Here is a 114428-nt window from a genome sequence, read left to right on the forward strand (position 1 = left end):
CTTCTCGTAACCTTCGAAGTTGCCCTCGAACCAGTACCACTGCGACGGGTTCTCGTCCGTGCCCTCCCACGCGAGGATGTGCGTGGCGACGCGGTCGAGGAACCAGCGGTCGTGGGAGATCACGACGGCGCAGCCGGGGAACTGCTCGAGAGCGTTCTCCAGCGAGCCCAGGGTCTCGACGTCGAGGTCGTTCGTCGGCTCGTCCAGCAGGATCAGGTTTCCACCCTGCTTGAGCGTGAGCGCGAGGTTGAGGCGGTTGCGCTCACCACCGGACAGCACGCCGGACGGCTTCTGCTGGTCCGGCCCCTTGAAGCCGAACGCGCTGACGTACGCGCGGGACGGCATCTCGACGTTGCCGACGTGGATGTAGTCGAGCCCTTCGGACACGACCTCCCACACGTTCTTCTTCGGGTCGATGCCGCCGCGGTTCTGGTCGACGTAGGACAGCAGGACCGTCTCGCCGACCTTGACGCTGCCGGCGTCGGGCTGCTCGAGGCCGACGATGGTCTTGAACAGCGTCGTCTTGCCGACGCCGTTCGGACCGATGACGCCCACGATGCCGTTGCGCGGCAAGGTGAACGACAGGTTGTCGATCAGCACCCGGTCGCCGAAGCCCTTCTTCAGCTTGTCGACCTCGACCACGACGTTGCCCAGACGCGGGCCCGGCGGGATCTGGATCTCCTCGAAGTCGAGCTTGCGGGTCTTCTCCGCCTCGGCGGCCATCTCCTCGTAGCGGCCCAGACGCGCCTTGGACTTCGCCTGGCGGGCCTTGGCGCCGGAGCGCACCCACTCCAGCTCGTCCTTGAGGCGCTTCTGCAGCTTCTGGTCCTTCTTGCCCTGGACCGCGAGACGCTCGGCCTTCTTCTCCAGGTAGGTGGAGTAGTTGCCCTCGTACGGGTGGGCCTTGCCGCGGTCGAGCTCGAGGATCCACTCGGCCAGGTTGTCCAGGAAGTACCGGTCGTGGGTCACGGCGAGCACGGCGCCGGGGTACTGCGCGAGGTGCTGCTCCAGCCACAGGACGCTCTCCGCGTCCAGGTGGTTGGTGGGCTCGTCGAGCAGCAGCAGGTCGGGCTTGCTCAGCAGCAGCTTGCACAGCGCGACGCGGCGGCGCTCACCACCGGAGAGCTTGGTGACGTCGGCGTCCGGCGGCGGGCAGCGCAGGGCGTCCATCGCCTGCTCCAGCTGGGAGTCGAGGTCCCACGCGTTCGCGTGGTCGAGCTCCTCCTGGAGCTTGCCCATCTCCTCCATCAGCTCGTCGGAGTAGTCGGTCGCCATCAGCTCGGCGATCTCGTTGAAGCGGTCGAGCTTCACCTTGATCTCGCCCAGGCCTTCCTGGACGTTGCCGAGAACGGTCTTCTCCTCGTTGAGCGGCGGCTCCTGCTGCAGGATGCCCACGGTGTAACCGGGGGACAGGTAGGCCTCACCGTTGCCCGGTGTGTCCAACCCCGCCATGATCTTGAGCACGCTCGACTTGCCGGCGCCGTTGGGACCGACCACACCGATCTTCGCGCCGGGGTAGAACATGATCGTGACGTCATCGAGGATGACCTTGTCACCGTGCGCCTTGCGCACCTTTTTCATGGTGTAGATGAACTCGGCCATGGCGGCGATCGTAGAGCGGTGTCCGGAGGCCACTGACCTCGGTCGCCGACAAGCAGCCGTTCGCCCGTGGATCGAGCGTCACGCGAGTCGGTGACCAGCCCGTTCCGTTCGAACGTGAACAACTGTCGGCGATCGGTCCTCATCGGCCCCGATCTACGAGCTTCCCTCCTTCTCGGATCGCAGTGCGTACATCTTGTCCGGCGGCGCTGCCGGATCGGGCGGGATCGGAGAAGTCCCGTGCGCGGTTGCCCCGAAGGACGCAAGATCAAAACGGCACGGGCTCCTCGGCGAGATCATCGCTCACCCGCGGTTCAACGACGGGAGCGGAGCCGAGTGACTGCACACGGCTCAGATCCAGCCCGACGTGGAGCGCGTCGAGGTTGAACGCCGTCCTTTTCACGTCGTCCTTCTCGTACTGGCGCATGCGCAGCTTGCCCTGGACGATCACCGGATCACCCTTGGACAGCGTGGTCTTCACGCTGTCGGCGAGCTTGCGCCAGCAGGAGACGCCGAGCCAGAGGGACTCCCCGTCCTCCCAGTCGCCGATCGCGGTGTTGTACCGGCGCTCGGTGGAGTGGACGCGGAAGTACGCGTTGGTCTTGCCGTCCTCGCCGTACCTGTACGAGATCTCGCTCGCCACATGACCAACGACGGTGACCAGCGTGGAATTCCAGGACATCGGGTTCTTGCCTCCAGAGTCGCGGGGTTGCTGGTCCAGGTTGCTCCGGGGGAGGCGGGCGGAGGTGGGGTGGACGGGGATCTGTGGATTACTCGCGGGTTGTGGACAGGTCAGGGTCTTGAAGCACCTCGAACCGCGAAATTGTCAGACCTCCGTGCTAGTGCGGCGCTCGAGCCACAGCGAATGAGTGAGCGCCCACTCATTGACATGAGTGAGTACTCACTCATACAGTTGCGGGTGTGTCAGAGGAACCACGCCGCCGCCGCGCCCCCGCGATGAGCCCGGAAGATCGCCGCGAAGCGATCGTCCAGGCCACGCTCCCGCTCGTCGTGCAGTCCGGCGCGAACGTCACCACCAGCCAGATCGCCGCCGCGGCCGGAATCGCGGAAGGCACGGTGTTCCGCGTCTTCAAGGACAAGGCGGAACTCCTCAGCGCATGCATCGAGCGCGCACTCCTGTGCGACGACGAGATCGCGCGCATCAAGGCCATCCCGGCGGATCTGCCGTTGCAGGAACAGCTGGTCGAGGCGACCAACACCGCTACCAGCTACCTCGACCGCATGTGGGGCGTCATGGGCGCGCTGCGTGAATCGGGCTACCAGCCGAGCCAAGAGGACCACGCGAAGCACAAGGGACCGCCGATCGGCATGCAACAGCTGTCCGCTGCCATCACCGACCTGTTCAAGGACGCCGACCTGCGGACCGAACCGGAACACGCGGCCCGGCTGCTGCTCGGCTTCGTCTTCACCAACCGCATGCAGGGCAGGGGTTTCGGCGTCGTCAGCGCCGAACCCGCACAGCTCGTGGAGCTCTTCCTGCACGGAGCACTCAAATCAGGGGGAACAGATGTCTGAGCTCATGATCGAAGCCACGGATGTGAGCAAGAAGTTCGGTGACGTGCACGCCCTCGACGGCGTGAGCGTCACCGCGAAGAAGGGTTCCGTTCTCGGCCTCCTCGGCCACAACGGCGCCGGCAAGACCACGCTGGTCAACATCCTCACGACGATGCTGCCGCTGACCGGCGGCAGCGCGAAGGTCGCCGGGTTCGACGTCGCGCGGCAAGGCCACGAGGTCCGCAGCCGCATCGGCCTGACCGGCCAGTTCGCCGCCGTCGACGAGCAGCTCAGCGGCCACGACAACCTCGTGCTGATCGCCCGTCTCCTCGGTGCCGGCCGCAAGCAGGCCCACCAGCGCGCGGACGACCTGCTCGAGCAGTTCGACCTCACCGACGCCGCCAAGCGCAACGCCAAGACCTACTCCGGCGGCATGCGGCGCCGGCTCGACCTGGCCGCGTCCCTGGTAGGCCGCCCGGAGGTGCTGTTCCTGGACGAGCCCACCACCGGTCTCGACCCGGCCAGCCGCCTGGCGATGTGGGAGATCGTCGAGAAGCTCGTCGCCGACGGCACCACCGTGCTGCTCACGACGCAGTACCTCGACGAGGCCGACCGGCTCGCCGACACGATCACCGTGCTGTCCCACGGCAAGGTCGTCGCGTCCGGAACCAGCGCCGAGCTCAAGGCCCAGGTCGGCCAGCGCACGGTGACCGTCACGCTCGACTCGGCGTCCGAAGTGGACACCGCGCTGAAGGCGATCAACGCGGTCGGGCTCCACCCCGTCGCGGAGGGCCTCACGCTCACCACGCCCGTCAACGCGTCACGCGACCTCGCGACGGTCGTGCGCGCGTTGGACGACAACGGCTTGGAGGCACACGAAATCGGCCTCGCAGAGCCCACGCTCGACGACGTCTACCTCACTCTCGCCGCCAACTAGGGGGAAATCATGGCGACCTTGACCTGGCACGGCAGCAGCTACCCGACACAGGTTCTCGTGCTGACCGGCCGTTCTCTGCGCGCACTCCTGCGCACGCCCGCACTGGTGTTCTTCAGCGTGTTGCAGCCGCTGATCATGCTGACGCTGTTCAGCCAGATCTTCGGCAGCATCACGTCCACGGCGAACTTCCCGCCGGGCATGACCTACATCAACTACCTGTTGCCCGCGATCCTCGTGAACACCGCGATGCAGTCCTCCCTCGCATCCGGCATCGGACTCGTGCAGGACATGTCGAACGGTGTGCTCGCACGATTCCGTTCGCTGCCCATCAGGCCGAGCACGGTTCTGTTGGCGCGCAACCTCTCCGACGCCGTCCGCACCGCGTTCCAGCTCATCCTGATGATCGCGTTCGGCGTGCTGGTGTTCGGCTTCCGGCCCGACGGCGGCATGCTCGGCACGCTCGCGGCGCTGGGCCTCGCCCTGGTCGTCGGATGGGCGCTGAGCTGGGTGTTCATCGCGATCGCCGCGTGGGTGCGCAAGGCCGAGTTGATGCAGACCGTCGGCTTCCTGGCGATGTTCCCGCTGATGTTCGCGTCCAGCGCGTTCGTGCCGGTGGGCGGCCTGCCCGGCTGGCTGCAGGCGATCGCGAAGGTCAACCCGCTGACCTACGCGGTCGACGCCGCCCGCAGCCTGGCGCTGGCCCACCCCGTCACCGGAGTGGTCGGCGCGCTGGTCACGAGCGGCGCGATCGCGGCAGTCGGCGCGTTCTTCGCGGTCCGCGGCTTCCGCAGGCCCCTGTCGGTCTGATTTCTTGTCCTTGCTGTGCTAACCCTTTCCGGCAATCTTCCGGAGCATCGCGTTGTAGGCCTCGAGGTCGGCGTCGCCATCGGCGTCGGCCTTGCGGTCCAACCGCTTCGCCTCCCGGCTGTCCTGCCGGGCCCACTGCGCGAGCAACGCGACCATCACCACGAGCAACGGGATCTCCCCCGCCGCCCACGCGATACCGCCGCCGAGTCGCTGGTCCTCCAGCAGGTTCTGCACCCAAGGCAACGAAAGATTCCGGTAGAACTGCTCGCCGATGACGGTCTGCGAGCTCATCAGCACGACGCCGAAGAACGCGTGGAACGGGATCGACGCGAACAACAGCCCCAACCGGCCGAGCGGCGGCAGCTTGTTCGGTGCCGGGTCCACGCCGATCACGGGCCAGTAGAAGACGTAACCGGCGAGGATGAAGTGGGCGTTCATCGCGAGGTGCGCCCAGTGGAACGGCAACGCGGCCTCGAACAGCCCGGAGAAGTACAGGGCGTAGAAGGAACCGACGAACAACCCCAGCGCCACAAAGGGGTTCGTCAACAAACGCGCGAGCGGTGAGTGCACGAACGCCAGCACCCACTCTCGTGGCCCCGGCACCTCCTTGTTGACCGGCAACGCGCGCAACGCCAGCGTGACCGGCCCGCCCAGGACGAACAGGATCGGCGTCAGCATGGACAGCACCATGTGGGCTTCCATGTGGACGCTGAACATCGCCGGCGAGTACCGACCCATGCCCGACGACGTGGCGAACAGGAGAGCGAAGCACCCGCACAGCCACGCGGCCGTGCGTCCGACCGGCCACTTGTCGCCCCGCTTGGTGAGCCGGCGCACCCCCAGCACGTAGAACAGCGCGAGGGCCAGCGCCGCCGTGCCGTAGATCAGGTCGAAGCGCCAGTCGAACAGGATGCGTGCCAGCGTCGGCGGCCCGTCGAGGTCGTACCCGATGGCGATCTCCGTGCGGCTGGGCAGTTCGACGCTGCCGCTGGGAGGAGGCGTGCGGGCCAGCGCCACCGCGAGGCCGATCGTGAACATCATCAGCAGGACTTCGAGTCCCGCGAGCTTCAGCAACGCGTGCGGCTTCCCGTCGACCACGCCCTTCACGCCGCGTTCGCGCTGGAAGTACCCGAACACGCCGAGCAGCAGCAGACAGGCCAGTTTGCCGAGCGTCAGCCAGCCGTAGGTCGACGTCACGAGATCGGACGGTGCGACGCGCACGAGCGCGTTCACGACGCCCGAGACGGCCATGACGATCCAGCAGACCAGCGCCATCTTCGAGAACCGAGTCGCGGCGAGCGGAAGGTGCGCTCCACCACGCCTGCCGTGCGCGAGCAACGCGATCAGGCCACCCACCCACAACACCGCGGCGATGAGGTGGAACAAGAGGCTGTTCGTGGCCATGTCGTGTGAGCCACCCGACGACGAGTGGCCGGTGACCGCGACCGGCACCAGCGCGAAGATCGCCAGGAACAGCAGGACCGTCGTCCACCCCCACGACAGCACGAGACGGCAGCCCAGTGCGAGCAAGCTCACGATGATCGCCGTCAGCAGCCACGCCTTCGACTGCTCCAGCAACATCGCCGTCGCCATCATCTGGCTGAAGGTGAACGAGCTCACGGGCCGGTCGATCGCGGCCGCCGTGTTGAACGGCACGGAGAGCACAGCACCCACGAGCCACACGAGCGCGAACCATCCGGCGGTGCGCATCGCGGCGTAACCGTCCGCTGCGAGAGTGCCGGACTTCTGCGGTGGCACGAGAAACGCCGCCAGCAGCAACGAGCCGATGGTCACCACCGCGCCTGTCTCCGTCAGCACGCGCACGACGAGCAGCCCGACCGGAGGGTTGGGCGAGAGCGTGCTCAACGCGACGGCGACAAGAGCCGCCACCGCGAAGCCGATGACGACGAGGGGCACCAATCCCGTTCTGGTGGAGCGTTCGATTGCCACGTTCAGGAGCCTACGACCCTCCGGTGCCGCGCCGTCGCTCACACGGACGCCGGCTGCCGGGCAGCCCGCCTGGCCAGCCACGTGGCCGGGATGATCAGCGCGGTGACCAGCGCCACGAACCCCAGCGACACCACGAGAGAGCTCACGTGCGCGAGCCCGCCCACGATCGGTGGTCCGGCGAGGAACCCCGTGTAAGCGATCGTCGTCACCAGGCCCAGCTCGCGTTCACCGCCGCTGCCGTCCGCGCGTTTGCCCGTGTCGCTCGCGAGATCCATGACCACGGGGAACGAGAATGCGAGCCCGAGCCCGGCCAGGCCGAACCCGAGGTAGCCCGCCGCGGGGAACGGGACCACGACGGCCAGCGCCAGACCTGTTGCCGCAAGCCCACCGCCCGCGGCGAGAAGGCGGTGCGGGCCGAGCGTGCGTTGGATCGGTTCGCCAAACCACCGTGCGAGCGCCATCGCGATGGAGAAGCCCGCATAGGCGTATGCACCAGCCGCGTCGCCCATGCCGCGTTCACGCACCATGAACAACGCCGACCAGTCCGCCGCCGCCCCTTCCGCGATGGCGCTGCACAGCGCGACGCTCGCCAACAGCCAGAGAACCGGGCTCTTGAGCACGTTCGTGCGTTCGGTGGCTTCTTCCCTATGACGCTCCCCCACTCCTCCGGGGATGCTCTTCGCAATGAGAGCCGTGACGACGAGCCCGACCAACGCCGCCAGGAGGAAGTGCTTCATCGGCGACCAGTGCGCTTGAGCGGCGGCGGCGCTGCCCAACGACCCGATGAGGCCGCCGAAGCTGAAGCCCGCGTGGAACTGCGGCATCAACGGCCGTTGCAGATCGCGGACGACGACGACCGCCGCGATGTTCATCGACACGTCCATCGCCGCGACGCTCGCACCCAGCGCGATGAGGATCAGCCCGAATTGCACGGGCGACCGCGACAGCGCGAGCACGGGCAGAAGGAGCGGACTGAGGAGGCTGCTCGCCAACAGCACGTTGCGCGACCCGTACACCGCGCAGACCCGTGCCGCCACGGGCGCCGTGACAGCCAGCCCGGCGCTCGCCCCGAGCAACGCCAGGCCGAGGCCGCCTGGTTCGGCACCGATCTGCTCGGCGAGCGCGGGCACACGGGAGGCCCAGGTGCCGAAGACGGCGCCGTTCAACAGGAAGACAACGAACGTGGCCAGGCGCGGGGACATGCGCTCCAGCATGACTGAAGCGCTTCAGTTCCGCCACTCATTCGTGCGCGAACTCTCGCCTACGATGCTGTTCGTGGACTCCGATCGCCGACGCAGGCCGACGCTGGACACCGTCGCCGCCGCGGTCGGGGTTTCCAGGGCAACGGTGTCGAACGCGTACAACCGCCCCGACCAACTCTCGTCGTCGTTGCGCGAACGCATCTTGGAGACGGCGCGCTCTCTGGGCTATGCGGGCCCAGATCCCGTAGCCCGCTCTCTCGCCACACGGTCGTCAGCGGCTGTGGGTTTCATGCTGCCGCAGGGCCTGTCCGGCGCGTTCTCGGATCCGGCGCTGTCGATCGTGCTCGACGGCCTCGCCTCGACCGTCGACGGCCACGACCACAGCCTCGTCCTGATGCCCGGCGACGCCACGGGCGGCCCACGTCCGTCGATCGTGGCACGCGCGCAAGCCGACGTGATGGTCGCGTACTCACTCCCGGACTCCGCCCCGGCGCTGGACGCGGTGGCCGCCCGCGGCCTCCCCCTGGTCGTGATCGACCAGCCCGTCCTGCCGGGTTCGGCACGCGTCGAAGTGCAGGACTACCTCGGCGCGACGCTCGCCGCGTCCTTCCTGCTCGCGCAAGGCCATTCCTCGTTCGGCATCCTGACGTTCTCGCTACACCCGGACGGAGTATCCGGCCCGGTTTCGTTCGAGCGCCGTTCGGCCGTGGCGTTCCGCGTGAGCCGAGACCGCCTGGGCGGCTACCTCGACACTTTGGAAAAAGCCGGGGTGCAACCGGACAATGTTCCGGTGTGGGAGGCGCGCGGCAGTGATCGCGAGCTCGGTCGTCTCGGCGCGCGGTGGTTGCTCACCCGCACGCCACGCCCGAGCGCTCTGCTGTGCGCGTCGGACCAACTCGCCTTCGGCGCCCTGCAAGCAGCCCGCGACCTCGGCTTGACCGTGCCGCGGGACGTTTCCGTCGTGGGCTTCGACGACGTCCCCGAAGCGGCCTACAGCGACCCACCGCTGACTACCGTGCGTCAACCCCTCGCCGAGAAGGGCCGCAGGGCCGGCGAACTGGCGCTGAAATTACTGGCCGGCGGCAGACCGCCGCGGCCCACGAGACTCGACGTTTCACTCGCGCAGAGAGCCTCGGCGGCCCCACGAACGTGATACGCGTCACGTTTAGACCGTTTTCGTCACCCGTTTGGCGGTAAGGCGGAAACGGTCGATCGACTTCGGACGATGTGTCCGTTGGGGGCAGCGGCGACCACACATCGTGGCCGCCTCGGTCTCCTCAAGCCTCCGTAGCTCAGTGGAGAGAGCGAGGGACTTCTAATCCCGAGGTCGCAGGTTCGAATCCTGCCGGGGGCACCAGGCAGTGAAGGCTCTTGACCTCAATGGTCAAGAGCCTTCACTGTTCGGAGGACAGGTCCTGCCCTGCGCAGACGCCGGGTGCGTGGACACGTTGTGCCGTTAACCCGCTGCTTCATGGGGAATTGGCGTGAGCGGGTGTCGGCTAAGGAGAAAGGTGCTCTGAGCTGGAAGGATGTGACTTGTCTAGGGTCATGTCCGAACCAGTTCAGGAGCACCTTTCTGGTGAGCAAGCCTACCGGGTTGTATCCGTCGTTGACGCTCGACACCGCCGGAGCGGGCGTGGTCTCACATGCCGGGGCGGTGCTGCTGACGACCGCGGTGACCACGACCGGCCTGGGCCAGGCCTTGTCGAGGGCGTTGGCCCGCTGGCGGCACCCGAACGCGATCCACGACCCGGCAAGATCGTCTGTGACCTGGCGATCGCGTTGGCCCTGGGCGGAGACTGCCTGGCCGACATCGCCGCACTGCGCGCCGAGCCGGGCGTCTTCGGCCCGGTCGCGTCCGACCCCCCACCGAATCCAGGCTGATCACCGCCCTGGCCCAGGACCCGGACAAGGTCTTGACCGCGCTGGACATCGCTCGTGCCACGGCGCGGGCCGCGGCATGGAAACTGGCCGGTGACCATGCTCCCGACCACGACATCAGCCCGGACAACCCGCTGATCATCGATCTGGACGCGATCCTGGTCACCGCGCACTCGGACAAGCAGAACGCGGCACCGACATTCAAACGTGGCTATGGTTTCCACCCGTTGTGTTCGTTCGCCGACCACGGCACGCAGGGCACCGGCGAACCGCTCGCGATCATGCTCCGGCCGGGCAACGCTGGATCGAGCACCGCCGCCGACCACATCGCCGTGACCCGCGATGCGTTGCGGCAGTTGCCGTTCACCGCCAAAGGTGGACGCGTCGGACGCAAGGTACTCATCCGTACCGACGCCGCCGGCGGCACTCACGAGTTCGTGGAATGGCTACACGCAAGGAAACTGGGCTACTCGCTCGGGTTCACCCTGCCCGACGACGCCGTCGAACGCCTCGCCCGCATCCCCGCGCACGCGTGGCCCCGCCTACGACGACGAACGCACCCCACGTGATGGAGCGTGGGTAGCCGAGGCCACCGGCGTGCTGGAGCTGTCCGGATGGCCGAAGGGCATGCGGGTGATCGTCCGCGAGGAACGCCCGCATCCCGGCGCGCAGTTGCGGTTCACCGACGCCGATGGACTCCGGCTGACCGCGTTCGTCACCAACACCGGCCGCAGACAGCTGGCCGATCTGGAACTTCGTCACCGACGCCGGGCCCGAGCCGAGAACCGCCTCCGCGCCAGCAAGGCCACAGGACTGACCAATCTGCCCCTGCACGGCTACGCCCACAACCAGATCTGGGTCGCGATCGCGGCCCACGCGGTCGAGCTGACCGCCTGGACCCAGAAGCTGGCCCCGACCGGCCACGACGCCCGCCGATGGGAACCCAAACGCCTGCGGCTACGCCTGTTCTCCATCACGGGCCGGATCGCCCGCCACGCCCGGCAAGTCCACCTCCGGCTTGCCTCCCACGCGCCGTGGGCCGATCTGATCCTGGCTGCCCACCAGCGCCTACGCGACCTACCACGACTGGCCTGACCAGCCACAACCCCATCCCCACGAGCAAACACGCACCACCATCGGGCAGTGGAACCCGACGACACCCAGTCGACAAAGGGCCACCGCGACGACCCCGAACATCGAAAGGAGGACCCGCAACAACCACCGGCCTCACCCTCAAGCCAGGCCGACACCCGCACGAAAGATCTGGGCTAACGAGCAAGACGCTCAAGGGCGAACTGCTGCGTCACCGACCTCAGCGACTTTGCGTTCGGATGATGCCAGCTCGAGTTAGCATCGTTTGGTCATTCCGTAACGCTAGACCGACCGTCGTATATACGAGAACCGTAGCGGCGAACGCGATCGGCCTTGAGCTCGACCCGAAGCACCGATCGGCGCCTCGCGGATTCGGACCTGGAGTGGGGGCCAAGCCGTGCTTGAGTGGAGTCAGGACATTCCAACCGACGGCAGCGTCGAACTGCCGCCTGACCCGCGAGCACTCGAAGCCCTGGGCCGGAACCACTCCTTGGAGACAGCCCTCGCCGATCTCGTCGACAACGCCATCGACGCGACCGCGACTCACGTGTTGATCCGGATCGTCCGGGCAGGCGGCCGTCTGCGCTCGCTGTACGTCGTCGACAACGGCTGGGGCATGTCTCCAGGCAAGATCGACGCGGCGATGACGGTCGGCGGTCGCCGCGAGTACCAGACCGGCGACCTCGGCCACTTCGGGCTTGGTTTGAAAGCCGCGTCGTTCAGCCAGGCCCGTAGCCTCACGGTAATGTCTCGAGCCAGCGGCCACGATGTGGTCGGGCGCCGGTGGCGCCCTGATCAGGCAACTCAACGCGGGTTCGAATGCGAAAAGGTGGCCTCTGAATTCGCCGCTGCGGAGTTCGACCGGGATTGGCACATCCCGATGTCCGGCAGCGGCACGGTAATTCGCTGGGACGACGTCGTGGCGTTCCCTGCGTCAGACGACGCGAAGCGAGTGGAGACCTTCGTCGACAAGGCCATCACGACCACGTGCCAGCACCTCGGCATGGTCTTCCACAGGTTCCTCGAGGACGGGCGGCTGACCGTCGAATTCGAGGTTCAGGACATCGACGCCTCCTTCATCAGCCCACCCGTTCAGGTGACACCCCTGAACCCCTTCGGATACTCACGATCGGGCAGAACGGACTTCCCCAAGGAGCTGACGGCGAAGGCCGGCGGCTACGAGCTGACGTTCCGCTGCCACATCTGGCCAGGACGGTCGAACACGCCACAGTTCCGGCTGTCCGGCACGCCGTCCAGCCATCAGGGACTGTTCTTCTACCGTCGCGATCGTCTGCTGCAGGCCGGCGGATGGGAAGGTGTACACGCTTCCGACAGGCGGCTCCAACTCGCGAGGGTCGAAGTCAACATCGACGGTGATGTCACCGGGCTCTTTCAGATGAACCCGGAGAAGTCCCGCGTTCAGGTCGGCCCTGAGTTCGCGAGACTCGCCGCTGTGGCAACTGCGGCTGACGGGACCACTCTCCATAGCTACCTCGACACCGCCGAGCAGGTCTATCGGACATCTCAATCCCGTACTGCCAAGCGCACACCCATGATCCATCCTGGTACGGGTCTTCCGCCACGTGTCCGCTCCACGATCGAGAAGGAGATCCCCGGGGTTCGCAGTGAGAAGCCCATCGACATCAAGTGGATCGATTTCACCGACGACACGTTGTTCAAGGTGGACCGGGAATCCAGCACTCTGTGGCTCAACAGGCGGTATCGGCAGATGCTGCTAGGCGGCAAACACGCCGGACTGAACGACGTACCGCTGATCAAATCGCTCCTCTACCTTCTCGTTGCGAATGTCTTCGAGGGCGACTACCTCGGGCCTAGAGACAAGGACAACATCGAGCTATGGCAGAAGATCCTGACGACCGCGGTACAGGCGGAGCGACAGTGACAGCCAGCGCCGCTGTCGCGAAGCGCCACGCGTCGGTCGAGAGCTTCGACAAGTATCTCGCCACCGGCGGTGACGCCGTCATCCCCATTCAGGGTGCGCCGCGCTCGTTCGTCTTCATCCACGCGGCGAAGCCGGAGCTCGGGCTTCGCATCGAGGTCGACCTCAAGACCGAAGCACCGGAAACGGGGTTGCGCAACATCATCTCCCGGATCGCGACGCGAAACGACGTCCGGTACCTCGAGGTCGTGGTCACGGCCCCTGCGTTGTTCCGCGACGCGTACCCGGTTCTCTGTTCAATGGCCGACCGCGTTCAGGTAGCCGGCATGTCGCCGGGGGATGCCTTGAGGGCGACGTTGGAGAAGATGACGTCCCTGCTGCGCACCCCGGAGACGATGTCCAGGGAGCGCGAAGTCGGCCTGTTCGGCGAGCTTCTGGTGATGGCCGGGCTCATTCGGGAGCTAGGAGCCACCAAAGCGACCCAAGCCTGGCGCGGTGGTCAATCGGAGGAACACGACTTCGGGCTCGCCGAGCTCGACATCGAGGTCAAAACCACGACCAGTGAGCGCCGGACCCACTGGATCGAGTCCTTGACACAACTTATGCCCACCCAAGATCGGCCTCTGTGGCTGGTTAGCCATCAGATCACCAATGCTGGAAGCGCGGGCCGCACACTGCCGGAGTTAGTCGACGGCATCCGGGCAGCCGTCAGTTCATCCGCCGCCGGCAGGTTCGAGGAGGCACTAGCCGCGTCCGGCTGGTCCGACGGGTACCGGGATCGGCTGGGCACCCGCTGGACACCGCGTACGGACAGCGTTGCATACCTCGTCACAGATGGATTTCCCAGGCTGACTCCAGACTCCCTCCGATCGAACGTGTTCGGGCTTGATCGGATCGTCGACGTCCGATACCGCATCAGCCTGGACAAACTGGACAGCTCAACGGACATGCCCAAGATCATCGCGACCGCCATCGCGCGTGAAGGACTGACATGACCAACCCTCTCGTCTTGGCCTACACCAACGCGTTGCGCGCGATGGAGGGCGGCGCACCGAAGAATCTCATCCGGCGCGCGCTCCTGGAAGCCGAGGAGATCGATCCGAATCTTGACGCCTCAGAGGAAAAGCTTCGCGAGCACGTGACCGGAAGCGAAGTCAACGACAGGCTGCACCTCGACCTCCATCTGGCATTGATCAAATGGGACAACGCCAAGGTGGCGGGAAACGAGTGGACCAACGGCACTCAGCCCAACACGGACGAGCGCCGATCGCTTGTCGTCAAGGCACTTGGACTCGACGACGCGACCAAGGACGTCTTTGACAAGCAGTTCCCGCCCTCTGGCGGCGACAACGCAACCGTCATCGCCGGCCCGTGGGATCCGTGGTACACGCCCGAAGTTAAGCAGCAGCGGGACTTCTATTGGCGTGACTACCTCGGGTACCTCCGCACGCAACGTGGCTGGGACGCAGAAGCGCTCGACAACTTGGACACAGCGACGACCCATGTCGTCGAGCGGCTGGTCGATCCGTCACGAGAGAAAGCCGGACAAACCAAAGGGCTGGTGGTCGGCTACGTTCAGAGCGGCAAGACGGCCAACTTCACCGGCGTGATCGCCAAAGCCATCGACGCCGGCTACCGCCTGATCATCGTCATGACCGGCACGACAAACCTACTGCGGGAACAGACACAGCGACGTCTGGACATGGAGTTGGTCGGTCGCGAGAACATCCTGCGCGGTGCCAAAGAGGACGATCCGAGCGCGATCGACCGCATCGACTACCTCGATGACGAGGACTGGCTCGCGGGCAGGTTTGTGAGCCACGGTGCGAGGCCCTCCGACATCGGACGCCCGGACATCCACCGCATGACCACCCGCAACTTCGACTACCGAAAGTTGCAGCAAGGGTTGCCGGCGTTGGAGTTCGAGCGCGAGGACAAGTCACAGCCCTTGTGGCACAAGAACAACCTCTTCACCAGCAACGCTCGACTGATCATCGTCAAGAAGAACTCGTCCGTGCTGAAGAATCTGGTCAAGGACCTCAAGCACACCGCCGACAAGTTGGAGGACATCCCAGCCCTCATCATCGACGACGAGTCGGATCAAGCCTCGGTCAACACCGTCGACCAGCGGAAGTGGCAAGAGCTGTGGGACGAGAACAAGAAGAAGCGGACAGCGATCAACCAACACATCTCTGATCTGCTCGGCATGCTGCCCCGCGTGCAGTATGTCGGCTACACGGCCACACCCTTCGCGAACGTCTTCGTCGATCCCTACGACGCTGAGGACATCTTTCCGAAGGATTACCTCATCTCCCTGCCGCGGCCAGATGGTTACATGGGAGCCGAGGACTTCCACGACCTGGACCGCACCATCCCAGATGAGGAGAAGACATACGCAAACTCTGGCGAGAAGGCTCACGTCCGGCTCGTCGGCAAGGGCGATGAGGAGAAGGAACTCCAGACAGCGCTCGACTCCTTCGTGCTCGCGGGAGCGATCAAGCTCTACCGGGAAGCACATGGGTGCAAGGAGTTCAGGCACCACACAATGCTCGTGCACGAAACGATGCGGAAGTCCGGTCACAAGGCCAACGCCCAGGACATCCAGGCGATGTGGCAAGGCGCCGGCTACCTGAGCGGTGGTGCGTACAAGCGGTTGCAGGACCTGTTCGTGAACGACTTCAGCCCGGTTTCCGCAGCACTCAAGCCCGACGTGCCGACACCCAGTTCGTTCGAGGAGGTGGCGAGGTACATCGGCGAGGCGGCGCGCAAGATCGCCCCAAACGCGAACCCGGTACTGGTCGTCAACAGCGAGACGGCCATTGAACAAGAGGACCTCGACTTCGACAAACGGCCCATTTGGCGTGTCCTCGTCGGTGGCAACAAACTGGCACGAGGGTTCACCGTCGAGGGACTTACGGTAACCTACTACTCTCGCGGCGTTGGCCACGCCGAGGCGTTGATGCAGATGGGTCGCTGGTTCGGATTCCGGCCCGGATACCGCGACCTGGTGCGGCTCTTCGTCACGAAGAAGGTGCGCGACGCGTTTGAGGCCGCGTGTCGCGATGAAGAACACTTCCGCAAAGAGCTGCGCCAGTACGCCGACATGGCCAATGGGCGGCCGACCATCACCCCAGAGGATGTCCAGCCACTGGTGATGAGGCACGGTCTGCGGCCAACGGCACCGAACAAGATGTACAACGCCGAGCTTGTCCAGAAGCGAACCAAGACGAAGGAGCCCAGCTCCGGCTATCCGCGCCTCGACAATCAGGGTGCGCTCGACCAAAACATCGACGCGTGCGTGCCGTTGCTCAAGGCAGCCGCGACATCGACCATCCTGCGCGCCGGGACCCGCAGCTTCGACGCGTTGATCGGCACCGTCTCGCACGAGCTGATGGTCGATGTTCTCCGCAGCCTGACATGGGCAACGCCTGACACCTTCGCGCCAGATCTCGCGTGGATCGCGACCTTGTCCGATGAGGTCATCGACCATTGGGACGTCATGCTGCCACAGCGAAAGAACCGGGCCCCCGTAAACATCAGGGGTGTCGGTAGGTTCGCCGTCCACGGCCGGAAGGTCGAGCACGACATCAGCATCCGCGGAAACTCTGAGAGCCTTCACCGCGACGCGATCAAAGAGTTTCCTGGGAGGACTGCGAAGTCCGGCTGCGTGATCCTTTATCCGATCATGAGCAACGACGACCTGAAGAAGAACGACATCGCGGACGACGGCTACCCGAAGCGACTCGTGATGGCGCTCATGCTCCAGCTTCCTGACGCCGCCATCCCCGATGACCACCGACCGCTCGTATACCGTGTGAAATCACCGGACAAGCCACATTACGCGATCGTCGACAAGTGAGCGGGATCCCCGGGGTGGCAAGCAAGACACGAGTCGACAGCCTGCGAAATCCGCCTCATCCGGCACGGTAGGATCCAACCATGCCGGATGAGCGGACGCCGACGCGACGCAAGTCGGTCGAACTGTTCGCTGGTGGCGGTGGCCTGGCCATGGCTGTCCACCGCGCGGGCTTCCGACCGCTCTTGCTCAACGAGTACGTCAAGCATGCATGCGACACCCTCGAGGCCAACGGGGCAGTCCCTCGCGGCGAAGAGGAACGGATCCCAGGGGAAGACGAACCCTGGCCCCTGGTCCGGGGGGATGTGCGGGACCTGAAAATGGGTTACCTGCAGGGCGAAGTCGACCTCTTGGCGGGCGGACCGCCCTGTCAGCCGTTCAGTCTTGGCGGCATCGCCAAGGGCGACGAGGACAAGCGCAACATGTTCCCGGAGATGTTCCGAGCCATCCGGGAGATCCAGCCGAAGGCTGTTATCTGCGAGAACGTCCGCGGCTTGCTGCGCCCCTCCTTCAAGCCCTACTTCGACTACATCCTCCGTGAACTGGAGTTCCCGTTCGAGGAGCGAGATCCAGAAGCCAGCTGGCTGCAGCACGACGCGATCCTCAAGGCCAGACAGGAGCAATCCACGGCGACGTCGCACGAGCGGTACCGGGTGTACAAGTTCGAGGTCAACGCCGCCGACTACGGCGTTCCACAGATCCGTAACCGAGTGATCATCGTCGCCTTCCGGGGGGATCTCGACATCGATAAGACGATCCTGCGCGACGCGGTCAAGCCAACGCATTCCGAACGCGCGTTGCGTCAGTCGCTGATCAGTGGGGAGTACTGGGCTCGTCATCCGAAGGTCGCCAAGCACGTGCGCGATCACGTGATGGCCGGTTTGCAGGACGAGATCCCGCTCGGCGACGAGGAGAGCACGCTCAAGCCGTGGCGTACTTTGCGCGACGCCATCGCCGGGCTGGACAACGATGAGAAGCCGTTGCCGGTGGTTTCCTGGGATCGGCTGGACCGCGTGCAATACGACGACATGCCGATCGATCACGTCGGCTGGCCTGATGCGCGGATCTACCCAGGCCACACCCCGAACCTGCTTGACCGTCCCGCGAAGACCGTGAAAGCGGGCGTCCACGGCGTGCCTGGGGGTGAGTCCGTCATGCTGACCGACACCCGCATCACAGGTCCGCGTCCTCCGTCGGGGCACCGCTACCGACACAGGTACATGACAGTCCGAGAAGCGGCCAGGGTCATGACCTTTCCGGACAGCTGGAAGCTGAGCGGTCCACGAGGAGAGAAGATGCGTCAGCTCGGCAACGCGGTGCCGGTGTTGCTCGGTGAGGTCTTCGCCAAAGCGGTGGCGAAGGTGTTGGATGACGTCGAGAATCGCGCGTGACTGTTCCTCCCGCACAAGCCTGGAAGCCCCGAGCAGGTAGGTCGAGGGCTGCGGTCAAGTCCGAACAGGACAGGGCAGCCGGCGGTCACTACAGGCGCGCGGTACGGCTTGAGACCGGAGGAATCGCGGTCGGTTCAATCGTGCTGAAACCCTTGGCGCGCGACAACAAAGTCCACGCGTACCTGAGGTGGACCGTTGATGGCCGGTCGGTCAGCCGATCGCTGGGCCCGGTCACGAACTCCACCCGAGCCGCCAACTTGACAGACGGCTGGAATCTTGCTCGGTCCGAGGGGTTTGTTCACGACCAGGCGCTGCCGCCCGAGTCTTGGGCATCATCTGCCGAGGTACGGGCTTCGATGCGAGGCAACCGCAGCCGCGACACCACGCCCGAGCGCCAGCTTCGGGCGCTCCTTCACGCTCGTGGTCTGCGTTATCGCGTATCGGTGCGACCTGTGCCGACACTGCGTCGTACCGCCGATATCGTCTTTCCGAAGGCTCGGGTCGCGGTCTTCGTCGACGGCTGCTACTGGCACGGGTGTCCAGAGCACCATCGTCCGGCGACGAAGAACTCGGAGTTCTGGCGAACGAAAATCTCGGAGAACCGGCAACGTGACGCCGAGACCAACCAGGCACTCGCTACCCATGGCTGGACCGTCGTCCGCTGCTGGGAGCACGAGGATCCGGTGTCTGCCGCCGATCGCGTCGCGAGCGTGCTCAGCGAAGCGCTCTGAGAGAGCGTAGACCTGGGTAAGGTCGGCTCCATGCCCGAAATACCCGTGCCCCAGGAAATCCGAGAGTCCGTGCTCCGCGAGCTCTACCGGCAGGCGGACTCATTCGATTGGGAAGACGTTCCTGTCCGGCAGAAGACCACGCACTATCGGCAGTGGGTGGAGGATCCGTCGATCGGCGGCAAGTTGGCTGACTACTACACCGCTGAGGGAATGCGTGTCTGGCTAAAGGACGGCCCACTCAAGGAGTACGCGCGGGCGCTAGAAAACTTTGGGCCGTACGCCAAATACGTAAGCAAGCGGCTCGCACCCCCGAGCGAATTCATCACAGAGATTCTCGGCAACTCCTGGACAGTGTTGCCCGAAAGCATCAGAGAGAAGCCAATGCACTGCCTGATCACGGACGGCCGCGAACGCCGATACGTCTGCTGGGGACGACCTCGAGCCTTCCGAGACCTGCTGTGGGCGGCGGTGAATAAAGCCATAGCTTCGACCTCCCGGCCGTTGATCGTGGTCTACCTGACGGATGGGAAGACGGTGAGCGACAGCCAAAAGAGCTTGCATCAGAAGATCGCCGCGCATTGCGAACTTGACCTCGCCTATGTGTATCGACGCTGGGAGGACATCCCCGCGAGCTGAAGCTCAGTTCTTACCAGCCAGCAGGCGGATCACGGCTCTACGAGCTCGTAGCCGACGCCCACGCCAGGAAACTCGACTGGAGGTCTCTGTGGCGGCGGCAGCTCATGACACTGTCAGGCATCCTGCCGGAGACGCACGCCCTCGGGTATGGCAGCAACACGCCACAGACCTCCAACAACGGCTTATTCCCCGTTCGGGCGACTGACTAAACATCTGAGCCAAGAACAAGGGCGACACGCCACCCTTTCGAGTTAATTCTTGACATCGGACACCGTTCAGGGTGTGGCAGGAGTTGGTCAGGCGGGCGCACGCGACGCCAGAGCCGTGGACGACGGTGGCCGCGGGAATGATGATCCCCAGGCTCAAGCACATCGGAGGCAAACTCGGCGACCGTTCCCTGGCGACCGCAACGATTTCGACTGCGAGATCCTCGAGGGCTTCCTTCAGAAACTTGACGTCGCTGACACGGCTCCGAACTCACCGAGAGCCTCGGCGACCTCCATCCCGCTGGCGGACATCCGGACCTCGTTCTTCACAAGACGATGCTCTCCGGTGTGGTCACGCCACACCAAGCCGACCTCATCCCCGATGTGCTGCTCAACCACGCCGAGCCGCTCTGCCGCGGCAAAGCGGCTCGGCGTGAGCCGCCACCAGGTGGCGTCCCAGCTCAACAGTGCCTCACGGCACCTTGTCGACTACCTGCTCAGCGGATCACCTCGACCGGCGGCATAACCGTGGTTGCCGTACTGCATGCTCCACGCTGGCATCCGCACGCCGCGTGTCGAAACACAGGGAACCATGCCGGCTGGATTGACGCTGAGCCGGGCAGCGACAGCTCGATCAGGTGCAAGGAGGTCTGTCTAACCTGTCCGGTGCGCCTCCCCTGCGCTCTTACCGCACTGGCCTTTGGCGAACGAGAAGGAGTGTGAGGCACCATAGACAAGGCCGATCGCGCAGCTCTGACGACCGTCGACCACTACAAGGCCGCCTGACTTCACCAATGGCGGCGGCTCCGCCCGGTGTCAGCGGATCCGAGTTGTACTCCGATCAAGTGACAGGCCAGTGTTCAACTATCAGCCCGTCCCCTCACTGAACCACTGGTCGGGACTGTTCCCTTCTGTTGTGTGCCGTGCCGGGGCGCTCTCCAACGAAGGCCTCTGACCTGCACAGACAGGTCAGAGGCCTTCTTGCGTCTGAGTGGACCGGCGCGGCACGAGCGCCGGCTGCACGACTCGGCGCCGTTTCACGCCGGTGCGGTCGTTGATGAGGGCGATCAGCAGGTCGACCGCCTCGGCGCCCACCTGGTCCGGGCGGAGGCTGACGGTGGTGACGGGTGGGGTCGTCGTCGCGTAGTCCGAGTCTTCGCTGATGCACGCCACCAGCAGGTCGTGCGGTATCCGGAGGCCGTGTTCGCGGGCGGCGGCGAGGATGTTGTAGCCGGAGTCGGAGTAGACGCCTATGACGGCGTCCGGGCGGGGGGCGCGGGTCAGCAGGCGGGTCACCGCGGCTCGTTCGGCGGTGAAGTAGTCGGGCAGGGTGGCGTACTCCTCCACGAGGGCGGGCGTTCCCCGTTCGGCGCACCAGGTCGTGTAGGCGTGGCTGATCTGGTGCGGGTAGGCGTCGTCGTGGAGGGGCAGGGTCAGGCCGATGTGCTGGGCGCCGGCCTTGGTGAGGTGGTCGAGCAGGAGGCGGAGAGCCGCGTCGTGGTCGGCGTCCACCCAGGCGTCGCCCCAGCGCGGCTGGGGTGGCCGGCCTTCGCTCACCATCGGGATGCCGCGCTCGCGCAGGAGGGTTCGGACCGGGTCGTCGGCTCGGGGGGCCGCGTGGATGACGCCGGCCAGCGGCGTGTTGAGCCACATCCACGGGGACAGCGAGCTCGGCATCACCATGAGGAGGTAGCCGCGCTCGTGTGCCGCGGCCATCGCGCCCAGGGCCAGTTGGGCGTAGTACGGGATTTCGGTGTACGGGACGGGCAGGTCGCCGTAGGTCGTCATCGTCAGGCCCAGCACTCCGGTGCTGTCGCAGGACGTGCTGACGGGGGCGTAGCCGAGTTCGCGGACCGCGGCTATGACGCGTTGTCTGGTCGCCTCCGAGAGGCGGCCGGTGCCGTTGAGCGCGTTCGACACCGTGGCCGTGGACACCCCGGCCAGTGCGGCCACCGCGCCGAGCGTGGGACGCGTGCTCTTCATGTCCATTCCCGACAGCCAGGTACAGCTTGTGGTTAAGACGTTAATCACGCACCGTACCGGCGACAGCGGCTGGTACGGCCGCCGGGCCTGGTGTGTCATGTGGACAAGAGGGGACGCGGTGGAGGCGAGGATTTCTCAGGTGCGGCAACGCGCTGTACCTCCCGTCGTTGCGGCGCGATGGGCATTGTGGACGTTCGTCGTCGTCAACCTGGTGATCGTCGAGGTTCTGTTCTTCACGGCAGGGGCCGGCAAGAACGGGGTGCTCACGGTCGCGAAGTTCGTCGGCATGCACGCCGCTGTGCTGATGCTGTTCCAGCTGCTGCTGGTGGCTCGGCTGCCGTGGCTCGACCGGCGGATCGGCATGGACCGGTTGACGGTGTGGCACCGGTGGGTGGGCTTCACGCTGCTGTGGACCATCCTCAGTCACGCCGTGCTGGTGGTGCTGGGGTATGCGACGCTCGACGACGCGTCGATGGGCAAGACGTTCCTCGCGCTGGCCGGAGTGCCCGCGTCGCTGCTCGGGATGTGCGCCGCGCTGATCATCGTCGTGGTCGGTGTCGTCTCCACCCGGAACGTGCGGCGGCGGTTGCGGTACGAGACGTGGCACGGTCTGCACCTGATGCTGTACCTCGCGCTGGGGTTGGCGTTCGTCCACCAGTTGCTGGAGACCACGACCTTCAAGTCGTCCGTGCCCGCGAGGCTGTACTGGTGGGCCCTGTGGTTGTTCGCGTTCGGTGCCCTGGTCGTGGGGCGGATCGTGATGCCACTGTGGCGCAACGCCCGGCACCGGTTCGAGGTCGCGGCGGTCGTGCCGGAGTCGGACAACGTCGTGTCGGTGTACGTCACCGGTCGTCACCTCGACGAACTGCCCGCGAGGCCCGGTCAGTTCTGCGTCTGGCGCTTCCCCGGACACCGCCACTGGTGGCTCGCGAACCCGTTCTCGCTGTCGGCGGCGCCCGACGGCAGCACGCTGCGGCTCACCGCCAAGGCGGTCGGCAGCGGCAGCGCCGGGCTGCGGAACCTGGCGGTCGGGAGCCGCGTGTTCGTCGAAGGGCCGTACGGGGCGTTCACCTCGTTGCATCGCACGCAGCCCGGCGCACTGCTGATCGCCGGAGGTGTGGGGATCACACCGATTCGGGCGTTGCTGGAGGAGGAGGGCGCCGGCGATGTCGTCGTGCTCTACCGGGTGCGCAGCGAGAGCGACGCCGTGCTGGCCGACGAGGTGCGAGCCCTGGTCGCTGACCTGGGCGGGCGACTGCACCTGCTCACCGGCCGCACGGCGGACGGGGCGTCGCCGTTCGAGCCGGGCGCACTGCGTGACCTGGTACCCGACATCACCGAGCGGGACGTGTACGTCTGCGGCCCGGTCGCGATGACGTCGGCGGTGCTGGGTGCCCTGAAAAAGCTGAACGTTCCCGACCGGCAGGTGCACTCCGAGCGGTTCGGTCTCGCCTGACGGCACTACCGCCAGGTGGTGGCCACGTAGGTGTCGAAGCTGGTGGCCGGGCGGCCCAGCAGACGGGCGATGTCGTCGGTCGGGGTGGCCAGCAGGCCGTTGCGCATGCCCTCGAACATCGCGTTCAGCTCTGCGGTCTCGGGTTCGGGAACGCCTTGGGCGAGCAGGAGTTCGCGGTACTCGTCCGGGGTCAGCTTCACCAGTTCGGCGGTGGGAGAGATCTTCTTCAGCGCTGCGGCGAAGGTGATGGCTTCGGGGCCGGTCAGGTCGTAGGTCCGGCCGTCGTGCTCGCCGGACGACATCAGGGCCAGTGCGGCCACTTCGGCGATGTCCTGGACGTCCACGAACGGCTCCGGCGTGTCGTCGACCGGAAGGGACAGGCGGCCCGCGCGGACCTCGGACTCCCAGATGTCCTCGGAGAAGTTCTGGTTGAAGTTGTTGGCGCGCAGGACGGTCCACGGCAGGTCGCTGCCGTGGAGTGCCTGTTCGGCCGCGCGCATGCCCGCGAAGAACGGCGGCGGGACCTCGTCGAGGCCTCGACCGGAGAGCAGGACCAGGCGGACGCCTTCGGCCTGGGCGAGTCCGACGAACGGGGTGGCTGCGGCCGGGTCGTGCGGGGCGATCACGTAGGCCGCGGAGACGCCGTGCAGCGCCGGCTGCCAGGTGGACTCGTCGGACCAGTCGAAGCGGACCGCGCTGGTGCGGGAGGCCGGACGGACCTTCGCGCCGGACTCCTCGAGGGCACGGACAACGCGGCGGCCCGTTTTGCCGGTGGCGCCCAGGACAAGGATTTCGTGTGACATGGGTTCAGCCAACGCCACGGAACCCAGATCGACCATGCGTGAGAGTTCATCGATGATGTTCGATCGTATGGTGGTAGGCATGGAGGCGTTCGACGAACTGCTGCGCGGGGTGCGCGCGGACGGGGCCGGTGTGCGCCGGGTCGAGGTGGACGGCACGGAGGTGGTCTCGGGCCTCACGTTGTGGGCGGTGGCGTCGGGGACGCTGCGTGTTCTGGGACAACCGGCGACGGCCGGGGACATCGTCGTGGTGCGGGAAGCCGTTGCGGTGGAAGGGCGTGCGACGGTCGTCAGCGGGACCTACGACGTCATGGGGGCGGTGGCGCGGCGACTCACGGCGGTGTTGCCTGCCGCGTTGGTGGTGGCCGGGTCCGAGGAATGTGCGGCGTTCTATTCGAGCGTGGGCACCGATGGACCCGGTGTGGTGGCGGATCGGCTGCTGGACTGGATGATGGTGTGCGCGTTGCGGGACTGGTTCGACCGCGAGCACCGCGGTGGGTGGCTGGCCGCACTCGGAGACGAGGTGGTCGGACCCGTCCTGCGGGCGATGCACGCGGAGCCGGCGCGGGTGTGGACGTTGGCGTTGCTGGCCAGGGAGGCCGGGGTGTCGCGGACGACGCTGGCCGGGCGGTTCGCGCGGCTGGTCGGGGTGCCGCCGTTGACGTATCTGACCCAGTGGCGGATGGCTGTGGCGGCCGATCTGCTGGCCGAATCGGGGGCGACGGTGGCCTCGGTGGCGCGGCGGGTCGGGTACGCGGACGCGTTCGGGTTCAGCGCCGCGTTCAAGCGCGTGCTGGGGATGAGTCCGAGCGAGTGCCGTAGCCGGTGCGCCGCGAGCGCGTGAGCACCCGGGAAAGTTGGTGATCAGTGGTCGACCTGCTTCGGCATGCGACATCTCCCATCTACTACCGCGTGCTCGGCCGGTTCGCCGGCACGCTCAACCAGCTCGCGATCGACAAGCTCGAACTCGAACCGGGCGAGGCCGTGCTCGACATCGGCTGCGGGACCTGGGCGTTGACCCCCGCGCTCGCGGAAGCCGTTGGGCCGCAAGAACGTGTGGTCGCGCGGACCCGGACTACAGCCCGCGCATGGTGGACGTCGCGAGGCAGCGGGCCGCCAGGTGGCAGAACGTCGAGGTGTGGCTGGCCAAGAACACCAGGACGACGCGGTACCTGCGAGCGGCCTACCGCAGGATCGCGGGCTTCAAGGCGAGACCACGACCGCGGTCATGGCCAGGAAGCTCACGGACAAGGCCACGGGTTCGGTTTGCACACCTTGCCGTCCTGCGGGATGACCGCGCCCTGAGGAACGCCGCCGGTGATGCGGACGATCTCGTCGTTGGACACGCTGAACGTCTGCTGCATCATCACCGGGGCCGGGGCGCCCGCCGCCTCACACGGGCGGTGGCCCTGCCCGAAGGCGTGACCGGTCTCGTGGTTGACCATGTACTGGCGGTACGAGGTCAGGTCCGGCAGGTAGGCGACGGCGCCTCGGAACCAGCGGGCCGCGCTCAGGAACACGAAGCTGCCGTCGCGGCACGAGACGTCGACCGGGATCTCGAAGCCGCACACCGAACGCGCGGTGTTCTGCGAGGTCAGCCTGATGCGCACCGAGGCGGGGCCGGACACGCGCTGGACCGAACGGGCGCCGCGGGCCGTCCAGCCGCGAGGATCGGCGAGAGTGGCGTCCACGAAGGACGCGAAGGCCTGCTCGTCGACGGTGATGCCGTCCTCGACCTCGACGGCGTAGGTGCGCAACGGACCCGTGCCGACGACCGCGCCGGATCCCGGAACGACGTGGAACGTGCCGGTGCCGGACGCCGGGAAGTCAGGCCCGTCGGGCAGGTCCGAGCTGGAGGCGTAGACGCGCGCCGGTGGTGGCGCGAAAGAAGAAGCAGCCGGAGCAGCAGAAGGTGTCGTGGATGACGGCGTCGTGGTCGGGGCGGCCGCCGGGGACGTCTCGCCTGGCGGCTGCACGGTGGTGAGCAGCAGGGCGGTCAGTGCCATCGCCCCCAAGACCAGATGCACCTTCATGACGGCAACGCTCGCCGGAACTGATGAAGAACCTGTTTACGTCCCGCTTGACTGTCGTGAAGGACTGCATACTGCTGTGGTGTGTGCCCACATCCTCGTGGCCGAGGACAACGTTCACCAGGCGGAGCTCGTGCGCCGGTACCTCGAGCACGACGGGCATTCGGTGGTGGTCGTGCACGACGGGCGGGCGGCGATCGACGAGACGCGGCGGCGCAACCCCGACCTGCTGGTGCTGGACGTGATGATGCCGGTGGTGGACGGCATCGACGTGATACGTGCGATCAGGACCGAGTCGGACGTGCCGATCGTCCTGCTGACCGCGCGGTCCACTGAGGACGAGGTGCTGCTCGGGTTCGATCTCGGGGCGGACGACTACATCACCAAACCGTTCCGGCCGCGGCAGATGGTGGCTCGCGTGCGGACGATCCTGCGGCGCGCCGGACGGGCCCGCGAGACGAACGCGACGGTGCTGAAGGTCGGTGCCCTGACGGTCGACCCCATCAGGCACGAGGTGCACATCGAGGACGAGCTCGTGAACCTCACGCCCGCGGAGTTCCGGTTGCTCGCGAAGATGGCCGCGCAGCCGCAGCGGGTGTTCACGCGTGAGCAGTTGCTGGAGGACGGGTTCATCACCGCGCGCACGGTGGACGTGCACATGATGAAGCTGCGGCGCAAGATCGAGCGGGATCCGCGGCGGCCAGAGCGGCTGCTGACGGTGTACGGGATCGGGTACAAGCTCGTATGAAAAGCCTGCTGGTCCGGTTCTTCCTGTTCTCACTGGTGATCGCGGCGTGCTCGATCGCGGTCACGGCGTGGCTCGCGAGCCAGGCGACGACCGGCACGATCCGGCAGGAGCAAGGAGAGGCGCTCGAGACGGACGCGCAGATCTTCGACGAGGTGGTGAAGTACGCGGCCACGCACGACAGCTGGGCGAACGCACAGTCCGAAATGGACAGAATCGCGCGACAGCACGGACGCCGCATCGCGCTGGTCGACCGCAACGGCAAGAAGCTCGTGGACACCGGGGACGCGAACTCGCCGCAGCTGCCCATCACGCCCAAGGCGATCGTCGACCCGCTCAACGTCGACGGCAAGATCGACGCGAGGGCGGTCGGGCCGTTCAAGCTCACCGACGAGGAGTTCCGCACGCTGCACGCCTATGCCAGGCAACTGACGGCGTGCAACCCCAACATCAAGATCGTGGACGCGCCCAACGGACGGCCCCGGCTCTCCAACGACCAGCCCGGCAGCCTCTCGGTGTGGGAGGACTGCACGGTGGGCGACCGGCTGTACACGCTCACGGCGACGGAGACGGCCGCGTACGAGCAGTTGCAGAAGCTGTTCGCGGACTGCCTCGCCAAGCTGCCGGGTAACGAGCACGTCATGAACAAGCGACCGGGCTTCGTGACGTTCGACTGGGAGATCACGACGGTCCGCGACTCATCGCCAGAGGTGGGGGCGTGCATGGACAGCGCGCGCCGCACCCAGCTGGAGCCGTACGTCGCAGGCCCCGCACACCTGTACCTCACCTCGACGACCGGCGAGGAGCCGAGATCGATCGACCTGTCGACGACGGGCGTCACGCGGATCACGTTGGTGGCGCTGGGAATCCTCGCGCTGGCCGGGTTCGCGTCGTGGATCACCGCGACGCAGTTGGTGCGGCCGATCCGCGCGCTCACCGCCGCCACGAAACGCACGGCGGAGGGCGACCGCACCGCACGGGTCGACGGCGGCGCGGGCGAGATCGGCGAGCTGGCCAAGTCGTTCAACGCGATGTCCGAGAAGCTCGCCGAGACCGAACGGCAGCGGCAGGCGATGGTCAGCGACGTCGCCCACGAGCTGCGCACCCCGCTGGGCAACATCACCGGCTGGCTGGAGGCGACGCAGGACGGGCTCGCCGAACCGGACCCGCACCTGGTCGGCATGCTGCTGGAGGAATCCCTTCTGCTGCAACGACTCGTGGACGACCTGCACGACCTGGCGCAGGCGGACGCGGGCACGCTCAAGCTCCACCCGGAGCCGATCGCGCTCGACGACGTGGTGGACCAGGTCGTGAACGCGCAGCAGAACCGCGAGATCCTGCTGCGCGCCGCGACCACGCCCGTCAACATCACGGCCGATCCGGTGCGGCTGCGGCAGGCGCTCGGCAACCTCGTCGCGAACGCCGTCCGCTACACCCCGCCCGGCGGCGAGATCGTCGTGCGGCTCTTCCAGGACCAGAGCAACGCCGTCCTGGAAGTCGCCGACACCGGCACCGGGATCGCGCCGGACGACCTGCCGCACGTGTTCGACAGGTTCTGGCGCGCGGACAGGTCCCGCAGCCGCACCACGGGCGGCAGCGGGCTCGGCCTCGCGATCACCCGGCATCTGGTGGAGGCTCACGGCGGCACGGTGTCGGTGACCAGCACGCTCGGCGAGGGTTCGACGTTCCGCGTGGAACTCCCGCTGTGACCGATGAGTTCCGCCGGGCACGACGGTCTACCTGATCGAACCAACGGGAGGCAGTCATGATCACGCACTTCGTCCACCAGTCGGCCGACGGCTTCATCGAGGGCCCGAACGGCGAGTTCGACTGGCCGCTGATGGGCCCGGAGATGTCCGACCACTCGCTGGAGCTCTCCGGCCAGGCCGACACGCTGCTGTACGGGCGCAAGGTCTGGGACATGATGTCGTTCTTCTGGCCCCAGGCCGAGCAGCTCGACCAGTCCGAGCACACGCTTCGGTACGCGCCGATCTGGCGCGAGTCGCCCAAGGCCGTGGTGTCGCGGACGCTCACGGAGGTCGGCTGGAACACCCGCGTGTTCCGCGACCCGGCCGACCTGCCGGACGAGCGGATGATCCTCTTCGGCGGGTCGACGCTCGCCGCGAGCCTGACCGAGCGGGACATGATCGACGAGTACCTGATCTTCGTCCACCCGGTCGTGCTCGGCGGCGGCAAGCCTGTCTTCCAGCACCCCAAGCGGTTCGACCTCACGCTCACGGAGTCGAAGATCTACGACGGCAAGGTCGTGATGCTCAGGTACCAGCGGTGACGAGGTCCATGTTGATCATTCCGGCTGCCTGGGCGCCCTGCGCGGCGGCGACGATCACGATGGCCGCCGGGTCCGTGACGTTGCCCGCCGCGTAGACGCCCGGCACGCTGGTGCGCCCCTTGTCGTCGGTGCGCACGAACGAGCCGACCGGTGTCTCCGCGGTCTCGGCACCCAACGCCAACAGGAACTCGTCGCGCGGCTTGACCGGCGCCGAGTACACGAGCGCGTCGGCCGGAACGCGGCGCGAACCGGAGATCACCGCGACAAGGCGGTCGTCGTCCACCTCGATGCCGTCCACCGACGGCACGTGCGTGACGTCGTCCGACCACTGCCGCACCAGCGCGACCTTCATCTCCTCGCCGAACACGACGAGCTTCTGGTCGCGGACCTCGTAGCCGTGGCAGTACGGGCAGCTGAAGACGTCACGACCCCAGCGCGCCCGCAGGAAGTCCGGCACCTCGTCGACCAGGCCGGTCGCGAACAGCAGCCGCTTCGCCGTGACCACGCGGTCCGTCAGCTCGACCGCGAACCCGTCGTGGGTCTTCGTGACGCCGTGGACTGTGTCGTTGACGATCTCTCCGCCGTACCCCTCGACCTCGGCGCGACCGTGCTTGAGCAGGTCCAACGGCGAGAGGCCGTCACGAGAGAGGTAGTTGTGCATGTGCGCGGCCGGCTTGTTGCGCGGCTCGGCACCGTCGACCACCAGCACGCTCCTGCGCGCCCTGGTCAGGACGAGAGCGGCGCTGAGCCCGGCCGCTCCCCCACCGATGATCACCACTTCGTGTTCCATGACCCCACAGTGCGGTCGACAGTTCGAATTTGGCAACGTAAGTTGCCGTTATGGCAACAACCGTGGGGCAAAGGCTCGCCGCGCTGCGAGCGGAGCACGACCTGACGCTGGCGACGTTGTCCGAGATGACGGGCATCTCGAAGTCGACGCTGTCCCGGCTGGAGACCGACCAGCGCAAGCCGACGCTGGAACTGCTGCTGCCGTTGTCGCGTACCTACCAGGTGTCGCTCGACGACCTCGTGGGCGCGCCGGAGGTCGGTGATCCACGGGTGGTCATGAAGCCGCGCCGGCTCGACCACGGACGCGTCGGTATCCCGCTCACCAGGTCGATCGGGCCGCTGCAGGCCTGGAAGATGATCATCAATGACCCCGTGCTGCACGAACCGCGCGTGCATGAGGGCTACGAGTGGTTCTACGTGCTGAGCGGGCGGGTCCGGCTGCGGATCGGCGACAAGGAGGTCGTCCTGCGCGCGGGCGAGGTCGCGGAGTTCGACTGCCGCCAGCCGCACGCCCTCAGCAGCGCGGACGGCGCCCCGGCCGAGATCATCAGCCTGTTCGGCAAACAGGGAGAACGCATTCACACCCGCGCGGCCCCACCGAAGCAGTCATAGTGGAGCCATGTGCCGAAACATCCGGGTGCTCCACAACTTCGAACCGCCGGCGACGCCTGACGAGGTGCAGGCCGCGGCGCTGCAGTACGTGCGGAAGGTGAGCGGGGCGGCGAAACCGTCGGCGGCGAACCAGGCCGCGTTCGACAAGGCGGTCGCGGCGGTGGCGGCCGCCACCCAGGAACTGCTCGACGCGCTGGTGACGACGGCGCCGCCGAAGGACCGCGAGGTCGAGGCTGCGAAGGCGAAGGCCAGGGCCGCGGAGCGCTACGGACGTTAGCCGCGGACGCGGGTGTCGAGGTACATGCAGATCAGCTTGGCCGCGACGCCCGCGGAACCGACGATGAACGCCTGGTCGGGACCGAGCGTGAGGGCGATGGCCCACAGCAGCAGGGCGATCAGCACGAGGATGACCGTCACCTGCGCGGCGTGCGGCCACCGCGCGGGGCGGACGAGCCACCTCGTCGGCTGCCGCGGCTGCGGAACTTCCACGTCACCCGCACTATCGGGTGAACGCTCCGCTTGGACCGCCATCTCGCTCCTTGCTCCGATTGCTCATGCTGGACCCATTCTCCCGAGTTGATCTTCTACGGAGTGTTACTTCTGCTTGTCGTGCGGTGAGCGTTGCGTGAGCATCGCCGAACGGCAGACGAACGGTCATCGCCGTGATCGGCTGCAGGTTCGTCACCGTCCGTTTACAGATTGGGGTCCAGACCACCACATTGAGTGTGCTCGGTGGAGCAGTGACTCAACTCCAGGTAGTCGTTACACCGTTCGGAGCAGCGCCGTTTTTGTCGGACCCCTCGGATAACGTCAGGTGAAGAGAGCGGTACGAGGGGAGAAAGCGTTGCCGGACAACAACGTCAGCGTCACCGCACTGTCGTTCACCGAGTACGTCATGAGCGGCCAGCGTGGACGCATCAACATCGTGTCGGAGCAGCGGGGGATGTACCTGACCGACGACCCCAAGGTGTGCGGGTTCTACAACCCGATCCGCGACGCCATGCGCCGAGCGGTCAACTCGACCGAACCTGAACTGGAGCTGAAGAAGGCGATCCTGAACGCCAACCGGACGGGGCAGCCGCGAGCGTTCGAGGAGATCGCCGACGGGTTCCTGCCCTGGCTCGCGTCGTTCAAGGCCACCGGCGTGCCGGTCGAACTGGCGACCTACCGGGTCGGCGACCTCACGCTGAAGGTCCGCCCGCACCTGGGGTTGCGCAAGAAGGACGGGTCGACCTACGCGGTGCTCGTCCACACCAAGGAGGTGCCGCTGACCAGGGAGGCGGCGAACGTCGGGCTGCGGATCCTGCAGCACACCATCGAGGACACGCTGCCGGGGGCGACGCCGATGGTGCTCGACGTGCGGCGGGGCAAGGCCTACCAGATGCCGGCGCGGACGAACCTCGGGAAGCTGGACGTGCTGATCGCCGCCGAGGCGATGGGGTACGTGACGCACTGGCAGCTGTCCGGGCTGTTCGAGTCGGTGCGCGCGGTCTAGGGGGTGAGGCGGCGCAGCCCGTCCGGGGGGTCGGGCTGCGCCGTTCCGCTGTCGGCACAGTTCTCGGTGCGATCTCGGCTGCGGCACCGGACAACTCGCCGTGCCGCTGTCGAAGCAGGTCAGGCACGTGGTCGTCGTTGACCCGGAGCCGGCCAGGCCCTGCACTGGACGGACCACGAACGGCTGTTCCGCGAGGCGGACACGGGGAAGTTCGCGATCATCGCGAACGGGACGCCGCTCCGGCAGCACCGGCGATCCGGAAGGTGCTGGAGCAGTGGCTGGGCCGCCGGATGACCGCCGGCGCTACGCGAGCGCGTCGAAGGCGGCCGGGTACACGCCGCACGAGTGGACGGTCGGCTACACCCACGAGCACACGATCGAAGAGCTGGCGGGCAGCCTGTTCTCCGCGATGTCGCCGGAAACGCTGCCGTCACCGCAGGACCGTCCGCTCTTCAGCGAGAAGCTCCAGAAGGTCCTGCGCGCCGACACCTACAGCGAGCCGATCACCGTGACCGTGCTCAGCACGCTTTGATCATCGCGGCCAGCGCGTCGTGCTCCGCCTGGTCCACCGTGAGCTTGTAGGTGATCTTCACCGAGATCCAGTGCTGCGCATAGGTGCACCAGTAGGCCTGCACCGGCGGCTTCCACTTCGCAGGGTCCTGGTCGCCCTTGGCGCGGTTGGTCTTCGCGGTCACGGCGAGGAGCTGGATGCCGCCGAGGTCGTTGGCGAACGCCTTGCGCTCGTCGTCGGTCCACTTGTCCGCACCCGACCGCCACGCCTCGGCCAGCGGCACGGTGTGGTCGATGTCGACCTCACCGGCGTCCTTGATCACCACGTTGTCGTAGGGACTGTTCCAAGTGCCCGAAACGACCTTGCAGTCCTTGTCCGACTTCACGTCGGTGCCCTGACGCTGCAGCACGATCTCCCTGGTGTCGCAGGAGTTTCCCTGCGAGGCCCAGTGCGGGAAGCGGTCACGGCTGTAGCCCGCCATCTTGCCCTCCGGCGCGATCTGCAACGCGCCGAGATCGGACGAACCGGTCGGAGCGGACCCGGTGGGCGCGGGCTTGTTCTCCTTGGAGGACTGGAGATTCGTCAGGTACCAGCCCACGGCCACGAGCAGCACGAAAACCACCAGGGACGTCACCGCCGCGCGATTCATGCGCCCATGATCGAGCATGCCGATCACAGACCGATCAACCGGCCCGCGATCGGCATGTCGTCGTTATGGACGGGACGTCAGGTAGCCGCCCATGTTCTTGAAGTACTCGTGGGCCTTGAGCTCGGTCCCGTCGGCGGTGCGAACCTTCTTGACCAGCAACGCCTTGCTGCGGCCACGCCGGGCCTCCGCTCCGGCGACGATCGCCACGCCGTCGCCCTCGCGGTAGAAGATGCGGCCGGGAGTGCCGCCGTAGACCGCTTCGGACACCTCCGCCTCGATGATCTCCAGGCGCTGCCCGCGGTGGAAGCAGAACGCGCTCGGGTACGGCGCGCACTGCGCCCGCACCAGGCGGTCGAGCTCCTCGGCGGTCCAGGTGAAGTCGATCCGCAGGTCCTCCTCGGCGCGCTTGTGGAAGAACGAGGCCTGCGAGCGGTCCTGCTTGACGAAGTCGGTCCGGCCGGACGCGATCTCGGCGAGGCCGTCGACGGTGATCGGGCCGAAGAGCTCCAGCGTCTTGGCGAACAGGTCCGCCGTCGTGTCGCGTGGACCGACCGGGACCGACCGCTGCAGCACGATGTCGCCGGCGTCGAGCGTGTCGTCCATCATGTGCGCCGTCACGCCGACCTCCTTCTCGTCGTTGAGCAGCGCCCAGATCAACGGCGAGAAGCCCGCGTACTTCGGCAGCAGCGAGTCGTGCACGTTCAACGTGCCGTGCCTGGGCAGCGCGAAGACCTGCGGCGGGATCCACGTGCGCCAGTTGCAGGCGACGATCACGTCGGGGTCGGCCGACTTGAGCTTGTCGAGCAGCTCCTGGTCCTCCGGACGCTCGCGGACGACGACCTCGACGCCGTTCTCGCGAGCCAGGTCCTCGACCGAATCGCTCCAGATCTTCTCGTACGCGCCCTCACCCCTGGGGTGGGTCACCACCAGGACGACCTCGTGCTCGGACGCCAAAAGTGCCTGCAGGGTGCGGTGACCCCAGGTCTGGAACCCGAACATGACGATCCTCATGGGGTGTCCTCCTTCATTCCGAGATACGGTCAGGCTAACCTAACCAGCGGCTTGCCAGGGCAGCTTAGCCTCACCTAAGTTCAATGCTCATGCATCCGATCCACGACATCGTCGGCATCGGGTTCGGTCCCTCGAACCTGGCGCTCGCCATCGCTCTCACCGAGCACGACGAGCAGGCCGAAACCCCTGTCACCGCGGTGTTTCTCGAACGCCAGGAGGCGTTCGGCTGGCATCGGGGCATGCTGCTCGGCGACGCCACCATGCAGGTGTCGTTCCTCAAGGACCTGGTCACCATGCGGAACCCGGCCAGCCGCTTCTCGTTCCTCTGCTACCTGCGGGATCGCGGCCGGCTCGTCGACTTCGTCAACCACAAGAACCTGTTCCCGCTGCGCGTCGAGTTCCACGACTACTTCGAGTGGGCGGCGGCGCAGGTCGACGACATGGTGGCCTACGGCACCGAAGCCGTTGGCGTGGAAGCGATCCAGGACGACCTGTTCGAGGTGACCACCTCCACCGGAGACGTGTACCACGCACGCAACCTCGTCTTCGCGACCGGACTGCGGCCCACCGTGCCGGACGGCGTCGAGCTGTCGGACCGCGTGTGGCACAACAGCCAGTTCCTGCACCGCATCGGTGAGCTGGAGAACCCGAAGCGCTGCGTCGTCGTCGGCGCCGGGCAGAGCGCCGCCGAGGCCGTGGCGTACCTGCACCGCGAGTTCCCGGACACCGAGGTGTGCTCGGTGTTCTCCCGCTATGGCTACTCCCCCGCGGACGACAGTTCGTTCGCGAACCGCATCTTCGACCCCGAGGCCGTCGACCACTACTACGACGCCCCGGACGCCGTGAAGCAACGGCTGATGGACTACCACCGCAACACCAACTACTCCGTGGTCGACGTCGACCTCATCGCGCAGCTCTACCGCACCGTGTACCAGGAGAAGGTCCTCGGCAGGCAACGCCTGCGGATGATGAACCTGACCAGGCTGGTCGCGGTCGAGGAGACCTCGACGAGCACGCGAGCGGTGATCCAGTCGCTGGTCACCGGCGAGCAGGAGCTCCTGGACACCGACCTCGTGCTGCTCGCGACCGGGTACGACGAGGCCGCGCCGGTCCTCGGTTCGCTCGACGAGGCCTGCGCACGCGACGAGCAGGGCCGTCTGGTCGTGGGACGCGACTACCGCGTGCGGTCGTCGTTGCGCGGCGGCATCTACCTGCAGGGCGGCACCGAGCACTCGCACGGCATCACGTCGTCGCTCCTGTCCAACGTCGCGGTGCGTTCGGGTGAGATCCTGGCTTCCGTGCTGACCAACACTCCTGTGCCGGTCCTCGCGACCGCGTGAAACTCGACCTGAAGCTGACGGGCTGCCGGGCCGTCACGATGGACCCGGCGCACCCGGCCGCGCACACGATCGGCATCTGGCAGGGCCGCATCGCCGGGCTGGACGACCAGGTCGCGGACCTGCCCGCCACCGAGACCGCCGACCTCGGCAACGCCGTGGTGCTGCCGGGTTTCATCGACGCGCACACGCACCTCGCGTGGAACGGCCGCCGCAGCCGCACCGTGGATGTGACGGGCCTGACCACGGTCGCCCAGGTCCTCGAACGACTCGCGAACGCGCCGGGCGAGGGCTGGATCGAGGCGTCCGGCTACGACCGGCGGATCATGGACCGGCCGCTCACCGCCGCCGACCTGGACCCGGTCACCGGTGACCGGCCGCTCTACGTCGCGGACATCTCGGGGCACGCGTGCGTGGTGAACTCCGCGGTGCTGCGGCAGCTTCCGGAGATCACCAGTGACGGCTGGCTGACCGAGAACGACCAGCTGGCCGCGCGGTCGTTGCGGCTGCCGTACTCGCTCGACGAGATCACCGCCGAGCTGCACGAGAGCGCGCGGCAGGTGCTGGCCGAGGGCGTGACGATGTGCGCGGAGGCGGGCATCGGCGCGGGCCTGATCGCGAGCAGCCCACTCGAAGCGGCCGCGTACCAGCGCGCCCGGCTGCCGATCCGCGTGCAGCTCATGGTGTCCGCGTACGTGCTGCACGACGTCGCCGCCGACCCGGCGGACGGCATCGCTCGGGCGATCGACCTGGGCCTGCACACCGGGTTCGGCGACGACATGCTGTCGATCGGCGCGATGAAGCTGTGGACCGACGGCGGCATGATCGCGCGCACGGCCGCGTTGTCCGAGCCCTACGCCGGCACCGGCAACTCGGGTCAGCTCGCGGAGTCCGAGGAGTTCATGCGGGCGGCGATCGTCGACGGCCACAACGCGGGATGGCAGCTCGCGATCCACGCGATCGGTGACCGCGCGATCGACTTCACGCTGGACGCGGTGGCGCAAGCACAACGGCAACGTCCGCGCGCCGACGCCCGGCACCGCATCGAGCACTGCGGTCTCGTCCGCCCGGACCAGCTCGACCGGATCGCCGCCCTCGGCCTGATCCCCGTGGTGCAGCCGACGTTTCTCTGGTCGTACGGCGACGACTACAGCGAGATCATGGGCCCGCAACGGGCACCCTGGATGTACCGAGGCCGGTCGTTCCTCGACCGCGGGATCACCGTCGCGGGCAGCTCGGACCGCCCGGTCGCGGACGGATCCCCGTTGCGCGCCATCGAGTTCATGGTGCGGCGGCGTTCCTCAGGCGGCCGCGCGGTGGGTCCGGGCGAGGCGATCACCGTCGAGGAGGCGCTCCACGCGTACACGCTCGGCAGCGCCTACGCGTGCCGCAAGGAGCACGTGCTGGGCAGCCTCACGCCGGGTAAGCTCGCGGACCTCGTGGTGCTCGGCGCCGACCCGCGCACGAGCGACGCGATCGCGGACATCCCCGTGCTGGCCACCATGGTCGGCGGCACCCTCACGACTCAGCGATCTTCTTGATCGCCGCGAGCCGCCGATCCCACTGCGAGGCGAGCGAGGCCATCCACGTGGCGGTGGCGTCCAGCGCACCGGACCGGACGGAGAAGTTGTTCTCCCGCCCGGCCCGTTCGGACGCCACGAGCTCGGCCTTCTCCAGCACTCCCAGGTGCTTCACGATCGCCTGACGGCTCACCGGTAACTCGGTCGCGAGCGCCGACGCCGAGATCGGCCCCTTCGCCGCCACGAGATCGAGCACCCGCCGCCGCATCGGATCAGCGAGCGCGGCCAGCACGTCGTCGACCTGACTCACTTCTCCAGGTACTCCCGCAGCTCGTCGAGTTCGTGGCCCCAGCCGCCGACGTTGCCGGACGCGTAGCGCTCCTGCTCCTCCGGCGGCAGGTCGAGAGAGGTGAACCCGCTCTCCACGACCTGCAGCAACGTGCCGCCCTCCGCGGGCGTGAGCGTGAACTCGACCAGCGTCGCGTTGCCGGGCACCGGATCCGGCCCCAGCGGACCCGACCAGCGCCACGAGAAGAACGACTCGGGCTCGACCTTCTCGATGATCGCACGCCCGGTGCCGTGTTCGGCCCACGTCAGCGTGACCTCACCACCAGGCGCGAGCTCCGACATGCTCGCCCCGGCGTCGCCGAACCACGTCCCGAGGTGCCCGGCCGAGGTCAACGCGGCCCAGACGCGCTGCGGCGACGCGTTGATCAGCACATCGCGTTCGATCCGGTCCACACCCCACCTCCTGCAACCCGGCGGTTGCAGGAAAGCCTACTGCAGGTGGAACGTGGTGGCCAGCGTCGTGAGCCGGTCGGTGATGTCCGCGTAGGCGTTCGTGCGCCGAACCCAGTTCTGGCACCCGCTCGACGCCGACGGAGGCGTCCCGAGCGGCGACACCGCGTCCGTCACCCCGTACTCCAGCCGATAGGCGAGCACGGCGATCGCCGACTCGAGCCAGAACGACGGATCCGGCGTGGGGATCTCGCCGAGCCCGACCCGGAACCACACGGGCATCCGCGCGTACTGCCCGAGCGCCTCGGAAATCCGCCGAGCAGCGGCTTCCTTGATCTCCCCGCGAGCCTTGTCCCCAGCCAGCACGGCCTCGGTCCGCCACTCCTCCGCCATGGCGTCCTCGTCGGCCTCCAACCGCGCCGCGGCTCTCTTCGCGCTCGCCTCGTTGGCGTTGATCAACCACTCCATCTGCCGCACCTCGTGCGACAGCGCGTCCCGCTCGAACCGCGGCACCCGCCCACCGTCCAGCTTGGACCGTGCCTCGTCCCGCCGAACCTTGAGCCCGTCGAACTCGAGCACCTCCTGGTTGAGCTCGACCCGAGCCGGATCCGCCAGGATCTCCTGCTCGGCGTCCCAGGCCCTGCGCAACGCCTCGACCAACGGCGCGACATCACCGGCCACCGCGTCCAGATCGACCAGCGGCCCGTCCCCGGCCCCCGACAGCCGCCTCTCCAGCACGGTCAGCCGGGCGGTGACGCGTTCCAGCCCCGCCGCCAGCTGGCCGACGTGACTGATCAACGTGGCGACCTGCGGCTCGACCACGTCAAGCCGTTCCTTCTCAGTGGGCACGCGCCCAGCGAACCGGACACCACACCCCAGGCCAAGGCACCGATCACCAAATGCACGCATTTGGGGGCCAGACTTCCGCCCACCAGTGGCACCCACCCCTCACGCACCGTCACCACAGTGAGTGGACAGCGTCAAAACGAGGTATTACTAGTAGATGGCGACCTCCGTTACTGAGACCGAGCGCAAGTACGAGGCACCATCGGACGCGAGCCTGCCGGACCTCACGGACATCACGGGTGTGGCAACGGGCCCGGAGGAGTTCGACCTGGCCGCCACGTACTACGACACCGACGACTACCGCCTGGCCCGAGCAGGCGTGACCCTCCGCCGCCGCGTGGGCGGCGAAGACGAGGGCTGGCACCTCAAACTCCCCGCAGGCGAAGACTCCCGCCAGGAAGTCCGGGTCCCCCTCGGCCGCGCCGTGAAGCAGCCCCCGAAGGACCTCTCGTCCTTGGTCCGAGCCCACACCCGAGGCTCCACCCTCGCCCCGGTCGCCGAAATCCACACCAACCGCCGTCGCTGGCAACTGACCAACGGCAACGGCGAACTCCTCGCCGAAGTCGTCGACGACGTGGTGACCGCCCAGACCATGGGCTCCTCAACCACCACCACCTCGTGGCGCGAGATCGAGGTGGAACTGGGCGAAGGCGGCGACCGCGCCCTTCTCGACACAGTCGAACGCCACCTGGGCGACGCGGGCATCCACCCGTCGTCCTCAAAATCCAAGCTCTCCCAGGTGATCGGCGTGAAACGAGACCCGATCCCCAGCCTCGGCAAAAAGCCCACAGCAGGCGAGGTGGTCCTCGCCTACCTCCACGAACAGCGCGCCGCCCTGCAGAACCAGGATCCCCGAGTCCGCCGCAACGAGCCTGACGCCGTCCACCAGATGCGAGTGGCCACGCGCCGCATGCGCTCCGCCCTCCAGGCTTTCGGCAAGATCGTCGACCGCGAGTCCACCCGCACCATGACCGACGAACTCAAGTGGCTGGCCACCGTCCTGGGCACGTCCCGAGACCTGGAAGTCCTCCGCTCCCGCTTCGAAAACGCCCTCCACGCCCTCCCGCCAGAACTGGTCCTGGGCGACGTGGCGGCCCGCCTGACCCGACACTTCGCCCCACTGGAAGCCAAGGCGCACAACGACTCCATCGCCGCCCTGGACGGCAGGCGCTACATCGCGCTGCTCAACTCCATCGACACGTTGCTGGCGACCCCACCTCTCACCAAACTGGCCTCCGGCAAGGCAAAGGACGTCCTGCCCGCCCTCGTGGAAAAGGCCCACCACCGCCTCGACGTCCGCATCAAAGCCGCCCTGGCAACGCAAAACAGCGACGAACCGCTCCACGAGGCCCGCAAGGCCGCCAAACGTCTGCGCTACAGCGCCGAGGTGGCCGAGCCCGCACTCGGCAAGCACGCCAAGGCACTCCGCAAGCGAGCCAAGGAAGTCCAAACACTCCTCGGCGAACACCAGGACTCGGTGGTGGCGCGCCCCGTCCTGCTCACTCTGGGCCGGGGCGACGAGAACGGCTTCACCTTCGGCCTGCTGTACGGCCAAGAGGTGGAGCTGGCGCACAAAACCGAGGCAGCACTCCCGGCGTTGTGGCAGAAGCTGACCAAGGAACACCTCTAACGCGCAGTTGGCGAGCGGCGGGGCCGAAGGAGCCGAATCACCCGATACCGGGCCTGGTCCGGGTGGGCCCCGTCACGCCCCACCCGAACGCGACCACCTACGGACGACCAACCGGCAGACGCCGACGCAACCGGGGGACGACCCACGAAACCGCCGCGCACCCCAGAGCAGCCCCATTGGTCTAAACCTTGACACCCACCCCAACCGCCTGAAACCGTAACGATTCGCCGCCACCAAGGTCCCCCCGCACTTGGAGGATTGGCGTGAAATCAATCAGAGCGCAAGCAGCACTCACAGCGCTGGCGATCGCCGCTTCAGGAGTCCTGGTGGCCGGAACAGCAGAAGCCGCAACCTCCCTGCAGGAACTGGTCCCCCAGCCGGCCCAGCTGCAACCGAGATCAGACTCCTTCACGCTCTCCGCAGACGCCAAGATCCAACTGGCCACCGAAGACGCCCGCAAACCGGCCGAACTCCTGGCAGGCATCCTGCGCCGCTCAACAGGATTCCCACTCCCGATCACCACGGGAGTAACGGGCGACGGCGTAGTCCTCCTCAACGGCGCCGACCCGAAAACCGGCCAGGAGGGCTACCAGCTGGACGTGACCCCGAACCAGGTCATCATCCGAGCCAACACCACAGCGGGCCACTTCAACGGCATCCAAACGCTCCGCCAACTGCTCCCCCCGAAAGCGGAGGCGAAGACAAAGCAGCCGGCCCCGTGGACGGTCCCCGGCGCCAGCATCCTGGACTACCCGAGGTACCACCACCGAGGCGCCATGCTGGACGTGAGCAGGCACTTCTTCACCCCGGACCAGGTGAAGCGCTACATCGACCAGATAGCGGCGTTCAAAATCAACTACTTTCACCTCCACCTCAGCGACGACCAGGGCTGGCGCCTGGAGATCAAGAGCTGGCCCGACCTGACCAAGATCGGTGGCAGCACGGAGGTGGGCGGCCGCAAGGGCAGCCTCTTCTACACCCAGGACCAGTACAAGGACCTGGTCGCGTACGCGGCGAACCGGGGCATCACGGTGATCCCCGAGTTCGACATGCCGGGTCACACCAACGCCGCGCAGGCGAGTTACGGCGAACTGAACTGCGACGGCAAGAAGCGGCCGCTCTACACGGGCACGGACGTGGGCTTCTCCTCCCTCTGCATCAGCAAGGAGATCACGTACAAGTTCATCGACGACGTGGTCAGGGAGGTCAGCGCGATCACGCCGGGCCAGTACTTCCACATCGGCGGTGACGAGGCCCTGAGCACGCCCGACGCCGACTACGTCAAGTTCATGAACCGCGTCCTGCCGATCGTGAAGAAGTACGGCAAGACCACCACGGGCTGGCACGAGTTCATCAAGACCACCAAGGACACCGCGCTGGTCCCGCAGTTCTGGGGCACCACGACGTCCGACGCGAACGTGGCCGCGGCGGCGCAGCGCGGCAACAAGATCCTGATGTCGCCCGCGAACCGGCTCTACCTCGACATGAAGTACAACAAGAACACCAAGCTGGGCCTGGACTGGGCGGGCTACGTCGAGGTCGAGGACGCCTACAACTGGAACCCCGGCGCCTACCTGAGCGGCGTGACCGAAGCAAGTGTCCGTGGCGTGGAAGCTCCACTGTGGACGGAGACCATCCGGACGAACGCCGACATCGAGCAGATGGCGTTCCCGCGGCTCCCGGTGGCGGCCGAGCTCGGCTGGGCACCGGCGAGCGTCCACGGCTGGGACCGCTTCGCGCCACGGCTCGGTGCGCAGGCGCCGCGGTGGAAGGTCCAGGGCGTCAACTACTACGCGAGCAGCCAGGTGCCCTGGAAGAAGTAGACCCTAGAAGTAGCCCTGCGCGCGGTCGGAGTAGCTGACCAGCAGGTGCTTCACGCGGCGGTACTCGGCGAGCGTCGCGGCGCTCGCCGAGTGCGCGTAGTAGTTGTTGACCCACACCCGCTCGGCGGTGAGCTCCTGGCCGATGTTGTGTGCCAGGGCGAAGTTGCGGCACCAGATGCCGGCGCCGAGCTGGGCGGTGGCCTCGTTGGCGATCTTGACCGCGTCGTCGCGGTCGTCGAACCTCGTCACCGAGACGATCGGGCCGAGGACCTCGTCGGCGAACACGGCGGAGCGGTGGTCGCCCTCGAAGATCGTGGGCTGGACGTAGTGGCCGGAGGCCTCGCCGCCGGTCACCAGCCGCGCGCCCTCGGCCTTGCCGCGCTCGATGTAGGCGAGGACGCGGTCGCGCTGCCGCAGCGACACCACCGCGCCGACCATCGTGTCCGTGTCGAGCGGGTCGCCCGATCTGAGCTGCTCGGTGCGCTGGGTCGCGAGGTGCAGCAGCTCCTCGTAGACGCCGGTCTGGATCAGCGCGCGGGACGGGGCCGTGGAGACCTCGCCCTGGTTGGCCGCGAACATCGCGAAGCCCTCGAGGGCCTTGTCGAGGAAGTTGTCGCGTTGCGCGGCCACGTCGGCGAAGAAGATGTTCGGGCAGCGGCCCGCCACGACCGGATGATCTTCTGATCCGGTGACCACGTTCACCACACCGGGTGGCAGCAGGTCTGCGATGACGTCGAGCAGGACGTGGATCGACGCGGGCGTCTGCAGTGCGGGCTCCAGCACCACGGCGTTGCCCGCGGCGAGTGCGGGGGCGAGCACGCGGCCCGCGTTCATCAGCGGGAACGTCCACGACAGCCGTTCGTGCACCACGCCGAGCGGCTGGAACGAGCGGTAGTCACAGGTGTCGAGGCCGAGCTGCTCGACCTCGCCGGCCTCGGTGCGGATGACGGCGGCGAACTGGCGGAACTGCTCGATCAGCAGCGGGACGTCGGCGACCAGGGCCTCGCGCACCGGCTTGCCGTTGTCCCACGTCTCGGCGACCGCGAGCTCGGTGGCGTGCTCCTCCACCCGGTCCGCGATCTCGCCCAGGACCGTGGCGCGCTCTCGTGCCGTGGTGCGTCCCCACGACCGTGCGGCCCCGCTGGCCGCGTGCAGCGCACGTGCCCGGTCGGCGTCGGTACCGCGGGCGACCTCCGTGAACACCTCACCCGTCACCGGCGTGACGTTCTCGACGTACTCGCCGGAGACGGGCGGCACGTGGTCGCCGCCGATGAAGTGGTCGTACCTCGGCCGGTACGCGACCACGCTGCCGGGCTGACCCGGTGCCGCGTACTGCGTCATTCTCGACTCCTGTGAACGAACGGCCCGCTGAACCGTTGAAGTGCGGAAGGTGAGAAAGTAAGCAGCAGAACGTTGCATGCTCGTTGCAAGCCGTGGATGGACCAGTGACCCAGGACCCCGTGCAACACGCACTGTTGCTGAGTCGCGTCAGAGATGCCGTGTTGAGTGGTACTCGCACGCTCAATTCGCCACGCTCGGTGATTTCCGCGTCGTGGCAACGGTCACTCGCCGCCAACGTCGATCCCGACCTGCACACCGCGCCCACCGTGTTCGCCGCCGACGAGCTTCCCGGCCTGCGCGAACGGCATCCGCTGCACCCGAGCCTGCCGGTGCTGCGCGAGACCCTGCTCGGTTTCGCCGAGGAGGCGGGCCACATCATGATCGTCGCGGACGCGCAGGGCCACATCCTGTGGTGCGAGGGCGCCAGCGACACCCGCGCGAGCGCCGAGCACGTCGGCCTCGCCGAAGGAACACGCTGGTCAGAGGACGCCGCGGGCACGAACGGCATGGGCACCGCGCTCGCTACGAACTCGGCCGTCACGGTCCACTCCGCCGAGCACCTGGTGCGGACGTACCACCGCTGGACGTGCGCGGCGAGCCCGATCCGCGACCCGGACACCGGCACGACGATCGGGGTCGTCGACCTCAGCGGCCCGATCCGGACGGTCCACCCCTCGATGGTGGCGCTCGTGTCCGCGTCGGCCAGGCTCGCCGAGTCGGAGATGCTCGCCAGGATGCACGCGCAGGACGACGAGCTGCGGGCGCGCAACATGCGGCACCTGATCGCGTTGCGCGGCGAGCCCGGCGCGCTGCTCAGCCCCACCGGCCGGGTCGTGGCCGTTGAGCCGTACGGACTGCTGCCCGCCCGCGTCGACGTCTCCAGCGACCGGGTGCGGCTGCCGGACGGCCGCGAGGCGCTGCTGGAGCCGCTCGCCCAGGGCTACCTGCTGAGGGTGCCGAGGCAGCGGCACGTGCGGCGCTCGGTGCTGTCGCTGTCGTTCCTGCTGCAGGAGCCGAAGGTCGTACTGGACGGGCGTGAGGTGCCGATCTCGTTACGGCACGCGGAGATCCTGTGCGCGCTCGCGTTACACGGGCGGCTGTCGGCCGACCAGCTGGCGTTGCGGCTCTACGGCGAGCGCGGCAACCCCACTACCGTGCGCGCCGAGCTGCACAGGCTGCGGGCGCAGCTGGGCGCCGACGTGCTCACGACCAGGCCGTACGGGCTGACCGCGGACGTCGAGGCGGACTTCCTCTCCGTACGCGCGGCGCTCAAGGCAGGCGACGTCAAGCTGGCCGCATCCCGGTACCGCGGCGCGCTGCTCCCCCGGTCCGAGGCGCCGTTCGTGCTGGCGGAGCGCGACGAGCTGGCGAGCGGTGTGCGCAAGGCGATCCTGTCGCGCGGCGACGCGAACGCGCTGTGGACGTTCACCCAGACCGACTCGGGCGAACACGACTGGGAAGCGCTGGAACAGCTGGTCAGGCTGCTGCCGGCGAACGACGTGCGCGCCGCGATCGCGACCGCCCGGATGCGGAGACTCAGTCAGGAGGATTGACAAGAGTCTCACCAACTGAATATCTTCCCAACTAAGAGACTTAGTGGGGAGGATTCTCATGCGCGTACTTATCATCGGAGCAGGGACCGGTGGCCTGTGCCTGGCGCACGGGTTGAAGAAGGCCGGCGTGGACGTGGCGCTGTTCGAGCGCGACCGCACGCCGCGCAGCATGCTGATCGGCTACCGGGTCGGGATCAGCCCGGACGGCAGCAAGGCGCTGCACAACTGCCTGCCGGCGGACGTGTTCGCCGAGTTCGTCCGCACGACGGCCCGGCCGGCCACGCGGATCAACATGCGGACGGAGAAGTACAAGGAGCTGCTGGTCGCCGACATCCCGCAGGCCCGCAACCCGGCCCACCGCGAGAACTCGGTCAGCCGGATCGCGATGCGGACGGCGCTGCTGAACGGCCTGGAGGACGTCGTCCGGTTCGACAAGAAGTTCACGCACTTCAGCCGCAACGACGACGGCTCGGTCACCGCCTTCTTCGACGACGGCACGTCCGAGACCGGTGACGTGCTGGTGGGCGCGGACGGCGCGCAGTCCAAGGTGCGCAAGCAGTACCTGCCGCACGCGAAGGTCGTGGACACCGGTATCACGACGATCGCGGCCAAGCTGCCGTTGACGCCGGAGAACGTGAAGCTGCTGCCGCCGCAGGCCGACGGCGCCGTCACGCTGCTCTACGGGCCGAAGGGCGCGTTCGTGATCATCCACGTGATGCGGTTCGATCGCCAGGAAAATGATGACAGTGGTGTGGAGGACGACTACATCATGTGGGGCTACGCGGCCTCGCACGACAAGTTCCCGGACCTGAAGGGCATGGACGGGGAGCAGCTCAAGCAGGTCGTGCTGGACATGACGCCGAAGTTCCACCCGAACCTGCGCGAGCTCTTCCGGCTCGGCAACCCCGAGACGGCGTTCCAGATCAAGGTCCGCACGTCGGAGCCGATGGCGCCGTGGGAGTCGAGCAACGTCACGCTGATCGGCGACTCGGTGCACCTGATGACGCCGGGCCGCGGCATCGGGGCGAACACGGCACTGCGGGACGCCGAACTGCTGTGCCGCAAGCTCACCGAGGCCCACCACGGCAAGAACCTCGTGCAGGCGATCTCCGAGTACGAGAAGGAGATGATCAGGTACGGGTTCGAGGCGGTGCAGTCGTCACGTGAGCAGATGGACGGCAACGGCGCCATCCACAAGCCCGTCATCGGACGGGTCGTGCTGGCGTTCCTCCGCACGTTCCTGCGGGTCACGAACGCGCTGCCGCCGCTCAAGCGCCGCATGATGGCCAGGGACATGGCCGAACGTGATCACGTAGATTCAGCCCATGAGGTGGTTCACGCCGGGTGAGGTGGTCGTGCGGCGGGAGGTGCTGCACGGCAAGGTCTGGTCCGAGATGCCGACGCGGGTGGTCGTCGACGAGCCGGGCCTGCTCGCGGTCTTCGTGGAACCGGGCACCCGGCTCACCTACCCCGACCACCACCACCCGCACCCGTGGGACAAGCCCGATCGCGGGTTCTGGCGCGGTCACGGCAAGCTCATGCTGCACCGGCCCCAGGACGCCTACTCGGTCGACCTGTTCTGGAAGGGCGACGACCGGGTCTTCGGCAACTACTACCTGAACCTGCAGGCTCCCTACCGCCGCACGTCCGACGGTTTCGAGACGCTCGACCACGCGCTGGACTACACGATGGCGGGGGACGGCACATGGGAGCAGCGCGACCTCGACGAGTTCGAGGAGCAGGTCGCGTCCGGCAAGTACTCGGCGGAGGAAGCCGAGGCGATCCGGGCGGAGGGCCACAAGATCGAGAAGATGCTGGCGTCCGGCGAGATCTGGTGGGACACGGCCTGGGCGGACTGGCACCCTCCCGCGGAGTGGCGGTGAAGGTCCGGCCGCTCACCTTCGACGCTCTCGTCTCCGAGATCGTCGGCAGGGTGTCCGCCCTGCCGGGCCGGGTGCGGGTGCTGATCGACGGAGCACCCGCGGCCGAGCCGGGCAAGCTCGCCGACGCCGTCGTGGAACCGTTGCGCGCCTTGGGCCGCGCGGTGCAGCGAGTGTCCACTGAGGACTTCCTGCGACCGGCGTCGGTGCGGTTGGAACACGGCCGCACCGACCCGTACTCCTACCGGCACGACTGGTTCGATTTCAACGGACTGCAACGAGAGGTCCTCGACCCGGCGATGGACGGCAAGGTGCTGCCGTCGCTGTGGAACGCGGCCACCGACCGGGCCAGCCGAGCCGAGTACGTGGACCTGCCGGAGAACGGCGTGGTGATCGTCGACGGCACGTTGCTGCTGGACCGCTGGCTTCCAGCCGAACTGACCGTGCACCTGTGGCTCTCCCCCGGCGCCCTCAGGCGCAAGACCGCGGAGCAGTGGACGCTGCCGGCGTTCGACGACTACGAGCCGGTGGCGGACCTCTTCGTGCGCTACGACCACCCCGATCGGCCAGGTCTGGTCGAGTCGTGAACCACCGCTTTTGATGAACCACTCTCGCTGCCGCGGACATAGACGGGCTGAGAGGAGGGTCCGTGACCGACGAAGAACTCTACGTCAGGCTTTACGACGAAGCAGGCGGCGTTCTGGAGACGGCCCCCATTCCCGTCAAGTACAGGTAGTCTGCAAGGCATGTGGCGGCCGGAGACCAAGAATCGCGCGCTCTTGACGCTCGCGGTCTTCCTGCCCGCCCTCTACGCCTTCACGCTGTTCTCCTCGCCGACCGAGGTCGTCGCGGCCGTGACCGCGCTCGCCCTCGCGTTGATCGTGATCGTCTCGCTGGTGCCGCTGTCGGTGGCACCAGCGCGGTCGCTCTCCCTCCGCGAACGAGCGCAACGATCCGCCCAACTGCGGCTGCGAAACCCTGACGCCGCAGGCAGGCCCCGTCCTCGAGCACCGGGATGCCGGACGTTCTGACACGTCCTGAGCAATCCCCAACTCGATACGGAGAAACAACCCTTGTTCGCTGACCTGGGCGCTGCCCTGGCGAGCTTCGGCATGCCCGCGCTCGCCATCGTTCTGTTCACCATGGCGGTGCGGCTGATGCTGCACCCGCTCTACCGCGCGGCCGTCCGCGGCGAGAAGGCCAAGGCCAAGCTCGCCCCGGAGATCCAGAAGCTGCAGAAGAAGTACGGCAAGGACCTGATGCGGCTCTCGGAGGAGTCGCAGAAGGTCTACAAGCGCAACGGCGTCTCGATGTTCGCGGGCATGCTGCCGATGCTCGCGACGATGCCGTTCTTCATGGTCATGTACCAGGTCGTCACGACCCCCAACCCCCTCCTGGAGGGGACGATTTTCGGGGTTTCGCTGAGTGCTCATTTCATGAGCAGTTTCGCCTGGGTGTTCTTCGTGCTGTTCGGGCTGCTCGCCGTGGTGGCCTATCTGACCGTGAAGTGGCAGCAGTCGCGGATGACCACCACGCCGACGCCGGGGTTCATGACCGGGCTGATCAAGGTGCTGCCGTTCGGGACGATCCTGGTCGCGGCATACCTGCCGCTGGCAGCAGGGCTGTACCTGCTCACCACGACGACGTGGACGATCGCGGAACGGGCGCTGCTCTACCGCATCCTCAGCTGAAGCTGGGCGATGAGCCGGACGAGCGGGTCGTCGAGGTCGAGGTCGATGCGTTTGAGCCGGTACCGCAACGTGTTGGGGTGGACGTGCAGCCGTTCCGCTGCGGCTCGCACGTCGCCCAGCGCGTCCAGGTAGGCCAGCAACGACTTGGCGAGCTCCGGGTCGAGCGCGTCGATCCGGGGATCGCGGATCCGGGGATTGTCCTGCAGCAGAGCGAGAATCTCGCTCACCAGCACCTGTGAGCGGACGTCGGCGAGCGTCGCCACCTCGGCGTCGAGGTCGCGCGCCATCGCGTCGAGCACGCGTTCGGCTTCCTGCCGGGAGATCTGCGCGTCGTCCAATGTGGACACCGTGGAGCCGACCGCGGCCTGGACGGACGTGTGCAGGTGCCGTCGCGCCGTGGTGACGATTTCCCGCGTCAGGTTCAGGAGTTGGGCGTTCGGGGCGAGGTCCGGGAGCAGCACGTAGGTGCGGCCGCCGGACTCGCTGACCAGAGCGCTGCGCCGGTACGCCGCCGCGTGCACGGAGATCAGGCCGGTCATCTCGGCGCGGCGGAGTTCGTGTTCGCTGCGGTCGCCCTCGCCGCCGCGGAGTGCGAAAACCACGACCGCGGCGGGCTTTTTCGGGTCGGCGCCGATCTGGCCGGCGACGGTGGCGGCGTCCATCCGGCCGGTCAGCAGCGCGGCGAGGAGGTTCTCGCGGAACCTCGACGTGGGTTGGTTGCGCTGCTGGATGAGGTGCGGCGCGGTGACGCGGGCCGCGCCGAGCAGCGCCCGTTCCGCCTGCTCGGTCAGCGGCTGGTCGCCCTCCTGCACCCAGATCGTGCCCAGGGGCTGCGAGCCCGCGTGGATGCCGACGGCGATGCGGCGACGGATGCCGAGCTCAGGGCGTTCGTCGATCCGCACGACCTCTTCTGACGACCGCAGCAGGTTGTAGACGCCCCACTCGCGCAGCATCTTCAGGTACGGCTCCGGACCCTGACGCCCGAGGATGGAGAGCCGGCGCAGTTCGTCGACCTCGTCGGACGAGCGGGAGTAGGCCAGCACACGGCTCGCGGTGTCCTCGATGCTGACGATGCCACCGGTCAGGGTCGCAATCGTTTGCGCGAGGGCGAACAGGTCGCCGAGCACCTCGCCGTCGTCGGTCGTGGTCGTCAGCACGCCCTTGGCGAGTGACTCCAGGTGCCCCCAGCGGACCTCGGGCCGGACCTCCAGCAACGCCACGCCCGCGTCGATCGCGGCCTGTTCGAGAGCCTGGGACGACTCCTTGACCGCGACAGCGGCGGCTTTCGCCCGTCCAGCGGCCCTGATGAGGGGCAGCGCGGCGCGGCCACGAGCGCCGATCACCAACGCCAGGTCTCCGGCGGCCACGTCCGGCGGGTCGTCCGGATCCATGATCACGACATCGCGCACGTCGACTTCCAGGCCGTCGGGGGCGACCTGCAGTTCGACGAGTGGATCTCCGAGTGCGATGAGGATGTGGCGTAGGCTCATGGTTGTCCGATCGTACATCTGACCTGGTGAATCTTGGCCGGTTGCACAAGTTGGACGAGGTCGCTCGGTCTTACGGTTTGGGCACCCAGAACGGAAGAGGAGTTGCCGAGTGGACGCTGTCACCCAGGTTCCCGCCCCGGTCAACGAGCCGGTCCTGCAGTACGCCCCCGGTACCCCGGAGCGCGCGGAACTGCAGGCCAAGCTGGCGGAGCTGCAGAAGGAGCCGCTCGAGCTGACGCTGACCATCGGCGGCGAGCAGCGCATGGGTGGCGGACAGCGCTTCGACGTCGTCCAGCCGCACAACCACCGCTCGGTCCTCGGCACCCTCGCGGGCGCGACCCAGCAGGACGCCCAGGACGCCCTGCGTGCGGCCCGTGAGGCCGCCCCGGCGTGGCGCGCGATGTCGTTCGACGACCGCGCGGCCATCCTGCTGCGTGCCGCCGACCTGCTCGCCGGTCCGTGGCGGCAGACGCTCAACGCCGCGACGATGCTCGGCCAGTCGAAGACCGCGATCCAGGCCGAGATCGACTCCGCGTGCGAGCTGATCGACTTCTGGCGCTTCAACGTGCAGTTCGCCCGCAACCTGCTGGCCGAGCAGCCGATCTCCTCCCCCGGCGTGTGGAACCGCACGGACCACCGTCCGCTCGAGGGCTTCGTCTACGCCATCACGCCGTTCAACTTCACCGCGATCGCCGGCAACCTGCCGACCGCGCCCGCGCTGATGGGCAACGTCGTGCTGTGGAAGCCGTCGCCGACCCAGTCGTTCGCCGCGCACCTCACCATGCGGCTGCTGGAAGAGGCGGGCATGCCCCCCGGCGTGATCAACCTGCTGCCCGGTGACGGCCTGGCCGTGTCCGAGGTGGCGCTGAGCTCCCCCGACCTCGCGGGCATCCACTTCACCGGCTCCACCGCGACGTTCCAGAAGCTGTGGGCCCAGGTGGGCGCGAACATCGCGAACTACCGCTCGTACCCGCGGATCGTCGGCGAGACCGGCGGCAAGGACTTCGTGCTGGCGCACCCGTCGGCCGATCCGGACGTGCTGCGCGTCGCGCTGATCCGCGGTGCGTTCGAGTACCAGGGCCAGAAGTGCTCCGCCGCGTCGCGTGCCTACGTGCCGCGGTCGGTGTGGAACAAGATCAAGGACCAGTTCCTGGCCGAGGTCGAGGCGCTCACCTACGGCGACGTCACCGACTTCGCCAACTTCGGTGGCGCGGTGATCGACCGCCGTTCGTTCGACAAGCTGTCGGGCGTGCTGCAGGCCGCCCGCGCGGACTCGACCCTGGAGATCGCCGCCGGTGGCACCGCGGACGACTCGGACGGCTTCTTCGTGCGCCCGACCGTGCTGCTCGGCTCTGACCCGTCGAACTCCGTGTTCACCACCGAGTTCTTCGGCCCGGTGCTCGCGGTCCACGTGTTCGAGGACGCCGACTACCTGACCGTGCTCAAGCAGATGGAGAGCGCGGCGCCGTACGGCCTCACCGGCTCGATCATCGCCCGCGACCGCACCGCAGTGGCGCACGCGATGGAGGAGCTGCGGTTCGCCGCCGGCAACTTCTACGTCAACGACAAGCCGACCGGTGCCGTCGTGGGCCAGCAGCCGTTCGGTGGTGGCCGTGCGTCCGGCACGAACGACAAGGCCGGTTCGGTGCACAACCTGCTCCGCTGGGTCAGCCCGCGCTCCATCAAGGAGACCTTCGCGGCGCCGACCAACCACCTCCACCCGCACCAGGGGCTCTGATGTTGCGCAACAGCCTTCTCCTGGCGTCGCGTTCGAAGGGCGCCCGCAAGCTCGTCGAGTCGACGCCGCTGACCCGGCCCGTCGTCGAGCGGTTCGTCGCCGGTGACGACGTCTCCTCGGCAATCCGTGCGACGGCTGAAGTTCTGCGCGACGGCCGCCTCGTGACGCTGGACCACCTCGGTGAGGACACCGTCGAGGAGTCGCAGGCCAACGACACCGTCGAGGCGTACCTGACGCTGCTCGCCCGGCTGGAGTCGCACGGCCTGACCGACGGCGCCGAGGTGTCGGTGAAGCTGTCCGCCGTCGGCCAGTCGCTGCCGGTGGACGGCGAGAAGATCGCGCTGGAGAACGCCCGGCGGATCTGCTCGGCCGCGGCCGTCGTCGGCACCACCGTGACGCTCGACATGGAGGACCACACCACCACGGACTCCACGCTGGGCATCCTGCGTGAGCTGCGGGTGGACTTCCCGTGGGTCGGCGCGGTGCTGCAGGCGTACCTCAAGCGCACCGAGCAGGACTGCCGCGACCTCGCGTACTCCGGCTCGCGGGTGCGGCTGTGCAAGGGCGCCTACCAGGAGCCCGCTTCCGTGGCGTACCAGGACAAGCACGACGTCGACCTGTCGTACGTGCGGTGCCTGAAGATCCTCATGGAGGGGCAGGGCTACCCGATGGTGGCCTCGCACGACCCGCGCCTGATCGCGATCGCCGCCGACCTGGCGTCCGCGCGGTCGAAGGACTCCTACGAGTTCCAGATGCTGTACGGCATCCGGCCCGAGGAGCAGCGGCGGATCGCGTCCGAGGGCAACCGCATGCGCGTGTACGTGCCGTACGGCGACGAGTGGTACGGGTACTTCATGCGTCGGCTGGCGGAACGTCCTGCCAACGTGGCGTTCTTCCTGCGGTCGCTGCTCACGACGAGCTGAGCGCCTCGACCGTCTCGAGGGCGAACTCCAGCTTCACCGGCTCACCCACCTCCCGCATGATCTTCACCGCGCGGTGGGTGAGCCGGAGTGCTTTCTCCTGCTCGTGTTTCGTCTCCGCGCAGAGCCGGGCGTAGATCGTGAGCGCGTCGGCGTACCCGGCCTCCCGGTCGAGGTCCTTGCCCGTCAGGTGCCACAGGACGACGGCAGTGTGCGCGGTGTTGCGGGCCTCCACGCGTCGTTCCGCGCCGCGGAGTTTGCAGGCGTGCTGCTGCAGTGCCCCGATGTAGGCCCCCGCTCCGGCCGGCGACTTGTCCTTCAACGCACGGCAGATGTCGAGTACCAGCTCGGACGCCTCCAGCGCGTGCCCGTGATACTCCATTTCGGACAATGCGGCGGTCATGGGCTGCATGGCGACGGCGAGTTCGGCGCCGAAGAAGTCGACGAGCTGGGACGGCAACCGCCGCACGATGTCGAACACCTCGGCCGCACTGGTCAGCGCCCTGTCCGCCTGGTCGCCGATGAGCTGCTGCTCGGCCATCGTCGCCAGGGCGATCGCGAGGTCGACCTGGTGCCAGACGGTGTTCTCGGCCGCCAGTTCCCGGTACACCTGGGCGGCTTCCTCAGCCGCGAGGAGCGCGGTGTCGAAGTCGAATGCGACCTTGACGACGTTGAGCAGCGCCGTGCCGAGACCGTTGCGGTCGCCGGTCTCCCGCCACAGCATCACGGCTTCCTGCGCGGTCAGTTTGGCATCCGGATCCTCGCACAGGTCACGCAACGCCTGGCTGTGCCGCATCAGCGCGTCCGCGAGCTCCGGCAGGAACGTCTGCGGGTTCACCACGGCGAGCCGGCGGAAGACCTCGACGGCCTCCTCGAGGGTTTCGTTGGCCGCCTCCGCCCTGCCCAGTTCGACGAGCATCGTGCCCGCCGCGGCGAGGTTGCGGGCCAGTTCCGGTTCGTAGCGCGGGTCTTCGCGAGAGAGGATGCGCCAGTTCGCGATCGACAGCTGCATGGAGTCGGCGGCGTAGGTGTTCTCGCCCTCCGCGTGGTAGCGCCGGGCGACGGTGGCGGCGACCCTGGCGAAGTCGACCCGGAACAACGCCGGGTGCACCTTCGCGAGCTCCTGGTACATCAGCGTGGCGCGGCTGATGGCGTCCATCGACGCCTCCGGCATGCCGAGCGTCTGGTAGCGGTAGCTGATCTGCTCCAGCGCCGACGCGAGCTGCGGGGTGGACTCCGGGTCGTCGATCGCGATCTCGTGCCACAGCCGGATGGCTTCCTCGGAGACCTGCAGGACCTCTTCGTTGCGGTGCACGGCGAGCAGCCGCATGCCCAGGTCTCCCAGCGAGTCCGCGAGCAGCGGCCGGTTCTCGCGGTCCTGTTCGACGAGCTCGAGGTAGCACCCGACCTCCTGCTTCGAGGCCTCGACGGCTTCCTCGCGCAGGCCGCACACGGCGCAGCGGGCGCTGAGCATCCCGTACATCTCGGCGCGTTCGAGGGTGTCCTGGGCGCGGCCGATGAGGCGGCTCGTGAGCAGGGACGGGATCGAGTCGGTGGCGAACCGCTCGTCTCGGAAGACCTGGCGGGCGATGTGCTCCAGCGTCGCGAAGGACCCGATCTCGGCGGCGATGCGGAGGCTGTCGCGTGCCATGCCGAGCACGATCTCCGGGGTGGCGGCGATGATCTCGTCGAGCTTGGGGCGAAGGTGCGGCCAGCGCTGCGCGGCACGGGCGAGCAGGTCCGGGTCTGGGACCTCCGGGGTGGCGACGGCCAGGTAGTCCTCGGCCAGGCGGCCCGTTCTCGGCCCGTCGTCGCGGTGGAGGAGCTGACGGACGAGCTGGGTGCGGTTCACGTCGCACGGGTCGCCGTGGACCGCGGTCAGGGCTGCCAGGTGCAGGTCGAGAACCGTCTCCCCGGCGATGTTGGGCGGTGGTTCGTCCGGTGCGGTGACGTTGAGCTGCTTCGCGAAGTGCTGGCAGGCCAGGGTGAACGACTCGGTGCGGTCGTCGAGGGTCGGGCTGAGCGCGGAGTCGGTGACCTCGTGGTCGAAGTCCGCGATGCGCTGACGGGTGGAGGACCACCACCAGCCCGTGGTCCTGCCCGCCAGCAACACTCGCGTGCGCGCCGGTCCGTGCCGGAGCGTGTCCTGCAGTTGCTCGGAGATGTCGGTCCAGGTGAGGCGGTCGGCGTCGTCGATCAGCAGCAGCCTGCCGTGCTCCTCGTCGTCCCAGTGCTCGGCCTGGAAGTGCCGCAGGAGCCTCGTCTTGCCCGCGCCGGCCGGTGCGTGCAGCAGCAGAGACGCCTGGGGCGCAGGGCTGTCCCGCCACCGCGTGAGTGCCCGCAGTTCGGATACTCTGCCGTGAAAGGGGACCACCTGATGGGTGGGATCCAGCAGTGCGGCGACGCTGAGTGCTCGGTCCACAGCCTCATAGTCGGCCGATGGTCAGGCCAGGGGTAGGAAGACCACACCATCGTGGAGTTTTCCCGTTTTCCTTCACTCCTTTGCTGACTGGCTTGAAGATCCTCCAACGGTTAGGGCCGACGCGCGAGATGGTGGCGGTAACTTTCGTACTCACCGACGAACTTCGGACGGATGCGGGCGAGTTCCAGCACCCTGGACAGGGCGTCGCGGTGCCCGACGAAGTCGGCGCCGGCGTAGTGGGCGCCACCGATGCCGCCGATGATGCGGGCCCGCAACGGCATCTGCTTGCGGGCGTACTCGCGCCGGAAGAAGCTGCCGGGAGCCATGCGCCGGCGGATCGCGCTCTTCACGTTCTCGGTGACGTCGCGCTCGTGGATCCACTCGAAATCGGTGATCTCCCGCTGGAGCGTGCCGAACCGAGCGGACGACCTCGGGTCGAACACGTCGATCAGCGAGAAGTGGCCGCCTGGCTTGAGGACGCGGGCGACCTCGCGGAAGAACCGCTCGACGTCCGGGTAGTTGTGCGAGCTCTCGACGTTGATGACGAGGTCGAACTCACCGTCGCCGAACGGCAGCCGCTCGGCGTCGCCCTCGACGTAGCTCAGCCGGTCGCCACGGGCGAGCAGCGCGTTGGCCCTGCGGATGGCGGCGGCGGAGATGTCGAGGCCGACCGCTCGGGCGGGGTCGACGAGGCGGGTGAGGAAGTTGAGGCCCTCGCCCATGCCGCAGCCGACCTCGAGCACGGTGAGACCCTTGAAGTCGTTTTTCGAGTACGGCAACCCGCGCAGGGTTTGGAAGTAGAGCTGCTCCGAGAAACCGTCGCTGACCCCCGCGTTGAAATTCGGGCAGAGATCGGTCAGCTCGTCGAGCACATTCGGGCAATGCATGCCCCAGTTCCAGAAGTCGCCGGTCCGCGACCACGACGCCACATCGTCGTAGATCGCCGAAACGGCCCCTTTGAGCTGGTCAGCGTCGGGAATGCCGGCGTTGAGGTCGCGCAGCCCTGTCGCCGCGTTGCCGTTGGCCATGAGAGTTCTCCAAGGTGAGCGTTCCTTTGGTTTCACACTGTGGCAGCGCCTCCACCGGGAGGTGTCCTTTCACGCTCCCGTTCCGGGTGAATTCATAGGATCCGAACAGGAATGGCGCGGAATAGAAAGCCTGCCGATGTTTCCCGGCCTTTTTCCCGGTCGCCCGGTTTCAGCCCGCACTGAAACTGTCGGACCCCCGCTGCACAATCAGGGGGTGCTGGTCGCCCTCGTCCCGGAAGCGGACGGCGCGGGCCGGTGGCAGAAGCTGCACGACGACGGGACGCCCGCTGGTCCCGCGATGGCGGCCTCGTCACTCGCCTCCGCCGTCGCGTCGCTGGAGCGCGCCCACCGGCCGCGGTGGGTGTGGGCGGACACCACCGAGGTCTACCCGGCACTGCTGCACGCGGGGGTGCGCGTCGACCGGTGCTGGGACCTGCACCTGACCGAGGCGTTGCTGCTCGGCGCAGAGGGCAGGCACCGCGAACCGCGCGAGCTCGCGGCGGCGCTCGCGCGCGAGCTGGGGTTGCCCGCGCCCGCGGATCTGGGGCCGCGCAAGAAGGACGTCGAGCTGACGTTGTTCGAGCCGGACCCGCTGGTGTTGCCGGGCGGCACCGACCCGTTGACGGCGTTGTCGCTGGTTTTCCGGGCCCAGCAACGGAACCCGGCGTTGAGCCTGCTGATCGCGGCGGAGTCGGCGTCGGCGTTGGTGGCGGCGGAGATGACGCACCACGGGTTGCCGTGGCGGGCGGACGTGCACAACGCGATCCTCGAGGAGATGCTCGGGCCGCGGACGGCGCCGGGCGTGCGGCCGAAGGTGTTGCAGGCGCTGGCGGACCAGATCCGGGAGGCGTTCGGCGGCAAGGAGGTCAACCCGGACGCACCGGCGAGCATCGTGCGGGCGTTCGCACGGGAGGGCATCGACGTGCCGTCGGCGCGGCGGTGGGTGCTGAAGAAGATCGACCATCCGGCCGTGGAACCGTTGCTGGAGCACAAGGAGCGCGCACGGCTGTGGGTCGCGCACGGCTGGACGTGGCTCGACGCGTGGGTGAAGGACGGGCGGTTCCGGCCGGACTACGTCGTCGGTGGCGTGGTGTCGGGGCGCTGGGCGTCGCGGGGTGGTGCGGCGCTGCAGATTCCCCGGCTGATGCGGAAAGCCGTTCTCGCGGACGACGGCTGGTGCCTCGTGGCGGCGGACGCCTCGCAGCTGGAACCGCGGATTCTCGCTGCCCTGTCAGGAGATCAGCGGTTGATCGAGGTGTGCGGGGACGACGATCTGTACTCCGCGCTGGCCGCCGACTCCTTCAAAGGGGAACGGCCGCGCGCGAAGATCGCGATGTTGTCGGCCATGTACGGCGGCACGTCCGGTGAGGCAGGACCGCTGCTCGCCGTGCTGCGCAAGAGGTTTCCTCAGGCCGTCGGCTACGTGGAGGCGGCGGCGCAGGCAGGTGAGCAGGGGCGGATGGTGCGCACTCGGCTGGGTCGCACGTCGCCCGCGCCCTCGGAGGCGTGGCGCGAGCTGACCGGCGTGGCGGACGACTCGGGTGAGGTGTCGAGCTCGTCGCGGCAGGCGGCGCGGAACTGGGGCCGGTTCACGCGCAACTTCGTCGTGCAGGGCAGCGCGGCGGACTGGACGGCGGCGTTGCTCGCCGTGCTGCGCAACCGGTTGCCCGTCAACGCCCACCTGGTTTTCTTCCAGCACGACGAGGTGCTCGTGCACTGTCCGCGCGAGGACGCGGACGCGGTGATCGAGGCGATCGCCCTGGCCGGGCGTGAGGCGACGCGGTTGCTGTTCGGCGAGACGGCGGTGCGGTTCCCGATGAACGCCGTGCCCGTCGAGTGCTACGCCGACGCCAAATAAGTCCAAACGAGACGCGTCGGGACCTGCCGCGTTGCGGGTCGTTGCTCCGAATGGCCGCTTGCCGTCCCTGCCGTGAGAGCGCTCTCATAGATGGACTGCACCCGTGACAAGGAGGTCACTCGCGCATGAAGCCACGCCGCCGCGTCCTCGCGGCCACGACAGCTCTTCTTGCCGCGGTACCCCTGGCGATCGCCGCCATGTCAGCCAACGCTTCGATCCCACCCCCTGCAGCGGGATGGACGCAGGTGTGGGGTGACGACTTCAACGGCCCGAACGGTTCCCTGCCGTCGAGTTCCGACTGGATCTTCGATCTGGGCCACAGCTACCCGGGAGGTCCCGCGAACTGGGGCACAGGAGAGATCCAGAACTACACGAACAGCACGCAGAACATCCGCCTGGACGGCGCGGGCAACCTGCGCATCACCGCGCTGAAGGACGGCGCGGGCAACTGGACGTCGTCGCGCATCGAGACCCAGCGCGCGAACTTCAAGCCCGCGGCGGGCGGCAAGCTCGCGATCGAGGGCCGCATCCAGATGCCGAACATCACCGGTGAGGCGGCGCTGGGCTACTGGCCGGCGTTCTGGGCGCTCGGTTCGCCGTTCCGCGGCAATTACTGGAACTGGCCGGGCATCGGCGAGTTCGACATCATGGAGAACGTCAACGGCATCAACTCCGTGTGGGGCGTGCTGCACTGCGACGTCGCCCCCGGCGGTGTCTGCGGCGAGTTCACCGGCATCGGCAACTCGCGGACGTGCCCCGGCGCGTCCTGCCAGTCCGCGTTCCACACCTACCGCTTCGAGTGGGACGACGCCGCGAAGACGTTCACGTGGTTCGTCGACGGCCAGAGCTTCCACCAGGTGACCCGCGACCGCGTGGGCGCCGGCGTGTGGGACCAGATGACGTCGCACGCGGGGTACTTCATCCTGCTGAACCTCGCGATGGGCGGCGCGTTCCCGAACGCCCTGAACAACAACCAGCCGACCCCTGTCGCGGCCACCCAGTCCGGGCATTCGCTGGTGGTGGACTACGTGGCCGTCTACACGGCTGGCGGCACTCCGCCGACCACGACCACTCCCCCGCCTGGTGGCGGCGGCAGCGCGTACTCCGAGCTCCAGGCGGAGAACGCCGCCGAGCGTTCCGGCGGCTCGGTCGGGCCCGCGGAAGGCGGCTCCGGCGTGCACCAGATCGCGAACGGCGGCTACCTGAAGTTCTCCGGCGTCGACTTCGGCTCCGGTCCCGCCCGGCAGTTCTACGCCCGCGTGGCGTCGGGTGCTTCCGGTGGCGTGAGCGGGCTGGTCGAGGTGCGGCTCGACTCGCGTTCCGCAGCTCCCGCCGGGTCGTTCGCGGTCGGCAACACCGGTGGATGGGACGCGTGGAGAACCATTCCCGCCAACATCTCGAACATCAGCGGGGTGCACGACGTGTACATCACGTTCACTTCCGGGCAGCCCGCGCCGTACGTGAGCGTGAACTGGGTGAAGTTCGGAACCTGACCCCTGAGTTGGTCGGCTCGGCCGTGGGCTAGAATCTCGTCCTGCACGGACGATTAGCTCAGCGGGAGAGCACTACCTTGACACGGTAGGGGTCACTGGTTCAATCCCAGTATCGTCCACGGTTCTCGGGGCGAGGTGTGTCGGCGGAAAGCGCCGACCTCCTCGCCTCGTGGTGTTTTCTGGGCGCCGATCCCCCAGACCCCAGCCGGGGGCAAGCCCCCGGACCCCCGACCGTGGTCACCTTGATCAGTCGCGGGTGGGAGTGAGCCTCTGCAAGATCCATCTGGCGCCACATCCTTCGGGATGCGGCGCCATTTGCTTTGATGGGTCTGTGTACGCCGAACGCCCCGCCCCCGCGGGCCTGGCCTGCCTGTGGACGCGCACAGTGTCGTCGGAGACTGTGCAGCGCGTGGTGCCGGACGGCTGCACGGATCTGATGTGGACACCGGCGACCGGCTCGTTGTTCGTGGCGGGGCCGGACACTCAGGCTCAGCTCGCGACGGTGGCGCCGGGGACGTTGTACGGCGTGCGGCTTCCGCCTGGGGCGTTTCCCTCGGTGTTCGGGGTGCCCGCGCACGCAGTGCGGGATCTGCGGGTGCCGTTGGCGGAGCTCGTTCCGTCGGCGCGGCTCGAGTCGTTCTCGGACATGGTGGCGTTCTGCGCTTCGCGGGTGGTCGTCGATCCGGCGCTGGCCGCGACGGCGTCGTTGCTGCGCACCAATGACGTTGCTTCCGCCGCCTGGGAGATCGGGCTGAGCTCGCGGCAACTGCGGCGCCGGTGCCTGGACGCGTTCGGGTATCCGCCCAAGGTGTTGCAGCGGGTGCTGCGGTTCGACGCCGCGATGCGTCTGGCGTGGGGTGGCGTGCCGTTCGCCTCGGTGGCTTTCGAGGCCGGCTATGCGGACCAGGCGCATCTGGCCCGGGAAGTGCGGTCGTTGGCGGGTGTGCCGCTGGGTCAGCTGATCCGGCCGTAGCGCCGCAGGGTCAGCAATGCGTCCATCGTGGCGATGGAACGCCATTCGAAGTTGACGACCGGAGTGAACGCCGGGAAGTGGAAGTTCCAGCCGCCGTCGGCCTGCTGGCCGTTCTGGAGCTCGCCGAGGTTCTCGTCGAATTCCTCGTCGGTGAACCAGGTTCGGGCGAGACTGGTGGGTTTGGCCGCGTAGTCGTGCATGGCCAGGCCCTCGTCTTCTTCATAGCCTTCCAGGTGCAGGTGCCTGAGTTTCTCGGCGGCGAGTTCCGCGCGCTTCCGGTCCTTCGTCTCGTCCAGGAACATCACCGCGGCCCGCAGCTCGTACGGGTGGGTCTTCTCCAGGTCGTCGATCTCCTGCCAGCAGTAGGCCGTCGCCTTGTCGAGCCACGGGTCGGTGATGCCGAGGGCCAGCAGTGCGGCCGCGATCTGGGCCGTCAGGAGGAGTCCGCCCTGGTCGTCGGCGGCGATCCACGGGGCCATGGGGTGGCCCTTCGAGGTGGACAGGCCGAACGGGACCGAGCCGTCGGGGCAGGTGTTTCGCAGCCACGTCAGGATCGACTCGGCGTGCTCCGGCGCGTCGACCTCGCCGAACATCTGGAGGGCGCGCAGGGCGTGCAGCGGCTGGCTGGTGGGGCCGCGGTGGTCGGGTTCGAGGGCGTGGCCGTAGCCGCCGTCGTCGTTGCGGTAGGCCAGCACGGCCTGGACCACGGCGTTCGCCGAGCCACCGTCGAAGGCGTGCTCGAACCAGCGTTGTTCCAGCGTGCGGGCGTTGTGCCAGATGAAGTTCCTCGCTCGTTCGATCATGTCTCGAACCTAGGCTCATCACTCTTCCGGGTCTTGAACGAATCGGCCATGTGACCTGATCAGCTGATTCGATCGCCTCCAAGGGGAACCGGCGCTGTGCGAAAATCCTCCAACAGGGGTGTGGAGTTCTGAGGGGAGCTGGCGAAGATGCTGATGTTCGACGCGATCGTGCCTGTGGCAACCGTCGGCGCGGCAGTGGGAGCCGCGGCCGGCAACGTCGCCGCCGGAGCCGGTGGGGCAGGCACGACCAGGTTCAGCGTCGATCCGGATCAGGCCCAGAACATGATCAAGGGCCTGAAGGACGCCGTCGAAAAACTGGTCGAACTGAAGGAGAAGAGCCGACAGCTGCAGCAGTCCGGCGCTCCGGGACCTGACCCGTACAGCGGCTGGTCGACCCTCGCAATGCGGCAAGCGGCAGGCGACAACGCCGGCGGCTACGGCTGGGCCAACGAAGCCGCGCAAGATGCGCTGCTCAAGACGATCGAGAACATCGAAAAGGCTCTGGCCGAGTACCGGGGCACCGACGAGGCGGCGAAGAACGCCGTGAAGGGCTGACACCATCTTGAAGCGCATGACCGCCTTGCTGACCGCTGTCCTCGTCACCGGTGTCCTGGCCGGGTGCTCGCAGAAGACCCCTGGCAATGCCAACACGACCACCCCGACTGCTGGTGAGCAGACGAGCAGCTCGCCCACGGGCTCCGATTCGCCGTCGGGCCTCAGCATTGACAAGTTCGTCAGCAAGCCGTGCGACATCCTCACCGCTGCCCAGGTTGCGAAGCTCGGATCCGTCCGCGCGCCGGAGCCAGGTACCGGTCTTCTCGGCCCTCTCTGCACCTGGAAGGGCCAGGACGTGGTCAAGAACTCCAGGTACACGATCTCGGTGACCAAGGGCAAGGACGTCGAGGAGATGGTCGCCACCGTCAAGACGGATCCTGTGTACACCGACCACAAGGTCGACGGAGTGCGCTTCGTCACCAGCGACGCGACCAATGGCGAGAGCACCTGCGCGACGATCATCCAGGTGTCGAAGACCGACTCGGTGACCCTGCAGGTCAGCGTCGCAAAGGACGAGCGCGCCACCAAGAAACCGTGCACCGAGTCCGAGACGGTTTCGAAGATGATCGTTGAGAACCTGAGGGGGTAGCAGAAATGCCTGGGGATGAGCCGAACATCGGGGGCTTCCTGATGCTGCCCTTCGCGGGCGGAGACACGGTCTACAACTGGTTCGACAAGGGCAAAGGACCTAGCCAGAGCACGACGCCAACCGCACAGGCCTGGCGTGAACTCTCCGGTGGGCACACCGAGGTCGCGACGCTGATCGAAAAAGCCGTCAGGGACTCCGGGGCCTCTTGGGAGGGCGCGGCGGCCGACACGGCACGGAGCAACACGTCGCCGCTTGCCACCTGGGCGGAGGTGACGGGAGAGTCCGCGACCTCCGTGGCCACGACCTCCGACTCTCTGGGCGAGGCGTACGTCAATGCCAAGCACTCGATGTCGAAGCCGCCGGCTGTCCCGGACAAGCCGTTCCTCAACGACCTGGCGTGGTGGGAGACCGACTACGACGAGGCGGTCGAGAAGAACCAGAAGGTCAACGAGCAGAACATGCGTGCGTTCAGCCAGTACGGGGAGGCCGTCACGGCCAGCACGAACAGCATGCCGACCTTCATCTCGCCCAACGCCGACGACGCCAAGATGCAGGAGCAGGGCGGCGGCACCAGGAGCATCGACAAGGTCGACAAGCCCGGCCCGAACGACCCGTACACGCCCCCCGGCACCGGTCAGCCGCCTGGCACCAACCAGCCTCCCGGTACTCCCGGCGGTGACGACACCAACCCGTCGCAGTGGAAGCCGCCCGGCGGCGACGGCGACGGCGACACCAAGCCGCAGTGGACCGACCCCAACGATCCGCGCAACCGGCTGCCAGGAGACCCGAACGACCCGCGCAACCGGCCTCCTGGTGACCCGAACATCCCGCCCGGTGGCAGGTGGGACCCGAACAACCCGAACGACCCGCGCAACCGCGGCCGGTTCGATCCCAACGACCCGCGCAACCGGACCGGTGGGCCTGGTGGGCCCGGCCGCGCCGGCGGACCTGGTGGCGGACCTGGTGGCGGACCTGGTGGCGGACCTGGTGGCGGACCTGGTGGCGGCGGCGGTGGCCGTGGTGGTGGCGCCGGCGGCGGCCTCGGCGGGGCCGCGGCGGCTCGTGCCGGTGGGCCCGGCGGCATGGGCAGCGGCTTCGGTGGCGCTGCCGGTGTCGGTGAGCAGGGTCGTGGTGGTGCCGGTGGCTTCGGGCCGTCGGGTGCCGCGGGTGCGGCTGGGCGGGCCGGTGCGGGTGGCATGGGTGCCGGAGGTATGGGCGCCGGTGCCGGCAAGGGCCAGGGTGACGAGGACAAGGAACACAAGTCCGCGTCGTACCTGCAGGAGACCGAGGACATCTTCGGTGACGGAACGATGGTGGCTCCGCCGGTCATCGGCGGATAAGGGGGAATCGTGCTGAGAAGCAGGGTCGCCATCCCTGTCACGGCGCTCTACCAGGCCTGGCAGGCGGCGGGCCTGCCGTCGCTGCACCGCGCGCTGCTCACGCAGGTCGACTTCGACGAGGACCTCCTCGAGTCGGGTGACGTGAGCGAGCTCGAACGGCTGCAGCGCACGGCGTGGGCACAACTCGAGCAGTACGGGCTGGCGCGCGGCAGCCAGGTCCACCCGGATCTGGCCAACGCGCTGCGGCTCGTGGTGGAGGCGGGCGTCGAGTACTGGGCGTTCTTCAGCCTGAAGGACGGCCCGCAGCAGAGCGTGCTGGTCGTGACGAACGGCCAGGACGCGCTGCGCATCGTGCTGACGCCGGACCAGCAGTTCGTGCTGGAACCGGTCCGCGCGGACGAGGCACCGCAGGCGCTGGTCGGCGCCCTGCCACCGGCACCGGCCGGGCGGGGCAACCCGATCACGCTGCCGGAGGACGCGCTCAAGCAGAAGCCGCAGTCCTACGAGGATACCGGTTCGTTCCTGCAGCAGAGCCGTCCGACCAGCTCGCCGAACGACCAACTGGTCGCGCAGCTCAAGCAGATCATGGGCCAGCCGCGCACCGGCGGCGGTCAGGTCTACTCGGCCAAGCGCGACCACCTCGGCCGCAAGCAGCGTTGCATCAACCCGCTCACGTACATCGACACGGCGAACGGGCGCTACGTCGCGGCCAGGGACCAGGGCTGGCTGCGGGTGCAGCCGGCCGACTTCGGCACCCTCGCCCAGCTGACGGCGACGATGCCCTAAGGGATGAACCGCAGCGCGTCCGGACCCAGTTCGGCCGGGCTGCGGTGACCCGAGAGCCCGAGCGTGAGGTCGAAGTCCGCGAGCAGGCTCCGCAGCACGTGCTTCACCCCGACCTGACCACCGTGCGCCAGCCCGTACGCGAAGGGCCGCCCCACCATCACGGCCTTGGCCCCCAGCGCCAACGCCTTCACGACGTCCGCGCCGGTCCTGACACCGGAGTCGAAGAGCACGTCGACCTGCTCCCCGACGGCCTCGACGATCGACGGCAGCACGTCGAGCGACGCCACAGCACCGTCGACCTGACGCCCGCCGTGGTTGGACACCACGATTCCGTCCATTCCGGACTCGACGGCCTTGCGCGCGTCGTCCGGGTGCTGGATTCCTTTGAGGACGATCGGCCCGTCCCAGTGCTCGCGCAGAAAAGCGAGCTGGTCCCACGACTTGTCGGTGCCCGTGAACAGCTGCACCCACCGCAGGATCGCCATCGGCAGGTCCTCCTCGGGCGACTTCTGCAGCCCGGCGCGGAAAACCGGGTCGCTGAACGGGATCGCCGTGCCCACCCCGCGCAGGAACGGGAGGTAGGCCTGGTCGAGGTCGTGCGGCCGCCACGCCAGCGTCCACGTGTCGAGCGTGACCACCAGCGCCGTGTACCCGGCCTTGCGCGCCCGCTCCAGCAGCGACGCGCACACCTCCGGATCGTTCGGCCAGTACAGCTGGTACCAGCGCGGCCCGTCGCCGGACGCCTCGGCGACCTCCTCGATCGTGTGCGAGGACGCCGTCGACAACACCATCGGCACCCCGAGCTCGGCAGCGGCCCGCGCGGTGGCCAGCTCCCCGTCCGGATGCAGAATCGACTGCACGCCAACGGGTGCGAGCATCACGGGCGCGGGCAGCTCGGTGCCCAGCACGGACACGCCGAGGTGCCGCTCGGTCGCGTTGGTGAGCATGCGGGGCACGATCCGCACCCGGTCGAACGCCTCCCGGTTCGCCCGCACGGTGGCACCGGAACCGGCACCTCCCGCCACGTACCAGAACGGCCCCGGCCCCAGCCTCTCGCGCGCGGACTGCTCCAGCGCGTCGGGGTCGGTGGTGAACGGCGGCACCGCGCCGCCGAGCCCCTGCAGGTAGATCTCGTTCTGGTACGCGGCGAATGAGGTCATGCGCCTACTCTGCTACGAACCGGGCTGGACGAGGAAGAACTCGTTACCGAACGGGTCGCTGAACCACGTCGCCCGGTCGCCCCACGGCATGGTGTCCGGAGCGGTCTTGACCCGCACCCCCTTCTCCTGGAACGCCGCGCAGTCGCCGTCGATGTCGTCGGTGATCAGTGAGATGCCGCAACCGGTCGTGAACGACACGTTGGGCGTGTCGTTCAGCGACAAAGCGAACGCTGTCTGGGCGCCGGGAGGAGCGACTGTCAGCCAGCGCATGCCCGCCTCGCTGGTGTCCTGTCGCTTCTCCCAGCCCAGCACGTCCACGTAGAACGACAACGCCTCGTCGAGGTCGCGGACGTTGATGGTGCACGAGTGCGCATGAGTGATCATGCGGTAAAGCTAGGCCCGTGCCCCTGCCGTGCGCTTCTTGGAAACTGCTCGGCTCGGCCAGCGCGACTCCAGCCAGATCGCGACCGGCGCCGCGGTGACCACTGTGGACACCGTGCCGGCGATCAGGCCGATCAGCAACGCCGTGGCGAAGTTCGCCAGGGAGCCGTCGCCCAGCACCAGCAACGCCGACAGCACGAACAGCACGCCGATGCCGGTGTTCACGGTGCGCGGCACGGTTTGCACCACCGCGTCGGACACCACGTCCGGGTAGGGCGTCGAGCGGCGCGAGCCCCGCAAAGAGCGCAGGCGGTCGAAGACGACCACGGAGTCGTTGACGGAGTAGCCGATCACGGTGAGCAGGGCGGCGAGGAACACGCCGTCCGCGGTGTTGCCGAGCCACGCGAAGATGCCGATGAGCACCAGGACGTCGCTGAGCAGCGCGGCGACGGTGGCGACGCCGAGGCGCCAGTCGAAGCGGATCGCCAGGTAGACGAGCTGGGCGGCGACGGCGATGGCCAGGCCGATCACGGCGTTGCGGCGCAGTTCCGACGACAGGGACGGGCCGATCAGCTCGTTGCTCGACTGGCGGGCGCCGCCGTCGACGGCCGAGGACACGATCGTGCCGATGCGGGACGAGTCGGCGTCGTTGATCGGGCCGGTGCGCAGGGACACCTCGTTGCCGGAGGAGGAGACCACCACGTCGCTGAAACCGCCGTCGGCCAGCGCGGTGCGGACGCGGGCCGTGTCGACGGGGGCGCCCGCGGTGAAGTCGAGCAGGCGGCCGCCGGTGAACTCGACGCCCAGGTTCAGGCCTCGGACGAACAGGCCGGCGAAGGCCACGAGGACCAGTACACCCGCGCTGATCAGCCACGCGGACGGGCGCCGATAGAGCACGGCGGACAGGCGCTGCCGCACCCAGCCCAGCGTGTGCAGACCGCTGAGCGAAGGCCGCTTGGCCACGAACCGCGTGCCCAGCAGCCACAGCACCAGCACGCGGGACAGGACGAGCGCGCTGAACATCGACGCCAGCACACCGATGGTCAGCGTGACGCCGAAGCCGCGCACCGGGCCCGTGGCCAGCCAGAACAGCAGCCCGGCCGCCAGCAGCGTCGTCACGTTCGAGTCGGCGATCGCGCTCAACGCGCCGCGGAAGCCATTCTCCGCGGCTCGGCGAAGGTTGGGTTTTCGGGCGTACTCCTCGCGGGCCCGTTCGAAGATCAGGACGTTCGCGTCGACCGCCATGCCGATCGCCAGCACGAAACCGGCCAGACCGGGCAACGTCAGCGTGGCGCCGATGGCCAGGAGTCCCGCGTAGGCGACGGCCGCGTAGCCGACCAGTGCCACGACGGCGAGGAAGCCGGCCAGCCGGTAGGCGACGATCAGGAACACCGCGGTCAGCGCGATGCCGATGATCGCGGCCTTGGCGCTGGCGTCGATCGCCTCGGCGCCCAGGGTCGCGCCGACGGTGCGCTGTTCGATCACCTCGACCGGCACCGGCAGCGCGCCGGAGCGGATGACCAGCGCAAGCTCCTTGGCCTCCGCCTCGGAGAAGCGGCCGGTGATCGACGTGGCGCCGCCTGCCTGGCCGGCGCGGCAGGGCGTGTCGGCGCTGACCTCCGGCGACGAGATGGGCTTGCCGTCGAGCACGAACGCGATCTGGCGGCCTGGCGTGCCGGACGGTTCGCAGGCCGCCTCGCCGGTGACCGTCTGCCACTTGGCCGGTGCGTCGCCCTGGAACTTGACGTTCACGAGGAAACCCGCGCCCTGCGGGTTGCGGACGGCGGAGGCGTCCGAGATGCCTTCGCCGGTCATGACGGTCTGGCCGTTGTGCTGCACGGTCAGCTGCGCGGTGCGGCCGAGGACCTTCACGGCCTCTTCGGGGTCCTGGACGCCGGGGAGTTCGACGACGACGCGGTTCTCGCCGGAGCGGGCGATGACCGGTTCGGCGACGCCGAGCGCGTCGACGCGGCGGCGCAGGACCTCGAGGGAACGGTCGGCGGCGACGGAGTCGCCCTTCGCCTCGAGGACGATCTGGGTGCCGCCGCGGAGGTCGAGGCCGAGGCGGGGATCGGTGGTGAGCAACAGGAAAGCGGATGCGACGAGGACCCCGAGCGCTGTCAGACCGCGCACGAGGAGACCCCGTCGCGCATGGTCGCGCGACATGGGTTGAGGGAGCCTTCCGGGACGAAAGTGGTTGCTGAGAAACAGGTTTCAGCGACCGGAAGGCGGGGACCGGTCCCGCTGCGGGGTCCAGCGGGTGCCGTCGGGCGTGCGGTGCACGCGCCGGGCGAAGGAGACGACGAAGCGGACAGGCAGCGCGGGCTTGGTGACCGGCGGCACGTCCATCGGCAGCTGGGCCTGCGGCACCTGGGCCGAGTGGAGGTTGTGCGGCTTGGGCGCGGCGCCGGGCAGGTTCGCGAAGTCGTGGCCGTGCCGGATGACGGAACCGGAGGCGGGCGCGGGCTCGGCGGGCGCGGCGACGACGAACAGCTGCGTGAGGAACAGCATGAACGCGAGCGCGAGCGCGTTGCGACGCATCACCGCTTCCTGCCTCCCCCTACGTACACGAGCGCGCCACCGACGACAGCGCACGACCAGGAAAGCACAAGCGGCTGCATCGTGGTTGCGCCGAACAGCAACGCGATGGTCCACGCGGTGAGAATCAGGGCGGAGGCGGCGAGCAGCGACACCGTCACGGCGAGCTTGCGCAGGCCGAACAGGAGCTTGACCGGACGCAGCCGCAGCGCCACGACGAGGCAGCACAACACCAGCGCCCCGGTGAAGAAGCCCAGGTAGGGCGTGGGCCGCGGCATGCCGGCGACGAGCGCCAGTAAACCGCCGCCGACGAGCAGCAACGACAGCATGCGCAGCGCACGCCACACCTGGAGCTTGTTCAACTGCATCGGCGCGGGAGGCTTCGCGGACCGGCGCCGTTGCACGGTCGCCAGGTTCGTCTTGGAGTCCGCGTCGGACGGGTCGAGCTTGATCGCGGTGCGGTAGGCGTGCTCGGCGGTGCCCCAGTCGCGCATCCGCAGGGCCGCGTCGCCGAGCACCTGGAATGCCCGAGCCTCGCTGGGCGCGAGCTGCGAGGCGTGCAGAGCCGAGTCGAACGCCTCGACGGCTCCGTCCGGCAAGTCGGCGAGCACCTCGGCCAGCACGACGTAGCAGCGCCAGTCGCCGGGCTTGCGGCGCACGGACTCGCGCGCCGCGACGGCGGCCTCCTGGTGCCGGCCGAGGTCGCTCAACGCGAGCGCCGCCAGCCGCTGCGGCCAGGCAGGCTCGCCGTCGAGGATCATCGCGCGCTTCGCCGCGTCGAGGGCCTGGTCGGCCTCACCGGCGTCCAGGTGAGCCGCCGCGAGCCGGCACCAGGCCTCGGCGTGCCGAGGGTTCGCCGCCACCAGGGGTCGCAGCAGGTCGATCGCCTGCCGCGGTTTCCCCGAGGCGGTGAGCTCGGCAGCGCGCAGCAGCACCGCGGTCATCGGCTCGGACACGCCGCACAGTGTGACAGCGCGCCCTCAGCGCCCGAACGGGTGACCTCAGCGCTGGGTGTTGGAGCGTCTCCAAGGCCCGGCGGACGCTCAGGCGGCCGCACCGAACCAGCGGACGAGCGCCCCTTCGAGCTCCTCCTGCGCCGACCCGGCCCACGCCACGTGCCCGTCCGGCCGCAGCAGCACGGCGGGTGCGTCCAGTTCCTCGCTGACGTCGACGAGGTGGTCGACCCGATCCGCCCACGACCCGACCGACAACGACCCGGTCTGGTCGAGCAGGATCCCGCGACCGGCGTGCATCTGGTCGTAGAGCCCGCCGCGCTTCAGCGCGAGGTCTCCGATCCGCCGCCCCACCAGGTCGTCGGAGGACCCGAAGTCGTACCGGATCCGCACGGCGATGATCTTCTCGATCAGGTAGCGGTTGACCTCCTCGAACTGCACCAGCTCCGTGAACACCCGCCGCACCGACTGCGGCCCCGGCTCGACCTTCATGAGCTCGATCTGGGCACGGGTGTTGTTCAGCACCTCCTCCGCGACCGGGTGCCGTTCGGCCTCGTAGGTGTCGAGCAGACCCTCAGGCGCCCAGCCGTGCACCGCGGCTGCCAGCTTCCAGCCCAGGTTGAACGCGTCCTGCAGCCCCAGGTTGAGACCCTGGCCACCGGTCGGCGGGTGGATGTGCGCCGCGTCGCCCGCCAGGAACACGCGGCCCGACCGGTAGCGCTCCGCCTGCCGGGTCGCGTCGCCGAAGCGCGACATCCACCGCGGCGAGTGCACGCCGAAGTCGGTGCCGGCGACCCGGACCAACTGCTGCTTGAAGTCGTCGAGGGTCGGCATCACCGCCCGGTCCTCGCTCACGCCGTCAGCGGGCACGACGACGCGGTACGCGCCGTTGATGGGGCCGATACCGAACCGCTTCTGCGTCTTGCGGATCTCCAGCATCAACGGCATCGCCTCCTCCCACGGCACGCCGATCTCCATCTCCCCCAGCAGCGTCTCCACGCGCGTCGGCTCGCCGGGGAAGTCGATGCCGGCCAGCTTCCGCACGGTGCTGCGGCCGCCGTCGCAGCCGACGAGGTAGCGCGCCCGCAACGACGTGCCGTCGGCCAGCTCGACGGTCACGCCGTCGTCGTCCTGCGAGAGCCCCACTACCGTGCGGCCGCGCCGGATCTCGGCACCGGCCTCGACGGCGTGCTCGGTGAGCAGGCGCTCGGTGATCGGCTGCGGGAGACCGAGGGTGTGCGGGTACTTGGTGTCGAGCCGTTCCGGCGCGGGCTTCTCGATGCCCGCGAAGAACCCGGCGAGCGGGTGCTTCGTGCCGAGCGCGAGGAACCGGTCGACGATGCCGCGCTGGTCGAGGATCTCGATGCTGCGCGCGTGCATGCCGAGCGCCCTGACCACCTCGGTCGGTTCCTCGTCGCGCTCCAGCAGGACGACGTGCACGCCGTGCAACCGCAGTTCGCCGGCCAGCATCATGCCGGTCGGGCCGCCGCCGGCGATGATGACGTCGATCATGAACTCCCCATTTCCCCAGGTAAAACGCGTTGGCCGCGAAATGATGAGGCATCACCGGGGTCTTGCCGCAAGCCCTGGGGTGCGCTATATGTTGAAGTGGGAGGAGAGCGATCTCTTCCTTTCGTCGTTTCTGGGGGAGCGACTTGATCAGGTGGTACTTCGCGGGCTTGGCGCTGTCGTTCTTCGGGACGAGCGCCATGTACCTGGTCGCCGGTGTCTGGGTGAAGTCGCTGACGGGCAGCGACGCCCTCGCGACGATCGCGATCCTGTGCGTGTACGCGCCGGGCGTGCTGTCGCCGTGGATCGGCCGGATCGCCGACTCCTACCGCCGCAAACCCCTGCTCATCTGCACCGACCTGGCGATCGTCCCCGTGCTGGCGGTGCTGTTGGTCACCGATGAGATCTGGGTGATCTACACCGTCCTGCTGATCTACGGCGTGAAAGCCGTGCTGGTCAGCGCCGCGGAACCGGCACTGCTCGTGGTGCTGCTGCCGCCGGACCGGCTCGCCCGGGTCAACGGCCTGCGCATGTCGCTGCAGGAAGGCATGAAGCTCGTCGCGCCACTGGCGGCCGCAGCGCTGTTCGCCGGATACGGCGCGTGGCCGGTCATCGCGATCGACGCGCTGTCGTTCCTGCTCGCCGCCGCGGCCACCAGCATGATCAAGGTCCACGAACCACCGCCCGCCCCGCGTGAAACGCCGAGCCGGCCCCGCCTCAAAGCTCTCGCCTGGCCGATCGCCGGCGCCGCGACCGCGTTGTTCGCGGGTTCGATCGGCACCGCCGCGTCGTTCTCCCTCGTGGAGAACGGCCTGCACCACGGCCCTGAGTTCCTCGGCGTGCTGTCGGCGGCCCAAGGCGCCGGATCCGTCCTCGCGGGACTGCAGGGCAAACGCGCGAACGTCACCACGGGGCTCGTGCTCATCGCGGCAGGTGCCCTGGCCAGGACAACCGCCTGGCTCCCTGCGGTGCTCGCGGGCGGGTTCCTGAACGGCGTCGGCCTCGCCTGGGCCGTGATCGCGGTCGCCACGCTCGTCCAGCAACGCACCCCGCCAGCCGTGCTCGGCCGCGTGAGCGCCACTGCCATCAGCATCGTGTTCGCGGGCGGACCGCTCGGGCTCGCGGCAGGCGCGGCACTCGTCGCGCACCTGAGCTTCGAGGCGATCTACGTGATCATCGCCGTGATCACGACCGCCGCGGCGGTGTGGGCACGCGGGAGCCGGACGCGCCGCTTCACTGCGCGCCGGGCCCCCGCGCGGGCGGCCGACCAGATGGAGTGATCAGCCGCAGGTGGTGGCGGTCGGCGGAACCTGGCAGAGCCGGGCCGCGTAACCGCCGTTGCGTGCCACGGGCACTGTCAGGGAGTCTCCCGCCGAAACACGTTTGGTGTCGAACGCGATCTTCCCGGCAGGACTGTCGTGGTACAGCTCGACCAACCACGAACCGGAGCCGAGGAATCCCGTTCCGACCGAAAGGTCGTGCGCATCACCCGCCGCGCCGGCGCCGAGGAACCACGTCGAGCCGGACCGCCTCGCCAGCACCGCGAGCTCGCCGGGATCACCCGCCACGAGCCGGGTCTCGTCCCACGCGGCCGGAACCGTGCGCAGGAACTGCTCCGCCACCGGATAGGCGGCGTAGCTGGAGGTCTTGTCCGCGAAGTGCTGGACGCCCGACTCGTACAGCACGCTCAGCGCGAGCTCGGCCGCGTCGGAGTTGGGCCGCACACCCGAGAACGTCACCGGCGTGAAGTCCATCGGCCCGGTCAGGTTCCTGGTGAACGGCAACGTGAGGTAGTGCTCGATCGGGAACGGCTCCCGCCCAGGCCGCGGCTTCGTGCCCTCCGCGCCCTTCACCGCCTCTGCCGACAGCACGTGCGGCCACGTCCGTTCGACACCGCGCGGGATGGGTGCGCCGTGGAAGTTCAGCATCAGCCGGTACTTCGCTGCGGCCGCGTACACGGCGTCGTACCAGCGCATCCGGTCCTGGCCGTCGGACTCGATGAAGTCGATCTTCAGACCCACCGCACCCCACGAGCGGTACTGCGCGAAGAGCCGCTCACGTTCGCTGTCGGTGTCGATGGTCTGCCACCGCACCCACAGCCACGTCTCGACGCCGAGCGCCTTGGAGTACGAGATCAGCTCGGGGATCCAGTCGGCGCTCCAGCCGGAGTCGACGAGGTTGTACCGGTAGCCCTGCTTCGCCGCGTAGTCCGCGTACTGCTTCTGCAGAGCCAGGTTCCCCGTACCGTCACCCCACCAGGACCAGACCGCGGTGCCGGGCTTGATCCACGACGTGTCGGCGATCTTCGACGGCGGCGCGAGCGAGGTGATCAGCGAGCTCTCCACGAGCGACTCCAGCGACCCGACGCCGAGCACGCGCCACGGCGTGGCCAGCGGACCGGCCGAGGTCTCCGCGGGATCGGGCAGGACGAGCCGGTAGCGCGAGCCGTCGAACACGACCCGCGAACCGCCGTAGCGACCGTCGACATCGGATTCCGCGAGCAGCAGCCACGAGCCGGAGACGTTGAACAGCGCCGGATACCCGTACTCGACGCCCTTCTCGGCAACGCGCACGTGCGCGGACTCGTAGTCGCCGCGCCCGTTGTCGTACGGCAGCAGGAACTTCTCGGCGGACGACGGCACCGCGAACTCGGACGCCTCCCCGAGCACCGTCGTCCACTTGCCCGACGGCAGGACGTACTTGTACGCCACACCCTCCGCGGACGTGCGCACGACGACGTCCAGCCGTTCAGCCATTCGCTGAAGGTGGAACGTCGTCTCGGTACCGGCATAGGTGTGCTGGCGTTTTCTGCCGGACACGGTGGTGTACGAGTCCTGGACGAGCCGCGACGCCGACCCGACGAACTTCAGCCCCGACGTCAGGTCGGCGTCGGCGGTGCGGATGCCCAGCGCGGACGGCTCCAGCACCGTGGTGCCGCCGTGCCGGACCGAAAGGCTCAACCTCCCCTTGTCGAGCCGGACAAGTGCTTCTGGTGCAACGGATTGCGTCCCGACCGGTGCGGCGACGCGCCACTCGCCGGACTCGGCGACGGCGGGAGTCGTGCCGATCAGCGCGCCGGCGGCGGTCGCACACACCGCCACCAGCAGCACTGATCTGTTGCGAAGCCCCATGCGTGTCACTCCCTACAGCGTGGCGGCGGTAGGTGGACAGAGTTGGGAAAGCGCTTACCAGACTAGGCCAGCAGCCCTGCTTCGTGTAGATGAGCGAAGATGATCCGATCGACCGGCGAGATCCGGTCCACGTCAGCGGTGGTCAGCCAGGCGAGTTCCTCGATCTCGGCCGACGCCACCGGTTCCCCCGTGAACGACGCGGTGTAGCAGGTCATCCGCACCACCACCCCCGTGGAGCGGCCGTGCGCCTGCGCCTCGAACGTCCCGATGTGCTCCGCCGACGTCGCGTCGATCTCGACGGACAGCTCCTCGCGGATCTCCCGCACGAGCGTCTCGACGTCGGTCTCCCCCGGCTCCCGCTTGCCACCGGGCAGGTAGTACGTGTCCTTGCCGGCCGACCGGGTGCCGAGCACGCGGCCGTCCTCCAGATGAATCCAGGCAACCTTGTCGATCACCTGGCCGACCCTAGGCGGAGGCGAGCTCCTTGACCACGCGGTGGGCGTCGGCAAGCGACTCGACCGCCAGCTCGCGGAACTGGTGCAGCTGCGGGTTGACGTCGGCCATCGTGAGCTCGGCGTGCACGAACTCGAGGTTCTGGTCGAGCCCGATCATCGACAGCACGGCCCGCAGGTACGGCTCCTGGAAGTCGAAGCCCGCGCGCGGCGTGCCCGGCTTGTACGACCCACCGCGAGCGGTCACCACGACGACGCGCTTGCCTCCCAGCTCGAACGTGCCGTCCTCGCGCGGGAAGAAGTCCGGCGACGCGATCTGGTCGATCCACGCCTTCAACGTCGACGGGATCGAGAAGTTGTACATCGGCGCGCCGATGAGGATCACGTCGGCGGCCCTGACCTCGGCGACGAGGTCGGCCTGGATGTCGTGCCGGGTGCCGTCCACGTGCGGGATCGGGTCCGCGTTCAGGTCACGGTAGGTGTAGCCGCCCTCCGGGTTCACCGACCGCCAGACGTCGGCGAACGCCGAGGTGATCTCGCGGGTCACAGACCCCTCGCGGCGGATGCTCGAGTCGATGTGAAGCAGATTGGTCATGCCAAGAACATACGAGTGGAGAAGTTCCGAGTCAAGATGTTCTTGCCTGAGAACATCTCCGCTCCGATGTATGATCGACCACATGGAGGTGCAGCAGCCGATCGCCGCGTGCGTGGAGAAGTGGGACTTCAACTGGCTGCTGCACCGCGCCGCCCAGCGGGTCGGGGCCGCGTTCGCCGACGAGATCGCGAAGTTCGGCATCTCGCTGCGCGGACAGCTCGTCCTGAACGCCCTCGCGAGCGACGAGGAGGCCGCGCGCACCCAGCTCAAGCTCGGCGCGATGCTCGGCCTCGACAAGACCACGCTGATGAGCGAGCTCGACAAACTGGAGCGGGCCGGCCTGATCATGCGGGTGCCCGACCCCAACGACCGCAGGGTGCGCACGCCGGTGATCACCGACAAGGGTCGCGAGCTGCAGAAGCAGGCGGGAGACGCGCTCGCCGAGGTCGAACGCGGCTTCCGCGCCCGCTTCACCGATCAGGAGATGGCGGTCATCCGCAAGGCGCTGGGCGAACTCGCCCACGGCGAGGGCCCCATGCACGGATCCTGCATCTAGTAGCGTTGTCACAGCTATCTCTTGGGATGTGGCCGGCAGGCAGCCGCGCTTCGATCATGAAGATCGCGCTCTCATGGCTGCCAACCGCACGGTTGGCAGCAGTCGGGGTGATCAGCAAACGTTTGCGCCGGCATTTCTCTACCGCCATCTCGGCAGCGACGTGCATAAGAGCGCGACCACTCGGGCTTTCGGTGCGACGCTCTGCTAGGCCAGCGAACCCAGATCCTCCTCACGCAGCTGCGCCGGAGTCACGGTCGCCTGCGCGTCCACCAACGCCTGCAACGCCGTGCCGTGGTCCCAGACGTTGACGTTCATCGCCGCCCGCAGCCGTCCGTCCCGCAGCCAGAACGCGATGAACTGCCGCGACGCCAGGTCGCCGCGCACCACCACCTCGTCGTCGGGACCGGCGAGGCCGCGGTACTCCATGCCCAGGTCGTACTGGTCGGTGAAGAAGTACGGCGACTTCAGGTACGGCTCGTCCAGCCCGATCAGCGAGCCCGCCACGTGCGTTCCCTGGTCCTTGGCGTTCGCCCAGTGCTCGACGCGGACGCGATGGCCGTAGCGCGGGTGGTCGTGTGCCGCGATGTCACCGGCCGCGAACACGTCGGGTGCCGATGTGCGCAACGCGGCGTCGACCGCCACACCACCGTCGGTCAGGTCGAGCCCGGCGGCCTCGGCCAGCTCCAGCCGCGGTGTCGCGCCCACGGCCAGCACCGTCACGTCCGGCAGCAGCTCGGTGCCGTCGTCCAGCACCACGCCGGACGGCGAGAAGGCCGCGACGCCCGTGCCCAGCTTGAACTCGACGCCGTGCTCCTCGTGCAGACCGCGGAACATCCTGCCCATCTCCACGCCCAGCACGCGGACCAGCGGCTCGGCCAGCGGGTCGACCACCGTGACGCGGCAGCCGTGGGTGCGGGCCGCGGACGCCACCTCGCAGCCGATCCAGCCAGCGCCGATGATCACGACGTGCCTGCCCTCTCGCAACGACGACTTCAGCGCGAGCGAGTCGTCGATGGTGCGCAACACATGTCCTTGCGCGCCAGGCAGAACGCGGGGGCGCGATCCCGTCGCGAGCAAGAGCCGATCGTAGGAACGCACTGCTCCATCGGAGTCAACGATCGTGTGATCACCTGGTCGCAGCTCCAGCACCGAGACGCCGAGCTGGAGGTCGATCTCGTGGTCGGCGTAGAAGCCCTGCTCGTGCACCCACGCCGGTTCCGCGGCCTTGCCCAGCAGAACGTCCTTGGACAGCGCGGGAAGTTCGTACGGGCGATGGTGCTCCGTGCCGAACATGGTGATCTTGCCGCCGTAGCCGCGGTCTCGGAGTGCGCCCGCCGCGGAGGCGCCGGCGAGGCCCGACCCGACAATCACGATGCGTTGCGGTTCCGCCATTTTCACTCCTTCTGGTGACCAGTTCTCGTCCCACGTGCGACGCTATCCGCAGCTCGGCACGGTCGCTCGACGGAAGACTTTCCCGGGAATGCGAAATCGCCGTCACGACCAGCGGCCGCGCGCGTCTCATCTACGCGAGCGCCGGGACCACCGGGCCGGCGCGCCGAGTGAGCTGGAGGAAGAAACCCGTGGGAGCCAAAGAGGAGTGGCAGGTGAGCTGCCGCGACATCGCTTCGCGCCGACGGGACTTGACGGTGTTCGTCAGCCAGGGGCACATCGTGATCAACGTGCCACCGGGCGAAGCCGCTGTTCTGACACCGCTGGAGGTCGGCCGCCTGCGAGCGGCACTGCGGGAAGCCGTCGTCGCCGCGTCCGACACGGAGTTGTGACCGCCGTCACAGCGTTACCTACTCGCAAGTAGGTTAGTGGCTAGAGTGGGCGGCATGCTGACCCGCGTGCTGCTGACCCTGGTCAAAGCCGGAGTGATCCGGCCGTTGGGCCCGCGCGGCCTCGCCGGCACCGTGCGCGGATATCTGCAGTGGGACATCACGCTCGCGTGGGGCTACCAGACCGGCGCCGGACGACACCCGGACCGTGCCGCGATCATCGACGACGACGGCGTGCTGACGTACGCGGAAGTACACGAGCGCACCAGCAGGCTCGCGCACGCCTTCCGCGCCGGCGAACGCATCGGCCTGCTGTGCCGCAACCACCGCGGTTTCATCGAGACGATGACCGCGTGCACGAAGATCGGCGCCGACGCCGTCCTGCTGAACACCGGACTGAGCAAGGGGCAACTGGCCCAGGTCGCCCAGGACCAGAAGATCGACAGGATCGTCGCCGACCGCGAGTTCGCGGACGTGCTGCCCGACGTGCCGACGTACTTCAGCGACGAGCTCGAGTCGTTGATCATCAACGGACCGAAGACACCACTGCCCCGCAGGCCTCCGCGCGGCCGGCTGATCATCCTCACCTCCGGCACCACCGGCACGCCGAAGGGCGCCAAGCGACCGGAACCCGCGAGCCTCGCCCCCGCCGCCGCGCTGCTGTCCCGGATCCCGCTCAAGCACGGTGACGTCATCGCGATCACCTCCCCGCTCTTCCACGCCTGGGGACTCGCCGCGTTCCAGCTCGGCCTCGTACTCGGCGCCACGCTGGTGCTGCGCCGCAGGTTCGATCCCGCGCAGACGTTGCAGGACGCCGAGAAGTGCACGGCGATGTTCGTGGTTCCCGTGATGCTGCAACGCATGCTGGAGACCCCGCACCGGCCGAAGCTGCGGATCATCGCGTCCAGCGGGTCCGCTCTGCCGCCACGGGTCGCCACGCGCACCCTGCAGGAGTTCGGGCCGGTGCTCTACAACCTCTACGGCTCGACCGAGGTGAGCTGGGCGAGCATCGCGACACCGGAGGAGATACTCAAGGAACCCGGCACGGCCGGGCAACCGCCGCTGGGCACCCGACTGGCCATTGTGGACGACCAGGGCAAGCCGGTGGCGCCGGGCGAGACCGGGCGGATCTTCGTCGGCAACGAGATGTTGTTCGACGGATATACGAATGGCACCAGCAAGGAGTCGTTGAACGGCCTGATGTCCACCGGCGATCTCGGCTACGTCAAGGACGGCCTGCTGTTCGTGGCGGGCCGCGACGACGAGATGATCGTCTCGGGTGGTGAGAACGTGTATCCGCGCGAGGTCGAGGACCTGCTCTCGAACCTCGACGGCGTCACGGAGGTCGCGGTGCTCGGCGTGCCGGACGACGAGTTCGGGCAGCGGCTCGCGGCGTTCGTGGTGGGCGACGAAACCCTGACGGCCGACCATGTGCGTGACCACGTGAAGGCGAACCTGGCACGGTTTTCCGTTCCGCGAGATGTTTTCTTCGTCAATGAGTTGCCGCGCAACGCGGCCGGGAAAGTGTTGAAACGTCAATTGCGCGAACAGGTCTAGGCTCGCCCTCGGAAGAGGGGCTTGATCATGACGGTTCCCGGCCGGACCGCCGACCCGCGGTCCAACGCCGTGCACAACCTGCGCGAGGCGCGCATCGCACTGGACGAGGGCAGGCCAGGCGAGGCACTGGAGTACGCCGAGAAAGCGGTTGCCGCGTTCGCGTGGCTGGACGACGTCGAGGGCGTCGCGGAGGGTGTGCTGGCGCAGTCCGTGGCTCTCGGCAAGCGCGGGCTGTGGCCGAGCGCTCTCGACACCATCGACAGGGTGCAGGAGATCGCGGCCGCGAACCGCCACATCGGACTGCAGGCGCGGTGCAGCTTTTCCCGTGCTGTCGTGGAACTGCGGCTCGACTCGCGGGAGCGGTCGTTCAACTCGTTCGCCCGTGCACTGGGTCTCGCGGAGCTCACCGGCGACAGCGAGCTGATCGGCTCCGTGCTGTTCGAACAGGCCCGCGTGATGCGCATGCAGTACCACGAGCACTGCATGATCCGCACCGAGGAGAGCCGTTGCAGCCTCGACGGGGAGCCGTGCGTGCGCAAGCTGCGGCGCGCGGAAGCGTTGTGCGCACAGGTGCGCGACCGGTGGAAGCAGGTCGGCGACCCGGTGCGGATGGCGATGGTGAACGTCCTGCTGACACACGTGCGCATCGATCTGGGTGAACTTGACCGCGCGCACCGCAGCTGGCAGCGCGCTGACCAGTTGCTTGCCGGAAGGAACCGCCCGGTGGCGCGGGCGGAGGCGTTGATGGCGCGCGCCAGGCTGAGCGGGGCGCGCAAGCGGTACCCCGACCAGATCTCCCAGCTGACCCAGGCGGCCGAGCTCGCCATGAGCTGTCTCGCGCGTGAGGTCGCGGTGCACGCCCACCAGCAGCTGAGCGAGGCGCACGAACGATCCGGGGACCTGGAGCGGGCGTTGCGGCACGCCCGGCTGCAACTCGAGCAGTACCGCCTGTGGGAGCTGCAGGAGGGCAGGGACCTGCTGCGGATGCGCGAGCACGATCTGTCGTCGCGACTCGTGGAACAGTTGGCGCACAGGCGTTTCGAGCCCAAGCGCGAAGACGCTGTGGTGCGTGTCCCGCAGACCGGCGAGCTGCATGAGCCGGGCACCGCGGAGCACACGAACACCCGGATCGCCCGCGCGCTGCGGGCCGGGCTCACCAAGCGCGGCATCGAGGTGCTGCGGCTCGTGGCGGCCGGCGCGAGCACGACGACGATCGCCGAATCGCTCGGCCTGTCGCCCAAGACCGTGCAGAACCACCTCCAGCGGATCTACACGACCCTTGACGTCAACGGCCGTTCCGGCGCCATCGTGTGGTGGATGAGCCTGACCACTCACGAGTCATCTATTGTCAAGTGATTGACAATTCGCCCGGCCGGACCGGTGACCAATCCCCCGTTCGGCCGCTTGCCGCCGACGAGGTGGTCGCGGTTCTTGGGTGATTTACCTATGCGGGCGCGGTGGAATTGGGTGATGTGACGGGTAACCGGTCTGTGTCATGCTCCGTTAACAAGGTGTCCAGTTAACGAGCGAGGGGCGGTCATGACCGGGCAACGTCGCCTGCGGTCAGTGCTTGCGCGATCAGTGCTTGCGCAGAGCGATCCGCGCCACGTCGCGCCACAGGAGCGGATCGACGCCCTCGGGGTTGATGTGCTCCAGCAGCGCGGCCAGTGCCGTGCGCGCGCTGGTGCTGCCGTCCGGGTCGACCTCGTCCGCCGCCCTCACCAGCAGCAGGTGGCACCGCAGCTGCTGCTCGGCGTCGAGCTCGCCGGTCGCGATGGCCTGCTCCGCGAGCTCCCGCGCCCGGTCGACCTCGCCGTCGCGCAACGCGAGCTCGGCGCGCAACGCCCTGGCGTGAGCCAGAAGGCCGTCCTGGCGGCGCATCGCCGCGACCGTCGTCTCCACCTTGTCCAGCAACGCCACGACCTCGTCGAGGTTCGCACCCGGCGTGCGCAACGCGATGGACGCGCCGGCGAGGCGGACGTGGCAGCGGTACTCGGGATCACCGTCGAAGTCGTCGAGCATGGCGACGGCCTCGCGGATGCAGTGCGCGGCTTCGGTTCTGTCTCCCAAACGGTCGGCGACCTTGGCCCGCGCCCACCACGTGGAGATGGCGAGCCGGTCGCGGCCGAGTTCGGGCAGTCGGACGGAAAGCTGGTCCACAACCTGTTCGGCGTCGGCCAGGCGGCCGGCCGCGGTCAGCTCCACGCACAACGAGATGAGAGCGCGCGTGTTGACGCGACGCACCCGTTCGCCGTCACCGCTGGCCAGCTCAACGGCCTCTGCCGCGGCTTTCACGGATTCGGCCGTCCGGCCGAGGCGCCGCAACGAGGATGCGCGCAGGATCTCCACCAACGCGTCCACCGCCGGACCGGGAGACCAGGACTTGCGCAGCTTCGCCGCCGCCAGCAGCAGACCCTCGTGGTCGCGTTGCCTGGCCAGCATCACCAGGCGCGTCCACCGCACGCACCAGCCGAACATCTCCTCGTCCGACCGCTTTCCCAGCGTTTCCAGCAGGTCGACGGCCATCACCAGGTCACCGTCGTGGTAGGCGAGCAGCGCCTCGCACCACGCCAGCGCCTCGTCCTGCATCGCGGTGCGGTCCTCGTCGACCATCAGCTCGGACGGGTCGACGCCGAGCACCTCGGCGAGCCTGCGCACGACGGCGGGCGACGGCACCCGTTCGCCGGATTCCAGCCGGGACACGTAGCTCATGGACACGCCGGGGCACGCGAGGTCCTTTTGCGACAAACCGCGTTGCAGCCGGACCGCCCGCAACCGCGCGCCGAACCTCGTCAACGACTTCCTGCCCTCATCCACGGCCGCCACCTATCGGAACGGAGCACCTCAATGAAGTTGAACACTATCGCTCGAATCGCCGCCGCAGTGATCCTCAGTTTGGGGGCGCTGCTGACGGTGACCGGACCGGCTTCGGCGGACGGACCCGGTGAGGCGTTCACGCCGCCGTACTGCCAGCCGAACTGATCGTCGCGACCGGCCGGGGTGGTCTTGCCTCCCTCGCAAGCAAGACCACCCCACCACCGGAGCGCCAATTGACGCACCTGGCCACATCACCGGTGCGGCGTGAGGCACCCTTGTGGGGTGACTCTGCAACTGCGCACGCCTCGTCACCAGGTGAGCCCGAAGTCGGTCCTGCTGTGGACGATGCAGGCGGCCGTGTTCTGGCTGGTGCTCTTCGTGCCACAGCTCATCGTGTTCCTGGTGGTGAGCTCGCCGCCCACGTGGGAGCTCGCGCTCATGATCGCCACGCTGGTCGTCGGCGTCGTGCACACCGCGGTCGAGCCCAGCTGGCGCTACCGCGTGCACCGCTGGGAGACCACGCCGGACGCCGTGTACACCCTCTCCGGCTGGCTGAACCAGGAATGGCGCGTCGCACCCGTGTCGCGCATCCAGACGATCGACACGAAACGCGGGCCGTTCCAGCAGTTGCTCGGCCTCGCGACGGTCACCGTGACGACCGCGTCGGCCGCCGGTCCGGTGGAGATCGAGGGCCTGGACCACGAGGTGGCGCAACAGCTCGTGGTGGAGCTGACGAACACCACCCAGGCCACGCCGGGTGATGCCACGTGAGCACTCCCCCGGAAGTGCCCACCGGGCTCCCCGCCGCGCCGGAGTTCACCGAGCCGCTGTCGGAGTGGCATCGTCTGCACGTACGCATGCTGGTCGTGCGGCCGCTCAACGAGGGCATCGCCATGCTGGTGCCGATCCTCGTCCTGCTGTTCACCGGCAACGGCGAGAAGTGGCGGCTCTTCGCGAGCGGCGTCACCGTCGCGGTGATCCTCGCGTTCAGCTACTTCATCTGGCGCACCACGAAGTACCGCATCACCGACGACCAGGTGGAGCTGCACACGGGACTGCTGACCCGCAAGCAGCTCGCCGTGCCGCGCGATCGCATCAGGACTGTCGACCTCACGTCCAAGCCGGGCCACCGCGTCTTCGGGCTGTCGGCGGTGCGGATCGGCACCGGGCAGCAGGACGCTCCCGGCGCCGACGGCCTCACCCTCGACGCCGTGACGCAGGAGGAGGCCGAACGGCTGCGGGTGTTGTTGCTGCAGAAGGCAGTCGCGCCGAAGACCGCCTCCTCCGACGAGCCGCAGGCGGACGTGGCGGTGCCGGAGCCGGAGGTCATCTCGAAGCTCGACCTGAAGTGGCTGAAGTTCGCCCCGCTGTCGCTGTCGGGTCTGGTCGCGATCGGTGCCGTGTTCGGCGTGCTGTCGAACTACGCCGACGACCTCGGCCTGCACCCCGTGCAGGACCTGTGGGAGTGGCTCTTCGAGCACCCGAGCTTCACGCTGCTCGGCGCGTTCGTCGTCGCGCTGGTCGTGGTGGGGCTCGTGCTGTCGGTGCCGCTCTACATCCTCCAGTTCTGGAACTACCGGCTGACCCGTGAGCCGGACGGCACGTTGCGCGTGCAGCGCGGCCTGCTCACCACGCGCTCGGTCTCGGTGGAGGAACAGCGCCTGCGCGGCGTGGACATTCAGGAACCGCTGCTGGTCCGCGCGGGCAGGGGCGCGAAAGCCGTTGCGGTGACGACGGGTCTGGGCTCGAAGGGCGAGAGCAACCTGCTGCTGCCGCCCGCACCGCTGTCCGTGGCGCACCAGGTCTCCCGCGACGTGCTGCGGGTCGAGGACGACCCGACGACGCGCAAACTCCGCAGACACCCGTTCGCCGCGTTGCGCCGCAGCCTGGTCCGGCACGTGGTGCCGTGGGCCGTGATCGCGATCGGTCTCGCGATCTGGGCGCCGTCGTGGGCGTGGCCGATCCCGGTGGCGATCATCCCGTTCGCCGCGCTGGTCGGCTGGGACAACTACCGTTCGCTGGGCAACGCGCTGGACGACCGCTATCTCGTCACCCGCAACAACTCTCTGGTCCGCAGCACCGTGGCGTTGCAGCGCACCGGCATCATCGGCTGGCGCATCCGGCGCTCGTTCTTCCAGCGCCGCAGCGGTTTGATGACGATCGGCGCGACCACCGCGGCGGGCGCGGGCGTCTACCACGTGACGGACGTCGGCGAGTCCGACGGCCTGGCGCTCGCCGACGAGGCCGTACCGGATCTGTTGCGACCGTTCCTGATCAGCGATTCCACTGTGGAGGGTCAGGCGGTACGGAACGTCTGACGATAGGCGCTCGGCGACACCCCGATCGACGCCGCCAGCTGTTGCCGCAGCGCCGCCGAGGTCCCGAAGCCCGCGTGCCGGGCGACCTGGTCGATCGGCAGGTCGGTGGACTCCAGCAGGTGCCGGGCGCGGTCGACGCGCTGCTGCGTCAGCCACTGGCCGGGCGACATGCCGGTCTCGGCCCGGAACCGGCGGGTGAACGTCCGCACGCTCATCCGCACCTGCGCGGCCATCGCGGCGAGGTCGAGCGGGTCTTGGAGGCGTTCCAAGGCCCACTCGCGGGCGAGCGCGGTGGAGGTGTCCGGGTAGCTCGGCACCGGGCGGTCGACGAACTGGGACTGGCCGCCCTGCCGCCATGCGGGGACGACGCAGTAGCGGGCGATCCAGTTCGCCACCTCGCTGCCGTGGTCGGACCTGATGACGTGCAGGCACAGGTCGATGCCAGCGGCGACGCCCGCCGACGTGAGGATGTCCCCGTCGTCGATGAACAGCACGTCCGGGTTGAGCCGCACCTTCGGGTAGAGCGCGCGGAACTGGTCTGTGGTGTTCCAGTGCGTGGTCGCGGGTCTGCCGTCGAGCAGCCCGGCGGCGGCCAGGACGAACGCGCCGGTGCAGATGGACATGATCCGCGAGGCGTTCGTCGTCGTGAGCGCCTCCAGGACGGCGGGTTCGAGCCTGCCTTCCCTGGCCGGCGGGTAGTGCGTACCCGGCACGAGCACCGTGTCCGCGTCTTGGAGGACCTCCAAGCCGTGCTCGGGCGTGATGGTGAAGCCGCCGGTGGTGGGGACGGGGCGGCGGTCCGGCGAGCACACGACGACCTCGTAGAGGTCCGCGAGCCTGGCGAACATGTGGGTCGAGCTGCCGATGTCGAACGCCACCGACTGTTCGAGCGCGAGGACGGCGATCCGGTGCATGGCCGGATTCTTTCACATGTTGGCCATCGGGCCACTGGTCGCCGGGTGCGCGATCGCGGAGGCTGATCGGTGTGAGACTGCATTGGGCCTGGGTTGTCGCAGGTGTGTCCTTCATCGCCTTGGTGGGTGCCGCGTCGTTCCGCGCGGCACCCGGTGCGTTGATCGAGCCGTTGCGGGCGGAGTTCGGCTGGACGACCGGCACGATCTCGCTCGCCATCTCGATCAACCTCCTGTTGTTCGGGTTGACCGCGCCGTTCGCGGCGGCGCTGATGGACCGGTTCGGCGTGCGGCTCGTGGTGAGCTGCGCGTTGACCATGGTCGCGATCGGCAGCGGGCTGACGGTGTTCATGACCTCGTCCTGGCAGCTGATCCTGCTCTGGGGTGTCGTCGTCGGGCTGGGCACGGGCTCGATGGCGCTGGCGTTCGTCGCGACGATCACCGGACGGTGGTTCGTGCGGCACCGCGGCCTGGTCACGGGTGTGCTGACGGCGGGTGGCGCAGCCGGTCAGCTGGTGTTCCTGCCGCTGGTGGCGTGGCTGTCCGCGACCTACGGCTGGCGGTCGGCGTCGCTGATGATCTGCATCGCCGCACTCGCCGTGGTGCCGCTGGCCGCGTTCTTCCTGCGCGAGTACCCGCGTGACGTCGGCCTGTTGCCGTTGGGCGCTGTCGAGGACACTCCCCCGCCGCCGTCCGGTGGTGCCGCCAGGAGGGCTCTTTCCGCGCTGGGCTCGGCGGCGCGCACCCGGCCGTTCTGGTTGCTGGCAGGCGGTTTCGCGATCTGCGGCGCCTCGACGAACGGTCTGGTGGGCACGCATTTCATCCCCGCCGCACACGACCACGGCATGCCGACGACGACCGCTGCCGGGTTGCTGGCGCTGGTCGGTGTCTTCGACATCGTGGGCACCATCGTGTCCGGCTGGCTGACCGACCTGGTCAATTCAGGGTTACTGCTCGCGTCCTATTACGCGTTGCGCGGCCTGTCGTTGATGCTGCTGCCGCAGCTGTTCGGCGCCTCGGCACACCCGTCGATGCTGGTGTTCATCATCTTCTACGGCCTGGACTGGGTCGCGACCGTGCCTCCGACGGTGGCGTTGTGCCGCCAGTTCTTCGGCGTGTCCGGACCGGTCGTGTTCGGCTGGGTGTTCGCGTCGCACCAGGTCGGTGCGGCACTGGCGGCGTCGGCTGCCGGGCTCACCCGCGACCACCTGGGCAGCTACGACCTCGCCTGGTACGTCGCGGGTGCGCTCTGCCTCGGCGCGGCGGTGCTGTCGGCATCGTTGCTATCTGGGTCGCTTGCGCGAGGTGCCGAAGACGCCCCGCGTGATCTCGCGCGCCAGGGCGCTGCCGGCTGACCGCAGGAACGACTTCACGGCGCTGTTGCCGAGCACCTTCTCGACGAGCCCCGGTTCCTCCTTCCGAGGTCGGGGAGGTTCCGGGGCTTGTTCTCGTTGCGGCGGAGCGACTTTCCGCATCAGCTGCTCGTAGGCCGACTCGCGGTCAACGGTTTCCGCGTACTTGCCGTGGAGATCCGAACCTTGCGCGGCCTGTTTGATCGCGTCGGTGCCGATGGTGTCCATCGACGAGCGCGGCGCCCTGAGCCTGGTCCACGCGACCGGTGTCGGGGCGCCCTTCTCGCTCAGCACGGTGATGATCGCCTCGCCGATGCCGAGCGACGTGAGCGCCTTCTCCAGGTCGTAGTGCGGCGTGTTCGGGTACGTCTTCACCGTGCGCGCCAACGCTTTCTGGTCGTCCGGCGTGAACGCGCGCAGTGCGTGCTGGACACGCGCGCCGAGCTGCGACAACACCTCGTTCGGGATGTCGGTCGGCAGCTGCGTGCAGAAGAAGACGCCGATTCCCTTGGACCGGATGAGCTTCACGGTCTGGGTGATCTGGTCGAGGAACGCCTTCGACGCGTCGGCGAACAGCAAATGCGCCTCGTCGAAGAAGAACACGAGCTTCGGCTTCTCGACGTCGCCCTCCTCCGGCAACGTTTCGAAGAGCTCGGCCAGCAACCACATGAGGAATGTGGAGAACAACGCCGGATTGCCCTGCAGCTCGGCCAGTTCCAGCAGACTCACGACACCCTTGCCGTCGCGTTGCCGCATCAGGTCGGCGGGATCGAGCTCCGGCTCGCCGAAGAACCTGTCACCGCCCTGCGCCTCGAGGTTGGCCAGGGCCCGCAGGATCACCCCCGCCGTGGAGCTCGAGACACCACCGATGCCCTTGAGGTCCTCCTTGCCCTCGTCGCTGGTGAGGTGCGCGATGACGCTGCGCAGGTCCTTGGTGTCGAGCAGCGGCAGGCCCTTCGAGTCGGCCCAGTGGAAGATCAGGCCGAGCGTGGAGGACTGGGTGTCGTTCAGGCCCAGCACCTTCGACAGCAGGATCGGCCCGAAGCTCGTGATCGTCGCCCTGACCGGAACGCCGATCCCGCCCGTGCCGATCGACAGGAACTGGACCGGGTACGCCTGCGGCTGCCAGTCGTCGCCGGTCTCCTTGGCCCGGACGTCCGTCCGGTCGCTGCGCTCGCCGTCACGTGACAGACCGGACAAGTCGCCCTTCACGTCGGCCATCAGCACCGGCACGCCATTGGTGGAGAGCTGTTCGGCGAGCAGCTGGAGCGTCTTCGTCTTGCCCGTTCCCGTTGCCCCCGCGACAAGTCCGTGCCGGTTGACCATGGACAACGGGATGCGGACGTGCGCCGTCGACTCCACCTGCCCGTCGACCAGCACAGCGCCGAGTTCGATGGCCGCGCTCTCGGACGCGTACCCAGCGGCGATCTCAGCTTGAGCCGTCATGCACGAGGAGCGTAACCAGGTTGCTGCACGCCGCCACTCGAAGTTGACGCGTTGCGCAGTAATGTTCGGGGCGTGATGGATCGTCTGGTGTGGATCGACTGCGAGATGACCGGACTCGACTTGGGCAAGGACGCCTTGATCGAGATCGCGGCACTGGTCACGGACGCCGAGCTGAACGTGCTCGGCGACGGCGTGGACATAGTGATCCACGCTTCCGACGAAGTGCTCGCCTCGATGCCGGATGTCGTCATGGAGATGCACGCCAAGTCGGGCCTGACCGAGGAGGTCCGCGCCTCCACGGTGTCGATGGAAGAGGCCGAGGCGGCCGTGCTCGCCTACATCAAGGAGTGGGTCCCGGATCCCAGGACCGCGCCGCTGGCCGGCAACTCGATCGCCACGGACCGCGGCTTCATCGCCCGCGACATGCCGGCGTTGGACGCGCACCTGCACTACCGCATGGTCGACGTGTCGTCGATCAAGGAGCTGTGCCGGCGCTGGTACCCGCGCATCTACTACGCGCAGCCGGGCAAGGGCCTCGCGCACCGGGCGCTCGCCGACATCATCGAGTCGATCCGGGAGCTCGCGTACTACCGGCGCACGGCGTTCGTGCCGCAGCCGGGTCCGACGACCGAGCAGGCCCAGGCCGTGGCCGCTGAGCTGCTGAAAAACGCTGACTGACCCCTGATTTTTATCTTGGTGGATGCCATTGCTATGCTTCTCCTCGCCGGTCAGCGCCGGTGATGGTGGGTGTAGCTCAGCTGGCAGAGCACTGGGTTGTGATCCCAGGTGTCGCGGGTTCAAGTCCCGTCACTCACCCGAGTAGCCGAGCTATATCTGCGGAAAGCGCAGATATAGCTCGGCTTCGGTGTTTTCTGGGGGCCGGGCCCCCAGACCCCAGCCGGGGGCTCCGCCCCCGGACCCCCGGCCCGGCTCGGCGCTTCGCGCCATCGCGGGCCACCCCCAGTGCGGTGCGGAGCGTGTTGATGACCACCCTTGTCGCCAAGGATCTCGCCGCAGGTCACGGTGACCGCGTCCTGTTCTCCGGGCTCGACCTCGTGGTCGCTCCCGGCGACGTGATCGGGCTCGTCGGCGTGAACGGCGCGGGCAAGTCGACGCTGCTCAAGACGCTGGCCGGGCTGATCCCCGCCGAGCAGGGCCGCGTGTCGCTGAATCCGCCGTCCGCCAACGTGGGCCACCTCGCGCAGGAACCGGAGCGACTCGAAGGCGAGACCGTGCGGGAGTTCCTGGCTCGCCGGACCGGTGTCGCAGCAGCTCAGGCCGCGCTGGACGCCGCCACGGAGGCGCTGACCGCCGGAAACGACGAGGGTTACTCCGAGGCGCTCGACCAGTGGCTCGCGTTGGGTGGCGCCGACCTGGAGGAACGGTCGCTGGAGGTCGTCGCCGACCTCGGGCTGACCGTCGGCCTGGACGCGTCGATGACCTCGCTGTCCGGTGGCCAGGCGGCGCGGGCGGGCATGGCGTCGTTGCTGCTCAGCCGCTACGACATCTTTCTGCTGGACGAGCCGACCAACGATCTCGACCTCGACGGCCTGGAGCGGTTGGAGAAGTTCGTCACAGGTCTGCGCGCGGGCACTGTGCTGGTGTCGCACGACCGAGAGTTCCTGGCCCGCACCGTGACGAGCGTGCTGGAGCTCGACCTGCACCAGAACGCCGTGCGCCTCTACGGCGGCGGCTACGAGTCGTACCTCGAAGAGCGGGCACGGGCCCGTCAGCACGCCCGTGACGACTACGAGGAGTTCGCGGACACCAAGGCCGCTCTGGAGGCCCGTGCGCGCATGCAGCGCGCGTGGATGGAGAAGGGCGTGAAGAACGCCCGGCGCAAGGCGACCGACAACGACAAGAACGCCCGCAAGTTCCGTGCCGACGCCACCGAGAAGCAGGCCTCGAAGGCCCGCCAGACCGACCGCATGATCGAACGGCTGGAGGTCGTCGAGGAGCCCCGCAAGGAGTGGGAGCTGCGGATGGAGATCGCCGCGGCACCACGCTCCGGTGCTGTCGTGGCGTCCCTGCGGGCGGCCGTCGTCGAGCGTGGCGGCTTCCGGCTGGGGCCGGTCGACCTGCAGGTCGACTGGGCGGACCGGGTCGCGATCACCGGGGCGAACGGGGCGGGCAAGTCGACGTTGCTGGCGGCGTTGCTCGGACGGGCCGAGCTGGCCTCCGGTTACGCCACGCTCGGCTCCGGCGTCGTGGTCGGCGAGGTGGACCAGGCACGCGGGCTGTTCCTGGGCGATCTGCCGCTGGTGGACGCGTTCCAGGAGGCCGTGCCGGAGATGACGCCCGCCGACGTGCGGACGTTGCTGGCGAAGTTCGGGCTGAAGGCGGCGCACGTGCTGCGACCGGCCGGGTCGTTGTCGCCGGGTGAGCGGACACGGGCCGCGCTCGCGTTGCTGCAGGGCCGCGGAGTGAACCTGCTGGTGCTGGACGAACCGACGAACCACCTGGACCTGCCCGCGATCGAGCAGCTGGAGTCGGCGCTGGAGAACTACCCCGGCACGTTGCTGCTCGTCACGCACGACCGGCGGATGCTCGAAGCGGTGCTGGTGAACCGTCACCTGACCGTTGCGGACGGCCAGGTGACGGTGTCCTGAGCTACTTCAGGTCGATGCGGTAGATCTGGGTGGTGCTGTTGTTGGGGATGGAGTCCTTGTCCCCGTTGGAGGTCGTGAGCCAGAGGTCGCCGTCCGGCGTCTGCTCGACCGTCCTCAAGCGACCGTAGGCGCCCTCGAAGAAGATCTCCGGCTGACCGCCGATCGGGATCCGGTAGAGCCGCTGACCGCGCAACGCCGCCAGGTACAGCACTTCGTCCACAATGGTCAGTCCGCTCGGTGAGGCCTGCGAGACAGGCCACGTGTACTTCGGTGCGACGAAGTCTCCGCACTCGCCGGAGGTGCCCTCGCAGAGTGGCCAGCCGTAGTTGCCGCCCGGCCTGATCAGGTTGATCTCGTCCATGATCGAGTTGCCGAGCTCCGCCTCCCACAGCCGGCCGCGCGAGTCGAACGCGAGACCCTGCACGTTGCGGTGGCCGTAGCTGTAGACGTACTTGCCGGGGAACGGGTTGTCGCGCGGCACGCTGCCGTCCGGGTTGACGCGCAACACCTTGCCGCCCAACGAGTTCAGGTCCTGAGCGTTGGCCGCGACCTGGCCGTCGCCGGTGGCGACGTAGAGCTTGCCGTCCGGGCCGAACCGCAGCCTGCCGCCGTTGTGGAACTTGTTGCGCGGGGCGCCGGTGAGCAGGACCTGGTGCGCGTCCAGCTTTCCGTTGACCAGCTTGAACCTCACGAGCCGGTTGTCGGTCGGGCTGGTGTGGTAGGCGTAGATCCAGCCGTCGGAGTGCTCCAGGCCGAGGAGACCGCCCTCGCCGTCGGTGCTGACGACGTTCGGGACGCGGCCGGCGACGGTCTTCTCACCGTTGGGCGCGATGCGGATGATGTCGCCGGTGTCGCGCTGGGCGTAGAACGCGGTGCCGTCCTTGAGGAATTCCAGGCCCCACGGCACATCCGTGTCGTCGGTGATCTTGGTGACCTCGCCGACGGGGTCGTGGCCCGTGCGGGTGGCGGCCTTGATCGGCGCGGTGAACGCCGAGCTCTTGCCGGAAGTGTCGATCGCCTTGACCGTGAACTCGTACGCCGTGTCCTGCCTCAGGCCCGCGATCGTCGTCTGCAGGCCGGTGGTGGTGCCGACCTGGACGCCGCCGGAGAAGACCGCGTAGCTCGCCACGGCGATGTCGTCGCTCGACGCTCCCCAGGCGAGCGAGACGCTGTTGGCGGTCGCCCTGGTCGCGATCGCGCTGGCGGGCGGGGTCGGCGGCCCGGTGTCGACGACGGCGGCCGGTGTGGTGACGGTGATCGAGTTGCTCGCCTGCGAGATGTTGCCCGCGGCGTCCTTCGCGTTGACGTAGAAGGAGTACGTGGTGTTCGGGGTGAGCCTCGTGATGTTGTTGGACAGCGCCTCGACCGTCTTCACGTACTGGCCGGACTGGTAGATCTCGTAGCTCGCGACGGCCACGTTGTCACTCGCCGCGCCCCACTGCAGGTTCACCGAAGTGGCGGTGAAAGCCTTGACGGACAACGTTCCCGGGGCGCTGGGCGGCGTCGTGTCGACAACACCCGGAGTGCCGTGGACTTCGAATTCCCTGAGCTCGTAAGCGTGGAAGCACGGTGTGGTGAGAGAAACCCGGACCCAGCGTCCGAAACCGGTGAACTCGATGTTGTCGTCGCCGCCGTCACCGTTTTCCGTGGTGTGGACGTCGCGCCAGTAAACGCCTTCCGGGGACGTCTGGACCGCGTACTTCCTGGCGCACAGGGCGCCCCAGCGGAGCACGACCCGGTTGATCGTGGACATCGAGCCGAGGTCGATGGAGATCCACTGGCGGTCGCCGCGTTCGCTGCGCCATGTGGTCCTGCGGTCGAGGTCCGTCGCCTTCGTGGCGACGTGACGGGCGTTGCTCTCGCTCGACGCCGTTGCCGGTCTGCCGAGCGAGAGCAGGACGTCGTCCGCGTGTGCCGGTGGTGCCGCCACCGCCGTGAGCGCCAGTGCGGTGATGACTGTGAGCAGTCTTCTGGCCACGGTGCCTCCCAGATGGATCGGGCGGCGGTGGCGGCGTCAGCCTTTCACAAACGTTTGCAGGGGGCTAGCGGTTGCCCTGGACCCACTGCGTCCACGGGACCTGCCAGTCGCCGAAGCCGTCCCACGCCTCCAGCGGCGGGCCACCGGAGTTCGTGACGATCACCGGGTCACCCTGCTTGCTGTTGTCGAACACCCACTTGGCGTTCTCCGGCGAGAGGTTGAGGCAGCCGTGGCTCACGTTGCGGCGCCCCTGGTCACCGACGGACCACTCGGCCTGGTGGAAGAAGATGCCGCTGTTGGACATCCGGTACGCCCAGCTGACCGGTGTCTTGTAGCCGCCGTTCTCCAGCGCCAGGCCGTACGTGGTCGAGTCCATGATCATGCGGTCGTGCTTCTCCATCAGCACGTACGTGCCGGTGGGCGTGGTGTTGGCCGCGTTGCCCATCGACGTCGGCATCGTGCGGATGACCTGACCGTTCTTCTTGACGGTGACCTGGTGCGTCTGCCCGTCCGCCTCGTAGATCATCTCGTCGCCGACCGTGGTCGTGATCACGCGGTCTTCCTGGCCGTAGATGCCGTCACCGACGGTCTTGCCGTAGACCTTGATGTGCATGGTGATCTTGGTGCCCGGCTTCCAGAACTTCTCGGGACGCCAGTGCACCTCCTTCTTGTTGAACCAGTAGAAGGCGCCCTCGACCTTGGGCTCGGTGGTGATCTCCAGCATCTTCTCGGCCGCGACCTTGTCGGCCACCGGCTCGTCGAAGTAGAAGGCGAGCGGCTGCCCCACACCGATCGTGGTGCCGTCCATCGGGTTGGTCGACACGTACGTCAACGTCCGCGGCTTCACCGTGCTGAAGGACGACTCCTTGGTCTGCGGCTTGCCGTCCTCACCGGTCGCCGTAGCGCTCAGCTTGTAGGTCTTGCCGTACCCGAGGGGCTCGGTGTTGGTCCACTGCGTCGACTCGGGGTTCATCTTCCCCTCGACGAACTTGCCCTCGGGGTTCGTCAGCTTGACCTCGGTCAGCTTGCCGTCCGCCGCCGTGGCGATGACCGGCAGCCCCGGCGCCACGTCCGCCGCGCCGTCGTTCAACGCCAACGTCAACGTGACGGGCTTCGGCGGCGGCGGAGCACTCGACGACGTGCTCGCAGCCCCGTTGGCCCCCTCACTACCCCCCGAACAGCCTGCGATCAGGATCACAGCGACTCCCGCCATGACCACCCCACGACCGCGCCTGCCCCACATCCCCATCGACGCACTTCCGATCTGCTTGTCGCCCACTCCCGAGACTGCCTGCACGAAGCCGTATTGGCGTCCCCCGACTAGGTGACGACATGGTGTACCCGAAAGTTGCGCGAGTGGCCGGATCGTTACGAGCCGGATGACCTCCGGAAGGCGCCTGACCAGCCGATTGGGATCCGATCGTGGCCCTGTGCTAACGTTCTCCACGTCGGAACGGCAAGTGTCCGGCACACAAACAAGCGCCGCTAGCTCAGTTGGTTAGAGCAGCTGACTCTTAATCAGCGGGTCCGGGGTTCGAGTCCCTGGCGGCGTACTCCAGAGAAGCAGGTAGAGATTCGTCTCTACCTGCTTTTCTGCATTCTGCGTACTGATGCTCTTTCTCCGTTTCGTCTGCTGGCTGCCGCAGAGCGTGTGCGTTTCCAGCAGCCGTGCGAGACGATCACCCGGTTCGGCTGAGCGGCGGTGGTTGCGGCCCTGACCGTTCGTTTGCTCGATGTTTCGGCGGGTAGCCAAGCGGCGTGAGCACAGACGAACTCCCTCTGCCCGACTACGACCAGCTCGCTCTGGGAGACCTGAGGCACCGGATCCGCTCGCTCACCGAGGAGGATCTTCGCGCGGTCCTCGGCCACGAGCGTGAGCACGGCAATCGCCTACCGGTGTTGCAGGTGCTCGAGGCAAGACTGGACGAGCTCGCCGGCGGCGCCACTCCCACGGGTGTCGATCAGCGGGGCGCGCCCGGTGCCAGGCAAACGCCGACCGAGCCTTCCGCGTCTCCCGCGCACTCGCCCGACAACCACACCCCGCTGCGTCACGGCGTCTACGGACAGACCCCGGCACGCGGACGCGACTGACGGCTGCGCGCGGCGTTCTCGAGAGCGGGCGGCATCGCAACGTCCGCTCCGGTGAGCGAACCAGCGGTCCAGCCAGGCCGAGGGCCGGAGCCCTCTACCTGACGGACCGTTGGAACAGCACGTAGAGGTAAGCCAGCGAGGGAACCAGGACCAGTGCGCCCGCGCCCAGCGCGACGAGCAGGGCGACGAGGGTGGTGCGGCCGGTCGCGGCCTGGTCGACGGTCAGGGACGGCAACAGCACGTACGGGTACTGCCCCACCGCCCAGCCGACCAGGATCGCGGTGACGGCGAGGGCGGAGACGACCCTGGCGACGGTGTAGCGGCGAGCCAGGAGCAGGGCGAGTGCGCTGACACCGGCGACGACGGACAGCACCACGACGGGCAGGCCGCGTCCGGTCAGTCCGTTGAACAACAGCGGTGCGTCGGCGTGGAGCACAGCAATCCCCGCCAGGCCGACCGCACCCGTCACGGCCGCGGTCACCAAGGCGCGTAGGCGAAACGCGTCGGCCAGGTCGTGCTCGCCGTCGCGGCGGGCGTCGCCGCACAGGAACACCGCCGCCAGGTAGGCGCAGACCAGCACGGCGAGTGTGCCGCCCAGCAGCGAGGTCGGGTTGGCCCAGCTGGCCAGCACGTCACCCTCGGCGATGCCGGGCGGCACCCGGCCGGAGGCCACGCCGCCGACCACGGCGCCGAGGAAGAACGGTGTCAGCAACGAGGACAAGGCGAAGGCCGCGCCGAAGAAGCGGCGCATTCCCGGGGTGCTGACGCTCTTGCGGTAGGCGAAGGCCGCGCCGCGGGCGATCATGCCGAACCCCGCCAGCGTGAGCGGGATGTACAGGGTCGTCACGGCTGCGGCGAAGGCACGGGAGAAGCCGGTCCACAGCACCACCAGCACGAAGATCAGCCAGACGTGGTTGGCCTCCCAGACCGGGCCGATCGAGCGCTCGATCCGGTCGCGCACCCGGTGCCCGCGTTCGGTGCCACCCGCCAGCAGGTCCCACACCCCGCCGCCGAAGTCCGCACCGCCGAACAACGCGTAGGCGACCAGCCCCGCGAACGCCGCTCCCAGCACGACTTCGGCGAGTGTCACCGCTGCTCCTGCGGCACGGGTGTGTCCTGGTCCCGGGCCAGCCTGCGCAGCACCACCACAGTGAAGGCCGTGAGCACGGTGTAGACGCCCACCACCGCTACGAGGCCCCAGCCGAGGCCTGGTGCCGGGCTCACGGCGTCGGCGGTGCGCAGGATGCCGTAGACGACCCACGGCTGCCTGCCGACCTCGGTGGTGATCCAGCCCGCTTCCATTGCGACCACCGCTGCCACACCCGACACCGCGACGGCTCGCAGGAACCACGCGGTGTCCGGCAAACGCCGCCTGCGCCACCACACGAAGCCGTACCAAGCGACGAGTAACAGCAGTGCGGTCCCGATGCCGACCATCGCGTTGTAGGCCAAGTGCACGACGTTGACCGGTGGCCGTTCGTCGGCCGGCACCTCTTCCAGTCCGGGCACCACACCGTCCGGGTCGTGGTGGATCAACAACGACAGCGCGTACGGGATCTCCACGGCGTAGCGCAGTTCGTCGTCCCGGTAGACGCCACCTATCGACAGACCGGCACCGGAGGTCGTCTCGTACTGGGCCTCCATCGCGGCGAGCTTCGCGGGCTGGTTGTCGGCGACCACGTTCGCGATCCAGTCCCCGACCCCGATCTGCGCCGGCGTGGCGAGCGCGGCGACGGTCAGCGGGATGAGCAGCCCGGCCCGGTGGTACCGGTCGCGGCGGCCGCGCAGCATGCCCACCGCGTACACCGAGGCGATCAGGAACCCGGTCACCATGAACGCCGCCAGCCACATGTGCACGAACTGCGCCCATGTCGACGGCCCGAACATGGCCGCCCACGGCCGCGCGTCGACCACACCGCCCTGCTCGTCCAGCCGGAACATCGTCGCGAGCACGCACCCTGTGCTGCGCGCCATGGAGATCAGCGGCCTGGACGCGTACCTCCCGATGAGCCGGTCGATTTCGGAGGCGGTGACCAGCATCGAGCTGGAGTGATCATGAAGATCGCGATGGTGTCTGCCCACGCGAGCCACTACGTCGCCGGGCAACCGGCGGATGGGTGCGCGGCGGAGAGTTTCGGCATGAGCAGGACCGGTCGCCACGAGCACGGGCACCGCGGGCCAGTCGCTGATGCTCAGCGACACGGTGGTGAACACGCTCAGTGCGCTCGTGGTCCCGATGGTGACGTCGCTGAGGTCCACGATCAAGGCTCGGGGTACTTCGACCGCGTGTTTCAGCATGCAGTCCCGGAGCCGGGCGTACGTGGAGCGATCGAGCACTCCCCTCGGCCGGATCACCACGCAGTGGTCGAGCACGTCAGCGTCGAGCGCCAGTTGGTCCCCGATCATCGTTCCGAGTCCGTGGGGATGCCCCGGTGGGGTTGTTCATCCACGCGTTGGCGGACACCACACAGAACGCGCCCACGACGCCCGCGGCCACCATGGGCAGCGCGCTGAGCATGTGCGCCCGCGGCGACAACCGGTTCCAACCGAACAGGTACACGCCGACGAAGATCGCTTCGACGAAGAACGCGAATCCCTCCAGCACGAACGGGAAGCCGAACACCTCACCGAAGCGGCCCATCAACCCCGGCCAGAGGATCCCCATCTCGAACGACAGCAGCGTGCCGGACACCGCACCGGCGGCGAACAGCACGCCCATCGCCTTGGCCCACTTGTGCGCCAAGGCCGTCAGCACTTCGTCTCGGCGACGGTGGCCACGCCACTCGGCGAACACGACGATCGCCGGGAACGCGATGCCGAAGCAGGCGAACACGATGTGCCAGCCCAGCGACAACGCCATCTGCATGCGCGCCGGATACAGGTTTCCGCTCGCGTCAGCCAGGAACTCCAGCACGCCCTCCTCGGATCACCCCTTTTACCCGTGCGGCATACCCGGCGTCGAAGATCTCAACCTCGCGTCATGAGAACCGCCCGGAAGCCATATTCGGACGAACCCCGGGTATTCACCGCCCATCGCGTCTCGCGCCATGAGGGTGGTGCGCCATGTTGCGGATCCGCCGGTTCGTCCGCGCTGCTCGCGAAACTGGACCGGTTGATCAACGAGGGCCGGCACCACCTCGTCCTCGACGTCTCCGGCATCACCTTCTGCGAGTCCTGGACATCACCGGTCTCACGCGCATGTTCGAGCAGTGAGCCGCCGCGGCGCGGACTAGGTCCTGCGGCCGGAGGTGACCAGGACCGCCCACACCGTCTTCCGGTGTTCGATCTCGTCAGCGACACAGCCCCACGTCTTGGCGAGCTGCGCGACCATCCGCAGACCTTTCCCCGCCCGGACGGGGTCGAGTCCGGGATCAGCGAGCACGACCGGAGCAGGGCTGTCGTCGCCGACAGCGACGGTGAGGCGGTCGTGCCGCAGCTCCAGGCGAAGGCGTGCCTTGCGCATGGACCTCCGCTGCTCGTTCATGTGCGGCAGCGGAGCGGTCGAGGCTTTCGCCGAGGCTCTCCCGTGCTTGAGCAGCGTGGCGCTTGGCCTCGGTCAGTGCGGCCTGCCGACAACGCTGGAACCGTCAGATTGCCCGCACCTGCATCGAGTACGTGGGGTGTCGCTGGCTGCAACGCACCACCGCCGGGCTGTTGATGGGCATCGGCGGATCTGGGACGGATGAGACGTTGCTGCGGTTCGCGGCGGCGTTCGAGGACGCGGTACAAGCCCGGCGAGCACCCACCTACGTCCCGACGATGCCCTGACGCTCTGCCGGTTCGCCCAGCTCGGCAGTTGGGTACTTGTGCCGCACTCTGTGGAGCGAGACGCTGTCTACGCCGAGCTGGTGATCGCTGGACGTTCTGGGAGCGAACGACTGCACGATCCCGAGATCGCGAAGCTGCGGCAACACGCTGAGCACCTCGGTGTCGAAGACAGGGTCGTGTTCGTCGGCGCTGTGGCCCACTCGGCAATGGCCGCCTTGGTGCGGTCGGCCGACGCTGTCGTCTGCGCACCGTTGTACGAACCGTCTGGTGCGGTCGCGATCGAGGCCATGGCGTGCGGTGTGCCGGTCGTCGCCACCGCGGTCGGTGCGCTGGCCGATGTCGTCGTGAATGGCGTGACAGGCCTGCTCGTGCCGCCAGGAGAACCGGACAGCCTGTCCCGGGCACTGCGCTCACTCCTGCTGGACGACACGCTGCGCAACGAGTTCGCGGTGGCGGGCCGGGACCGCGTCGCCGCGCGGTACTCCTGGAGCCGCGTGGCCGAGGACGTTCTGCGTGTCTACGCACGGGCTGGTGCGGATTCGTCCGGACGGACGCGCGTTGGCGAGTGTCACGTGGATTCTGCGGGGTAGCCCCGGCGCTGCACGGCACGGGAAGGCGGCATCGGCGAGCCGATCTGCAGTGGCACAACGAAGTTTGCGAACCCGAACACGATCGGTGCCGGATCGAGCGCTGGCCGGCGGTCGACCATCCCAGGCCGGCCGCGGCACTCAGCGCGCCGTTCGCGCCGTTCCTCGGTGGGCGTGCAGCGCATGACCTGACGTGGCAGAGCGAGCACGTGCCGGCGGGTTCCCTTGTCCTGCTGGATCTCCATCGCCAGAACCACGACAGTCGCTTGTGGACGGATCCGTACCGGTTCGATCCGCAGCGGTTCCTCGACCGGGAGATCGGCGCCTGGGATCTCGTTCCCCAGGGCGCCGGTGATCCGCACACCGGCCACCGCTGCCCGGCGAGCCGTTCACCGTCGCATTGCTTGAGCAGGATTCCGGCGCGCCCGCGCTGCGGCTTCCGGCTCATTCCCGCGACGGCACGCCAAACGTGACTCTGCTCTGTGTTTGTCTCCGCTCTGCCGGGCTAAACAGGACGATGAGTGCTGTTGGACAACTGCGATCACTGGCACGCGAAAACGTCGCCGTCGCCGCTCTCACGATCCCGCGCCTGCTGCGCCATTCGGTGTGGCGCGACGTGAATCCTCACGAAGGCGCGGGCCTGGGCGTCGTCCTGGTGCCCGGATTCGGAGCGAGCGACTTCAGCCTCACCTTGGCGACCACCTGGCTGCGTGACCGCGGCTACGTGCCGGTGGGTGCCGGGGTCGGGTTCAACGTGGGCTGTACGTCCGAACTGGTCGACCGCATCGAACAACGCGTGGAGGAACACGCCGCGGCCACCGGTGGCCCGGTCGTGCTGCTGGGACAGAGCCGCGGCGGCGGACTCGCCCGCCTCGCCGCCGCCCGCCGCCCCGACCTGGTGCGTGGCCTGGTGATGCTGGGCAGCCCGGTGCTCGACCCGATGGGCGCCCACCCGCACGTGCTGCTCGCCGCCAGGGCGCTGGCGGGGCTGTCCGCGATCGGCGTGCCCGGTCTGATGGACAACGACTGCCTCTCGGGCACCTGCTTCGAGGACAACGTCGCCGCGGCCACTGCCCCGCTGGAGATGCCCGCGGTGTCGGTGTACTCCAAGTCGGACGGAATCGTGCCGTGGCGGCTGAGCCTCGACCCGTCCGCCGAGTGCGTGGAGGTGCACAGCACCCACACCGGCATGGGACTGGACCCGGACGTGTACCTCGCCCTGCGGCCGCGTCTGGCAGCATGGGCCGCCGAGAGGTTCGACCTGCGCGATGCCGGCTGACGAACAACTTCTCCAGACCGCCGAAGAGGTGTTCGGCTGGACCGAACTGCGCCAGGAGCAGCTGCAGGGCATGCGGCACCTGCTCGACGGCCGCGACGTGCTGGTCGTCATGCCGACCGGCGCCGGGAAGTCGGCCATCTACCAGGTCCCGGCGATCCTGCTCGACGGCCCGACCGTCGTGGTGTCCCCGCTGATCGCACTGCAACGCGACCAGGTCACCTCCCTGCAGGCCGCCGGTGCGCCTGCGGCCGCGGCGATCAACTCCGCGCAGTCGGCCGAGGACAACGAAGCAGCCTGGCAGGCGTTCACCGACGCCAGGACCGAGTACCTCTTCCTGTCCCCCGAACAACTCGCGGGCGCCGGCGCTCTCCAGCGGCTGCACCAGGCGCGGCCGTCGTTGTTCGTCGTGGACGAGGCCCACTGCGTGTCCGCGTGGGGGCACGACTTCCGGCCCGACTACCTGCGGCTGCGACACGTGATCGAGCGGCTGGGCCATCCGCCCGTGCTCGCACTGACCGCCACCGCGAGCGGTCCCGTCCGAGCCGACATCGTCGAACACCTCGGCCTGCGCGACGCGGCCGTGATCGTCGCCGGATTCGACCGGCCCAACCTGCGTCTGGCCGCGCGGTTCTGCACCGACGACGAGGAGCGCAGGCGAACGGTCATCGACTGGGTGGCGGACCACACCGGACCCGGCCTGCTGTACGTGGCCACCCGCAAGGACGCCGAGCGGTACGCCGCGGACCTGGCTGCGCGGGGTGTGGACGCCGCGGCCTTCCACGCCGGGATGAAGGCCGCGGACCGAAGACGGGTGCAGGACGCCTTCATGCGGGGCGACCTCCGCGTCGTCGCGGCCACGTCCGCGTTCGGCATGGGCATCGACAAACCAGACGTGCGGTTCGTCGCACACGCCGCGACACCCGGTTCGCTGGACACGTACTACCAGGAGATCGGCAGAGCGGGCCGCGACGGGGCGCCCGCTGAGGTGATCCTCTTCCACCGTCCGGAAGACCAAGGCCTGCAACGGTTCCTGACCGCCCGGACGCTGGATCGTGAGTGCGTGCACGAGGTTGCCACCGCCGTGCGTCGTCGACGGTCCGGCATCGTGATCACCGACCTTGCGCGGCGCCTGGACCGCTCCCGCAGGAAGGTCACCAGTGTGGTGAACCTGCTGGAGAGCGCGGAAATCGTGCGCACCAGCCACGACCGCGTGCGATATGAGGAAGACGCTCCCCCACCGGCGAAAGCCGTCGCGGCCGCGGCCAGAGAGGCCGAGCGGCAGGAGAATCGGGACCGGTCGCGCGTGGAGGTCATGCACCAGTACGCCGAGACACGTGACTGTCGCAGACGACTCCTGCTCGGCTACTTCGGTCAGGAGCTCGACCAGCCGTGCGGCAACTGCGACAACTGCGACGAGGGCATGCCGGGTGACCGTTCAGAGGTCAGCGAATACCCGCCTGCTTCCGTTGTGCGGCACGAACAATGGGGCCGGGGCACGGTCGTGCATCACGAAGCCGACCGGTTGATGGTGCTGTTCGACGACGTCGGCTACAAGACACTTTCCCTCACCGCCGTGCGCGACACCGGGGTGCTCGGGCCGGGATGACGGGTTGAACATCGCCCGCACGGGAACACCTGCGGTGCCGAAGTTCCACTCGTCGCGAGGTGACCGCACATGTCCGCAGACCAGTACACCCGCCAGGACCCGCGGGAGCAGTACCCGCGCCCCGGTCACCAGGAGGGCCAGGAGCAGCCGCATCCCGGCACTGATAGGCACATGGGTCCTGAGCCCGACCACGGTGAGCGCACCTACCGGGGCAGCAACCGACTGCCCGATGCCAAAGCCGTGATCACCGGTGGTGACTCCGGCATCGGCCGCGCCGCCGCGCTGGCCTTCGCTCGCGAGGGCGCAGACGTGCTGCTCTCGTACCTGGAAGAGGAACAGGCCGACGCCGAGCGCACCGCCGAGCTCGTGCGCGAGGCCGGTCGGCAGGCCGTGCTGGTGCCCGGCGACCTGCGCACCGAAGACGCGTGCCGCGAGCTGGTCAAGCGCGCCGAGGAGGAGTTCGGGCGCATCGATGTCCTGGTGAACAACGCGGCCTACCAGATGGCGCAGAGCGATGGTCTGCTCGGCATCAGCAGCGAGCAGTTCGACCGGGTGTTCAAGACCAACGTCTACGCGATGTTCTGGCTGTGCAAGGCGGCGGTACCGCTCATGCGTCCTGGTTCCACGATCATCAACACGTCGTCGATCCAGGCGTTCATGCCCTCGCCTCCGCTCATGGACTACGCGGCCACCAAGGCAGCCATCGTCAACTTCACCAAATCCCTCTCCGCCGACCTCATCGGCAAGGGCATCAGGGTCAACTCCGTCGCGCCCGGTCCGGTGTGGACACCGCTGATCCCCGCGACGATGCCCGCCGAGAAGGTCGACGACTTCGGTGCGCAGACGCCGATGGGCCGTGCCGCGCAACCGGCGGAGCTGGCGCCTGTCTTCGTCTTCTTCGCCTCACAGGAGTCCAGCTACATCACCGGCGAGGTCCTCGGCGTCACCGGCGGCCAGCTGCTCACGTGACGCGTTCACCCGCCTTTTGGCAGGCAAATCCAACGGACATGCCAGATGACCTGCCCTTCGGGAACACGTTCGAAGGACTGAGCGATCGACATGGCCAAGGTGTTGCGGTCGTCACGCCTGCGCGAGGTGCTTCGCAGATCGTGGCTCGGACATCCGCCGCACCCGCTGATCGTCATCATGCCCATCGGAGCCAGGGTGTGCGCGTCGGCGCTGGACGTCCGGGCGGGCAACGAGAAGGCGACGCGCCGCCTCACCGGCACCGGCCTGGCAGCGACACCACCGACCGTCCTCTTGGGACTCGTGGACTATGACGGGCTGGGGCCGCAGCAGCAACGCGTCGGGGTGGTTGCTGGCAGCGCCCTGCGGAGGCAGCAACGTGCGCCCGTTCGAGGTGCGCCGATCCACCCGCCAGGTCGTTGAGTCACTCCACCTGCACGGCAAGCCCGCGGACGGCGAGCACCGTCGACTCAGGACTCTCCGGCAGCACGAACTCGGCGTCGACCGGCTCGCCGTCCCACCGCAGCGGTTCCCGTGCGGCCAGCCGGATCTCACCGCCTGGCTGAGTGACGGTCGCGGCATCCTGCTCCAGCACGACGGTCCCGCCGTCCTCGGCTCCACCAGCGTCCGGCAGTTCGGCGACCAGCCGGATGGCGGCGCCGTCGCACTCCCCGGTGAAGTCCAGGAGCATCGTCTTGGACCGCAGCGTCACTTCGGCGCCGTCAGCGCGGCAGCGAGTTCGGGACATACTTCAGCCGTACCCGCCTGCGTCAGGATCCAACCCGCGTCACCCACCCCGGTTGTCCACGGCGGAGCTCAATGTCGCGGCCACCTCGTCGAGGTCGCGCTCCGTGATCGACCGTCCTCCGAGGCGTTCCAGCAGCTCCTCTCGCGTGACCACGGGGAGGGCACCGGCCGCCACCTCCTCGCGGTCCGCCACCACGTAGCTGCCCTCCACCAGAACCAGCGCCGCGCCCGGCCGGTCCGACTGGAGCAGTCTTTTCAAGCCGTCAACGGGAACAGGCATGACGATCGCACCTCCTCACTGCCGGTCAGCCGTCGTCGACGTAACGACCTCCGCCGTCCAGACCCGCAACCGGACCGCCGAGCCGGAGCAGCGAGGTGGCGTTGCCGACGAACTGCAGCGAGCCGTCATGGTCAGCCTTGGTCGGGGTCGTCGGAAACCGAGTAGTCCGAGAGACCCACGTTTCCCGTGGGGTTCGGCTCGGGATGCGCCGAACCGGAACCGCTGCGCCCCGGGACGGTGTCGGCGTCGTCCGTCCCCGCCTCCTCCAGCGAGGCGCGGCTCGCTTCGTCGTACTCGTGTTCCGGGTCCTGCCGCTCAGTGCTCATTCCGATCGGCTACCCCGGCACCGCTCCGATGAACGCGCCGTCGGACATCAAAGGCTGAAGACCGAGTGGACGCAGTCGTCCTCCTTCCTCTTGAACAGCTCGTAGCCCCGCGCGCCCTCGCTGAGCGGCATGACGCGCGTCGCCAGGTGGTTGGTCACCAGCTCACCGGACGGGAACTAGTCCGTCCTGAGCCCGGTCGGATCGAGGTCAGCTGTGGTTCAGCCGCACAGCATGGACATCAGCCCCATCAGCGACAGTGGATGTGAAGAACGCGATCGTGTCGTTGCCCGAGATCGTCTCCAGGCCCATGTAGTCCCCGAGGAACAAGCCTCGCGGGACTCCGGGGGCGAAGAACGAGATCGGTGCGGTGTAGTGGTTGAACGGCCCGTGCAGGTGCTGTTCGGGTTCCCAGGTCTGGGTGCCGTTGTGCGAGTGGCGGACCCAGACGTCGGTGGTGGCGATGCCGTCACCGAGCACGTTGTTGCGGTCGTCCCAGTAGGTCAGGGTGACCATGCCGGTGTCCGACACGTCGATCGCGTGGTTGTACGACTGCACGCCGGGCCCGCCGGTGGCGACCACGGTCGGGCCGCTCCAGTGCCTGCCGCCGTCGGTGGACTTCACCAGCACCACCTTGTTCAGCGCGGTGCCGAGACCGTCGGCCCACACGACGTAGATCGCGCCGCTCGTCATGTCGACCGCGATGTCGGGCAGGTAGTCCCCTGCGCGGATCGGGAAGTTGTCGTCCGGCACGACCAGCTGCGCGAACGTGATCGGCGCGATCTTCACCGGGGCCGACCAGTGCAGTCCGGCGTCACGGGAGGTCATCACGCTCATGTAGACGCCGTTGTCGTTGAAGGTTCCACCGGTGAACAGGTTCGCGGCGACGTCGTACAGCGTGCCGTCCGGGCCGACCGCGATCTGGTTGCCCTGCAAGTAGGTGTTCGAGTTGCGCATCGGCACCGGCGTCGACCACGTCAGCCCGCCGTCGGTGGTCCGGGAGAACATCGGCTGTCCGCGGTATGCGAACGAGTGCTGGTCCGCGATCGGGCTTTGCTTGCTGTCGTTGGGGAAACTGCCGCGGATCCACGTGGCGTAGGCGTAGCCGGCGCGGGTCGGGTCACCGGTGATGGAGACCTTGTCGTTGAAGACGAAACGGTCACCGACGTCCTCCTGGATGATCTGCGGCGGCCGCCAGGTTCCGGTCGTGCGGTCGAGGGTCGTGACCGAGATCGCGGACAGGCCGAGCTCGGCCGAATCGATCGGCTGGCCGATGAAGTAGGCGTTGCCCACCTTGTCGTAGCTCACCCACGGGTCGGTGACGCGGCCGAACCGGACCGGGCCGCCCTGGCAGGCGCTCCACGGCACGTCCGGCAGCTTGCTCCACGAGGCGCCGCCGTCGTGGGTGATCCACGAGGACAGGCCGCGCGCGCCGCCGTCGGGCCAGCGGTCCTGCTGGGACGCGCCGATCATCTCGGCAGGGTTGGTCGGGTTGACCGCCACCTGCGGTTCGACCTCGGTGTTGTCGTACGCCGCGGCGAAGTCGGCCGAGGCGCCGAACGGGCAGGCCGTCAGCGTGGACGGGCCGCTGACCACGATGTCGGCACCGACGGCGAAGGGTGCCGCCGACGCTGCGGGCGCCGTGCTGAAGAGAATCAGTGGGACGGCTGCCGCAGCCGCCGTGAGCCGTCTGGTCGCATGCATGGGGGTACCTCCGCATGTCTGCTTTCCCCCTCATGGGTGAATCGCCATGACAGGGCGGACCGTTTCGGCTACAGATCGCACCCGACTGGTGACGCACCGAATACATTCACAGGAAATGCAATGTGAATGAGTTCACCCTGATCGTTATTCCTTCCACCTGGATTTCAGAACGGCGCTCGGGTTGCCTTTGGCCACCGTCGCAAAAGGAGGGCCGAAAATGGCCGTTTTGAGCAGAAAACGGACAATCGTACTCGGCGCTGTGGCCGCACTGGTCGCCGCACTGGTCGCAGTCGGCACGAACCACGAGGTCCAGGAGGTGCTGGGACTCGCGGCCGAGCCCGGTGAAGGACTTCCACATCAGCCACGAGAAATGCTCGAAGCGATGATGGGCGAGTCGCAGGAGGCGGGCGAGGAAGCATTCGAGTACTCCACCGCGGTCGGCCAGTTCGCACAGGCGCGCTCCGCTCCCGGAATCGTCGCACCCGGTGCGTACGGCGCGGCTTTCACCCAGCTGAAAGGTATGTCCGCCACGCCGGGGCAATGGTCGGAGATCACGAAGGTCCCGTACAACAGCGACGACCCCCGCTACCGCGACTACGCGTCGAACTCCAGCGGCGGCGCCGGCAACGTGACCGGACGGATCACCGGCCTTGCCGCCGACAACGCCGGGTACGTCTACGCGGCGGGCGCGAACGGTGGCGTCTGGCGCTCCAGCACCGGTGGTGGCAACTGGACGCCGATCGCCGACCAGCTGCCGAGCCTCTCCACCGGCGACCTGGCCCTGGCCGCCGACGGTTCGCTCTGGTACGCGACCGGTGAGGCCAACACCGGCGCCACGAGCTATGTCGGCTCGGGCGTCTACCGCCTGGCCGACCCGCGGGGCGGCCAGTTCACGCCGGAGATGCGCGTCGGTGGCGCCGAGCTCGAGAGCAGCGTGATCCAGAAGGTCCGCTTCGCCGGCGGCTTGGTGTGGGCGGCGACCAACCGCGGTCTGTTCACCCACGACACCAGCACCGCTTCAGGCGCGTGGCACCTCGAGTACGCCCCGAACCCCGACTACCTGCCCGGCGGCCAGAAGGCGAGCGACCCGAGCGCGGCGTACAAGAACATCGTCAACGACGTCGCCGTGGACCCGCGCAACCCCAAGCACGTGGTCGCTGCGATCGCCTGGCGAGGCGGTGACACCTACAACGGCTTCTACGAGACCGCCGACTACACCGCGGGCGGCTGGAAGAAGGTCAACCCCGGCGGCGCCATTCCGGCGGGCGACATCGGTTTCGCCACGTTCGCGTTCGCCGCGGACGGCTCGAAGCTGTACGCGATCAACCAGTCGCCGACGCTCTACAACAAGGCCGTCGGCACCGTGAACAGCTACCTGGACGGCATCTACGTCTCCAACACCGGTTCCCCGTCCGGGCCGTGGAACAAGATCGCCGACTCCACCAAGCTCGCCAACTCGGGTTCCGCGCTCAAGCAGTCCGTCGGCGGCAAGGGCTACGGACCTGGCATCCAGGCCTGGTACAACCAGTTCCTCGCGGTCGACCCGGCCAACCCCGACCACGTCTACGCGGGCCTCGAGGAGGTCAACGAGACCACCGACGGCGGCGCGAACTGGAAGGTCGTCGGGCCGTACTGGAACTTCAGCTTCGGCTGCTGGAACCCCGATGACAGCAAGAACACCTGCCAGAAGACCACGCACTCCGACCAGCACTCCGTCGCGATCGGGTCCTACCAGGGCAAGCCGTACGTCTTCGTCGGCAACGACGGCGGCCTCTACCGCCGGCCGGTGCAGGGGTCGACCGACCGCGCCGGCCACGCCACGGACTGGCAGAACCTCAACGACGGCACCATCGACGCGCTGCAGTACTACTCGGTGTCGGTCGGCAAGGACTCCTACAACGGCAAGACCGGCGTGGGCGTGAGCGGTGGCCTGCAGGACAACGGCGCCTCGATGCTGCGCGCGGGCGAGACCACCATGGGCTCGCCGTTCGGCGGTGACGGCGGCGACTCCCTCGCCGACCCGGACAACGCGTGCCGGCAGGTGCAGGAGTACGTGAACCTGGCCATGCGCGCCACGCAGAACTGCAACGCCAACACCAACCCGGACTCCTCGGCCTCCACCTCCGTGGACATCCAGCCCTACACGTCGAGCCCCGGCGACGAGCCCGCGCGCTTCATCGCGCCGTTCGCCGCCGACGACCACAACGTGAACAACTGGATCGCGGGCGGGCAGCACATCTGGCTGAACACCAAGGGATTCGACATCAAGAGCGGCAAGGACTGGCAGACCGCGTTCGACCTCGGCGCCGGCCACACCGCCACCGCGGTGAGCCTGTCGCAGGGCGTGGCCTACGTCGGCTGGTGCGGCCCGTGCAACAACCAGGGCTTCACCCGCGGCATCGCGGTCGGCAAGCTCGGTGACGCGAAGAGCTTCCACCAGCTCAGCCTGCCCGCGGACGGCGTGCTGCCCAACCGGTACGTCGCCGGCTTCGGCGTCGACCCGGCCGACCCGAACCACGCGTTCGTCGCGTTCAACGGGTTCAGCCGCCGCTGGACCGAGGGCCCCGGCGCGGGCGTCGGGCACGTCTTCGAGACGACCGACCAGGGCGCCACGTGGAAGGACGTCTCGACGAACCTGCCCGACCTGCCCGGCAACGCGGTGAAGGTGCTTCCCAACGGCGCCCTCGTGCTCGCCACCGACCTGGCCACCTTGTACCGTCCGGCCGGATCGACCCAGTGGCAGCGCTTGGGCGGCGGCCTGCCGACCACCGCGGTGCTCGACGTCGAGTACTCGAAGACCGACAACGCCGTGTACGTCGCGACGCACGGGCGCGGCATCTGGAAGTTCGGCCTGACCTCGTAGTGACGGGTGGGGAGCTTCAGCGGCCGAGTGGTCCGGTGAAGCTCCCCTTCACCTGGGCGGGGTCGGCGCGTCGTGAACCGGCCCGCGTGAAGTCACCACTTGTCGGAGGTGACGATCGCCTTCAGCTGCTCGAGGGTCAGTGGTGGCTGCGCCGCGTAGATCCGGCCGCCCGGCGCGCCGATCGCGGCGCCCCTCGGGTCCTCCTGGTTGCCGACGACCATGAGGACCATCGTCCCGTCGGGCCGCTTGAGGCACGCCAGGTACGACGCCGCGCCGGGAGCCGCCTGCCCGCTCTCAGTCGCCAGCCGGGAGCCGTCGGGCAGTGTGCTGACCACGCAGTTCTCCCCTGGGCGCATGGTGGTCTGCCCGCGGTAGAGGCCACACCACACGCTGGGCTCGGAATCGGTGGAACGCATCATCGTCAGGCTGAAGCTCCCGGTGACGCCCGCCGTGGTCAGAGTCCCGCCGATCAGCGCCGTGGTGGGGTAGTCCGGGTTCACCGTCTGCGGGACGACCACTCCTGACCCCGGTGGCGTGTTGTTCTTCGAGGACGGGGGACCTCCTGACAAGGTGTGCTTGTCGGTCACCTCGAACGTCGCGGTGTCGCCGAGCACCACCCTGAACCGGGCGATCAGCTCATCAGGCGTGGCGGGAACCGGGCTGCGCGCCGTGGTCGTGGACGATGCGATGGTCGGCGGGCCGGCGACTGGCGTACCGGAGTTGCCCGGCACCAGCCACACCGCACCCGCGAACAGGACCGCCACCGCGACGACGGTGGCCGCGACGGGTACCAGCCGCACGGCCCGCCGCGGCCGCACGACCGGGGCCGTGCCCGCGGCCGCGGCGTCGACGCGCCGTTCCAGCTCGGCGAAGGCGTCGTGAAGGGTGCGCAGGTCGCTCATGAGGTCTCCTGGAAGTCGGGGGCGGTGGCGGTGAGGTCGATGCGCAGAACGTGTAGTGCCCGATGGATCTGGCTGCGCACGGTCGGCTCCCGGCACCCCAGCTGTGTGGCGATCTCTCTGTCGGACAGACCCGCGTAGTAGCGCAGGACCACGGCCGCGCGCTGCTTCTTCGGCAGGCTGGCCAGGCGGCCGATCATCGCGTCCCGCTCGGCCCGCTCGTCCGCGCCGTCGGAGATCACCATCGGCTCGACCTCTGCGCGCGGGGACGTGCGGGTCAGCATCCTGCGCCAGGACAGATACTCGTTGACGATCATCCGCCGCACGTAGGCGTTCGGCTCGTCCATTCCCGAGATCCGCTCCCAGCGCTCGAACGCCCGGCCCAGCACGTCGCTCACCAGGTCCTCGGCCAGCCACGTCCGGCAGGTCAGGACCATGGCGAACCGCATCAGCGCGGGACGCTGCCTTGCCACGTACTCAGCAAACTCCACCGGCCACTTCCGATCGGCTCGATCTCGATTTCGCACCCCTAATGGAGAAGTGACCCCTAACGTTGCATTCGGTCTCTTGACCGCTCCGAGAGCCCCCTCGCGGAAGGAGCTCCAGATGCTCAGCTCGTCCACCATCGCCTACGGCGCCGCCCTGTCGGCGGTTCTCGCCGCGGTCCTGGTCGCGCTGCTGGTGCCGCGCCGCCGCATCGGCGTCATCGTGACCGCGGGCCTCGCCGCCGGGCTCGGACCCGCGGCGTGGAACGCGATCCTCAACGCCGTGCACGCCCCGGGTTTCTTCACCGATGCGCCGATCGCGGCGTTCCCGGTGAGCTGGCAGGACGCCGGCAGCGGCGTGTTCGCCGTCGCTGCCGGCGTCCTGTTGCTCGGCCTGGGCCCGCAGGGCAGCGACTCCGGCCGGCGGGTCGCCGTGGTCGCGCTGCTCGCCGGGATCGCGGCCCTGGTGGTCGACGTCTACCTGTACTGACCACCGCGCCGGATCAGAACGAGCCCGGCAGCACGAGCACCGCCCACGCCGCGATCGGTCCGAGGGCGACGATGACGCAGGTGTAGGAGATGACCTGGCGGTAGAAGCGGTTCCGGTCGACGCCGCGGGCGTTGGCGAGGACCAGGGCGCCGTTGGTGGAGAACGGTGAGACGTCCACGATCGTGGTGGAGATGGCCATCGCGGCGACGACTCCCACCACCGGCAGGGAACCGGTGAGCAGCAACGGGATCGCCATCGGGATGGTCGCGGTGAGGATCGCCGTCGACGAGGCGAACGCCGACGTGACGCCGACGATGACGCACAGCACGAGCGCCACGAGCAGCGGGGCTCCCAGGCCGACCGCGCCGTGGGCGACCCAGTCGATGGTGCCGGAGTGCTCCAGCACTCCCACGTAGGTGACCATGCCGGCGACCAGGAGGATCGTCGGCCAGCTGATGCCTTCGACGGCCTTGCCGAGGTTCTCGCGGTCGAGGACGGCGAGCACGGCGCCCGCGGCCAGGGCGAGGAAGCCGATCTGCAGGTGGAAGGCGAGCGCGCCGACCACGAGCACCACCAGCGCCCCGAGCGTGACGCGCTGGCGCCAGGTCACCGCGGCCGTCTTCGGCTTGACGGCGGTCGCGACGCCGCCGCCGGACGGCGCGTCGGAGTTGGTCGTCGCCGTGTCGTCCGGGTGCTCGGCGAAGCTCTCCTCGCCGCGGCGGCGGAGCAGCACGTAGGTGCCGGCGGCGAGCAGCAGGTTGAAGCCCATGCTGGCGAAGAACAACGCGGCGTGGGAGATCGTCAGGCCGGACTTGACCACGATGCCGTAGACGAGCGCGCCGGACACCGCCATCGGGGAGAACGCGCCGGCGTGGGCGCCGCAGATCACCATCATGCCGATCATCAGCGGGCTGATGCGGTAGGTGAAGGCGAAGCTCATGCCGATCGGCACCAGCAGTGCGACGGCCGCGGGGGTGAAGGTCCCCAACGCGGTCAGCGTCGCGGCGACGGCGAACAGCACCCACGGGACGAGGATCGCGCGGCCTCGCACGAGCCGGATTCCGCCCTGTACCAACAGATCGATCGTGCCGTTCAGCTTGGCGACGGAGAACAGGTACGTGACTCCGACGACGGTGATGAACAGCGAGACCGGGAACTCCCCGAAGATCGCTTTGTCGTCGAGGCCGAACACGAACGTGCCGACGATGAACGACGCGACCAGCGCGAGGATCCCGATGTTGATGGGCAGGACGGTGGCAACGACGAACATGCCGCCCAGCACCAGAATCGCGATTACCTGTGATGACATCATTGTCCTCTTCAGCTGTGCGGGTCAGTAGGCCGCAGCGGCGGCCAGTGTCGTGAGAGAGGGCTCCAGCGGCTCGTCGTCGGGGAGAACGAGGGTCGCGTCGCCGATGCGACGCGTGGTCCTGGTGACGCCGATCGCGAGCAGTCCGTCGCGGAGGCCCGCGCGGGTGGTCACGACTCCGGCCGGGGTGTCGAGGCGCAGCACCTCCTGGTCGCCGGCGGTGAAGTCGGACAGGACCGTACCCGGCGTGTGGGCGGCCGCGGTGAGGGCGACGCTGCCGGTGATGGCCAGCGCGGGATGTGTCCGTCCCATGGACAACATGCGGACGGTCACGTCCGAACGCCCCGGCTTTCCGGCGCTCACCAGGGCGAGTTTGGGGGTGGCACGCGCGGCCTCCGCGGGTTCGGCGGCGAGGCCCATGCGGACCGCCGAGAGGCGGCGGATGCGGTCGAGCCGGTCCAGCAGGTCTTCCCTGGCGTCGAGTTCGGCCGGGGACACCTCACCGTCGACACCGACCTCGTCGGCGGGGACGAGGACGACGGGCGCGCCGGCGTCGAGCATCGTGACGCGCACCCCGTCCACCGCGTCGACGGTGTTGCCGGTCGGCAGCAACGCGCCCGTCGTCCGGCCCGCCGGGTCGACGAACCACAACCGCACCCCGAGGCCGGGCTGAGCCACACCGGGAATGCGGTCCGCGCCCTGTTCGGTCACCTGGCCGGACGGCGTCGGCACGTCGACGACGATCAGCTGGCCGGTGTTGGTGTTGTTGATCCGCACCGTGGTGATCTCGCCGGTGGGCACCACCCAGCCGCGTCGCAGCGCGTAGGGGCCGACGACCGCGGAGCAGTTGCCGCAGTTGCTCGTCCAGTCCACCCTGCCGTCGGCGATGCCGATCTGGGCGAACGTGTACTCGACGTCGATGCCCGGCCGATCGCTCCTGGCCAGCACGACGGCCTTGCTGGTGGTGGAGGTCGCGCCGCCGACGCCGTCCACCTGGCGCGGGTCGGGGCTTCCGTAGAGCCGCAACAGCACCTCGTCGACGCTGCGGCCGGGCACCGTGAGCACCTCGCGCTCGAACACCCAGCACTTGCTGGTGCCGCCGCGCATCCACGTCGCCGGTATCTCTCGCACAGTCACTCCTTCACGGGGAATGACGGCAACCGTGACTCTCGTCGAGCTTGAACACCATCACGAGAATCTGAATGCCCGTGAAGTATTGCTTCACGCTCACAAGCCCCAGGCGCGGCTACTCCAGCCCGGAGGACGAACAAAAGTGCAGCTCAGAAGGTTGAAGTTAAACTGCACGGAAGTCATCAGACGGTGAAGTTCCTGCATCGAAATTTTTCGCACGAGGAGTGTCCATGTTGGACGTCCGGCGCCTCGCTCTGCTCGCCGCCGTGGTCGACACGGGTTCCATGACCGCCGCCGCGGAGCAGCTCGGGTACACCGCGTCCGCGGTCTCGCAGCAGCTGCGCCGGCTCGAGGTGGAGGCCGGGCAACCGCTGCTGCACCGGCAGGCCAGGGGTGTGCGCCCGACCGAGGCGGGAGCGCTGCTGGCCGGCCATGCGCGCCACATCCTGCGCAGGCTCAATGCCGCCGAGGCCGACCTCGCCGAGCTCGCCGGTCTGCGCCGCGGCACGATCGCGCTGGGCGTGTTCCCGACCGTCGCGAGCGCCCTGCTCCCCCAGGTCGTCAGCCGGTTCCGCCGCCAGTACCCCGACCTCCGCCTGGACGTGCGCAGCACCCGGTTCGACGAGCTCGTCGAGCTGCTGGAGAACGGCACGGTCGGCATCGCGCTGCTGTGGGACTACGCGTGGAACCGCGTCGACGTGCCCGACATCTCGCTGACGCCGCTGCTGGACGACCCGACCGTGCTCGTCGTCGCCGCCGACCACCGCCTCGCCCGCAAGCGGTTCACCACCATGTCCGAGCTCGCCGGCGAGGAGTGGATCGTCCGCGCCCACGACCACCCGGTGGCCGAGGTGCTCGAACGCAGCTGCCGAGCGGCGGGGTTCACGCCGAAGATCGCCTTCCAGGCCAACGACTACCAGGAGGCGCAGGCGATGGTCAGCGTCGGGCTCGGGGTCGCCCTCGCGCCCAGGACCGCGGTGCGGAACCCGAACCCGGACGTCCGCGTCCTGGCACTCGGCACCGACGTGCCTGCCCGGCGCATCCTGCTGGCGCACCGCCAGGACCGGCTGCGCGCACCCGCCGAACTCGCGATGCACCAGCTCCTGGTGGACGTCGCCCGCGAGTACCAGACGAAACCCTGACCCGCGGCGATCCGGATCCGTAGTATCGCGGCCCGTGGACTCGCCGGCGCAGGAGGACAGACCGCAGAAGGGCGTCTCACGACGCACCGCGATCCTGTCCGGAGTCCTGTTCACGTCGCTGGCGGCCGTCGGGCTGGTGGCGCAGTGGCGTTCCCGCGGCCCTCACACCGGTCCGTCCATCCGGGACGACCTGCCGACGGTTCCGGTGCCCGCTCCCACGAACGAGCCGGTGGAGGTCGTGTACTGCGCGGGATGGGACTCCGCCGCTCGTGCGCCGGTGTCGCCGATG

110 protein-coding genes, 4 tRNA genes and 1 pseudogene (2 of these 115 cut by a window edge) are annotated in these 114428 nt (G+C 68.3%); 68 read left to right on the plus strand and 47 right to left on the minus strand.

Features of this window, described 5'->3' with window-relative positions; all coding sequences use genetic code 11:
- Together ettA and ssb are read right to left on the minus strand one after the other, a co-directional pair.
- Positions 1-1602 carry the 5' portion of an energy-dependent translational throttle protein EttA gene (ettA, locus tag JOD27_RS21575; protein ID WP_204764079.1) on the minus strand. Its footprint begins 75 nt before the window's first position, so the window shows 1602 of its 1677 coding nt (coding positions 1-1602); its start codon is at positions 1600-1602; its stop codon lies off the left edge, out of view.
- Between the two features lie 265 nt (positions 1603-1867).
- A complete protein-coding gene (ssb, locus tag JOD27_RS21580; protein ID WP_204764080.1) occupies positions 1868-2281 on the minus strand; it encodes a single-stranded DNA-binding protein in 414 nt (137 codons plus the stop codon).
- 239 nt (positions 2282-2520) lie between these two features.
- On the opposite strand from ssb, the gene JOD27_RS21585 reads away from it, so the two are divergent.
- The 3 genes from JOD27_RS21585 to JOD27_RS21595 are packed head-to-tail and all read left to right on the plus strand — an operon-like array spanning position 2521 to position 4858.
- Entirely contained in the window at positions 2521-3135 is a 615-nt protein-coding gene (locus JOD27_RS21585) for a TetR/AcrR family transcriptional regulator (protein ID WP_204764081.1), read from the plus strand.
- Entirely contained in the window at positions 3128-4051 is a 924-nt protein-coding gene (locus JOD27_RS21590) for an ATP-binding cassette domain-containing protein (protein WP_204764082.1), read from the plus strand. Before JOD27_RS21585 ends, JOD27_RS21590 begins: the two co-directional genes overlap by 8 nt.
- Positions 4052-4060: 9 nt before the next feature.
- Positions 4061-4858 (plus strand): ABC transporter permease, encoded by a 798-nt coding sequence (locus JOD27_RS21595; protein WP_204764083.1) that lies wholly within the window; start codon positions 4061-4063, stop codon positions 4856-4858.
- Positions 4859-4876: 18 nt separating this feature from the next.
- Here the strand turns inward: JOD27_RS21595 and JOD27_RS21600 are convergent, their stop codons facing one another.
- Entirely contained in the window at positions 4877-6808 is a 1932-nt protein-coding gene (locus JOD27_RS21600; RefSeq protein WP_307830249.1) for a bifunctional copper resistance protein CopD/cytochrome c oxidase assembly protein, read from the minus strand.
- Positions 6809-6846: 38 nt separating this feature from the next.
- Positions 6847-8010, minus strand: a complete 1164-nt coding sequence (locus tag JOD27_RS21605) for an MFS transporter (protein WP_204764084.1) — start codon at positions 8008-8010, stop codon at positions 6847-6849.
- 64 nt (positions 8011-8074) lie between these two features.
- Here JOD27_RS21605 and JOD27_RS21610 point away from each other — a divergent pair, with 64 nt between their 5' ends.
- From JOD27_RS21610 to JOD27_RS21650, 9 genes and pseudogenes are all read left to right on the plus strand, one after another.
- Positions 8075-9163, plus strand: a complete 1089-nt coding sequence (locus tag JOD27_RS21610; protein WP_239568207.1) for a LacI family DNA-binding transcriptional regulator — start codon at positions 8075-8077, stop codon at positions 9161-9163.
- A gap of 128 nt (positions 9164-9291) precedes the next feature.
- Positions 9292-9367, plus strand: a tRNA-Arg gene (locus JOD27_RS21615).
- A 222-nt stretch (positions 9368-9589) separates the two neighbouring features.
- Positions 9590-10986, plus strand: a pseudogene (locus tag JOD27_RS21620) (IS1380 family transposase).
- 394 nt (positions 10987-11380) lie between these two features.
- Positions 11381-12886 carry an ATP-binding protein gene (locus tag JOD27_RS21625; RefSeq protein WP_204764086.1) on the plus strand — a complete coding sequence of 502 codons (1506 nt, stop codon included), beginning with the start codon at positions 11381-11383 and terminating at the stop codon, positions 12884-12886.
- The gene (locus JOD27_RS45090) at positions 12883-13878 is read left to right on the plus strand and encodes a PD-(D/E)XK motif protein (RefSeq protein WP_204764087.1); all 996 of its coding nucleotides are present in this window, start codon (positions 12883-12885) and stop codon (positions 13876-13878) included. The genes JOD27_RS21625 and JOD27_RS45090 overlap by 4 nt, the downstream gene beginning before the upstream one ends.
- The gene (locus JOD27_RS21635; RefSeq protein WP_204764088.1) at positions 13875-16742 is read left to right on the plus strand and encodes a Z1 domain-containing protein; all 2868 of its coding nucleotides are present in this window, start codon (positions 13875-13877) and stop codon (positions 16740-16742) included. The genes JOD27_RS45090 and JOD27_RS21635 overlap by 4 nt, the downstream gene beginning before the upstream one ends.
- Before the next feature lie 80 nt (positions 16743-16822).
- The gene (locus JOD27_RS21640; RefSeq protein ID WP_204764089.1) at positions 16823-18130 is read left to right on the plus strand and encodes a DNA cytosine methyltransferase; all 1308 of its coding nucleotides are present in this window, start codon (positions 16823-16825) and stop codon (positions 18128-18130) included.
- Between the two features lie 140 nt (positions 18131-18270).
- Positions 18271-18861 carry a very short patch repair endonuclease gene (locus JOD27_RS21645; protein WP_307830250.1) on the plus strand — a complete coding sequence of 197 codons (591 nt, stop codon included), beginning with the start codon at positions 18271-18273 and terminating at the stop codon, positions 18859-18861.
- 30 nt (positions 18862-18891) lie between these two features.
- Complete coding sequence (locus JOD27_RS21650; RefSeq protein WP_204764090.1) at positions 18892-19497, plus strand: hypothetical protein; 606 nt, start codon at positions 18892-18894, stop codon at positions 19495-19497.
- A 443-nt stretch (positions 19498-19940) separates the two neighbouring features.
- On the opposite strand, the gene JOD27_RS21655 is transcribed toward JOD27_RS21650, so the two are convergent.
- Positions 19941-20168, minus strand: a complete 228-nt coding sequence (locus tag JOD27_RS21655) for a hypothetical protein (protein WP_204764091.1) — start codon at positions 20166-20168, stop codon at positions 19941-19943.
- Positions 20169-20231: 63 nt separating this feature from the next.
- Between JOD27_RS21655 and JOD27_RS47190 the strand changes: the two genes are divergently transcribed.
- Entirely contained in the window at positions 20232-20426 is a 195-nt protein-coding gene (locus JOD27_RS47190; protein ID WP_204764092.1) for a WhiB family transcriptional regulator, read from the plus strand.
- Positions 20427-20672: 246 nt separating this feature from the next.
- On the opposite strand, the gene JOD27_RS21665 is transcribed toward JOD27_RS47190, so the two are convergent.
- Complete coding sequence (locus JOD27_RS21665; protein WP_204764093.1) at positions 20673-21686, minus strand: LacI family DNA-binding transcriptional regulator; 1014 nt, start codon at positions 21684-21686, stop codon at positions 20673-20675.
- A 139-nt stretch (positions 21687-21825) separates the two neighbouring features.
- Here JOD27_RS21665 and JOD27_RS21670 point away from each other — a divergent pair, with 139 nt between their 5' ends.
- Positions 21826-23142: a ferredoxin reductase family protein gene (locus JOD27_RS21670; RefSeq protein ID WP_307830251.1), complete on the plus strand. Its 1317-nt coding sequence runs from the start codon at positions 21826-21828 to the stop codon at positions 23140-23142.
- Between the two features lie 5 nt (positions 23143-23147).
- Here the strand turns inward: JOD27_RS21670 and JOD27_RS21675 are convergent, their stop codons facing one another.
- Positions 23148-23945 carry an NAD(P)H-binding protein gene (locus JOD27_RS21675; protein WP_204764095.1) on the minus strand — a complete coding sequence of 266 codons (798 nt, stop codon included), beginning with the start codon at positions 23943-23945 and terminating at the stop codon, positions 23148-23150.
- A 79-nt stretch (positions 23946-24024) separates the two neighbouring features.
- On the opposite strand from JOD27_RS21675, the gene JOD27_RS21680 reads away from it, so the two are divergent.
- Complete coding sequence (locus JOD27_RS21680) at positions 24025-24786, plus strand: AraC family transcriptional regulator (RefSeq protein WP_239568222.1); 762 nt, start codon at positions 24025-24027, stop codon at positions 24784-24786.
- A 68-nt stretch (positions 24787-24854) separates the two neighbouring features.
- Positions 24855-25247 carry a hypothetical protein gene (locus JOD27_RS47195; RefSeq protein WP_372441723.1) on the plus strand — a complete coding sequence of 131 codons (393 nt, stop codon included), beginning with the start codon at positions 24855-24857 and terminating at the stop codon, positions 25245-25247.
- On the opposite strand, the gene JOD27_RS21690 is transcribed toward JOD27_RS47195, so the two are convergent.
- Entirely contained in the window at positions 25184-25975 is a 792-nt protein-coding gene (locus JOD27_RS21690; RefSeq protein ID WP_239568225.1) for a DUF3152 domain-containing protein, read from the minus strand. The genes JOD27_RS47195 and JOD27_RS21690 overlap by 64 nt on opposite strands.
- A 79-nt stretch (positions 25976-26054) precedes the next feature.
- Between JOD27_RS21690 and JOD27_RS21695 the strand changes: the two genes are divergently transcribed.
- Genes JOD27_RS21695 through JOD27_RS21705 form a run of 3 tightly spaced genes read left to right on the plus strand, consistent with a single transcriptional unit; the run spans position 26055 to position 29007 of the window.
- Positions 26055-26720 carry a response regulator gene (locus JOD27_RS21695; RefSeq protein ID WP_204764098.1) on the plus strand — a complete coding sequence of 222 codons (666 nt, stop codon included), beginning with the start codon at positions 26055-26057 and terminating at the stop codon, positions 26718-26720.
- Positions 26717-28426, plus strand: a complete 1710-nt coding sequence (locus tag JOD27_RS21700; RefSeq protein WP_204764099.1) for a sensor histidine kinase — start codon at positions 26717-26719, stop codon at positions 28424-28426. Before JOD27_RS21695 ends, JOD27_RS21700 begins: the two co-directional genes overlap by 4 nt.
- 56 nt (positions 28427-28482) lie before the next feature.
- On the plus strand, positions 28483-29007 hold the full coding sequence (locus tag JOD27_RS21705; RefSeq protein WP_204764100.1) for a dihydrofolate reductase family protein: 525 nt from the start codon (positions 28483-28485) through the stop codon (positions 29005-29007).
- Here JOD27_RS21705 and JOD27_RS21710 read toward each other — a convergent pair.
- A complete protein-coding gene (locus JOD27_RS21710; protein ID WP_204764101.1) occupies positions 28991-29797 on the minus strand; it encodes an NAD(P)/FAD-dependent oxidoreductase in 807 nt (268 codons plus the stop codon). The two genes, JOD27_RS21705 and JOD27_RS21710, sit on opposite strands and share 17 nt — an antisense overlap.
- Before the next feature lie 50 nt (positions 29798-29847).
- Between JOD27_RS21710 and JOD27_RS21715 the strand changes: the two genes are divergently transcribed.
- A complete protein-coding gene (locus JOD27_RS21715) occupies positions 29848-30408 on the plus strand; it encodes a helix-turn-helix domain-containing protein (protein WP_204764102.1) in 561 nt (186 codons plus the stop codon).
- A 7-nt stretch (positions 30409-30415) separates the two neighbouring features.
- Complete coding sequence (locus JOD27_RS21720; protein WP_112228380.1) at positions 30416-30685, plus strand: DUF2277 domain-containing protein; 270 nt, start codon at positions 30416-30418, stop codon at positions 30683-30685.
- Here the strand turns inward: JOD27_RS21720 and JOD27_RS21725 are convergent.
- Positions 30682-30939, minus strand: a complete 258-nt coding sequence (locus tag JOD27_RS21725) for a hypothetical protein (protein WP_204764103.1) — start codon at positions 30937-30939, stop codon at positions 30682-30684. The genes JOD27_RS21720 and JOD27_RS21725 overlap by 4 nt on opposite strands.
- Positions 30940-31222: 283 nt before the next feature.
- Here JOD27_RS21725 and JOD27_RS21730 point away from each other — a divergent pair, with 283 nt between their 5' ends.
- Both JOD27_RS21730 and JOD27_RS21735 read left to right on the plus strand, forming a co-directional pair.
- On the plus strand, positions 31223-31903 hold the full coding sequence (locus JOD27_RS21730; protein ID WP_307830252.1) for a hypothetical protein: 681 nt from the start codon (positions 31223-31225) through the stop codon (positions 31901-31903).
- A gap of 274 nt (positions 31904-32177) precedes the next feature.
- On the plus strand, positions 32178-32435 hold the full coding sequence (locus tag JOD27_RS21735) for a hypothetical protein (protein ID WP_204764104.1): 258 nt from the start codon (positions 32178-32180) through the stop codon (positions 32433-32435).
- On the opposite strand, the gene JOD27_RS21740 is transcribed toward JOD27_RS21735, so the two are convergent.
- Both JOD27_RS21740 and JOD27_RS21745 read right to left on the minus strand, forming a co-directional pair.
- Positions 32422-33063, minus strand: a complete 642-nt coding sequence (locus JOD27_RS21740) for an HNH endonuclease family protein (RefSeq protein ID WP_204764105.1) — start codon at positions 33061-33063, stop codon at positions 32422-32424. The genes JOD27_RS21735 and JOD27_RS21740 overlap by 14 nt on opposite strands.
- Positions 33064-33126: 63 nt before the next feature.
- A complete protein-coding gene (locus tag JOD27_RS21745; RefSeq protein ID WP_204764106.1) occupies positions 33127-34074 on the minus strand; it encodes a methionyl-tRNA formyltransferase in 948 nt (315 codons plus the stop codon).
- 83 nt (positions 34075-34157) lie between these two features.
- On the opposite strand from JOD27_RS21745, the gene JOD27_RS21750 reads away from it, so the two are divergent.
- Together JOD27_RS21750 and JOD27_RS21755 are read left to right on the plus strand one after the other, a co-directional pair.
- Entirely contained in the window at positions 34158-35414 is a 1257-nt protein-coding gene (locus JOD27_RS21750) for a lysine N(6)-hydroxylase/L-ornithine N(5)-oxygenase family protein (RefSeq protein ID WP_204764107.1), read from the plus strand.
- Positions 35411-36952, plus strand: coding sequence for an amidohydrolase (locus JOD27_RS21755; protein ID WP_204764108.1), 1542 nt, complete (start codon positions 35411-35413; stop codon positions 36950-36952). Before JOD27_RS21750 ends, JOD27_RS21755 begins: the two co-directional genes overlap by 4 nt.
- Here JOD27_RS21755 and JOD27_RS21760 read toward each other — a convergent pair.
- Genes JOD27_RS21760 through JOD27_RS21770 form a run of 3 tightly spaced genes read right to left on the minus strand, consistent with a single transcriptional unit; the run spans position 36930 to position 38518 of the window.
- A complete protein-coding gene (locus tag JOD27_RS21760; protein ID WP_307830253.1) occupies positions 36930-37241 on the minus strand; it encodes an ArsR/SmtB family transcription factor in 312 nt (103 codons plus the stop codon). The two genes, JOD27_RS21755 and JOD27_RS21760, sit on opposite strands and share 23 nt — an antisense overlap.
- A complete protein-coding gene (locus JOD27_RS21765; protein WP_204764109.1) occupies positions 37238-37672 on the minus strand; it encodes an SRPBCC family protein in 435 nt (144 codons plus the stop codon). The genes JOD27_RS21760 and JOD27_RS21765 overlap by 4 nt, the downstream gene beginning before the upstream one ends.
- 36 nt (positions 37673-37708) lie before the next feature.
- Positions 37709-38518 (minus strand): hypothetical protein, encoded by an 810-nt coding sequence (locus JOD27_RS21770; RefSeq protein ID WP_204764110.1) that lies wholly within the window; start codon positions 38516-38518, stop codon positions 37709-37711.
- 154 nt (positions 38519-38672) lie between these two features.
- Between JOD27_RS21770 and JOD27_RS21775 the strand changes: the two genes are divergently transcribed.
- Together JOD27_RS21775 and JOD27_RS21780 are read left to right on the plus strand one after the other, a co-directional pair.
- Entirely contained in the window at positions 38673-40145 is a 1473-nt protein-coding gene (locus tag JOD27_RS21775) for a CYTH and CHAD domain-containing protein (RefSeq protein ID WP_204764111.1), read from the plus strand.
- 263 nt (positions 40146-40408) lie between these two features.
- Positions 40409-41968, plus strand: coding sequence for a beta-N-acetylhexosaminidase (locus tag JOD27_RS21780; protein ID WP_204764112.1), 1560 nt, complete (start codon positions 40409-40411; stop codon positions 41966-41968).
- Positions 41969-41971: 3 nt separating this feature from the next.
- On the opposite strand, the gene JOD27_RS21785 is transcribed toward JOD27_RS21780, so the two are convergent.
- Complete coding sequence (locus JOD27_RS21785; RefSeq protein WP_204764113.1) at positions 41972-43309, minus strand: aldehyde dehydrogenase family protein; 1338 nt, start codon at positions 43307-43309, stop codon at positions 41972-41974.
- A 158-nt stretch (positions 43310-43467) separates the two neighbouring features.
- Between JOD27_RS21785 and JOD27_RS21790 the strand changes: the two genes are divergently transcribed.
- The 6 genes from JOD27_RS21790 to JOD27_RS21815 all read left to right on the plus strand — a co-directional run bounded on the left by JOD27_RS21790 (position 43468) and on the right by JOD27_RS21815 (position 48433).
- Entirely contained in the window at positions 43468-44862 is a 1395-nt protein-coding gene (locus JOD27_RS21790) for a GAF domain-containing protein (RefSeq protein WP_504739942.1), read from the plus strand.
- Between the two features lie 58 nt (positions 44863-44920).
- Positions 44921-46210 carry an FAD-dependent oxidoreductase gene (locus JOD27_RS21795; RefSeq protein WP_204764115.1) on the plus strand — a complete coding sequence of 430 codons (1290 nt, stop codon included), beginning with the start codon at positions 44921-44923 and terminating at the stop codon, positions 46208-46210.
- Positions 46188-46745 carry a ribonuclease FAU-1 family protein gene (locus JOD27_RS21800; protein WP_204764116.1) on the plus strand — a complete coding sequence of 186 codons (558 nt, stop codon included), beginning with the start codon at positions 46188-46190 and terminating at the stop codon, positions 46743-46745. Before JOD27_RS21795 ends, JOD27_RS21800 begins: the two co-directional genes overlap by 23 nt.
- Positions 46742-47329, plus strand: coding sequence for a nucleoside/nucleotide kinase family protein (locus JOD27_RS21805; protein WP_204764562.1), 588 nt, complete (start codon positions 46742-46744; stop codon positions 47327-47329). The genes JOD27_RS21800 and JOD27_RS21805 overlap by 4 nt, the downstream gene beginning before the upstream one ends.
- 159 nt (positions 47330-47488) lie before the next feature.
- A complete protein-coding gene (locus JOD27_RS21810) occupies positions 47489-47773 on the plus strand; it encodes a DUF6412 domain-containing protein (RefSeq protein WP_204764117.1) in 285 nt (94 codons plus the stop codon).
- Positions 47774-47815: 42 nt separating this feature from the next.
- Positions 47816-48433: a YidC/Oxa1 family membrane protein insertase gene (locus JOD27_RS21815; RefSeq protein ID WP_204764118.1), complete on the plus strand. Its 618-nt coding sequence runs from the start codon at positions 47816-47818 to the stop codon at positions 48431-48433.
- Here JOD27_RS21815 and JOD27_RS21820 read toward each other — a convergent pair.
- On the minus strand, positions 48415-49923 hold the full coding sequence (locus tag JOD27_RS21820; protein ID WP_204764119.1) for a PucR family transcriptional regulator: 1509 nt from the start codon (positions 49921-49923) through the stop codon (positions 48415-48417). The genes JOD27_RS21815 and JOD27_RS21820 overlap by 19 nt on opposite strands.
- Positions 49924-50032: 109 nt before the next feature.
- On the opposite strand from JOD27_RS21820, the gene pruA reads away from it, so the two are divergent.
- A complete protein-coding gene (gene pruA / locus JOD27_RS21825) occupies positions 50033-51661 on the plus strand; it encodes an L-glutamate gamma-semialdehyde dehydrogenase (protein WP_204764120.1) in 1629 nt (542 codons plus the stop codon).
- Positions 51661-52584 (plus strand): proline dehydrogenase family protein, encoded by a 924-nt coding sequence (locus tag JOD27_RS21830; protein WP_204764121.1) that lies wholly within the window; start codon positions 51661-51663, stop codon positions 52582-52584. The genes pruA and JOD27_RS21830 overlap by 1 nt, the downstream gene beginning before the upstream one ends.
- Here JOD27_RS21830 and JOD27_RS21835 read toward each other — a convergent pair.
- Positions 52571-55003 carry a hypothetical protein gene (locus tag JOD27_RS21835; protein WP_204764122.1) on the minus strand — a complete coding sequence of 811 codons (2433 nt, stop codon included), beginning with the start codon at positions 55001-55003 and terminating at the stop codon, positions 52571-52573. The two genes, JOD27_RS21830 and JOD27_RS21835, sit on opposite strands and share 14 nt — an antisense overlap.
- Positions 55004-55113: 110 nt before the next feature.
- Positions 55114-56031 carry a class I SAM-dependent methyltransferase gene (locus JOD27_RS21840; protein ID WP_204764123.1) on the minus strand — a complete coding sequence of 306 codons (918 nt, stop codon included), beginning with the start codon at positions 56029-56031 and terminating at the stop codon, positions 55114-55116.
- Positions 56032-56248: 217 nt separating this feature from the next.
- Between JOD27_RS21840 and JOD27_RS21845 the strand changes: the two genes are divergently transcribed.
- The 4 genes from JOD27_RS21845 (at position 56249) to JOD27_RS21860 (ending at position 60355) form a co-directional block, all read left to right on the plus strand.
- Positions 56249-57889 (plus strand): bifunctional 3'-5' exonuclease/DNA polymerase, encoded by a 1641-nt coding sequence (locus JOD27_RS21845; protein ID WP_239568378.1) that lies wholly within the window; start codon positions 56249-56251, stop codon positions 57887-57889.
- 125 nt (positions 57890-58014) lie between these two features.
- A complete protein-coding gene (locus JOD27_RS21850) occupies positions 58015-59382 on the plus strand; it encodes a carbohydrate-binding protein (protein WP_204764125.1) in 1368 nt (455 codons plus the stop codon).
- A gap of 47 nt (positions 59383-59429) precedes the next feature.
- Positions 59430-59501, plus strand: a tRNA-Val gene (locus JOD27_RS21855).
- Between the two features lie 212 nt (positions 59502-59713).
- On the plus strand, positions 59714-60355 hold the full coding sequence (locus JOD27_RS21860) for a DUF6597 domain-containing transcriptional factor (RefSeq protein WP_307830257.1): 642 nt from the start codon (positions 59714-59716) through the stop codon (positions 60353-60355).
- Here the strand turns inward: JOD27_RS21860 and JOD27_RS21865 are convergent.
- Positions 60337-61158 (minus strand): hypothetical protein, encoded by an 822-nt coding sequence (locus tag JOD27_RS21865; RefSeq protein WP_204764126.1) that lies wholly within the window; start codon positions 61156-61158, stop codon positions 60337-60339. The genes JOD27_RS21860 and JOD27_RS21865 overlap by 19 nt on opposite strands.
- A gap of 147 nt (positions 61159-61305) precedes the next feature.
- On the opposite strand from JOD27_RS21865, the gene JOD27_RS21870 reads away from it, so the two are divergent.
- The 4 genes from JOD27_RS21870 to JOD27_RS21885 are packed head-to-tail and all read left to right on the plus strand — an operon-like array spanning position 61306 to position 64428.
- Positions 61306-61713: a hypothetical protein gene (locus JOD27_RS21870; protein WP_204764127.1), complete on the plus strand. Its 408-nt coding sequence runs from the start codon at positions 61306-61308 to the stop codon at positions 61711-61713.
- Between the two features lie 16 nt (positions 61714-61729).
- A complete protein-coding gene (locus JOD27_RS21875; protein WP_204764128.1) occupies positions 61730-62302 on the plus strand; it encodes a DUF3558 domain-containing protein in 573 nt (190 codons plus the stop codon).
- 5 nt (positions 62303-62307) lie between these two features.
- A complete protein-coding gene (locus JOD27_RS21880; protein WP_204764129.1) occupies positions 62308-63642 on the plus strand; it encodes a PPE domain-containing protein in 1335 nt (444 codons plus the stop codon).
- 9 nt (positions 63643-63651) lie between these two features.
- Positions 63652-64428 carry an ESX secretion-associated protein EspG gene (locus JOD27_RS21885; RefSeq protein ID WP_204764130.1) on the plus strand — a complete coding sequence of 259 codons (777 nt, stop codon included), beginning with the start codon at positions 63652-63654 and terminating at the stop codon, positions 64426-64428.
- On the opposite strand, the gene JOD27_RS21890 is transcribed toward JOD27_RS21885, so the two are convergent.
- The 6 genes from JOD27_RS21890 to rox all read right to left on the minus strand — a co-directional run bounded on the left by JOD27_RS21890 (position 64425) and on the right by rox (position 70972).
- The gene (locus tag JOD27_RS21890) at positions 64425-65588 is read right to left on the minus strand and encodes a lactate 2-monooxygenase (RefSeq protein WP_204764131.1); all 1164 of its coding nucleotides are present in this window, start codon (positions 65586-65588) and stop codon (positions 64425-64427) included. The genes JOD27_RS21885 and JOD27_RS21890 overlap by 4 nt on opposite strands.
- A 12-nt stretch (positions 65589-65600) precedes the next feature.
- On the minus strand, positions 65601-65972 hold the full coding sequence (locus JOD27_RS21895) for a VOC family protein (protein ID WP_204764132.1): 372 nt from the start codon (positions 65970-65972) through the stop codon (positions 65601-65603).
- A gap of 9 nt (positions 65973-65981) precedes the next feature.
- Positions 65982-68102 carry a protein translocase subunit SecD gene (gene secD, locus JOD27_RS21900; RefSeq protein WP_307830258.1) on the minus strand — a complete coding sequence of 707 codons (2121 nt, stop codon included), beginning with the start codon at positions 68100-68102 and terminating at the stop codon, positions 65982-65984.
- An 81-nt stretch (positions 68103-68183) separates the two neighbouring features.
- Entirely contained in the window at positions 68184-68510 is a 327-nt protein-coding gene (locus JOD27_RS21905) for a hypothetical protein (protein WP_204764134.1), read from the minus strand.
- Positions 68510-69463, minus strand: a complete 954-nt coding sequence (locus tag JOD27_RS21910) for a tetratricopeptide repeat protein (RefSeq protein ID WP_204764135.1) — start codon at positions 69461-69463, stop codon at positions 68510-68512. Before JOD27_RS21910 ends, JOD27_RS21905 begins: the two co-directional genes overlap by 1 nt.
- Positions 69464-69550: 87 nt before the next feature.
- Entirely contained in the window at positions 69551-70972 is a 1422-nt protein-coding gene (gene rox / locus JOD27_RS21915) for a rifampin monooxygenase (protein WP_204764136.1), read from the minus strand.
- 143 nt (positions 70973-71115) lie between these two features.
- Here rox and JOD27_RS21920 point away from each other — a divergent pair, with 143 nt between their 5' ends.
- The gene (locus tag JOD27_RS21920; RefSeq protein WP_204764137.1) at positions 71116-72249 is read left to right on the plus strand and encodes an MFS transporter; all 1134 of its coding nucleotides are present in this window, start codon (positions 71116-71118) and stop codon (positions 72247-72249) included.
- On the opposite strand, the gene JOD27_RS21925 is transcribed toward JOD27_RS21920, so the two are convergent.
- The 3 genes from JOD27_RS21925 to JOD27_RS21935 form a co-directional block, all read right to left on the minus strand.
- Complete coding sequence (locus JOD27_RS21925) at positions 72250-74100, minus strand: glycoside hydrolase family 97 protein (RefSeq protein WP_204764138.1); 1851 nt, start codon at positions 74098-74100, stop codon at positions 72250-72252.
- A 62-nt stretch (positions 74101-74162) separates the two neighbouring features.
- On the minus strand, positions 74163-74555 hold the full coding sequence (locus JOD27_RS21930; RefSeq protein WP_204764139.1) for an NUDIX hydrolase: 393 nt from the start codon (positions 74553-74555) through the stop codon (positions 74163-74165).
- 10 nt (positions 74556-74565) lie between these two features.
- Entirely contained in the window at positions 74566-75147 is a 582-nt protein-coding gene (locus tag JOD27_RS21935; RefSeq protein WP_204764140.1) for an FMN-dependent NADH-azoreductase, read from the minus strand.
- An 82-nt stretch (positions 75148-75229) separates the two neighbouring features.
- Here JOD27_RS21935 and JOD27_RS21940 point away from each other — a divergent pair, with 82 nt between their 5' ends.
- Entirely contained in the window at positions 75230-75703 is a 474-nt protein-coding gene (locus tag JOD27_RS21940) for a MarR family winged helix-turn-helix transcriptional regulator (protein ID WP_204764141.1), read from the plus strand.
- Positions 75704-75907: 204 nt separating this feature from the next.
- Here the strand turns inward: JOD27_RS21940 and JOD27_RS21945 are convergent, their stop codons facing one another.
- Positions 75908-77095, minus strand: a complete 1188-nt coding sequence (locus JOD27_RS21945; protein ID WP_204764142.1) for an NAD(P)/FAD-dependent oxidoreductase — start codon at positions 77093-77095, stop codon at positions 75908-75910.
- Positions 77096-77283: 188 nt separating this feature from the next.
- Here JOD27_RS21945 and JOD27_RS21950 point away from each other — a divergent pair, with 188 nt between their 5' ends.
- Genes JOD27_RS21950 through JOD27_RS21960 form a run of 3 tightly spaced genes read left to right on the plus strand, consistent with a single transcriptional unit; the run spans position 77284 to position 80394 of the window.
- Complete coding sequence (locus tag JOD27_RS21950; protein ID WP_045317853.1) at positions 77284-77484, plus strand: hypothetical protein; 201 nt, start codon at positions 77284-77286, stop codon at positions 77482-77484.
- A 54-nt stretch (positions 77485-77538) separates the two neighbouring features.
- Complete coding sequence (locus JOD27_RS21955; protein WP_204764143.1) at positions 77539-79038, plus strand: AMP-binding protein; 1500 nt, start codon at positions 77539-77541, stop codon at positions 79036-79038.
- Positions 79039-79065: 27 nt separating this feature from the next.
- Positions 79066-80394, plus strand: a complete 1329-nt coding sequence (locus tag JOD27_RS21960) for a helix-turn-helix domain-containing protein (protein WP_204764144.1) — start codon at positions 79066-79068, stop codon at positions 80392-80394.
- Positions 80395-80616: 222 nt separating this feature from the next.
- On the opposite strand, the gene JOD27_RS21965 is transcribed toward JOD27_RS21960, so the two are convergent.
- Entirely contained in the window at positions 80617-81855 is a 1239-nt protein-coding gene (locus JOD27_RS21965; RefSeq protein WP_204764145.1) for a helix-turn-helix domain-containing protein, read from the minus strand.
- 30 nt (positions 81856-81885) lie between these two features.
- Here JOD27_RS21965 and JOD27_RS46110 point away from each other — a divergent pair, with 30 nt between their 5' ends.
- The 3 genes from JOD27_RS46110 to JOD27_RS21975 all read left to right on the plus strand — a co-directional run bounded on the left by JOD27_RS46110 (position 81886) and on the right by JOD27_RS21975 (position 84173).
- Positions 81886-82020 (plus strand): hypothetical protein, encoded by a 135-nt coding sequence (locus tag JOD27_RS46110; protein ID WP_275591754.1) that lies wholly within the window; start codon positions 81886-81888, stop codon positions 82018-82020.
- 123 nt (positions 82021-82143) lie between these two features.
- On the plus strand, positions 82144-82626 hold the full coding sequence (locus JOD27_RS21970; protein ID WP_372441724.1) for a PH domain-containing protein: 483 nt from the start codon (positions 82144-82146) through the stop codon (positions 82624-82626).
- Positions 82623-84173 (plus strand): PH domain-containing protein, encoded by a 1551-nt coding sequence (locus JOD27_RS21975; RefSeq protein ID WP_307830259.1) that lies wholly within the window; start codon positions 82623-82625, stop codon positions 84171-84173. Before JOD27_RS21970 ends, JOD27_RS21975 begins: the two co-directional genes overlap by 4 nt.
- Here the strand turns inward: JOD27_RS21975 and JOD27_RS21980 are convergent.
- Positions 84152-85087, minus strand: coding sequence for a GlxA family transcriptional regulator (locus JOD27_RS21980; RefSeq protein WP_204764146.1), 936 nt, complete (start codon positions 85085-85087; stop codon positions 84152-84154). The genes JOD27_RS21975 and JOD27_RS21980 overlap by 22 nt on opposite strands.
- Positions 85088-85149: 62 nt before the next feature.
- Here JOD27_RS21980 and JOD27_RS21985 point away from each other — a divergent pair, with 62 nt between their 5' ends.
- Positions 85150-86439 (plus strand): MFS transporter, encoded by a 1290-nt coding sequence (locus tag JOD27_RS21985; RefSeq protein ID WP_204764566.1) that lies wholly within the window; start codon positions 85150-85152, stop codon positions 86437-86439.
- Here the strand turns inward: JOD27_RS21985 and JOD27_RS21990 are convergent.
- On the minus strand, positions 86368-87882 hold the full coding sequence (locus tag JOD27_RS21990) for a helicase HerA-like domain-containing protein (RefSeq protein WP_204764147.1): 1515 nt from the start codon (positions 87880-87882) through the stop codon (positions 86368-86370). The two genes, JOD27_RS21985 and JOD27_RS21990, sit on opposite strands and share 72 nt — an antisense overlap.
- Before the next feature lie 72 nt (positions 87883-87954).
- Between JOD27_RS21990 and orn the strand changes: the two genes are divergently transcribed.
- From orn to JOD27_RS22005, 3 genes are all read left to right on the plus strand, one after another.
- Positions 87955-88560 (plus strand): oligoribonuclease, encoded by a 606-nt coding sequence (gene orn / locus JOD27_RS21995; protein WP_204764148.1) that lies wholly within the window; start codon positions 87955-87957, stop codon positions 88558-88560.
- A gap of 65 nt (positions 88561-88625) precedes the next feature.
- Positions 88626-88698 (plus strand) — tRNA-His (locus tag JOD27_RS22000).
- A gap of 167 nt (positions 88699-88865) precedes the next feature.
- Positions 88866-90491, plus strand: coding sequence for an ABC-F family ATP-binding cassette domain-containing protein (locus tag JOD27_RS22005; RefSeq protein ID WP_204764149.1), 1626 nt, complete (start codon positions 88866-88868; stop codon positions 90489-90491).
- Position 90492: 1 nt separating this feature from the next.
- Here the strand turns inward: JOD27_RS22005 and JOD27_RS22010 are convergent, their stop codons facing one another.
- Positions 90493-92469: a PQQ-dependent sugar dehydrogenase gene (locus JOD27_RS22010; protein ID WP_307830260.1), complete on the minus strand. Its 1977-nt coding sequence runs from the start codon at positions 92467-92469 to the stop codon at positions 90493-90495.
- Positions 92470-92533: 64 nt separating this feature from the next.
- Entirely contained in the window at positions 92534-93667 is a 1134-nt protein-coding gene (locus JOD27_RS22015) for a L,D-transpeptidase (protein WP_307830261.1), read from the minus strand.
- Between the two features lie 281 nt (positions 93668-93948).
- Here JOD27_RS22015 and JOD27_RS22020 point away from each other — a divergent pair.
- Positions 93949-94022 (plus strand) — tRNA-Lys (locus JOD27_RS22020).
- A gap of 205 nt (positions 94023-94227) precedes the next feature.
- Complete coding sequence (locus JOD27_RS22025; RefSeq protein WP_204764150.1) at positions 94228-94560, plus strand: DUF8129 domain-containing protein; 333 nt, start codon at positions 94228-94230, stop codon at positions 94558-94560.
- A 94-nt stretch (positions 94561-94654) separates the two neighbouring features.
- Here JOD27_RS22025 and JOD27_RS22030 read toward each other — a convergent pair whose 3' ends face one another.
- The 4 genes from JOD27_RS22030 to JOD27_RS22045 all read right to left on the minus strand — a co-directional run bounded on the left by JOD27_RS22030 (position 94655) and on the right by JOD27_RS22045 (position 98044).
- Entirely contained in the window at positions 94655-95650 is a 996-nt protein-coding gene (locus tag JOD27_RS22030; protein ID WP_204764151.1) for a cytochrome d ubiquinol oxidase subunit II, read from the minus strand.
- Positions 95647-96966, minus strand: a complete 1320-nt coding sequence (locus JOD27_RS22035) for a cytochrome ubiquinol oxidase subunit I (RefSeq protein ID WP_204764152.1) — start codon at positions 96964-96966, stop codon at positions 95647-95649. Before JOD27_RS22035 ends, JOD27_RS22030 begins: the two co-directional genes overlap by 4 nt.
- Positions 96935-97474, minus strand: coding sequence for a cytochrome ubiquinol oxidase subunit I (locus JOD27_RS22040; RefSeq protein ID WP_307830262.1), 540 nt, complete (start codon positions 97472-97474; stop codon positions 96935-96937). Before JOD27_RS22040 ends, JOD27_RS22035 begins: the two co-directional genes overlap by 32 nt.
- A 315-nt stretch (positions 97475-97789) precedes the next feature.
- A complete protein-coding gene (locus JOD27_RS22045; protein WP_204764613.1) occupies positions 97790-98044 on the minus strand; it encodes an ATP-binding protein in 255 nt (84 codons plus the stop codon).
- A gap of 131 nt (positions 98045-98175) precedes the next feature.
- Here JOD27_RS22045 and JOD27_RS22050 point away from each other — a divergent pair, with 131 nt between their 5' ends.
- From JOD27_RS22050 to JOD27_RS22080, 7 genes are all read left to right on the plus strand, one after another.
- A complete protein-coding gene (locus tag JOD27_RS22050) occupies positions 98176-98328 on the plus strand; it encodes a hypothetical protein (RefSeq protein ID WP_204764153.1) in 153 nt (50 codons plus the stop codon).
- Between the two features lie 50 nt (positions 98329-98378).
- The gene (locus JOD27_RS22055) at positions 98379-98918 is read left to right on the plus strand and encodes a glycosyltransferase (RefSeq protein ID WP_307830263.1); all 540 of its coding nucleotides are present in this window, start codon (positions 98379-98381) and stop codon (positions 98916-98918) included.
- A gap of 206 nt (positions 98919-99124) precedes the next feature.
- Positions 99125-99388: a cytochrome P450 gene (locus JOD27_RS47200; RefSeq protein ID WP_372441716.1), complete on the plus strand. Its 264-nt coding sequence runs from the start codon at positions 99125-99127 to the stop codon at positions 99386-99388.
- Positions 99389-99432: 44 nt separating this feature from the next.
- Positions 99433-100194: an alpha/beta hydrolase gene (locus JOD27_RS22065; protein ID WP_204764155.1), complete on the plus strand. Its 762-nt coding sequence runs from the start codon at positions 99433-99435 to the stop codon at positions 100192-100194.
- Positions 100184-101800 carry a RecQ family ATP-dependent DNA helicase gene (locus JOD27_RS22070; protein WP_204764156.1) on the plus strand — a complete coding sequence of 539 codons (1617 nt, stop codon included), beginning with the start codon at positions 100184-100186 and terminating at the stop codon, positions 101798-101800. Before JOD27_RS22065 ends, JOD27_RS22070 begins: the two co-directional genes overlap by 11 nt.
- Positions 101801-101869: 69 nt before the next feature.
- Positions 101870-102769, plus strand: coding sequence for an SDR family oxidoreductase (locus tag JOD27_RS22075; protein ID WP_204764157.1), 900 nt, complete (start codon positions 101870-101872; stop codon positions 102767-102769).
- A 90-nt stretch (positions 102770-102859) separates the two neighbouring features.
- A complete protein-coding gene (locus JOD27_RS22080) occupies positions 102860-103189 on the plus strand; it encodes a DUF2231 domain-containing protein (protein ID WP_204764158.1) in 330 nt (109 codons plus the stop codon).
- A gap of 1 nt (position 103190) precedes the next feature.
- Here the strand turns inward: JOD27_RS22080 and JOD27_RS22085 are convergent, their stop codons facing one another.
- The 4 genes from JOD27_RS22085 to JOD27_RS22100 form a co-directional block, all read right to left on the minus strand.
- Positions 103191-103514: a hypothetical protein gene (locus JOD27_RS22085; protein ID WP_204764159.1), complete on the minus strand. Its 324-nt coding sequence runs from the start codon at positions 103512-103514 to the stop codon at positions 103191-103193.
- A 39-nt stretch (positions 103515-103553) separates the two neighbouring features.
- Positions 103554-103793, minus strand: a complete 240-nt coding sequence (locus JOD27_RS22090) for a hypothetical protein (RefSeq protein WP_204764160.1) — start codon at positions 103791-103793, stop codon at positions 103554-103556.
- Positions 103794-103924: 131 nt separating this feature from the next.
- Positions 103925-104119, minus strand: a complete 195-nt coding sequence (locus JOD27_RS22095; RefSeq protein ID WP_204764161.1) for a hypothetical protein — start codon at positions 104117-104119, stop codon at positions 103925-103927.
- Between the two features lie 207 nt (positions 104120-104326).
- Positions 104327-105820, minus strand: coding sequence for a sialidase family protein (locus tag JOD27_RS22100; RefSeq protein WP_204764162.1), 1494 nt, complete (start codon positions 105818-105820; stop codon positions 104327-104329).
- A gap of 259 nt (positions 105821-106079) precedes the next feature.
- Between JOD27_RS22100 and JOD27_RS22105 the strand changes: the two genes are divergently transcribed.
- Complete coding sequence (locus tag JOD27_RS22105) at positions 106080-108683, plus strand: WD40/YVTN/BNR-like repeat-containing protein (protein WP_204764163.1); 2604 nt, start codon at positions 106080-106082, stop codon at positions 108681-108683.
- Positions 108684-108775: 92 nt separating this feature from the next.
- Here the strand turns inward: JOD27_RS22105 and JOD27_RS22110 are convergent, their stop codons facing one another.
- Positions 108776-109585 carry a hypothetical protein gene (locus JOD27_RS22110; protein ID WP_204764164.1) on the minus strand — a complete coding sequence of 270 codons (810 nt, stop codon included), beginning with the start codon at positions 109583-109585 and terminating at the stop codon, positions 108776-108778.
- The gene (locus tag JOD27_RS22115; protein ID WP_307830264.1) at positions 109582-110055 is read right to left on the minus strand and encodes a SigE family RNA polymerase sigma factor; all 474 of its coding nucleotides are present in this window, start codon (positions 110053-110055) and stop codon (positions 109582-109584) included. The genes JOD27_RS22110 and JOD27_RS22115 overlap by 4 nt, the downstream gene beginning before the upstream one ends.
- Positions 110056-110188: 133 nt before the next feature.
- On the opposite strand from JOD27_RS22115, the gene JOD27_RS22120 reads away from it, so the two are divergent.
- Positions 110189-110557, plus strand: a complete 369-nt coding sequence (locus JOD27_RS22120) for a hypothetical protein (protein ID WP_204764166.1) — start codon at positions 110189-110191, stop codon at positions 110555-110557.
- 13 nt (positions 110558-110570) lie between these two features.
- On the opposite strand, the gene JOD27_RS22125 is transcribed toward JOD27_RS22120, so the two are convergent.
- Together JOD27_RS22125 and JOD27_RS22130 are read right to left on the minus strand one after the other, a co-directional pair.
- Positions 110571-111866, minus strand: coding sequence for an SLC13 family permease (locus JOD27_RS22125; RefSeq protein ID WP_204764167.1), 1296 nt, complete (start codon positions 111864-111866; stop codon positions 110571-110573).
- Between the two features lie 24 nt (positions 111867-111890).
- Positions 111891-112997 carry a PrpF domain-containing protein gene (locus JOD27_RS22130; protein WP_204764168.1) on the minus strand — a complete coding sequence of 369 codons (1107 nt, stop codon included), beginning with the start codon at positions 112995-112997 and terminating at the stop codon, positions 111891-111893.
- Between the two features lie 230 nt (positions 112998-113227).
- Here JOD27_RS22130 and JOD27_RS22135 point away from each other — a divergent pair, with 230 nt between their 5' ends.
- The gene (locus tag JOD27_RS22135) at positions 113228-114139 is read left to right on the plus strand and encodes a LysR family transcriptional regulator (RefSeq protein ID WP_204764169.1); all 912 of its coding nucleotides are present in this window, start codon (positions 113228-113230) and stop codon (positions 114137-114139) included.
- Between the two features lie 34 nt (positions 114140-114173).
- Positions 114174-114428 carry the 5' end (the start) of a DUF4241 domain-containing protein gene (locus JOD27_RS46695; protein WP_204764170.1) on the plus strand. It continues 1128 nt past the right edge of the window, so the window shows 255 of its 1383 coding nt (coding positions 1-255); its start codon is at positions 114174-114176; the stop codon falls past the right edge of the window.

The sequence above is a fragment of the Lentzea nigeriaca genome (genome assembly GCF_016907955.1).
GTDB classification, from domain to species: domain Bacteria; phylum Actinomycetota; class Actinomycetes; order Mycobacteriales; family Pseudonocardiaceae; genus Lentzea; species Lentzea nigeriaca.

Coding starts and splice junctions, on each gene's coding strand:
- JOD27_RS21990 (WP_204764147.1), bottom strand. CDS start 87,882: ATGACGGCTCAAGCTGAGATCGCCGCTGGGTACGCGTCCGAGAGCGCG.
- JOD27_RS21945 (WP_204764142.1), bottom strand. CDS start 77,095: ATGGCGGAACCGCAACGCATCGTGATTGTCGGGTCGGGCCTCGCCGGC.
- JOD27_RS22005 (WP_204764149.1), top strand. CDS start 88,866: ATGACCACCCTTGTCGCCAAGGATCTCGCCGCAGGTCACGGTGACCGC.
- JOD27_RS21800 (WP_204764116.1), top strand. CDS start 46,188: ATGAGGTGGTTCACGCCGGGTGAGGTGGTCGTGCGGCGGGAGGTGCTG.
- JOD27_RS21720 (WP_112228380.1), top strand. CDS start 30,416: ATGTGCCGAAACATCCGGGTGCTCCACAACTTCGAACCGCCGGCGACG.
- JOD27_RS21595 (WP_204764083.1), top strand. CDS start 4,061: ATGGCGACCTTGACCTGGCACGGCAGCAGCTACCCGACACAGGTTCTC.
- JOD27_RS21700 (WP_204764099.1), top strand. CDS start 26,717: ATGAAAAGCCTGCTGGTCCGGTTCTTCCTGTTCTCACTGGTGATCGCG.
- JOD27_RS21740 (WP_204764105.1), bottom strand. CDS start 33,063: ATGAATCGCGCGGCGGTGACGTCCCTGGTGGTTTTCGTGCTGCTCGTG.
- JOD27_RS21940 (WP_204764141.1), top strand. CDS start 75,230: ATGGAGGTGCAGCAGCCGATCGCCGCGTGCGTGGAGAAGTGGGACTTC.
- JOD27_RS21675 (WP_204764095.1), bottom strand. CDS start 23,945: ATGTCACACGAAATCCTTGTCCTGGGCGCCACCGGCAAAACGGGCCGC.
- JOD27_RS22085 (WP_204764159.1), bottom strand. CDS start 103,514: ATGTCCCGAACTCGCTGCCGCGCTGACGGCGCCGAAGTGACGCTGCGG.
- JOD27_RS21610 (WP_239568207.1), top strand. CDS start 8,075: ATGCTGTTCGTGGACTCCGATCGCCGACGCAGGCCGACGCTGGACACC.
- JOD27_RS22075 (WP_204764157.1), top strand. CDS start 101,870: ATGTCCGCAGACCAGTACACCCGCCAGGACCCGCGGGAGCAGTACCCG.
- JOD27_RS22125 (WP_204764167.1), bottom strand. CDS start 111,866: ATGTCATCACAGGTAATCGCGATTCTGGTGCTGGGCGGCATGTTCGTC.
- JOD27_RS21850 (WP_204764125.1), top strand. CDS start 58,015: ATGAAGCCACGCCGCCGCGTCCTCGCGGCCACGACAGCTCTTCTTGCC.
- JOD27_RS21880 (WP_204764129.1), top strand. CDS start 62,308: ATGCCTGGGGATGAGCCGAACATCGGGGGCTTCCTGATGCTGCCCTTC.
- JOD27_RS22045 (WP_204764613.1), bottom strand. CDS start 98,044: ATGAACGAGCAGCGGAGGTCCATGCGCAAGGCACGCCTTCGCCTGGAG.
- JOD27_RS21905 (WP_204764134.1), bottom strand. CDS start 68,510: ATGCGTCGCAACGCGCTCGCGCTCGCGTTCATGCTGTTCCTCACGCAG.
- JOD27_RS21605 (WP_204764084.1), bottom strand. CDS start 8,010: ATGTCCCCGCGCCTGGCCACGTTCGTTGTCTTCCTGTTGAACGGCGCC.
- JOD27_RS21715 (WP_204764102.1), top strand. CDS start 29,848: ATGGCAACAACCGTGGGGCAAAGGCTCGCCGCGCTGCGAGCGGAGCAC.
- JOD27_RS21650 (WP_204764090.1), top strand. CDS start 18,892: ATGCCCGAAATACCCGTGCCCCAGGAAATCCGAGAGTCCGTGCTCCGC.
- JOD27_RS22035 (WP_204764152.1), bottom strand. CDS start 96,966: ATGATCGGGGACCAACTGGCGCTCGACGCTGACGTGCTCGACCACTGC.
- JOD27_RS21890 (WP_204764131.1), bottom strand. CDS start 65,588: ATGACCTCATTCGCCGCGTACCAGAACGAGATCTACCTGCAGGGGCTC.
- JOD27_RS22065 (WP_204764155.1), top strand. CDS start 99,433: ATGAGTGCTGTTGGACAACTGCGATCACTGGCACGCGAAAACGTCGCC.
- JOD27_RS21955 (WP_204764143.1), top strand. CDS start 77,539: ATGCTGACCCGCGTGCTGCTGACCCTGGTCAAAGCCGGAGTGATCCGG.
- JOD27_RS46110 (WP_275591754.1), top strand. CDS start 81,886: ATGAAGTTGAACACTATCGCTCGAATCGCCGCCGCAGTGATCCTCAGT.
- JOD27_RS21750 (WP_204764107.1), top strand. CDS start 34,158: ATGCTCATGCATCCGATCCACGACATCGTCGGCATCGGGTTCGGTCCC.
- JOD27_RS21690 (WP_239568225.1), bottom strand. CDS start 25,975: ATGAAGGTGCATCTGGTCTTGGGGGCGATGGCACTGACCGCCCTGCTG.
- JOD27_RS22090 (WP_204764160.1), bottom strand. CDS start 103,793: ATGCCTGTTCCCGTTGACGGCTTGAAAAGACTGCTCCAGTCGGACCGG.
- JOD27_RS22120 (WP_204764166.1), top strand. CDS start 110,189: ATGCTCAGCTCGTCCACCATCGCCTACGGCGCCGCCCTGTCGGCGGTT.
- JOD27_RS21875 (WP_204764128.1), top strand. CDS start 61,730: ATGACCGCCTTGCTGACCGCTGTCCTCGTCACCGGTGTCCTGGCCGGG.
- JOD27_RS21865 (WP_204764126.1), bottom strand. CDS start 61,158: ATGATCGAACGAGCGAGGAACTTCATCTGGCACAACGCCCGCACGCTG.
- JOD27_RS22100 (WP_204764162.1), bottom strand. CDS start 105,820: ATGCATGCGACCAGACGGCTCACGGCGGCTGCGGCAGCCGTCCCACTG.
- JOD27_RS21785 (WP_204764113.1), bottom strand. CDS start 43,309: ATGACGCAGTACGCGGCACCGGGTCAGCCCGGCAGCGTGGTCGCGTAC.
- JOD27_RS21840 (WP_204764123.1), bottom strand. CDS start 56,031: ATGGCCAACGGCAACGCGGCGACAGGGCTGCGCGACCTCAACGCCGGC.
- JOD27_RS21935 (WP_204764140.1), bottom strand. CDS start 75,147: ATGACCAATCTGCTTCACATCGACTCGAGCATCCGCCGCGAGGGGTCT.
- JOD27_RS21710 (WP_204764101.1), bottom strand. CDS start 29,797: ATGGAACACGAAGTGGTGATCATCGGTGGGGGAGCGGCCGGGCTCAGC.
- JOD27_RS21745 (WP_204764106.1), bottom strand. CDS start 34,074: ATGAGGATCGTCATGTTCGGGTTCCAGACCTGGGGTCACCGCACCCTG.
- JOD27_RS21640 (WP_204764089.1), top strand. CDS start 16,823: ATGCCGGATGAGCGGACGCCGACGCGACGCAAGTCGGTCGAACTGTTC.
- JOD27_RS22095 (WP_204764161.1), bottom strand. CDS start 104,119: ATGAGCACTGAGCGGCAGGACCCGGAACACGAGTACGACGAAGCGAGC.
- JOD27_RS21810 (WP_204764117.1), top strand. CDS start 47,489: ATGTGGCGGCCGGAGACCAAGAATCGCGCGCTCTTGACGCTCGCGGTC.
- JOD27_RS21725 (WP_204764103.1), bottom strand. CDS start 30,939: ATGGCGGTCCAAGCGGAGCGTTCACCCGATAGTGCGGGTGACGTGGAA.
- JOD27_RS21680 (WP_239568222.1), top strand. CDS start 24,025: ATGGAGGCGTTCGACGAACTGCTGCGCGGGGTGCGCGCGGACGGGGCC.
- JOD27_RS22135 (WP_204764169.1), top strand. CDS start 113,228: ATGTTGGACGTCCGGCGCCTCGCTCTGCTCGCCGCCGTGGTCGACACG.
- JOD27_RS21590 (WP_204764082.1), top strand. CDS start 3,128: ATGTCTGAGCTCATGATCGAAGCCACGGATGTGAGCAAGAAGTTCGGT.
- JOD27_RS21665 (WP_204764093.1), bottom strand. CDS start 21,686: ATGAAGAGCACGCGTCCCACGCTCGGCGCGGTGGCCGCACTGGCCGGG.
- JOD27_RS21895 (WP_204764132.1), bottom strand. CDS start 65,972: ATGATCACTCATGCGCACTCGTGCACCATCAACGTCCGCGACCTCGAC.
- rox (WP_204764136.1), bottom strand. CDS start 70,972: ATGATCGACGTCATCATCGCCGGCGGCGGCCCGACCGGCATGATGCTG.
- JOD27_RS21820 (WP_204764119.1), bottom strand. CDS start 49,923: ATGAGCCTACGCCACATCCTCATCGCACTCGGAGATCCACTCGTCGAA.
- JOD27_RS21960 (WP_204764144.1), top strand. CDS start 79,066: ATGACGGTTCCCGGCCGGACCGCCGACCCGCGGTCCAACGCCGTGCAC.
- ssb (WP_204764080.1), bottom strand. CDS start 2,281: ATGTCCTGGAATTCCACGCTGGTCACCGTCGTTGGTCATGTGGCGAGC.
- JOD27_RS22070 (WP_204764156.1), top strand. CDS start 100,184: ATGCCGGCTGACGAACAACTTCTCCAGACCGCCGAAGAGGTGTTCGGC.
- JOD27_RS21870 (WP_204764127.1), top strand. CDS start 61,306: ATGCTGATGTTCGACGCGATCGTGCCTGTGGCAACCGTCGGCGCGGCA.
- JOD27_RS21980 (WP_204764146.1), bottom strand. CDS start 85,087: ATGCACCGGATCGCCGTCCTCGCGCTCGAACAGTCGGTGGCGTTCGAC.
- JOD27_RS21635 (WP_204764088.1), top strand. CDS start 13,875: ATGACCAACCCTCTCGTCTTGGCCTACACCAACGCGTTGCGCGCGATG.
- JOD27_RS21705 (WP_204764100.1), top strand. CDS start 28,483: ATGATCACGCACTTCGTCCACCAGTCGGCCGACGGCTTCATCGAGGGC.
- JOD27_RS21795 (WP_204764115.1), top strand. CDS start 44,921: ATGCGCGTACTTATCATCGGAGCAGGGACCGGTGGCCTGTGCCTGGCG.
- JOD27_RS22080 (WP_204764158.1), top strand. CDS start 102,860: ATGGCCAAGGTGTTGCGGTCGTCACGCCTGCGCGAGGTGCTTCGCAGA.
- JOD27_RS21925 (WP_204764138.1), bottom strand. CDS start 74,100: ATGGGGCTTCGCAACAGATCAGTGCTGCTGGTGGCGGTGTGTGCGACC.
- JOD27_RS21775 (WP_204764111.1), top strand. CDS start 38,673: ATGGCGACCTCCGTTACTGAGACCGAGCGCAAGTACGAGGCACCATCG.
- JOD27_RS22110 (WP_204764164.1), bottom strand. CDS start 109,585: ATGAGCGACCTGCGCACCCTTCACGACGCCTTCGCCGAGCTGGAACGG.
- JOD27_RS21830 (WP_204764121.1), top strand. CDS start 51,661: ATGTTGCGCAACAGCCTTCTCCTGGCGTCGCGTTCGAAGGGCGCCCGC.